The following is a 115,343-nucleotide window of genomic DNA, read 5'->3' as shown; positions in this document are numbered from 1 at the left end:
GGAGACGGATCCGTCCTGCGTGGATGGCACCTTCCGCTTCCCCGTGGCGCGCGCGGGCACCGCGATCGTCGCCCTGCAGCCCGACCGCAGCCGGGGCACGGATCGCAAGGCGATCTATCACGACCCCGACGAGATCCCGACTCACGCCTATCTTGCGTTCTATCTCGCGCTGCGACGCGGCTTCGACGCGATGATCCATCTCGGCACCCACGGCACCACCGAATGGTTGCCGGGCAAGGCGGTGGCGCTGTCGCCGTCCTGCTGGCCGCGGCTGGCGGTCGGCGCGATGCCGGTGATCTATCCCTTCATCGTCGACGATCCGGGCGAAGCGGCTCCCGCCAAGCGCCGGATTTCCGGCGTGACCATCGGCCACCTGACGCCCCTCGTCGGCGAAGCGGGGCTGCACGGCGAAGCCGCCGCGCTGCGCGAACTGGTGGAAGAATTCTCCGAGGCGCAGGTGCTGGACCCGCGCCGGGCCGATCTGGTCGCCGCCGATATTCTGGAGCGCGCCGAGATCTGCGGGCTTGCCGCCGAATGCGGCGTCACCCGCGACATGGAGATGGCCGACGCCCTCACCCGGCTCGACGCCCATCTGTGCGATCTGGGCGAGATCAACGTGCGCGAAGGCCTGCATGTCTTCGCCGACGCCCCGGAAGGCTATGAGAGCTGCTCGTCCGGGGAGCGCGACGGATTGCTGACCGCTCTCGACGGACGCTTCGTCGTGCCCGGTCCGGCCGGCTCTCCGTCGCGGGGCCGCCACGACGTGATCCCCACCGGCCGCAATCTGTCGACGGTCGACCCCCGCGCCATTCCGACCCGCGCGGCCTCCCATCTCGGCGAGAAGGCGGCGGCCGAGGTGGTGCGGCGGCATCTGCAGGATCACGGCGACTGGCCCCGCCGCGTGGTCATGGATCTCTGGGCCTCGCCGACGCTCAGGACCGGCGGCGAGGACATCGCCCACATCCTCGCGCTGATGGGCGCCAGGCCGCGCTGGGACGACGCTTCCACCCGTGTGACCGGTTTCGAGATCCAGCCGCTGGCCCGCCTTGACCGGCCACGGATCGACGTCACCGTGCGGATCTCCGGTGCGTTCCGCGACACCTTCCCCGACCAGATCGCGCTGATCGATCAGGCGGTTCGCGAGATCGCCGCCCTCGACGAGGACGTCGAGTGGAACGCGCTGGCCGAAGCCCGTCTGGCCGGTGACGAGATGGCCCGCATCTTCGGCGCGGCCTGGGGCCGCTACGGTGCCGGGGTGTCCGGTCAGGCCCTCGACGGCAAGTGGGAGGCGACGGAGGATCTGGGCGCGGTCTATCTGGCCGAGACCGGGCTCGCCTTCGGCGGACGCGGCGGCGACGGCACGGCGCATCAGGGCTTTTCCGCCCGCGTCGAGGCGGCGGACGCCTTCGTCCACACCACCGATGTCGGCGAGCGCGACCTGCTCGACGGGGATTCCATCGCGGATTCGTTCGGCGGATTCGCCGCCGCCGCCCGCAAGCTCGGCGCCGATCCGGCCCTCTACAGCCTCGACACCTCCAACCCGGACCGTCCGACGTCCCGGACGCTGACGGAGGATCTCGCCCGCATCGTCCGGGGCCGACTCACCAATCCGCGCTGGATCGATGCCCAGCTTGCCCACGGCTGGCGCGGCGGCGCGGAGCTCGCGCAGGGCGTCGAGGCGCTTTACGTCTTCGCCGCCACCACCGACGCGGTGCCCGAGAGCGCCTTCGACGCCATCCTCCAGGCCTATGTGCTCGACGACGAGGTCAATGCCCGGCTGCGCGAGGCGAACGCCCCCGCCGAGCAGGCGATCCGCGACCGTCTCGCGGACCTGCGCCGCCGCGGGATCTGGCAGAGCCGGCTCAATTCCGCGGCCCTTCTCGACGAGGCGGCGGAATGAATGCGGCGGCCGATCCCCTCGCCCGCGGCTGGTGTCCCGGCATCCTGCGTCCGATGGAATCGGGCGACGGCCTGCTGGCGCGCCTGCATCCGCCCCATGGCGTCCTCTCGCCGGAGCAGGCGCTGGCGGTGTCCGAGGCATCGCGGGCCTGCGGGAACGGCGTTCTCGACATCACCGGCCATGCCAACCTCCAGATCCGGGGCGTCCGCGAGGCCACCCGGGCCGAGCTGGAAGCGCGGCTCGGGCGTGTCGGGCTGGTCGAACCCTCCCCGCGTGCGCCGTTCCGCGTCACCGTTATCTCGCCCATCGCCGATCTGGTCTCGGACGGCGGGCTCGACGGCCGCGCGCTCGCCGACACCGTCGAACGGGCAGCCCGCAAGGTCGAGCTGCCTGCGAAATTCCTCGTCGCCATCGACTGCGACGACCGGTTTCCCCTCGATCATCTGGCCCCGGACATCCGCGTACGGACAGCCGCCACCGGCCACCTCCTCATCGGTCTCGCCCGGCAGAACGGGGTCGTCTGGGGCGCGCCGGTCAGCCCGGCTGCGTTCGAGGAAACCATTGGCGCTCTGCTTGAAAGGCTTGGCCGCCTCCTGCGTGCCAACAACGTCCGGCGGGTCCGGCTTTTGCCGCACACGGAGCTCGAGCCCTTTGTCGACCAGGGCCAGCCGGGCCCGGCCACCCGATCCGGGCATCCTCCCCGCGCCGGTCTTGTGCCGCTCGGGACAGCCCGCTTCGCCGCGATCGCCGCTGCGCCGTTCGGCCAGATCACCGCGGACATGCTCGCTGCCGCCGCAGACGTGGCCCAAGAGGCCGGTCTCCCGGAGCTGCGGCTGGCCCCCAATCGCGGCCTCGTCCTGGCGCCGCTGGCCCCGGAGAAAGCCTCGACGGCCCTCCACGGGCTTGCCGCCTGCGGTCTCGTCAACGATCCGGCCGATCCGCGCCTGCGCATCGTCACCTGCCCGGGCGCCCCCGCCTGCGCCAGCGGCCACGCCGAAACCCACGATCTCGCCGCCCGGCTGGCGCGGCACCTGCCCGCTCGTCCCTGGCCGGCGTCCGTGCACCTGTCGGGCTGCCGCAAGGGCTGCGTCCGACGCGGCGCGTCCGATCTCACCCTGGTTGCCGGCGAAACCGGCGTCGACATCATCCCCGACGGGGGACCGTTCGACGCGCCGGTTGCGCAGGCCGATTTCGACGTCATTGTGCAGCATCTCGAAGGCGCAGACGGCGCCGCCGATTTCGCGCACCAAATCACTGGAGGCCGCGCACCCCGATGCGCCACGACTACATAAAAGCGGGCGACGAGATCTATCGCCGCTCGTTCGCGATCATCCGTTCCGAATCCGATCTCACCCCCTGGTCCGGCACTGCCGAGCGCGTCGTGGTCCGCATGATCCACGCCTGCGGCATGACCGATCTGCCGAAGGACGTGGCCATGTCCGACGACTTCGCCGCGTCCGGCGAGGCTGCGCTAAAATCCGGCGCGCCGATCCTGTGCGACGCGAAAATGGTGGCGAACGGGGTCACGCGCGCGCGGCTGCCTGCGCGAAATGACGTGGTGTGCGCGCTCGACGATGCGCGCGTCCCCGACCTTGCGCGCGAACTCGGCACGACGCGCACGGCAGCGGCCATGGAGCTCTGGCGCGAGCGGCTCGCGGGCTCGCTGGTGGTGGTCGGCAACGCGCCGACCGCCCTCTTCCGGCTCCTGGAAATGCTCGACGACGGCGCGCCGAAACCCGCTGCCGTGATCGGCATTCCGGTCGGCTTCGTCGGCGCGGCGGAATCCAAGGACGCGCTCGCCGAGGATGGACGCGTGCCCTTCCTGGTCGTGCGCGGCCGGCGCGGTGGAAGCGCAATGGCGGCCGCCGCCGTCAACGCTCTGGCATCGGCGGTCGAATGACGATGCAGCCCCCCTCCGACACGCCCACGCTTCTCTATGGCCTCGGCCTCGGCCCCGGCGATCCAGACTACATGACCGTGAAGGCCCGCAGGCTTCTGGAGGAAGCCGACCTGTTGGTCCACTTCTGCAAGGCCGGTCGCCGCGGCAACGCGCGCACCATCGCCGACCGCGTCGTCGGCTCCGATCCGGACCGGGAAATGGCGCTGACCTATCCGGTCACGACGGAAGTTCCGGTGACCGATCCCCGCTACGGCTGCCAGATCACCCAGTTCTACGAAGAGTGCGCGGAGCAGCTTTCGGCGATCCTCGACGCCGGCAAGCGGGTCACCGTGCTGTGCGAGGCCGACCCGTTCTTCTACGGCTCGTTCATGCATCTCTGGCGCAGGCTCAGCCCCCTCTACCCGACCGAGGTGGTGCCCGCCGTGACCGGCATGTCGGCCGCCTGGACCCACGCCAACGCCCCGATCACCTGGGGCGACGACGTCCTGACCGTATTGCCGGGCACGCTCCCCGCCGACGATCTCGCCCGCCGGCTCAAGGCAACCGACGCCGCCGTCATCATGAAGCTCGGCCGCCATCTGCCGAAGGTCCGCGCCGCCCTGAAAGAGGCCGGCCTGGAAGAGCGCGCGATCTATGTGGAGCGCGCCTCGATGCCGGAACAGGTCATCGTGCCGCTGGCGGAGCGCTCCGACGCAACGGCCCCCTACTTCTCCATGATCATCGTGCCCGGCATCGGGAGGCGGCTGTGACCGGGACCCTCACGGTGATCGGGCTCGGGCCCGGCGATCCGCGCTATCTCACGCCCGCGGCGACGGCAGCGCTCGCGGCGGCGACGGATCTCGTCGGCTACCATGCCTATCTCGCCCGCCTTGCGCCGGCAGCGCATCAGACCGTCCATGGCAGCGACAACCGGGTCGAGCTGGACCGGGCACGGCTCGCCCTGGAGATGGCCGCAGACGGGCGCACCGTGGCCGTCGTTTCCGGCGGCGATCCGGGCGTCTTCGCCATGGCGGCAGCGATCTTCGAGGCCGTCGAGACCGGACCGGCCGACTGGCGCGCCCTCGACATCCGGGTGGAGCCGGGCATCACGGCGATGCTGGCGGCGGCCGCACGGGCCGGCGCACCGCTCGGCGGCGACTTCTGCGCCATGTCGCTCTCCGACAATCTGAAGCCCTGGGAGGTCGTCACCCGGCGCCTGGAGGCGGTGCTTGCGGCCGACTTCGCCATCGCCCTCTACAATCCGATCTCCAAGGCGCGACCCTGGCAGCTCGATGCCGCCTTCGACATCGCCCGAAATCACCGGGCTCCCGACAGCGTGGTGATCCTGGCCCGTGCCGTGGGCCGGCCGGACGAACAGCTGCGCATTCTCACGCTCGCCGAGGTGCGCGGCGAGATGGCCGATATGGCGACCGTCGTGATGATCGGCGCGTCCACCACCCGGCTGATCGAGCGCGGAGACAAGGCGCCGTTCGTCTACACGCCCCGCTTCGTGGAGGTGCCGGCATGAGTGCGTACGAATGCAACGGCCTCATCCAGATCAGAGGTAGCCGTCATGCCGGAGGGCGGCGGACGGCGGACCATGATCACCGGAAGTCCGAGTTCCCGGGCGGCGGCGATCTTGCCGTAGGTGGCCGTGCCGCCGGAATGCTTGGTCACGACGACATCGATCCCGTTGTTGACCATGGTGGCGGCTTCGTCCTCGGCGGTGAACGGGCCCCGGGCCTCGATGACGTCCAGCTTCGGGACCGGCAGCGCGTCGCCCACCGGCTCGATGGTGCGGACCAGATAGGCGTGCTGGGGCGCGGCCGCGAAGGCGGGAAGCTCCAACCTTCCGACCGTCAGGAAAACCCGGCGCGGGGTCTCGCCAAGGGCTGCGACCGCATCGGAGACGGTGTCCACCTCGACCCAGTCGTCGCCGGGTTCGCGCGGCCATTCAGGCCGGTGGAGCGCCAGCGCGGGGATCCCGGCCGCGCCGGCAGCATGTTGGGCATTGGCGGAGATCCGCGCCGCGAAGGGATGGGTCGCGTCGACGAGCGCGGTGATTGCGGTCTCCCGCAGGAATTCGGCGAGCGCCGCCGCGCCGCCGAACCCGCCGACGCGGGTCGGATAAGGCAGCGGGAGCGGCCGAGCGGTGCGGCCCGCCAGCGAGACGAGCACGTCTTCGATCCCGGCGTCGGCGCACGATCTGGCAAGAGCAGCAGCTTCGCTGGTGCCGCCGAGAATGAGAACGGTCATGGCTGACTTTTCCTCCACCAACGCGGCCTTGTCGAGCGAAACGGCCACCGCCCCCTGGCTCTCGGTCGTCGGCATCGGCGAAGACGGGCGCGACGGCCTCTCCGCCGCCGCCATCCGGGCTCTCGAGGGCGCGCGGTTCGTGATCGGCGGCAAGCGCCATCTCGCCCTGGCCGGCCCGCTGAAAGCGGAAGCCGCCGCCTGGCCGAGCCCGATGACGAACGCATTCGACAGCATTCTCGCCCGGCGCGGTGAACCGGTCTGCGTCCTGGCGACCGGCGATCCGTTCCATCACGGCGTCGGCAGCGAGCTGGCCCGGCGCGTCGCGCCCGAGGAAATCGTGTGTTTTCCGCAACCCTCGGCGTTTTCGCTGGCGGCCGCGCGCATGGGCTGGGCCTTTCAGGACTGCGTGGCGATCAGCCTGCACGGCCGCGCCCTGGCCCGGATCGTTCCCTATCTGACGCCGCGCGCGCGGATCCTGGCCCTCTCCTGGGACGGCACGACGCCGGCGCGACTGGCCGAGATGCTCACGGCCGGCGGCTTCGGCGGCAGCCGGCTGACGGTGCTGGAGCGCATGGGCGGCCCGCACGAGCGGCGGCGGTCCGCGCTCGCCGCCGCCTTCGCCCTCGACGATATCGATCCGCTCAATCTGATCGCGGTGGAGATCGTCGCCGATCCGACGGCCCGGGTCCTGCCGCTGACGCCCGGTCTCGACGACGCCTGGTTCGAGACCGACGGACAGATCACCAAGGCGGAGACGCGCGCCCTCACCCTGTCCGCGCTGGCTCCGTTGCCGGGCGAGCGGCTGTGGGACATCGGCGCAGGCTCCGGCTCGGTCTCGATCGAGTGGACGATCCGCCACCTCGCCAACACCGCAACCGCCATCGAGGCCCGCGACGACCGGGCCGCCCGCATCGAGGCCAACGCCGAGCGGTTCGGCGCAGACGGCCTGTCGGTCGTACGTGGCCAGGCGCCCGACATCCTTGCCGATGTGCCGCCCCCGGACGCCGTCTTCATAGGCGGCGGCCTGACCACGCCGGGGGTCTTCGAGGTCGCGTGGGCGGCGCTGCCTGCCGGCGGCCGTCTGGTCGCCAACGCAGTGACCATCGAGAGCGAAGCGCGCCTGCAGGCCCTATTCGCCGACCATGGCGGCGAGATGCGTCGGCTGTCCGTCGCCCGTCTGGAAGCCGTCGGCGGCATGCACGGCTGGCGCGCAGCCATGCCGGTGACCCAGTGGCGGGTGGTGAAGCCATGATCGCCGCCGGGTTTGGACTGCGTCGGTCGGCGGGGGCCGAGGAACTGGCCGAGCTGCTGCAGCGCGCCTGCACCGAGAGCGGTCTGTCGCCGGATCGGATCGACTGTCTGGCAACCCTTGACCAACTGGCCGACCACCCGGCCATCCAAATGCTGAAAGAAAACCTGAAGAAAGACGTGCAAGCTATTTCAAAACAAGAATTATCGACCGTATCCAATGCCGTTCTGACACGCTCGGACCGGATCCAGGAGCTCTACGGTGTCGGCTCCGTCGCCGAAGCCGCCGCGCTGATCGCCGCGGGGTCCAAGGCGCGCCTTCGCCTGCCGCGGATCGCGTCCGCGTCCGCCACCTGCGCGCTTGCGGAGGGTGTCCGATGACCGTTCATTTCATCGGTGCCGGACCGGGTGCTGCCGACCTGATCACCGTGCGCGGACGCGAGCTGATCGCCGCCTCGCCGGTCTGCCTGTTCGCCGGCTCGGTCGTCGCCCCCGAGATGCTCGACTGGTGCCCCGAAGGCGCGGAAAAGATCGACACAGCGCCGCTCGATCTGGACCAGATCATCGGCCACATGGAGCGCGCCCATCAGGCCGGTCAGGACGTGGCGCGGCTTCACTCAGGCGACCTCTCGGTCTGGAGTGCGGTCGGAGAGCAGATGCGCCGGCTCGATCGGCTCGGCATTCCCTACGATCTGACACCTGGCGTGCCGGCGTTCGCCGCGGCGGCAGCGGCTCTCCAGGTGGAACTGACGGTGCCGGAAGTGGCGCAGTCCCTTGTCCTGACCCGCACGTCGGGCCGGGCCACCAAGATGCCGCCGCGCGAGACGCTGGCCGCCTTCGGCGCCACCGGCGCGACGCTCGCCATCCATCTCTCCATCCACGTGCTGGAGAAGGTCATCGACGAGTTGCTGCCCCACTACGGGCGCGACTGCCCGGCGGCGATCGTCTTCCGGGCGACCTGGCCGGAAGAGGGCGTCCTGCGCGCCCCGCTGGGCCTGCTCCGGCAGATGGCGCTGTCCGCCGAGATCGAGCGCTCCGCCACGATCCTCGTGGGCCGCGCGCTGAAGCCCGGCGACTTCAAGGAAAGCGCGCTCTACTCGACGGACTACGACCGGCGGTTCCGCCCGCGTCACGAACCGGACGGGAGCCAGGAATGACCGGATCAGTCCTTCAGCGTGCGCATGGCGCTGCGGCCCACGAGCGTGCCCTGCCGGTCGAACACCACGATCTCCAGCGCCATGGCCTCGTCGCGGAGAGCGCGGGCGGCGGTGCGCCAGGCATGATCCGCGACCAGATCGCCGATGGCGAGGCCGGCGCGCGCGGCCTCGTCCAGCACCAGACTGGCGGTGTTCGCACTCCGCGCACGGGCGACGAGATCCGCATCGCCGCCCGCTTCCGCGACCCGGTCCGCCAGCCAGTCGAAATCGACCCGGCCGGAGCGGGAATGCAGGTCCAGAAGCCCCTGCCCCAGTTTCGTCATCTTGGCAAACCCGCCGGCGACGGTGACGTTGGCGACCGGATGGCCGCGCAGATATTTCAGCATGCCGCCGGCGAAATCGCCCATGTCGATCAGCGCCGTTTCCGGCAGACCGTAGAGCTTCTGGACGGCCGCCTCGGAGGTCGAGCCGGTCGCGCCCGCCACGTGGGTCAGGCCCTCGGCGCGGGCGACGTCGATGCCGCGATGAATGGTGTGGATCCAGGCCGCGCAGGAAAACGGCACCACGATGCCGGTGGTGCCCAGCACCGACAGGCCGCCGACGATGCCCAGACGCGGATTCAGCGTCTTGCGGGCAAGCTCGGCGCCGCCGCGGATGCCGATCTCGACCACCACGTCGCGCGGGCCGCCGGTTTCCGCAGCCGCCTCGTCGATGGCCGTGCCGATCATCTGCCGGGGCACCGGATTGATGGCCGGCTCGCCGACCGGGATCGGCAGACCGGGCCGTGTCACCGTGCCGACGCCCTCGCCGGCCCGGAAAGTCACGCCCGATCCGGTTGCGCCGGCGGAAACCGACGCGATAACAAGCGCCCCATGGGTCACGTCCGGATCATCGCCGGCGTCCTTGATCACGCCGGCCCAGGCGCCCTCCGCACCGGTTCCGTGGCACGCGGTGGCGAACTCCGGCCGGTCGCCGGAGGGCAGCGTGATGGGAACGCTCGCCGGGAAATCGCCGGTGCGCCAGCCGAGATAGGCGATCTTGGCGGCCGCCGTCGCGCAGCTTCCGGTGGTCCATCCGCGGCGCAGCGGGCCCTTGGGGAGATCCTCGTCCATGCCGGCCCTTATAGGCGTCTGCAGGCCGCGCGTCAGCGATCGGAGCGTGCGTCATGACGCTCGACAGTCTCACGCCTCCCTTCGAGCCCGGAACCGTCTGGCTGGCTGGCGCCGGCCCCGGCGATCCCGGCCTGTTGACGATCCACACGGTGAACGGCCTGCGCCGGGCCGATGCGATCGTCTATGACGCGCTGGTCGACAAGCGGGTGCTGGAGCTCGCGAACCCGTCGGCGACCCTGGACTATGCCGGCAAGCGGGGCGGCAAGCCCTCGCCCTCCCAGAGCAACATCTCCGACCGGCTGATCGCGCTGGCCCGCGACGGCAAGCGCGTGCTGCGGCTGAAGGGCGGTGATCCGTTCGTGTTCGGACGCGGCGGGGAAGAAGCACTGGCCCTGACGGAGGCCGGCGTGCGCTTCCGCATCATTCCGGGCGTGTCGAGCGGTCTGGCCGGCATCGCCGTCCACGGCATTCCCGCGACCACCCGGGACACCAACCACGCCGTGGTGCTGGCGACCGGCCATGCCGCCGACGGGGAAATCCTGGAATGGGCCCGCCTCGCCCGGACCGGCGCGCCGATCGTGCTCTACATGGCAGTGGCCAAGATGCCGGCGATCGTGGAGGGACTGGTGGCCGGCGGCATGGCGCCGGAGACCACGGCCGTCGCCGTGCATGCCGCCACCATGGCCGACGAGCAGGTGGTCGAGACCGTGCTCAAGGACCTGCCGCGGCTGGCTGCCGACGGCACGATCCGCTCGCCGGCCGTGGTCGCCATCGGCGCCATCGCCGATTTCCGCGAGAAGATCGTATCCCATCTGATCACCAACCGGACCCCGACCGACGCATGAGCGCCCTTCCCGGCCTTCTGATCGCTGCCCCCCGCTCCGGCTCCGGCAAGAGCACCGTCACGCTCGGGCTGCAGCGCGCGCTGACGCGTGCCGGACGGCGCGTGCGCGGCGTGAAGTGCGGCCCGGACTATATCGACACCGCCTTCCATGCGGCGGCGACCGGCCGAGCCGCGATCAATCTCGATTCGTTCGCCATGGCGCCGACAGTGATGGGCGGTCTCGTCGACAGCGTCAGCGGCGACACCGACCTGTTCGTCGCGGAAGGGTCCATGGGGCTGTTCGACGGCGTGCGCGGCGAAGCCGGCCGCACGGGCGCCAGCGCCGACGTTGCCGCCCACATGGGCTGGCCAGTCGTGCTGGTTCTCGATGTCTCCGGCCACGCCCAGTCGGCCGCGGCCGTGGCGCTCGGCTGCCAGGCCTACGATCCGCGCATCTCGATCGCCGGCGTGATCCTGAACAACGTCGCCAGCGAGCGGCACGAACGGCTGGTGCGGCTCGGGCTTGAGCCGACGGGCCTGAAGGTCCTGGGAGCGATTGCGCGGGACAAGACGCTGAGCCTGCCCGAGCGGCACCTGGGCCTGGTCCAGGCCGGGGAAACGGCGGACCTGAACAGCCGTCTCGACGCGCTGGCCGACGTGGCGGAGGCCTCGCTCGATCTCGACGCCCTCGTCGCGGCGGCCCGGCCGACCCGGCCGATAGCGGGCGCGGAAACCGCCGCCCTGCGCCCGCCGGGCCAGCGGATCGCGCTCGGCTTCGACCGCGCCTTCTCCTTCGTCTACGAGCACGTGCTGGCCGGATGGCGCGCCGCCGGCGCCGAGATCATGCCGTTCTCGCCTCTTGCCGACGAGGCGCCGCCGGACGACTGCGACTGCTGCTGGCTGCCGGGCGGCTACCCGGAACTTCATGCCCCGACGCTCGCCGCTGCGACCGGATTTTTGACCGGCCTGAGGGCGTTCGCCGAAACCCGCCCGGTTCACGGCGAGTGCGGCGGCTACATGGTGCTCGGCGAGGCCCTGGAAGACGCCGACGGCGTGACCCATCCGATGGCCGGCCTCCTTCCGGTGACCACAAGCTACGCCAGCCGCAAGCTTCACCTCGGCTACCGAATCGCCAGTCTGGCCGGTGCCAACTGCTTTGCGGACGCCGGCAGCCGCCTGGTCGGGCACGAATTCCATTACGCCTCCATCACGGCGTTCGATCCGGATCCGTCGATCGCGTTCGCGACGGTGACGGACGCGGAAGGCCGGGACCTGGGCGGCGCCGGACATCGGGTCGGCAACGTGTCGGGGAGCTTCTTCCATGCGATCGCGGTGCAGTAGCCCCGTCGCCCGGCCGCAACCGGGGCGATCTCTTTCCTTCGAACCGGGTTTCTGCGATGGTCTGCACCGTCGGCGTCGCCAGACAGGCGACTTTTGGGAATCCGGTGCGCACGCAAGGTTCGATACCCTGTGGGCAATGCCGGAGCTGCCCCCGCAACTGTAGGCGCTGAGGCGCGGCATCGCGAAACGCCACTGAGCCGTGAGGCTCGGGAAGGCAGATGCCGCACCGGTGAGGCGCGAGCCAGGAGACCGGCCGGCACGTTTGAAACTGCGAACCGGGGCGGAGGGCCCCAATAGGAGCGACCATGAAGAAGATCGTACTCGGCGCGCTGGCAGCGGGCCTGTTTGCAACCGCAGCCGTTGCCCATCACGCCGGCGAGCGCGTGTCCTCCGGCGAGATCGCCGTGAGCCACAGCTACACGTTCGAGAACGCCGAGATGGCCCACTCGATGCGGGTCTATACGACCATTGAGAACATCGGCGCCGAACCCGACAAGCTGATCAAGGCGTCGGTTCCGTTCGCCGACCACGTCCATTTCCAGGGCCAGGTCCTGAGCGCCGAGGGCGCGCTCGAGACGCGCGAGCTGAAGGCCATTACCATCAATGGCGGCCAGACCCTGACGCTTCAGCCCGGCGCGGTCTGGATCGAGCTGGAGAGCGTGCACGAGACCTTCGAGCACGGCGAACACTTCGATATCGAGCTGACCTTCGAGAAGGCCGGACTGGTAACCGTCGAAGTCGAGGTCGAGGAAATCGAGGGCGAGGAGCACGACGCCCACGACCACGACCACGAGAAGCCGGACGCCTGATCGACTAGACAGATCGAAGAACGCGAGCGCTCTCCCGGATCTCCGGGGGAGCGTTTTTCGTTTCAGGGACCGGATTTTCGCATCAGACCCCGCATTCGGCCGGAAACCGATCCCCGTTCCTCCCAAAACCACGTATCCTGACCGGGTGATTTGCGGCTTTCCTGCGACGGGAACGTGGCCGTCTGCCTCGATTCCCTTGGACATGCGCCCGCGAGTCTGCTTTTCACGGGGGTGGGGCGGCTCGTCGCAGGTCGACGACCTTGTCTAGAAATCCAGTGGACTGGGAGGTTGCTTATGTATCGCCTGAAATTCCTGCTCGCGGCTGCAGTGGCCGCGTTCGTCGGCTTCGCGGCCGCGTCGCCGCCCGCTGCGGCCCAGACCGTCGGTTATGCCGACGCCATCAAGATCCTCGCCCAGAGCTGCGGCCAGGACATCAACACCTACTGCAAGACCGCCAATATCGGCAATTTCGGTATCCAGAAGTGCCTGGAATCGAACGCGTCCAAGATCTCGGCCACCTGCAAGGCCGACTACGTGCGCGTCTACGAGCTTCTGCAGAAGCGCCATGCCGCCCAGGAGGCCGTGCCCCAGCTTTGCGCCCGTGATGCGCAGCAGCTGTGCGGCCTCAACACCCCCGGCAGCGTCGGCTTCCAGAAGAAGGGCTCGCTCTTCAAGTGCCTTCTCAAGGCCGAGCCTTCGGTCGGCAATCGCTGCAACCAGGCCATCACCGACGCCGGCTATCGCTGAGCGCATCCGGAAACCGATACGAGCGAGACAACACATGAAACGGACGATCCTGCTCGCCGCTGCGCTGGCCTTCCTTGCCGTGCCCGCCTCGGCACAGACCCAGCTCAGCCGGAACGAGATCATCAACAACCTGCAGAGCGTCGAGAACACCCGCGTCCAGATCACCGCGGAAGAACTGCGTCAGCAGGCCCTCGACAACATCCGCAACAATCCGGGCGACAACTCGACCACCGACCTGCCGGCCGAAGCGCAGCTCGCCAAGCTCCGGCAGTTCATCGTCGAGATCACGTTCGACTTCGATTCCGACCGGATCAAGCCGGACTCCTACTACACGCTCGGCCTGATCGCCGACGCGCTGCACACGCCGTATCTCTACGGCAACCGGTTTCTGGTGATCGGCCACACCGACGCCAAGGGCAAGCGCGAATACAACCTGGAGCTCAGCCAGCGGCGCGCAAACGCCGTCGCCAACGCGCTGTCCACCACCTTCTTCGTGCCGCCGGAGATGCTCGCGCCGGTGGGCCTCGGCGAAGAAGACCTGCGCGACCCGAGCGACCCCTACGCGGCGGTCAATCGCCGGGTGCAGCTCATCAATCTGGGACCGATCCAACAGTAGACCCGATCGAGCCTCCCGCGGGCCGCCTTCGCCGCCCTGCCCGAAACAAGCCGTCCGGCCCGAAAGGTCCGGGCGGCTTTTTTTATGGGACCACGTCGGGTTGAAAGAGGCTGGACGGCAGTCGCCTTTCAGGCGACGCTTTTCCGTCACGCCGACCGGTCGCCTGGAACGCCCACGGATCTCATGCGGTTTCCAGCGCAGACCGAAGCGAAGGAAACGCCGGGCACAACGCCCGTCAGTCAGCACGGGGGAACCATGGAAGCCGTTCAGATCCGCATGGGCCGGGCCGCACTGTCATGGAGTGTGGAAAAGCTCGCAGAGAAGGCCGGGCTGTCCACCATCGACATTCAGCGGCTCGAGGCCGGCACCATGAAGGATAACACCGCGCTCGACGCCGTGAAGCGCATCCTGTCGGCCGAAGGCATCGTTTTCCTCGACGCCTCCGACGCGCTCGGGCCGGGGGTCAGGGCCGCCGAAAGCGCGTCCATCCGGCAGATCGGCATCAGTGCGGAAGATCTCAATTCGGCCAACGACGGATAGACTTTTCCGCTCGGGCGAACACGTCCGGGCGATTGGATATGGCCCCAAAATCAAGATCAAGAACACGAAAAGGCCGGCCCCGATGGGACCGGCCTTTCGAAACAGTCCGGAGCGCCTCTCCCCTCAGACGTGTCCGTCTCAGTGGAAAAGGCCCCGGCGCGCGCGGGCTCAGTTGCCCTGGGCCGCTTCGCTCGCCTTGCGCTGTTCTTCGATCAGCCGCTGACGGGCCGCCTGGGCTTTGCGGTTCAGCTCTTCCTGGAGCTGTTCCTGCTGCTGCTGAAGCGCCTGGGGCTCAAGCGCCTCGCCGTCATAGGCGGCCGTGAAGCCGGACAGCGTCACGTCGAAGTTCACCGGCTTGCCCTGCTGGTTCAGGGTGGTGAGCTTCAGATTGCCGCCGGCCTTGAGCTTGTTCACGAAGGCGCTCTCCACGACCATCTCGGCGTAGCAGGCGTTCGGGAAACAGATGGAATAGCGGGCCTGCTGCTGCTCGCCGCCGTCGATCTGCACGCGCAGACCCGGCTGGATCAGCATGCCGACCGGAACGGCCGACAGAAGCACGCGCCGGTCCTCACCGGAGATCTCGCGGATCGCGACGGACGCCATGAACTGGCCCCGGTCGGTGCGAAGCTCCTGAGTGACCAGGCAGACTTCCTTCTGGGTGTTGGGATCGGTGTTGCAGACTTTCACCCAAGGGTTCTGATCCTGCTCCGCCGCTTCCTGGGCAGAGACCGGGGACATGGCCGCAAGGGCGATTGCTCCGGCCACCGCAATCGACGTTGTCAGCGCCGCAGCTTTCGTCGACAGTTTGCGCTCAGCCATTGATACTCCGTCCGAGTTGAAACGGGCCGTCACGGAAAACATCGCACCACGCCGCAACGAGCCCTTTGGATCTCGCGGTGTTTGTACAGTTCCGCCGCGTGCCAGCCAAGGGCTGGCTGGGGGCAAACTGCGGCAATTACGTGACGTGTTGCTCCGTAACCACCGTTGTGCCTGCCGATTGGTCACTCAACGCGCGGATGCGTCATCGTGCCCGGGCTGGTAAGTCTGTCGGGTATGAGCCCAAACCGATCAGCGATTCGAGTGGCCGCCATGCCGACGTCCGCCCCGCATGCCGGATCTGTGCGCAGATTGTTCCCCGCCCTTGCCCTAGCGGTCTCCGTCGTGGCCGGGATGGCCCTCCCGGCGGAAGCCGAGCCGGGCCACGGCATCGCCATGCACGGAGCGCCGGCGCTTCCGGCCGACTTCGAGCACCTCCCCTATGCCAATCCGGATGCGCCCAAGGGCGGTGTCGTGACCTATGGCGTGCTCGGATCGTTCGACAGCCTCAATCCGTTCATCGCCCGGGGAGAAATCGCCGTCGGGCTGCGCGACCCGTTCTACGGCAACAACGTCTACGAAAGCCTCCTGGAAAGGAACCGGGACGAGCCGTTCTCGCTCTACGGCCTCCTGGCGGAACGCGTGGAGATGCCCGAGGACCGCAACTCCATCACGTTCTTCATGAACCCGGAGGCGCGCTTTTCCGACGGCGAGCCGGTCACCGTCGACGACGTGATCTTCTCGTTCGAGCTTCTGCGCGACAAAGGCCGGCCCAACCACCGCACCTACTACCGGAAGGTCGACCGGATCGAACGGGTCGGCGACGCCGGCGTCCGGTTCGTGTTTTCCGACACGAGCGACCGGGAGCTGCCGCTGATCCTCGGGCTCATGCCGGTTCTCCCGCAACACGCCATCGATCGCGAGACCTTCGACCGGACGACCTTGGACCCGCCGGTCGGCAGCGGCCCCTACACCGTCGCCACGGTCGATCCGGGCAAGCGGCTGGTGCTGAAGCGGGATGCCGACTACTGGGGCCGCGATCTGCCGATCAACCGCGGGCGGTTCAATTTTGACACCATGCGGTTCGACTATTTCCGCGATCAGTCCAGCCAGTTCGAGGCCTTCAAGAAGGGGCTTCTGGACGCCTTCCTGGAGACCGACCCCACCCGTTGGGCCACCGGCTACGAATTTCCGGCCGTGGCCGCAGGCGACGTGGTGCCGGAGAAAATCCGCACCGAGACCCCGCGCGGCATGTTCGCCTTCGCGTTCAACACGCGCCGGTCGAAATTCCAGGATCCGAGGGTGCGCGAGGCCCTTGGCTACCTGTTCGATTTCCCGTGGATCAACGCCAACCTTCTCCACGGCCAGTTCGACCGCACGGCCAGCTATTTCCAGAACTCCGAACTGGCCTCGACCGGGCGTCCGGCCAGCGCCCACGAACGGGACCTCCTGGCCCCCTACCCCGATGCCGTGCGGGACGACATCCTGGAAGGTACCTGGCGCCCGCCGCAGAGCGACGGATCGGGCCGGGACCGGACCAACATGCGCGAGGCGCTGGCGCTGTTCAGGGAGGCCGGCTACGGCATCGAGAACGGCCGGCTGATCAACCAGACCACCGGCGAACCGCTTGCCTTCGAGATCCTGGTCACGACACGCGAGGACGAACGCCTGGCGCTCGCCTATCAGCGGCTGGTGAAGCCGGTCGGCATCACCATCAACGTTCGCTATGTCGACAGCGCCCAGTACCAGGCCCGTCTGCAGAGTTTCGATTTCGACGTGATCCGGGCGGCCTGGCCGTCCTCGCTGTCACCGGGCAACGAGCAGCTCTACCGCTGGAGTTCGCTGACCGCCGACGCCCAGGGCTCGTTCAACTACACCGGTGCCAGCGATCCGGCGATCGATGCGATGATCCAGGAGATGCTCGCCGCGCGCACGCGGGAGGATTTCGTCAACGCCGTGCGTGCCCTGGACCGGGTCCTGCTCTCCGGCTTCTATGTGCTGCCGCTCTACCACTCGCCGGATCAGTGGATCGCGCGCTGGAGCCGGATCCAGCACCCGGACGAGCCCAGCCTGACCGGCGCGGAACCCGACACGTGGTGGGCGAAGGCGGCGGAATAGACCGCCGCCGCCGCCTCGCCTCGGCCGCGCCGGCGGGTCCGGATTTGCAGCCAGAGCCGATCGTCCCCACGTTCGGGGGCAGACGATTTCCCGTCCCTTCCAGCGAAAGGCATCGCCCGTGACGGACACCCAGGCCATTCAGCCGATCACCATCGACACGATTTCCGACGTGATGTGCCCGTGGTGCTTCATCGGCAAGCGCCGCCTGGAGCGCGCCATCGCCCAGCTTCCGGAAATCGACATCGAGGTGAACTGGCGCCCGTTCCAACTAGACCCCACCCTTCCGCCCGAGGGCAAGGACCGGCAGGCCTATCTGGAGGAGAAGTTCGGCGGTCCGGAAGAAGCAGAGCAGGTCTACGACCAGATCCGGGAGGCCGGCGAGGCGGAAGGCATTCCGTTCGCCTTCGAGAAGATCGCCCGCTCGCCCAACACGATCGATGCCCATCGCGTCATCCGCTGGGCCGGCATCGAGGGGGTCCAGACCCCGCTCGTGGAACGGCTGTTCTCGCTCTATTTCCTGGAGGGTGCGGACATCGGCGCCCACGAGACCCTCATTCAGGCCGCCCGCGAAGCCGGTATGGACCCGGCGGTCGTCGAGCAACTGCTTTCCAGCGACGCCGACCGGGGCGCCGTGGAGGAGGAGATCTCCGTCGCCCAGCAGATCGGCGTGACGGGCGTCCCCTGCTTCATCGTCGACAACCGCTATGCGGTGCTCGGCGCCCAGGACGCTTCCGTCATCGCCGATGCCATCCGCCAGTCCTACCAGGAGCGTCAGGCCGGCGTGCGTCCGCCGACAGAAGGCGGGCCGGAAGGATCGGGAACGGCCTGACCGGCCCTTTGGCGCGATCGTCCGGACGGGACCGTCGAACTCTTGCGACTCCCGGCGCGGAGATCCGCTTGATCCCTCCCCCGGTTGGACCGACAACGGATTGTCCCCGACGGCTCGGACGAAAGGAAAGGACCGCATGTTCAGTCACGTCATGATTGGATCAAACGACATCGAACGCTCAAAGCGCTTCTACGATGCGGTCCTCGGCACGCTCGGGGCCGGCGAGCCCATGCGCAACACCAACGCGACGGGTCAGATCCGGCTGTTCTACCGGCACGCCGGCAGCACCTTCTGCGTGACACAGCCGATCAACGGCGAGGCGGCGAGCTTCGGCAACGGCGGCACGATCGGGTTCGCCTGCGCTTCGCCGGAGCAGGTGCACGAATTTCACGATACCGCGGTCGCCCATGGCGGCACATCGATCGAGAACCCGCCCGGCGCACGCGACAGCAGCATGGGCTCGATCTACATCGCCTATGTGCGCGACCCCGACGGCAACAAGCTCTGCGCCCTCCACCGGGGCTAGCCGGACCGCGTCAGGCACGGCCGGTCAGTCGCTGAGGTTTTCCACCCCGTCCGGCTTCTCGCGCGCCTTGCCGTCCGTTGGAACCGTGCTTTCCAGCGTGCTCTGAACGGACTCGCCCCATGCTTCCACGCGGTCGTCGTAGCTTTCCCAGGTATCGGGATCGACGATCGCGATGGGCGCGGTGACGACCAGTCCGGCAGCCGCGCCGATATTGGCGCCGGTGGCGGTCGCCAGGTCGCCGACCCGGTCGCCGAGCCCGATATCGTACGTGTTGAGGTCCTGACCGGTGGCGAGCTGCCGGCCGATCAGTTGCACAGCCTGCGGGCTGGCTGCGAAGGTGTTGTGACCCAGCCGGTCGGATGAGCTTTCGTCGGTCAGGTCGACGACATAGAAGCCGGCCCGCTGAAGTTCTTCCTGGTAGGGCTCTTCCGTCGGGTCGATCGCGCCGATGCGCGGCATGCCGCCCCACACCCGCTTGGAGGCGGCCAGCGCCTTGTCCCGGCGGGAGACGAAGATGGTGAAGGTCGGCTTGGACTTGCCGAACACGGCGATCTGGGTGCGGAAGACGTCGGCATCCACGTCGGGCGCGGCCAGCATCACGTCGTGGATCTTCGGGGCGATCCGACCGTTGCGGATCGCCATCTGGCGCAACGCCTCCAGCGTCACCCAGTTGCCCATCGAATGGGACAGGATGCTGATGGAGCCGACGGAGGAATCCTTCGCAAGCTCGGTCAGGAGCCGCTCCAGCGCGTCGCGGGAGTAGTTCGCGCTCTCCCGGTCGTAGGTGTAGGAGACCAGATTGCCGCGCGAGGGCCACGTGAACAGGACGGGGGCGACCGGCGCGCCGGAATCGTGGACGATCTGGGCCAGCCGGTAGACCGCGCTCTCGAAGCGGTTGTTGTAGCCGTGGATGAACACGAGCACGTGCCGGCCCTCGACCGAGCGCGCCATCGCATTGACCCGCGCGAACGCCTGCTTCTCATCGATGCGATCGGCGCCGACGGTGACGAAATCGGTTTCCGGGTTCGGCGGCAGCTTGGACGGCCACTGGATCTCGCCGGTCTTGCGGGCGCTCTCCGGCGGGACGGAGACGGAAATTTCGGCGAACGACATCTCGCCGCGCTCGCCGGTGTACAGGATGCCGGGCTGGTCCTCGTCGGGGACGCGGGTGGTGGCCACCACCATGTCGACGATGCTGGTACCGGTGACGGGCCCGTCGAACGGGATCAGGACGCCTTCCGGGCGCCCGCCGCAACCGCCGAGAAGAAGCGACACCGCGACGGCTGCAAAAAGCGCGCGACGTCTTGGAAGGCCGGCCATACGCATCACCTCACTGTCGCCGACGATGTGTCCCCAGATCGCGCCCGGAGTCCAGCGGAACGGACGCCCGGGATGGGGCACGGCCTCAGGCCCGCTCGGAACCCTATCAGCGGCCTATCCTAGCGTGTGGAGCTTGCACAGGGATTCCCGAGCCCGGTGACGGCATCGTGACGACCCGAACGCCCCACTCACGCCGCCTGCTTGCGCCCGTCGTCGGCGAGCTTGGCCAGCTTCGACAGGATTGTCGCGGTGCCCTTCAGCCGATCGTCGGCGCTCGGCCAGTCACGCTGCAGGACCAGCCGGTGATCCGGCCGCATCTTGGCCAGCGTCCCCTGCTGGGAAATGTAGCCGACGAGCGCCTGCGGGTTGGGGAACTCGTTGCCGCGGAAGCCGATGACCAGCCCCTTCGGTCCCGCATCGACCTTCTCGACATTCGCCCGGCGGCAGAGCCCCTTGATGTAGACGATCTTCAGGAGCGCCTCGACCTCCTCGGTGATCGGGCCGAAGCGGTCGACGAGTTCGGCCGCAAACGCATCGATCTCGTCCGCCTCGGTCAGGTCCGCCAGCCGGCGGTAGAGGGACAGCCGCAGCGACAGGTCCGGGACGTAGCTCTCCGGGATCATCACCGGAGACCCGACGGCGATCTGCGGCGACCATTCGTGCTCGTCGGTCTCGTCCTCGCCGCTCTTCAGGCTGGCAACCGCCTCCTCCAGCATCTGCTGATAGAGTTCGTAGCCGACCTCCTTGATATGGCCGGACTGCTCCTCGCCGAGCAGATTGCCGGCGCCGCGGATGTCGAGGTCGTGGCTGGCGAGCTGGAAGCCGGCGCCGAGCGTGTCGAGGGACTGCAGCACTTTCAGCCGGCGCTCGGCGGACGGGGTTAGCTTCTTCTCGGCCGGGACCGTGAACAGCGCGTAGGCGCGCTGCTTGGAGCGGCCGACGCGTCCGCGCAGCTGATAGAGCTGGGCCAGTCCGAACATGTCGGCCCGGTGCACGATCAGCGTGTTGGCGCTCGGAATGTCGAGACCGGATTCCACGATCGTGGTGGAGAGCAGGACGTCGTACTTGCCCTCGTAGAAGGCGGTCATGATGTCCTCGAGCTCGCTCGGCGCCATCTGACCGTGGGCAACGGCGACCTTCACCTCCGGCACGGTCTCGTCCAGGAACGCCTTCTGTTCGGCGAGATCGGACACGCGCGGACAGACATAGAAGGCCTGGCCGCCGCGATAGCGCTCGCGCAGCAGGGTCTCGCGGACGACGAGCGGGTCGAACGGGGACACGAAGGTGCGCACCGCCAGACGGTCGACCGGCGGGGTCGCGATCAGGGAGAGTTCCCGGACACCGGTGAGCGCGAGCTGCAGCGTCCGCGGGATCGGCGTCGCCGACAGCGTCAGCACGTGGACCTCGGCCTTCAGCTCCTTCAGCCGCTCCTTGTGCTTGACGCCGAAGTGCTGCTCCTCGTCGATGATCAGAAGGCCGAGATCGCGCATCTTGATCGTCTTGCCGAGCAGGGCATGGGTTCCGACCACGATGTCGATGGAGCCGTCGGCGAGCCCGGCCCTGACCTGGCTCATTTCCTTAGTGCCGACCAGCCGGGACGCCTGGGCGACCTGGATCGGCAGACCGTGGAAGCGCTCCTGGAATGTCTTGAAATGCTGCCGGGCCAGAAGCGTCGTCGGCACGACCACCGCCACCTGACGGCCGCTCATGGCGGCCATGAAGGCTGCGCGCAGGGCGACTTCCGTCTTGCCGAACCCGACGTCGCCGCACACCAGACGATCCATCGGCTTGCCGGCGGCCAGATCCTCCGACACCGCATCGATGGCGGCCAGCTGATCCTCGGTCTCCTCGTAGGGGAACCGGGCCGCGAACTCGTCGTAGACGCCCGACGGCATCTCGATCGGCGGGGCGGAGCGCATGGCGCGGGACGCCGCGATCTTGATGAGCTGGTTCGCCATCTCGCGGATGCGCTGCTTCATCCGCGCCTTGCGCGCCTGCCAGGCGCCGCCGCCCAGCCGGTCGAGCTGGGCCTCGGCCTCGTCGGAGCCGTAGCGCGACAGAAGTTCGATATTCTCGACCGGCAGGAACAGCTTGTCGCCGCCGTGATAAGCGAGTTCGAGGCAGTCGTGGGGCGCGCCCGCCGCCTCGATGGTCTTCAGGCCGATGAACCGGCCGATGCCGTGGTCGGCGTGAACGACGAGATCGCCTTCCGCCAGGCTCGCCGCCTCGGTCAGGACATCGGCGTTGGACCGCTTGCGGCGCTTGCCCCGCACCAGCCGGTCGCCGAGGACGTCCTGCTCGGCGATGACCGACAGCGTCTCGGTCTCGAAGCCCGCCTCGATCCCGAGCGCCGCCAGAGCCGTGGTGCCCGCCGGCAGCGCCTGGGCCTCGCTCCAGTCGTTGACCGGCGTCACCTTTTCCAGTTCGTGATCGCTCAGAACCTGCTGCAGGCGCTCGCGCGACCCGAGACTCCAGGCGGCGATCACGACGCGCTTCTTCGCCTTCTGGAGGCTGCGGACGTGCTTCACCAGCGCGTCGAACACGTTGACGTCGTCGGCCGACCGCTCCGCCGCGAAGGTCCGCCCGACCCGGCCGCCGGCATCGACGATCGTGCCGGTTTCCTTCGTCTCGGGGACCGAGAACGGCGTGAGCTGAACGCGGCCCGCATCGAGGCAGGCGGCGGACAGCTCGTCTCCGACCAGATAGAGGCTTTCCGGCTCGATCGGATTGTAGGGCACACCGCCCTGCCCGGCGCCGACGCCCTCCCGGCGGGCCTCGTAGTGATCGGCAACCTCGTCCAGCCGCGTCCTGACCGAATCGTCGGCCAGTTGATCGAACACCGTGACCGCCTCCGGCACGTAGTCGAACAGCGTGTCGAGCTTCTCGTGGAAGAGCGGCATCCAGTGCTCGATGCCGGGATGGCGGCGGCCCTCGCTCACCGACTGATACAGGAGATCATCCCGGGTCGGCGCGCCGAAACGCTCCCGATAGCGGGTGCGGAAGCGCGTCACGATCTCCGGGCCGAGCACGACCTCGCTCATCGGCACCAGGTCGAGGCGCCGCCACTGGCCGGTCGTGCGCTGGGTTTCCGGGTCGAACGGGCGGATCGTCTCCAGCGTGTCGCCGAAGAAGTCGAGCCGCACCGGCGCGTCGCTGCCCGGCGCATAGAGATCGACGATGCCGCCGCGCACCGCGTACTCACCGGCCTCGCGCACGGTCGGCGTGCGCAGGAACCCGTTGGCGTCGAGCCAGCGGACGACACTCTCCATCTCGATCAGGTTGCCGGCGGCGGCCGACCAGACGTCGCTTTCGATCCAGCTGCGGGCCGGCAGCCGCTGAACGATGGCATTCGCCGTGGTCAGCACGACCGCCGGCACGTCCTCGGCGCGTCTGGAGGCGAGCTTCGCCAGCGCTGCCATGCGCCGCGCCTGCACCGCAGGGTTCGGCGAGACCCGGTCGTAGGGCATGCAGTCCCAGGCCGGAAACTCCAGCGTGGTGATCTCGGGCGCGAAGAAGGCGAGCGATTCCTGAACCGCCCTCAGCCGCTGCCCGTCGCGCGCCACGAACAGCACCGACGCCTTGTCCGACGGACCCGTGCGCGCGAGATCGCCGATGATGAACCCCTCGAGCCCGTCGGGCACGTTGGAGACGGTCATCGCCTGCCCTGAACTCGGGCGGATGGAGGGCTTGTCGAGGATGCGAGCGGACATGGCGGCCAGGGTCGGGATCAGGTCGGGGTGTGGAAGGAGATGATACGGCGCAGCAGCGGACCGTCCCAGTTGGGCGGGATCGGTGCGCTTCCGGCCAACCATCCGTAGAGTTCGGGATCGGGAACGCCCATCAGGGCCTCGAAGGCTTCCAATTCGTCGTCGGTCAGGTCACTGATCGTCTCGTCGGCGAACCGGCCCAGGAGCAGATCCATCTCACGGGTGCCGCGATGCCAGGCATGAAAGAGCAGGCGCCGCCGGCGCGGATCGAGGTCGGCGGAGGAGCGCGTGGTTCCACTCATGGCCTTCTTGCCCTGTCACTTTGAACGAAAATTGCCCGCGCGAAACGGCGCGGAAACGGGAGGGTCATGGCGCGACAATCTCCGTTGGCGTGCCGTCTTGCGAATTTTGCAGGCGACCGGTGCGCTTTCTTTCCCGCGCATACATGGTACTTGCGCAGTCAGATGCGAGGCGCCGATCGGCCCGCGGCTCCATGCTGCGGTCGGCGCGTCGCGGGAAACCCCGTGAATGCCCGATGCGACCGACCGAACTCAATCCCTTTTTTCGTGACCTGACCGACCTTGCCGGCGTCGGCACCAAAACGGTGCGCCTTTATCAGCGCCTGCTCGGCACCGGTCAGGACACGCCGCGGGTCGTCGATCTCCTGTTTCATCTCCCGGTCGACGTGCTCGACCGCCGGGCGCGGCCGGAGATCGCCACCGCCCCCCACGGGGCGATCGCGACCCTTTCCGTGCGCGTCGGCCGTCACGAAGCGCCGAAGCGGCGGGGTGCGCCCTACCGCGTCTTCGCCCACGACGAGACCGGCGAACTCGCCCTGGTGTTCTTCCGCGCCCAGCCCGATTTCCTGCGCCGTCTCCTGACGGAGGGCGAAACCAGGATCGTGTCCGGGAAGCTCGAATGGTACGGCGGCCGGCCCCAGATGGTTCACCCGGACCACGTGGTCGCGCCGGAGGACGAGGCGAGCCTGCCCGCGGTCGAGCCGATCTATCCGCTGAGCGAAGGCCTGACGGGACGCATGCTCGGCAAGACGATGGCGGCGGCACTGGCCTCCCTGCCCGATCTGCCGGAATGGCAGGATCCGTCCTGGCTTGCGCGGCGGGGGTTTCCCTCGTTTCGGGAAGCGCTCGTGGGCCTGCACACGCCGAGCGAGCCGGCCGACCTCGCCTCGGACGCCCCGGCCCGGCTGCGGCTTGCCTATGACGAGCTCCTGTCCGGCCAGCTCGCGCTTGCCCTGATCCGGCGCCGGATCCGCAAGCAGGCTGGCAAGGAGCGGGTCTGGCCGCAGGAGCGCGTGGACGAGATCCGCGCCGCCCTTCCCTTCGCGCTCACCAATGCCCAGACGGAGGCGCTCACCGAGATCGCCGACGACCTGAAGGCGCCGCACCGGATGCTGCGCCTGCTGCAGGGCGACGTCGGGTCCGGCAAGACCGCCGTCGCGCTGATCACCATCGCCATGGTGGTGACGAGCGGCGCCCAGGCCGCCCTGATGGCCCCGACCGCGCTGCTCGCCCGCCAGCATTTCGAGGCGATCGCGCCGATGTTCGCCCGGTTCGGCATCTCCTGCCGGCTGATGATCGGGTCCCAGCCGGCGGCCGAGCGGGCGGAGGGACGGCGCGGGCTCGCGGAGGGCAGCGTGGATGTCGCGATCGGCACCCACGCCATGTTCCAGGACGATGTGGCCTTCCACAATCTCGGGCTCGTCGTGGTCGACGAACAGCACCGCTTCGGCGTCCATCAGCGGCTGGCGCTGTCCGACAAGGGTCCGTCCAGCGACGTGCTGGTCATGACGGCGACGCCGATCCCCCGCACGCTGGTGCTGACCACGTTCGGAGACATGGACGTCTCGCGCCTGACCGAGAAGCCGCCGGGGCGGACGCCGGTCGACACGCGGACCGTTCCGCTCGACCGCATCGACGACGTGGCGGAGCGGCTGGAGGCGGCCATCGCGCGCGGCGAGAAGGCCTACTGGATCTGCCCGCTGGTGGAAGAATCCGATGTCGTCGACCTCACCTCGGTCACGGACCGCCATGCCCGGCTGACCGAGCGCCTCGGCGACAGCGTGGGCCTTGTCCACGGTAAGATGAAGCCGGCCGACCGGGATGCCGTGATGGCCCGGTTCCGCGACGGCGACATCAAGGTGCTGGTCGCCACCACGGTCGTGGAAGTCGGCGTCGACGTGCCGGACGCGACGATCATGGTGATCGAGCACGCCGAGCGGTTCGGTCTGGCCCAGCTGCACCAGCTCCGCGGGCGCGTGGGCCGGGGCAAGCGGCGGTCGGTGTGCCTGCTCCTCTACAAGGCCCCGATCGGCGAGACGGCGAAGGGCCGGCTTTCGGTCATGCGCGACAGCGAGGACGGGTTCCTGATCGCGGAAGAAGACCTCCGCCTGCGCGGCGAAGGCGAAATCCTCGGCACGCGCCAGAGCGGCCTGCCGGGCTTCCATCTGGCCGTGCCGGAACTCCAGGGCGAGCTGATCGCCGCCGCGCACGACGACGCACGCCTGGTCATCGAGACCGATCCGGAGCTGACCAGCGCGCGGGGCAAGGCGCTGCGGCTGCTGCTCTATCTGTTCGAGCGCGACGAGGCGGTCCGGCTGCTGCGCGCCGGCTGATCGGGTTCGTCGTCGCCGCCTTCTTCCCGCGCCTCGCCGTCGACGTCCACACCGGCGGCGAGCGCCAGCTGCTGGGTCGTCTCCCGGACGGCGGGCACTTCGTAATCCGGCGTGATCAGACCGGCCGAAATCACCAGCTTGGCGGCGTCCTCGACGCTCATGTCGAGGGGCAGAACGTCGCTTTCGGGCAGATAGAGCAGGAAGCCGGAGGTCGGATTCGGCGTGGTCGGCAGGAAGACGGAGATATACTCCTCGTCGTCCGCGCCGTCGTCGGCGTTGGAGAGACGGTGCGCCACTTCGCCCTTCGCCTGGGTGGCGATGAAGACGATCGACCAGATGCCCTTGCGCGGATATTCGATCAGGCCGGCCTGCTGGAACGAGCGCCCGCGTTCCGAAAGCGCCGTCTCAAAGATCTGCTTCAAGGCCTTGTAAAGATTGCGGACGAGCGGCATCCGGTTGAGCATCTGCTCGCCGAAGGACAAGACCGTGCGTCCGAAGATATTGGCGGTCAGGAAACCCAGCAGGGTCAGCCCGACCAGGGCCACGATGAGGCCGATGCCGGGCACCGGGAAGCTCAGATAGGTGTCCGGATTGTAGCGCGCCGGAATGAACGGCTTCACCCAGGCGTCCACCCACTTCACGAAGGTCCAGGTCAGAAGGACCGTGATCGTGAGCGGCGCGGCGAACACCACGCCCGTCAGGAAGTAGTTGCGCAGACGCGCCCAGAGCGAGTTGCCCTGCTTCGGGCTGGGCTCGCGCCCCTTGCCACGCGATCTCTTCTGCATGGACGACGTCATCTCCGGCCGGCGGAGGCTGCTGCGGCCGGTCGACGCCCGACTCGACCGAAGCACCTGCGCGCAAAACGCTCTCCCCTAGAAATAGGAGAAGCAAGACAAAGGCCAGCAACATTTTTTTGCGTCCGCCCGGAGACGCACACAGGGCGCGTCGCCTTATTCGACGGTGACCGATTTCGCCAGATTCCGCGGCTGGTCCACGTCCGTGCCGGCGAAGACGGCCGCATGGTAGGACAGCAGCTGCAGCGGCACCGCATAGGCGATCGGGGCGATCATTGGCGGGACGGTGGGCATCACGATGGTCTCGGCGGACTGGGTGCCGACTTCTTCGGCACCGCGCTCGTCGGTGATCAGGATGATGCGCCCGCCGCGGGCCGCGACTTCCTGAATGTTGGACGCGACCTTCTCGAAAACGGCGTCATGGGGCGCGATGACGATCACCGGCATGTCCTCGTCGATCAGCGCGATCGGGCCGTGCTTGAGCTCTCCGGCCGCGTAGCCTTCGGCATGGATGTAGGAGATTTCCTTCAGCTTCAGCGCGCCTTCCAACGCGAGCGGCAGATTGGTGCCGCGGCCGAGATAGAGCGCGTTGGAGGCATGGGAGAGGTCCCGGGCGACGCGCTCGATGCCGGCCTCGAGGCGCAGCGCGTCGGCCACATAGCCCGGCGCCTCCGCCAGGATCCCGACATGCTCGCGCACCTCGTCCTCGGACAGGCGGCCGCGCGCGTGGGCCGCGTGCACCGCCAGTGCCGCCAGCACGGCGAGCTGGCACGTGAAGGCCTTGGTGGACGCGACCCCGATCTCCGGGCCGGCGAGCGTCGGCAGGACGACGTCGGATTCGCGGGCGATGGTCGAGGAGGCGACGTTGACGATGCTGGCGATCTTCTGGCCGCCCGCACGGCAGTACCGCAGGGACGCCAGCGTATCGGCCGTCTCACCGGACTGGGACACGAAGAGCGCCGGCTGACCGGGCGTGAGCGGCGCTTCCCGGTAGCGGAATTCGGAGGCGACATCGATGTCGATCGGCAGGCCCGCCACCCGCTCGAACCAGTATCTGGCCACCAGACCGGCATAGTAGGCGGTGCCGCAGGCGGCGATCGTCATCCGGGTCGCATTGGCGAAATCGATCCCCTCGGCCGCCCCGAAGCGGAGCGACTCCTGAGCCAGGTCCAGATAGTGCCCGAACGTATGGCCGAGCACCTCCGGCTGCTCGTGGATCTCCTTGGCCATGAAGTGGCGGTAGTTGCCCTTCTCCGCCATGGAGATGCTCACCGGTGTCGCCACGATCGCGCGCTCGACCGGCTCTCCGGCCTCGTCGAAGATCTCCACCCCGCCGCGGCTGAGAAGCGCCCAGTCGCCCTCTTCCATGTAGATCAGGCGGTCGCTGAAGGGGGCGAGCGCGATGGCGTCGGAACCCAGATAGGTTCCCTCCTCGCCCAGACCGATGGCGAGCGGGCTGCCGGCGCGGGCGGCCGCGATCAGATCCTGCTCGCCCTCGATCAGGATGGCGAGCGCATAGGCGCCCTGCAGCTTGCCCAGCGTCGCGCCGATCGCCTCCTTCGGCGACAGGCCGGCGGCAAGCGCGGCCTCGACCAGATGGGCGACGAGCTCGGTGTCCGTATCGCTCTCCGGCTTGACGCCCCGGGCCATCAGCTCGTCGCGCAGCGTGCGGTAGTTTTCGATGATGCCGTTGTGGACCACCGCCACCCGGCCGGCGATGTGCGGATGAGCGTTGTTGACCGTCGGCGCCCCATGGGTCGCCCAGCGGGTGTGGCCGATACCGGTCGTCCCCGAAAGCGGCTCGGCGTCCAGGGCCTTCTCCAGATTGCGAAGCTTGCCGGCCGCACGCCGGCGTCCAAGCCGGCCGCTCTCGTCCAGGGTGGTGATGCCGGCGGAATCATAGCCGCGGTACTCCAGGCGCTTGAGGGCATCGAGCAGCCGGGGAGCGGCAGGCTCACTACCGAGAACGCCGAAAATTCCGCACATATGAAATCCTTTCACCGGTTCGAATCGAACGCATCAACCGCCTGCGGTTTCTATCCGCTCGGTCCTGGCGAACGGGAATCAATCCAGGTTTCGGAATGTGACCGCCGACCGCGTCACCCGGTTGGCTTCTTGGCAGCCAGGGGCGACCGGTCCGGCTTGGTCACCTGACGCTCGCGCGCGATCGCCAGCGATCCGGCCGGAACGTCCTCGGTGATCACGCTGCCCGTCCCGACATAGGCCTGATCCCCAATGGAGACCGGCGCGACCAGCGCGGAGTTGGAGCCGATGAAGGCGCCCTCGCCGATCTCGGTGCGGTGCTTGCGCATGCCGTCATAGTTGCAGGTGATCGTGCCGGCGCCGATGTTCGCCCGCGAGCCGATCCCGGCGTCGCCCACATAGGTGAGATGGTTGACCTTGGCGCCCTCGCCGAGCGTCGCGTTCTTGAGTTCGACGAAATTGCCGACCCGCGCGCCCGGACCGATCCGGCTGCCCGGGCGGATGCGCGCGTATGGCCCCACCACGGCGCCGGAGTCGACCTGGGTGCCTTCCAGATGGCTGAAGGCGCGAACGTGCGCGCCCTCGCCCACCGAGACGCCCGGTCCGAACACCACGTAGGGTTCGATCACGCTATCCTGGCCGATCTGCGTGTCCGCCGACAGGACGACGCTCTCGGGCACCTGCATCGACACGCCCAACGCCATTAGGGCCGTCCGCATGTGCTGCTGGAAGACCGCTTCGGCGGCGGCGAGCTGAACCCGGTCGTTGACGCCGGTGACCTCGGTTTCGTCAGCCGTTTCCACGACGACCGACAGCCCCTCAGCATGGGCGATCTCGATCGCGTCGGTCAGGTAGAATTCGCCCTTGGCGTTGTCGTTGCCGATCCGGGAAAGCAGCGGAAGCAGCCGGTCGGCGCGAACCGCCATCATGCCGGAATTGCACAGGCGGATGGCCCGCTCCGCGGCAGTTGCGTCCTTTTCCTCGCGGATCGCTACGAGCCGGTCCTGTTCAAGGATCAGGCGCCCGTAGCCGGTCGGGTCCGCCGCTTCGAAGCCGAGCACGACGAGGTCTGCGCCGTCGGCAAGGGCGGCCCGCAGCCGGCCGACCGTCTCCGGCCGGACCAGGGGAACGTCGCCGTAAAGGATCACAATATCGTGCAGGTCGGGCGTCACGGCCGAGGCCGCGGCGAGCACGGCGTGGGCCGTGCCGCGCCGTTCCGTCTGTTCGCAGAGTTCGACCGCCGCATCGATCTGCGAGACCGCCTCACGGACCCGCTCGGCCCCGTGGCCGACCACGACGGCGCGCCGGCCGACGCCGGACTGCCGGGCCGTTTCCAGCACATGCGCGATCATCGGGCGGTTCGCGATGGGATGCAGCACTTTCGGCGTCGCGGAGCGCATTCGCGTACCCTCGCCGGCAGCCAGAACGATGGCGAGGCAGGATCGTTCAGTCATTGTGCGCACCGTCCCTCTTCCCGTCTGTCCGGCGCCTTGCGCCGGTCCGAAGCCGAAGCGTTCGACCCGGATTTTCCACCGATTTGCAAGCCATCGCGCTGCCGGCGCAGGGCGCCTGGACGCCCGTCGGCGAATCCGCGACTGGACGGTTGGCCGGCGCGGCGAGCCACGTCAAGCCTGTGACACGCATCACTGACAAAACAGTGCGCATGGCTTGCCCTGTCAGGCGACGTCGACCACATTGGCGGGAACTTCTTGGCCCTGATCGAGGCCGAGCGGCTCGCCTTTCAACCCACCACGAATCGGGGATCACCGATATGTTCGTTGCAACGCGGGTTTCCGGTATCGCAGCGCTTACGGCATTGCTTGCGTTCACCCAACCCTCCCTCGCCTTCGAAAAGTCGGGCAACGACGTTGCCGACGCCTTCCTGCGCTCGGTCGAGGCCGAGGACACCGGGGACGTCACCTACGGCAACGTGTCTGAGGACGGCGACACCCTCACGATCAGCGACCTGAAGATCGAGTACGAAAACGAGGACGGCGCTGGCACCGCCACCGTGAAGACGATCGAGATCGTCAACGGTTCGCTCGACGGCGACGACGTTCTGTCGGCCGACGAGATCAATCTCGATGGCATCGAGCTGACCGAGCGGGACAGCCAGATGACCGTGAGCGTCGCCTCAGGCAACATCGTCAAACCGACCTTCCCGACCTCCGACAGCGGCGATGATGCGGGCAAGCCCGTCTCCGAAGTGGCCGACTACGACAAGGCGGAGTTCGACGGTCTCGTCTTCACCGACGAGGACGGTGCGCCGCTGCCCATCGACAAGATCATGCTCGAGGTGACGGACCGGATCGACGGCAAGCCGCGCGGCGGAACGATGGCGGTCGAACGCGCGGTCCTGAAGACCGACAGTCTCGAAGAGGGCGACACGAAGGAGCGGCTGACCGCGCTCGGCTACGACCAGGTGGTGATCAACATCGACGCGGCCGGCAAGTGGGACTCCGAAGCCGGCGAAGCGACGCTGGACACGTTCACCATCGACGCCGAGGACATGGGCACGCTGACGCTGGACGGAAAGTTCAGCGGCGTCACGCCCGAGGTGATCGAGAAGCTGCAGAGCGACCAGATGGAGTTCAGCCAGCTGATGCAGGTGCTTCAGGGCGTCAGCATCGTCGACGTGAGCCTGACGTTCCGCGACATGTCGATCACCGACCGTGCGCTCGAGAACACCGCGGAAGAACAGGGCACCGACAAGGACGAACTGATCTCCCAGATGGTCGCCCAGGCCCAGGCCGCGCTGCAGACCATCGACAACAAGCCGTTCGAGGATCAGGTCATGTCGGCCCTGAAGACGTTCCTCAACGACCCGCAGTCGCTGCAGGTGGCGATCCGTCCGGGCCAGCCCGTGCCGCTGCCGCAGGTCGTCGGGACCGCCATGATGGCGCCCCAGACGCTGCCGACCGTTCTCTCGGTCGATGTCACCGCGAACGATGCCCCGGCTTCGGATGACGCCAGCGGCTCGACGGGATCCGATCAGTAGGCTCCCGCATCCGCGCGGACGCCGCCTCGACGAGGTCGTCATGAAACCGGGTCCGCGCAATCACCTGACCGACGTGGCCGGCCTTTCGGTCGGCCATGTCGAAGACGCCGAGGCCAAGACCGGCGTCACCGCCATCGTGCCGGACGAACCGGCCGTGGCCTCCGTCGCCGTCCTCGGCGGCGCTCCCGGCACCCGGGAAACCGATCTCCTCGCCCCCGAACAGATGATCCCGGCCGTGGACGCCATCGTGCTGTCCGGCGGCTCGGCATTTGGCCTCGCATCCGCGGACGGGGCGCTGTCCGCGCTTGCCGAGATGGGACGCGGCGCGGAAGTCGCGGGATTCCGAGTGCCGATCGTGCCGACCGCGATCGTGTTCGACCTGGCCAACGGCGGCAACAAGGACTGGGGCCCGGTGCCGCCGTTCCGGGCGCTCGGCGAGGCGGCCGTCCGCGCGGCTGTACGCGACGATCTCAGGATCGGGTCGGTGGGCATCGGCTGCGGCTGCACCACCGCGGATCTGAAGGGCGGGCTCGGCTCGGCCTCGACTGTCCTGCCGAGCGGTCACACCGTGGCGGCGATCGTCGGCGTCAACGCGGTCGGAACCGCCAACATCGCGGGCGGGCCGCATTTCTGGGCGGCTGCGTTCGAACAGTACGGCGAGTTCGGCGGGCTCGGCTTTCCGCATCCCCTCCCCGAAGACGCCGGACGTCTGGTGACGAAGCTCGATGCGCTCAAGGCGGGCGCCAACACCACCATCGCGCTGGTGGCGACCGACGCCGCGCTGACGAAGGCCCAGGCGAAGCGGCTCGCAATCGCGGCCCATGACGGGTTCGCGCGCGCGCTGTGGCCGGCGCACACGCCCTATGACGGGGACACGGTGTTCGCGCTGTCGACCGGCGCGCGGCCGCTTGCCGATCCCGTGTTCGAGCCGATCGAGATCGGCGCCGCCGCCGCCTCGACACTGGCACGGGCGATCGCCCGCGGCGTCTATGCGGCGACTGCCGCCGAAGGCGACGTGCTGCCGACCTGGTCAGAGCGCTTCGGCGGCTGACGCCTACTCCGCCGCCTCCAGAACTACGCGCCTGTCGGTGTCGGCGTTGCCGGGGCCACCTTCCGGTGCCTCGCCGAGCTGGGCGAACAGGGCCGCCCGCTTCTTGTCGGCAGCCTCCATGTTGGCCTGTTTGACCGGCCCGTAGCCCCGGATCTGGTCGGGGATCCGCGCGATCTCGCACAGAAGCCCGTAGTTGGCCGTTCCGAGCTTGTCCATCGCCTGTTCGACATCCGCCACGTAGCGGCGGATCAGGTCCCGTTCCGCCCGGCGCTCGGACGAGTAGCCGAACGGATCGAGCGGCGTGCCGCGCAGGCGCTTCATGCCGGCAAGGACGCGGAACGCGGAGAAGATCCACGGCCCGAACGGACGCTTCTTCGGCCGGCCTGTCGCCGGGTCGGTACGCGACAGGAGCGGCGGCGCCATCATCACCGACAGCCGCCCGGGCTCCTTGAAGGTGTCCTTGAGACGCTCGCGGAACTCGGGCTCGCTATAGAGCCGCGCGACCTCGTACTCGTCCTTGTAGGCCATCACCTTGTAGAGGTTGTCGGCGACGAGGCGGGCGAACCGCATGGCACCCTGACCGCGCTCGGCGTCGGCTTCGCGGGCCCGCTCGACCAGCTTGCGGAAGCGGCGGGCGTAGCCGCGTCCCTGATAGCGCACGAGCTCGGCGGCCAGGAGGTCGATGCGCTCGTCGAGGGTCTCCTCTTCCGGATGCTCCTCCTTCGGCAGTGCCTCGGCGAGCGCGTCCGGATCGGCCGCGGCGATGCGGCCCACGGCGAACGCCTTGAGGTTTTTCTCGACCGCCGCGCCGTTCAGCCGGATCGCGGTCTCGATCGCCTCGAAGGAGAGCGGGATCGCGCCCTTCTGCCACGCGGCACCGGCCAGGATCATGTTGGTGTAGAGCGTATCGCCCATCAGCCGTTCGGCGAGATCGGCCGCATCGACCGGCGTCATCTCGCGGCTGCCGTCCTGGAGCGTCTTCTTCAGCCGCGCCTCCTGGTAGGAGAGCGTCTGCTTCATGACGAACTCCGCCGTCGGCGCCACATGGGTGTTGGCCACCGTGAGCGTGCGGCCGCTGTCGGCAAGGCTCAGCGCATCGGCGGAGCAGCCGACCAGCATGTCGGCGGCCAGAAGCACATCCAGGCTCGCCGTCGGAACCCGCGGCCCCTCGATGTCGCGGCCCTTGGGCGCGAAGCGGACATGGGACGTCACCGGCCCGTTCTTCTGGGCAAGGCCGGTCACGTCGAGGGTGGAGACGTTGATCCCGTCGATGTGCCCGGCCATCGCCAGGACCGCGCCGACGGTGGTCACTCCCATGCCGCCGATGCCCGCGATCAGGAGATTGCGGGTGTCGGTCGGCGCATCGGGGCGCGGCATGGCAATCCTGGAGGCGAGCGCATCGACGTCGATGTGGGCGTCGTCTGCCGTCGCCAGTTCCGCCCCCTCGACCCAGACGAAGGACGGGCAGAAGCCCTTCACGCAGGAATAGTCCTTGTTGCAGCTGGACTGATTGATCCGTCGCTTCTGGCCGAACTCGGTCTCCAGCGGCTCCACCGCGATGCAGTTGGACTGAACCGAGCAGTCGCCGCAGCCCTCGCAGACCCGCGGATTGATGAACAGCCGCTTGTCCGGATCCTCGTAGTCGCCCTTCTTGCGGCGGCGGCGCTTCTCCGCGGCACAGGTCTGGTCGAAGATGATCGCCGACACGCCGGGATATTCCTGCAGCTCCTCCTGGACCCGCATGATCTCGCCGCGGTCGTGCACCGGCGTTCCCGGCGCCAGATCCCGGACGCCCTCGTAGAGATGCGGCCGCTCGGAGAGCACCACGATCTTTTCCACGCCCTCGGCCGCCAGCTGGCGGGAGATCTGCGGAACCGACAGCGGCCCGTCGAACGGCTGGCCGCCGGTCATCGCCACGGCGTCATTGAACAGGATCTTGTAGGTGATCGGCACATTCGCGGCGACGGCCTGGCGGATCGCCAGGATGCCGGAATGGAAATAGGTCCCGTCGCCGAGATTCACGAACATGTGGGTGTCGTTGGAGAACGGCGCCTGACCGACCCAGAGCACGCCCTCTCCGCCCATTGCGATCTGGCCGTCGGTGGTCCGGCCGTTGATCTCCGTCATCGCATGGCAGCCAATGCCCGGCTGGGCGCGCGACCCCTCCGGCACCACGGTGGACGAGGAATGCGGACAGCCCGCGCAGAAATAGGCGGACCGCTGGGCCGCCTCGGCGTGACCGCCGGCCCAAGCGGAACGCATCACGAGCCGCTCGGCGACACCGCGCATGTTGCCGTCTTCCTGGACCTCAGGCACGAAGGCCAGCAGCGCCTCGATGATCTCCTGGGGCTGCAGTTCCAGAAGGTCGGACAGGAACGGCGCGCCGTCCGGGGTCTTCTTGCCCCAGATCCGCGGCCGCTGATCCTCGCTCCAGCCGTAGAGCAGGTCCTTGATCTGCGGCTCCATGAAGGCGCGCTTGTGCTCCAGGACCATCAGCCGGTCGAGGCCGCGGGCGAAGGCGGAGAAGCGCGAGGGCTCCAGCGGCCAGGGCATCGCCACCTTGAAGACGGCGAGACCGATGCGCCTTGCGTGTTCCTCGTCGATCCCGAGCAGCTCGAAGGCCTGGCGCAGGTCGCGGTAGGCCTTGCCGGTCGTCACGATGCCGTAGCGCGGCCGGTGGGACCCGAACGCGACCTTGTCGAGACCGTTGGCGCGCACGAAGGCCTGGGCCGCCGGCAGCTTGTGTTCGCGCAGGACCCGCTCGGTCTCCAGCCGGTTCTTGAGAAGGAGGACCCGGTTGATGTCGGCTTCGGTTCGCGGATCGTGCTCGGAAGGCGTGACGATCGCCAGGCGCTCCGGATCGACCGTCACCAGACCGGAGGAATCCATGCTGTCGGCGAGGCACGGGATCCCGGTCCACAGGCCGGAAAAGCGTGACATGGCAATGCCGTAGAGGCCGTAGTCGAGAACGTCCTGCAGATCCGCCGGATTGAGGAACGGCATCTCGAAGTTGAGCAGCGCGAACTCGCTCTGGGCGGGCAGGATGGAGGACTTGGCCAGATGATCGTCGCCGCACAGCGCCAGACAGCCGCCGAGCGGCGCCGTCCCGGAGGCGTTCGCCTGCTTGAGCGCATCGCTCGCCCTGTCGACGCCGGGCGCCTTGCCGTACCAGATGCCGAAGACGCCCTCGAAGTCGGAGCCTTTTCCGTGCAGGCCCACCTTCTGGGTTCCCCACACCGCCGTCGCGCCGAGTTCCTCGTTCACGCCCGGCTTGAAGACGATGTCGTGGGCTGCGAGCAGCTTCTGGGACCGTCCGAGCTGGGAATCGAGCCCGCCGAGCGGGGAGCCGCGATAGCCGGAATAGAAGCCGCCGGTCCTGTGGCCGCGGGCGCGATCGGCCCTGATCTGATCCAGACCGATTCTCAGAAGCGCCTGAATCCCCGTCATATAGACGGTGCCGCGCTCGAGATCGTACTTGTCGCTCAAGGTAACCGAAGTCGGGTGCGCCGTCATACAGCCTCCCCACATCTCATGATCTGCAAGGAACGCACGAGCCCGCCCATTGGATCCAACCTGGAATGGAGGCAGTCCGAACGTCCCGCCGGATGCAGGCCGCAATCCGGCATTCGTCGAATAAGATCATTCGATTTTACGGGAATTTCTGTGCTATCCTTGCCGAAAGACGACCCCATTTGAGAAGAGTGATCTGGCTTGGCGGCAATTCCGGGAAAAGCGACCCTGGATCCGGGAGATATCCGTGTCCTGAAGATTCTCCAGCGCGACGCCTCCCTCTCCATCGCGGAAATCGCCCGCCAGGCGGGCATGAGCCAGACCCCGTGCTGGCGGCGGATCAAGAAGCTCAAGGAAACCGGCGTCGTGCGCCAGGTCGCCGCGCTGATCGACCGGGAAAAGGTCGGGCTGTCCTTCGTGTCCTATTCGTTCGTGAAGCTATCGATTCCCAGCCGCGAGAATATGGAGGAGTTCGACCGGATGGTGAATCGCTGGCCGGAGGTGGTGATCTGCGAACGCATCACCGGCGCCGTCGACTACCTGCTCAAGATCGTCGCGGACGACATCAAGGACTACGACGACTTCCTGCGCCTGAAGCTGCTCAACAACGATCTGGTGTCGGACGTGCAGTCGCGGATCGTGATCGCGACCGTGAAGGACACGCCGGCGCTGCCGATCCGCGAGGATTGAGCTGGCGGCGAGGAGTGCGGCGACCGGAGGTTGGAGCAAATCCTGGACGCGAAACCGGTGCCCACTTTCGCTGGCGTTGCTCAGAACCGCGCCGGTGAATAGGGAGCCGGATCGACGCACGGGCTCGACCACGTCATCAGCTCGGCAAGCAACCGCCCGGAGATCGGCCCCTGGGTGAAGCCCAGATGGCCGTGGCCGAAATTGAACCAGAGCCCCTTGTGCCGGGGCGCTTCGCCGATGGCCGGAAGGGAATCGGGAAAGCACGGCCGCGCCCCCATCCAGGGCTTTTCCTCCACCGGCTCGCCCAAGGGAAACAGCTCGCGGGCGAGCGGTTCGGCCCGGGCAAGCTGGACCGGCGTCGGCGGCGCATCCCGATCGGCGAATTCGATCCCGCTCGTGATCCGGATGCCATCGAGCATCGGGGTGATCGCGTAGCCGTTGTCCATATCGACGACCGGGCGGCCGAGGCTGGCGTTGCCCTGGGGCCGGTAATGGCGGTGATAGCCGCGCTTCGGCGCGAGCGGCATGCGGTAGCCCAGCGGCCCCAGAAGATCCATCGACCACGGCCCGAGGGCCACGACGACCTGGCCGGCATGGAGCGGCGCCCCGCCCGTCTCGATCTCGAAGCCGCCGTCGGAAAGCGGACGGATCGCGCGCGCCTCGGTCTTCATGTAATGGCCGCCGATGCCGACGAAGTGCTCGGCGTAGCTCTTGGTGACACGGCCGGGGCTGGCCACGCTTTCCGTTTCCGGCCAGAGCACCGCCCGGTAGAAGGCCGGGGACAGGTGGGGCTCGATGTCGCCGGCTTCTTCCGGCGTGAGGATATCGAAGGGCAGCGCGTACCGTTTGGCGCGGGCCAGATGGGCGGTCTGGGCGGCGGCGAAACTCTGCGGCGAGCGGAAGAGCCTCAGCCAGCCGGTCTTGCGAAACAGCGGCTCGACCCCGGACGGCCCCGCCAGACGGTGATGCTCCCGGGCGGCTTCCCGGCTCAGCGCATCGGATGCGGCCGCATAGCGATCGACGGCGGCGGGGGCGGAATTGCGGCTCAGACTGTTCAGCCAGGGCAGAAAGCGTGGCAGGTCGGCCAGCCGGTAGTGGGCGGCGACCTTCCGGTTGAGCGCGAACGGGATGAGGTCCGACAGCCGGCGCGGAACGGTCACCGGGACCAGGCTCTCGCGCTCGATCACCCCCGCATTTCCGTAGGATGTCTCCTCCCCCGGTGCGCGTCGTTCGACGAGGAGAACCGACCGCCCGCGCTCCTGGAGGTGAATCGCCGTCGAGATGCCGACGATGCCGGCCCCGAGGACAATGACGTCCGCGCGTTCGATCATCGGAATTCGGTCCCCCGGTGTGTCGTTTCCCGTCCCTTTATCCATAGTTCGTCAGGAAAAAGCCCATCGCAACCCGCCCGGCGTCAAATCCGCGCGCGGGCGCGAACGCGCGTTCCTCGATTGTCCCCGCCGCACCGCTTTGCTATGGCCCGGCATACCTTTCCTTCGGAGACATCGAGCCACCATGATCCCGCGCTATTCCCGACCCGAAATGACCGAGATCTGGTCGCCCGAGACGAAGTTCCGCATCTGGTTCGAGATCGAGGCCTACGCCGGCGAGGCGCTGGCGGCCGAAGGCGTCATCCCGAAGGAAGCGATCGACAAAGTCTGGGAGCGTGCCGGCAACGCCACCTTCGATGTCGCGCGGATCGACGAGATCGAGCGCGAGGTGAAGCACGACGTCATCGCGTTCCTGACCCATCTGGCGGAAATCGTCGGACCGGAAGCCCGCTTCGTTCACCAGGGCATGACCTCGTCCGACGTGCTCGACACCTGCTTCAACGTGCAGCTCGTCCGCGCCGCCGATCTTCTGCTCGCCGACCTCGACGCACTGCTGGCCGCCCTCAAGCGCCGCGCCTTCGAGCACAAATTCACGCCCACGATCGGGCGCAGCCACGGCATCCACGCCGAGCCGACCACGTTCGGCCTCAAGCTGGCCCAGGCCTACGCCGAGTTCGACCGCTGCCGGGCGCGCCTCGTGGCCGCGCGCGAGGAAGTGGCGACCTGCGCCATTTCCGGCGCGGTGGGAACGTTCGCCAACATCAGCCCGACGGTCGAGGCCTACGTCGCCGAAAAGCTCGGCCTGAAGCCGGAACCGGTCTCCACCCAGGTGATCCCGCGCGACCGGCATGCGGCCTATTTCGCCACGCTCGCCGTGATCGCCTCGTCGGTGGAGCGGCTGGCCACGGAAGTCCGTCACCTTCAGCGCACCGAGGTGCTGGAGGCGGAGGAATTCTTCTCCGAGGGCCAGAAGGGCTCGTCGGCGATGCCCCACAAGCGCAACCCGGTGCTGTCGGAGAACCTGACCGGGCTCGCCCGGATGGTGCGCTCCTACGCGCTGCCGGCCATGGAGAACGTGGCGCTCTGGCACGAGCGCGACATCTCGCATTCCTCGGTGGAGCGCATGATCGGGCCGGATGCGACGGTGACGCTGGACTTCGCCCTCGCCCGTCTGACCGGCGTGGTCGACAAGCTGCTGATCTATCCCGAGAGGATGCAGGCCAACCTCGACCGGCTGGGCGGGCTCGTCCACTCCCAGCGCGTTCTCCTGGCGCTGACCCAGGCCGGCGTGTCGCGCGAAGACGCCTACCGGCTCGTCCAGCGCAACGCCATGCCCGTCTGGCAACAGGGCGGCGACTTCAAGGAGTTGCTCAAGGCCGACGGCGAGGTCACCAGGGCGCTCTCGCCCGAGACGATCGACAGCCTGTTCGACCTCGACCACCATCTTGCGCATGTCGACACCATCTTCGCGCGCGTGTTCGGGCCGGAGGCTGCCGCACGATGAAGGCCGCGAGCGCCGAGCTCCTGATCCTTCCGGGCCTCGGCGGCGGCACGCCGAACCACTGGTACGCGCGCTGGGTGGACAAGCTGACGACGGCGCGCCGGGTCGATCCCTCCGACCCGGAGGCCCCGGACCGGGCGGAGTGGACCGAAAAACTCTCCCGCGAAGTCGCCGAGGCGAAGCGGCCGGTGGTGCTGATCGCCCATTCGCTCGGGACGGTGCTGGCCGTTCAGGCGGCGAAGGAAACCGGGCTTCCGGGCGTCGCCGGTGCCTTTCTCGTCGCGGTGCCGGACCTGGAGCGCGACGACATGCCGGAGGAGGTACGCCCGTTCGGCCCCCTTCCCCGCGATCCGCTGCCCTTTCCCTCCATGGTGGTGGCCAGCCGCAACGACGTCTGGTGCGACTACGAGCGGGCGGAGGAATTCGCCGCGAGCTGGGGCTCGCTGCTGATCGATGCGGGCGACGCGGGCCACCTCAACGATGAAAGCGGCCACGGCCCCTGGCCGGAAGGGCTGTTGCGCTTCGCCATGCTGATGAAGCGGATCGGCTAGAGCAAAATCCCGGGAAAAGTGGGGACCGGTTTTCCGTCGTTTTCCCTCACGCCGAGTTCGCTCCGCTCACCGGCTCCGGGCGGGCGGCCTTCGGCCGGCGGACAGCCCCAGCCTCCGCTCACCCCGGCGAAAGCCGGGGTCCAGGGCAGAAGATCTCAGAGGCTACCATTCGTGGCCCTGGATTCCGGCTTTCGCCGGAATGAGCGGGTAGAGATGCTCCCGATTGTCTCGCGGGCCCGCGCTCGTGAGGCCCCGGACAAGCGGGACCGGCTCAGCTCGGCTTGCGGCCGACGGCCAGCATGGTCATGCCCGGGATCATCGGGCGGACCTCGACGTCCTCGAAGCCGGCGTCGGCGAACGCCCGGGCAAGCCATTCGTTGTCGAGGCTGCGGGCGGTCGGCGTGAAGGCCGTGTGCTGGAGCTGCCAGAGGGCGGCGAGCTTCGGCCCGGTCCGCTCCGCCTCGACGATGAAATCGTGCAGCAGGATGTGGCCGCCCGGCGTCAGCGTGTCGAAGGCCCGGGCGATCAGCCCTTCATGGCTTTCTCCCGGGACGCCGGAAAAGAGATAGGACATCAGGATGGCGTCCTGCGCCATCGGCCACTCGGTCTTCAGTGCATCGCCGTCGACGTAGGCGATCCGGTCGGACAGCCCCGCATCGGCGACATAGGCGCGGCCGAGCGCGGCGACGTTGGGGAAATCCACCACGGTCGCGGACAGGTTCGGGTTCGCCTTGCACAGCGTGATGGCGAAGGCACCGGTGCCACCGCCGACATCGAGCAGCGTCTTCGCCTTCCTGAGGTCCACCGTCTTGGCGAGCCCCCGGGCCGGGCCGAGCGAGCCGGCGTGCTGGCTTTCGGAATAGACCCGCGCCTGCTCGGGATCGGAGAACCAGTCGGCATAGCTGCCGGTGGCGTCGTCCGGCAGGCGGTTGGCGAGCGCCGGCTCGATCTGGTCGAGCAGGCCGTACATCTGCCGGTCGACCTGAAGCCGGAGATAGTCGCCGAAATCATATTTGGCGCCCTTCACCAGAAATGCGGTCGCCGCCGGAGAATTGGCGAAGCGGCCCTCGTCGACGGACACCAGGCTCAGGGATGCCAGCGCCGTCAGCAGCGTGCGGGCGCGCTCGGCGGGCAGCCCCGACGCGTCAGCGACCTCTTCCGCAGTCTTCGCCCCCGTGGACAGGTGGGTGAACACCCCGAAATGCAGCGCGGCAAACAGGGCCTTGGAGCCCATGAAGCCGAACGCGATGTCGGAGATTTCTTCGGCGGAGGTGAGAAGGGTCATCGGGGGCCTTTGTCGCAGTTGTCGTTTCCGGGACAAGGATAGCCCGTTTGCGACGCCCACGGCCACTGTTGCAGTGCAAAAACCCGAGAAAACCCGGCTAAGCTCTTATTCCGAAGGCTCGATTCGGCCGTCGGTTCCGACCCAGCCATGGGCGGAGATGTCGAAAACGACGCCTTCCGGGTCCTTGTATTTGCGTTCGGCGTTGCCCTTCTTGGAGCCGGTGAGCTCGAAGAAGAACCGGCCGCCGGCCGCCTCGACCCGCTTCTCGTACTCGGCCACGTCGTCGACCTGGATGCCGAAATGGTTCAGCCCGGCCATCCGGTCGAGCTCTTCCTCCGACTTGTCGGAGAAGTGCAGCAGCGCGAGGTTCACCACGCCGTCGCTCAGATAGTTGGCAGTGCCCGTGCCAATCGTCTCCGAATCGATGAACTCAAGGCCGAAGACGGATTTGTAGAACTCCGTCATCCGGTCGAGGTCGCGAACGACGATGGCGAAGTGGCGCAGGCGCGGCATGAGGGACCCTCCGTTCGCTGCCGTCCGGTCTCCGGCAGGATGATTGTTTGCACCATCCTAGAGGCGCGGACGAAGCCGGGTCAGAGGGCGTTTTGCGGGTGGAACGGGCGCCGGCAACGGACGTCGGATGAACGTTCGGGGTGCGTGTCGTACTCGGTCCAGTCCGGCGGACGCCGGGCCTAGGGCCACGGACCGCAGCATCCGCATCGTGCCGCCCTGGACTCCCGCCTTCGCGGGAGTGAGCGGAAATTGGGGCGGGCGCCGCGACTCCCCTTGCATGGGGCCTTTCCATCCTGCCCCCAACACCGCGCGCCCGCACGCCGGCCGGTTACGAGGCGCACAGCGCAGCGACGGGCATTTTCGACTTCGACATCCGCTCACCCGGGCGAAAGCCGGGGTCCAAGGCGGGTTTCTCCCAAGCCGCCCGCATGGCCCTGGATTCCGGCTTTCGCCGGAATGAGCGGGGGATGGGTGTGGCGCCGCGGCTTTTCTCCATTCCCCAGCAAAGCCTTCACCGCAAATCCCGGACGGAAAACCGGTGCCCACTTTTCCTGGGATTTGGCTTTCCACCCCGCAAATCCCGGACGGAAAACCGGTGCCCACTTTTCCTGGGATATGCTCAGCCGCCGATCTTGGAAAAGTCGGCGACGGCGGCGGTGGCGGCCGGGATGGCGCTCAGAAGCTTCAGCCGGTTCTCGCGCACGGCCGGGTCGTCGGCGTTGACGAGGATGGTGTCGAAGAAAGCGTCGACCGGCGCGCGGAGCGTGGAGAGCGCCTCCATGGCGGCCTCGAAATCCTCCGCTGCGACGGCCGCTGACGCCTTGGCGCGGGCGGCGTCGACGGCCTCGGAAAGCGCCCTCTCCTCCGCTTCCTGGAACAGGGCCGGGTCCGGTGCGCCCTCGAACGTGCGGCCGTCCTTCTTTTCCTCCGCCCGCAGGATGTTGGCGGCGCGCTTGTAGCCGGCCAGCAGGTTGCCGCCGTCCTCGGTCCCAAGGAATGCCGTCAGCGCCTCGATCCGGCGCACGATCAGCACCAGATCATCTGAGGCGCCTTCACCCTCCAACACGGCATCGACAAGATCGTGGCGCGCGCCCTGGTCGCGGAGCTGGACCTTCAGCCGGTCGATGAAGAAGGAAAGAAGATCGTCCGTCAGGTTGTCGACCGCCTCGGCGTTGCCGGCCGAACCCGGCGCAGGAGATCCATCGCCGGCGATGGCGAGCAGGCTCGCAACCGGGTCGGAGAGCATCTCGGCCAACCGCAGCCGCAGCCCGTTCTCCAGGACGATCCGGATGACGCCCAGCGCCGCACGGCGCAGCGCGTACGGGTCCTTGGAGCCGGTCGGCTTCTCGTCGAGCGCCCAGAACGACACCAGCAGGTCGAGCTTGTCGGCGAGCGCCACGGCAATCGAGACCGGCGCGGTCGGCACGCTGTCGGACGGGCCGACCGGCTTGTAGTGTTCCTCGATCGCAGCCGCGATGGCCGGATCGACGCCTTGGGCCTCGGCGTAGCGGCGGCCGACATAGCCCTGCAGCTCCGGGAACTCGCCGACCATGCCGGTGACGAGATCGGCCTTGGCGAGGCGGGCGGCCTGTTCGGCCTGTTCCGGATCGGCGCCGACGATCGGAGCCAGCGCCTTCGCCAGCGCCGCCAGCCGTTCCACGCGCTCCGCCTGGCTGCCCAGACGCTCGTGGAAGGTGACGGATGCGAGCTTTTCCGCGTGCCTGGCGAGCGGGGTCGCGAGATCGGTCTTCCAGAAGAATTCCGCGTCCGACAGGCGCGCCCGCACGACCCGCTCGTTGCCGGCCACGATCTGGACCCCATTGTCGGGGGCCTCGATGTTGGAGGTCAGCACGAAGGCGTTGGTCAGGCTGCCGCTCGCCGCATCGCGCAGCACGAAACACTTCTGGTTCTCGCGGATGGTGAGCCGGATCACCTCGTCCGGCAGCGCCAGGAATTTCTCGTCGAACCGGCCGACCAGCACTACCGGCCACTCGACCAGCCCGGCGACCTCTTCAAGCAGGCCCGCATCCTCGACCAGCTCGGCATTGAGCGCGAGCGCGCGGTCCTTGGCGTCGTGCTCGATGATCGCCTTGCGCCGGTCGAGATCCAGCACGACCTTCGCCGCCTCCAGCTTGGCGACGTAGTCGTCCATCCGCCGCACCGTGATCGGCGCCGGAGCCAGAAAACGGTGGCCGTACGTCTGATCGCCCGAGGTGATGTCGCCGACCTCGAACCGGATCACCTCCGGCTCCTCGTTCTCGGTCCCGAAGGTGCAGACGATCGAATGCAGCGGCCGCACCCAGCGCAGCGATCCGGGCTCGGACGACGCCGCCCCCCAGCGCATGGATTTCGGCCAGGGGAACTTGCGCACAACCTCGGGCATCAGCTCCGCGATCACCTCGGTGGCGTCGCGGCCCGGGGTCACGATCCGGGCCTGATAGAAATCGCCCTTCTTGGGATCGCTGACGATTTCCGCCTCGTCGACGGAGGCGAGCCCCGCCGCCCGCAGGAAGCCCTCCAGCGCCTTTTCCGGCGCGCCGACGCGCGGCCCCTTGCGCAGCTCCGACTTTTCCGGTGAACGGCCGGGCAGCCCCATGACGTGCAGACACAGCCGGCGCGGCGTCGCCGTCGCCATCGCGCCCTCGTAGACGAGACCCGCGTCCACGAGACCGTTGGTCACGAGGGAGCGCAGGTCGTCGGCGGCGCGGCGCTGCATGCGCGCGGGAATTTCCTCGGAGAAGAGTTCGAGCAGGAGTTCGGGCATGGATGGACACGATGTGCTGGAAGCGGAAACGTGACCGGCAACACAGCCGATCCCTGGCGCCGGACATAAACCGAGTTGACCTGCGAGGCCAGAGGCTCACCGGCGTCCCGCCTCGCAGACGCCGCTTTTGCCGCCTCAACTCCCCTGCGGAGTGACCGGGCGGTGGGGATCGGGGATCCGTGGAGGAGGACTACCATGACACCGACGCTTGCCGGGCCTGCCCGTACCGCCCTTGCGACGGCCGCGTTTCTCGCGGCGCTCGTGCCCCATGCGATGGCTCAGGATGTGGAGGGCGCGAAGGACCATCCGCTGCTGGGGCGCTACGAGGGGGCGACCATCACCTACTACACGCAGACGGCCTATGACGAGCTCCGCCTGCCGGCCGCGAAGATCACCCGCGCCAACGTCAAGGATCCCGGTTCCTGGCAGATCGACCTGTCCGGCCGCGTCACCCGGATCCGGTTCGAGGGGCCTCCCGGGCGATCGCCGCTCGAGGTGATGCGGAACTACCAGAAGGCGCTCGAGCAAAAGGGCTTCGAGATCCGGTATTTCTGCCGCGAGGCGGAGTGCGCCGAGGGCAGCCTCGCGGATATCTGGGATGCCGGCCGCGGCAAGATCGGCCTCACCACCAACTGGAACACATCGATCTACATGCTGGCGCAGCGCACCGAAGGCGGCCAGAAGGACACGATCGGTCTGCTTGCGGTCGAAACCGGGGGCAATCTCGCACGCGAACCGCAGATCGCCGCCACCATCGTCGAAGGCGAGGCGATGGAAACCGACAAGATCACCGTCGTGGAAGCCAGCGAGATGGAGCAGGCCATCGCCCGGGACGGCCGGATCGCGATCTACGGCATCCAGTTCGACTTCGACAAAGCCGACCTGAAGCCCGAGTCACAGCCGCAGATCGACCAGCTCGGCGCCCTTCTGAGCGACAATCCCGAGATGGAGATCCTGATCGTCGGCCATACCGACGGACAAGGATCCATGGGCTACAATCTCGAGCTCTCCCAGGCCCGGGCTCAGGCCGTCGCCGCCCGCCTGTCATCCGGCTACGGGATCGATCAGGGCCGGATGACGGCCGCCGGCGCCGGCATGATGGCGCCGGTCGCCTCCAACCGGACGGAAGACGGTCGGGCCAAGAACCGGCGGGTCGAGATCGTGGAGATCTATCGGCAGGAATGACCTTCGAAAGCATGTCCCTTTCGATCGCAACATTCTCTAGGCGGCGGATACCGCCCGAACGGCGTCCGCCGCCGCCGGCTCCAGACAGCCGAGCCCCCTGAGCGAAGCGCGCACCGCATCCGGAAGCGGCGTGCGCGGCTCGGCACCAAGGGTGGCCACCAGCCGATCGTTGGTGAGCCGGACCGGCCGCTCCCAGAGATAGCGGATCTCGCCGATCTCCCGGAACAGCGGCACCGCCGGCGAGGCCAGCCGCATGAGCCGCCACGGCAGCTTCTTCACCGGGAGATCCGGATCACCGAGCACGGACCGGATCGCCTCGACCATCCGGGTGCCATCGGCATCCCAGTGCCCTTCCATGTGGAAGGCGGCGAAGTCGTCGAGACCATCGCGTTCCGCGAGCCGGACCATCGTTTCCGCCACGTCGGGAATGTAGGCCCACTGGTGGCCGACGCCCGTTCGTCCGGGATAGGTGATCGCCTTCGGGCGGCGACCGGGCGTGACCATCACCTGACCGAACCAGTTGTTGCGCGCCCGGGGACCGAAATAGTCGCCGCTGCGCACGATCAGGACCCGTGCCCGACCGTTATAGGCGGCCACCTCGAGCCGACGCTCCAGTTCCGCACGGATCCGGCCTTTCCGGGTCACCGGGTTCTGCGGCGACGTCTCTTGCGGAGCATCCAGCGCGTCTGGGCCATAGTTGTAGACCGTTCCCGGCAGCAGGATGCGCGCGCGGGTCTCGGCCGCGGCAGCGATCGTGTTGTTGATCATCGGCAGGACAAGCCGGCTCCAGTTGCGGTAGCCCGCCGGATTGACGGCGTGCACGATCAGGTCCGCGCCGCGGGCGGCCCGCCGCACATCGTCCGCCGCGAGGGCGTCGCCGGCGATCCATTCCAGCGGCAGCGCCCGATCCACCCGCGCCGGATCGCGGACCAGGCCCCGCACATGCCAGTCCGCCATGGCGAGCCGCGCCGCCACCTCGCCCCCGATGCCGCCGCTCGCGCCCAACACCAAAGCCGTCCGTCCGTCCATTTCGTCCTCCTGACATCGACGGAACAGCGATGGCGGATCAGGCGGCTAAACGGTATTGTCGTTATTCGTGCCCTTGATATACGGAAATATATGAGCACTGAACCGAGCTGGGATCTCTACCGGACCTTCGCCGCCGTTCTCAGGGAAGGCTCGCTCTCGGGAGCGGCACGGGCGCTCGGTCTCACCCAGCCGACGGTGGCGCGGCACATCGATGCGCTCGAAGCCTCGCTGGGCGCCGCCCTCTTCGTGCGGACCCAGCGCGGCCTGTCCCCGACCGATCTGGCGCTCGAACTCGCGCCCTATGCGGAGCTGCTCGGCTCGACGTCTGCCGCCCTTCTGCGCACCGCGCACGGCGGCAGTGACGACGTCTCCGGCACGGTGCGCATCAGCGCCAGCGAGGTGGTCGGGATGGAGCACCTGCCCGGGATCCTGACACGGATCCGCCGCGCCCATCCCCGGCTGACACTGGAACTGTCGCTGTCGAACACGGTGGACGATCTGGCCCAGCGCAAGGCGGACGTGGCCGTGCGCATGGTCCGGCCGACCCAGCAGGCGCTGGTCGCCCGGCGCATCGGAACGCTGGCGCTGGGCCTGCACGCCCACAAGGCCTATCTGGCCGATCGCACGCCGCCGCGGACGCTCGCCGATCTCCGCGACCACGACCTGATCGGCTACGACGTGGAGACCCCGGCAATCCGGGGCATCGTGGAGCGCTTTCCCGAACTCTCGCGGTCGGCATTCGCGTTCCGGGCTGACAACGACGTGGCGCAGCTGGCCGCGATCCGCGCCGGCTTCGGCATCGGGGTCTGCCAGTGCGCGGTCGCGCGCCGGGATCCGGAGCTGGTGCACCTTCTCCCCGACGCGCTCTCGATCGATCTCGAGGTCTGGGTGGTCATGCACGAGGACCTGCGCACAAGCGCGCGCTGCCGCGCCGTGTTCGACGGGCTCGTCGACGGCCTGGGCGCGATCGTGGACCGGAGGTGACGCCGCTCAGACGGGCCTGATCAGGCCGGGATCGGCTCCGCGCCGCCGGCTTCCGTTGCAAGCCACGCCTCGCCGCAGGCCCGGGCCAGCGCCCGCACCCGCAGGATGTAGCTCTGCCGCTCTGTCACCGAGATCACGCCGCGCGCATCAAGCAGATTGAACAGGTGGCTCGCCTTGATGCACTGGTCGTAGGCGGGCTGGGCCATCAGGTGGCGGCGGCTGTCGCCCTCCCCGGTCCAGCCGGCGGCGACGAGCGCATGGCACTCCTCCTCGGCGTCGCGGAAATGCTGCAGCAGCTTCTCCGTGTCGGCGTGCTCGAAATTGTGCCGGGAATATTCCCGCTCGGCCTGCAGGAAGACGTCGCCGTAGGTGGTCCGCTCGGCGCCGTCGCGGCCGTTGAAGTTGATGTCTCGGAAATTGTCGACGCCCTGCACGTACATGGCGAGGCGCTCCAGACCGTAGGTCAGTTCGCCGGCCACCGGGGCGCACTCGAAGCCCGCCACCTGCTGGAAATAGGTGAACTGGGAGACTTCCATCCCGTCGCACCAGCACTCCCAGCCGAGCCCCCAGGCGCCGAGCGTCGGGCTTTCCCAGTCGTCCTCCACGAACCGCACGTCGTGGAGCGCCATGTCGACGCCGATCGCCTCCAGGCTGGCCAGATAGAGCGCCTGCAGGTCCGGCGGGCTCGGCTTCAGGATCACCTGGAACTGGTAGTAGTGCTGATAGCGGTTCGGGTTCTCGCCGTAGCGCCCGTCGGTGGGCCGCCGGGACGGCTGCACATAGGCCGCCTTCCAGGGCCGCGGACCCAGCGCGCGGAGCGTGGTCGCCGGATGGAATGTGCCGGCGCCGACCTCCATGTCGTAGGGCTGCAGCACGACGCAGCCCTGTGCCGCCCAGAACTGCTGCAGCGTCAGGATCAGCCCCTGGAACGAGGTGCGGGGCGACAGGGGATCGGTGTCGGGCTTGTCGGTCATCGGCTGCTTTCGGTCGGTCGCTTGCGCCGGCGGAGCCGACGGCTGTGTCGGCCCGGTGTATTCCAGCCGGCCCCGCCGCGGTCAAGCGTGTGACCATCATCACGGCCGGTCGCATTGGGCGTGGCCTGCGTCACAGACCTGCTGCCTGGCCCCGGCCTGCCTCTTTGGAGCCGATCCTGCGCGTCCAATCTCCCTGGTGTCGGCGCGTGACGCCCGACCGAGCGGGAGACGAGAAGATGACGCAGGAAACGATCGTGGCCGTCACCCTGCCCTTGCTGGGATCCTTCGGCAAAGGCCGCAGAGCCGCCTTTTCCTCACGCCATCTCGCGGTTCGGTCCCGGCCGGACATCCGCCTTCCCTCTGACGGGTCGTTCGCACCGACCGCTCCGCCGCAGGCAGACGCGGCCGGGCGCACCAATTCAGACAGAGGAGAACACCATGTCGACCCCTAAGCGCTTCACCCTCGTCGGGGCCGGTCTCGTGGCCGGCGCCCTCCTGTTCGGCGCGACCACCGCGCTCGCCCAGTCCACCGGAGGAAACGGCGGACGCGGAGGCAACGGAGGTGCCACTGCCGGTGCCAGCGCCGGCACCGGTGGTGGCGCACCGGTCATCGTGTGCACCGGCTGTGCCGATCCCAACAGCTACATCGAACGCGGCGGCGGAGGCACCGGCGGCGGTGCCTACAGTGGCAAGGGCGGAGGCGGTCCGGGCAAGGTCACGAGCGTGAAGCCCATCCGGCCGGTCAAGCCGGTCCGGCCGAGGGCCCCGCGCACGCGCCTGTCGGAGACCGACCCGTGCTACCGGACCTACGACTATCTGCCCAACGGAGCGGTGGTGGTCTACCGCAAGTGCAACGGGGTGGTCCGGCCCCTGCGGTGACGGATGGAGATCGATGCCGGAGAGCAAACAGCAAGGAAGTCGGGCGGCCCCAGGCCTTCAACCGCCCGCTTCGCACCTTGCCGCGGGTTCTGCGATGGTCCCGCCTTGGAGCAAGGGCAGGCCTACTGGCCGATCCGCTCCGGGCGATAGATGCCTGTCTCCGGATCCTGCTGGAGCCGCCGGCCGCGTTCCGCATCGTCGGCGCGCGCGGGACGCATGCGCTTGTCGACACGCGCCATTTCGCGTTTCATCCACCGCGAGCCCACATAGGCCGCGCCGGCCGCCAGTGCCAAGAACACCAGTTGAGGCATCCCGATCTCCCATTGACCGCGCGAGATCCGTCGCGCCGAACATTCGATATAGGATCAGCGCCCGGCCCCGCCAATGCGGCGCGCGCTACAAACCGTACCGGGCCCAGAGCGCGCGTTCCTCCAGCGTGGAGACGATGTCGCGGCCGAGCCCGGAGGTATCGGGAAACGAAACGCCGGGGGGCGGCCGCCGGAACGGCATGGAACGCGGCGCCGACACCACCTTGAGGATCGTCTCGTCGCCATAGCGTTCCCTGATCAGGGTGCGGGCATCGCCGATGCCGTCGGCAAGGCCGAGCGAAACCGCCGTGCGTCCGGTCCAGAACAGCCCGGAGAAGACATCGTCGTCGTCGGACAGGAGATCGCCCCGGCGCGCCTTGACCAGATCGCGGAATTCGGCGTGGACCTCTTCCTGCAGATTGAGGAGATGGGCGATGTCCTCCTCGCGCTCGGGCTTGAAGGGATCGAGGATCGCCTTGCGGTCACCGGACGTGTAGACCCGCCGCTCGATGCCGAGCTTGTCGATCAGCCCGACGAACCCGAAGCCCTGAGAGACGACGCCGATCGAGCCGACGATGGAGCTCTGATCGACATAGATCTCGTCGCCCGCCGCCGCGATCATGTAGCCGCCGGAGGCGCAGACGTCCTCGACGAAGACCAGGACGCGTTTTTCCTTCTCTTCCGCCAGCGCCCGAATGCGCTTGTAGATCAGATGCGACTGCACCGGCGAGCCGCCGGGCGAATTGATCAGGATGGCCACCGCCGGCGCGCGTTTTATCGAGAAGGCACGCTCCAGCACGTGCGCCAGGCTCGCCATCGTCACCCCTGGCCGCAGCGGCGTGGACAGGCCTATCGCCCCGGACACCCGGACGATGGGAACCACCGGAACCTTGCGGGACCATCTTTTGGGGAGAAGAGCGCGGACGCTGTCGAGCACGATAGGACCTTTCGGCATGGGCGCGGCAAAAGCCGTCTGCAATGGCCCAGATATGAGAAGGAGCGCGCATCAGGACAATGCGCGCTCCCCCGATCCTTGCAGATTCGGTGCTCGATCGAGCACCGAATTCGATCGCAGCTAGTGGTAGCCCTCGCCCGGCTGCAGCTTGCCCCGGAACGTCCAGTACACGAACGCCGTGTACAGAAGGATGATCGGCAACATCACCAGCACCCCGAACAGGGTGAAGAGCTGGCTGGCGGGCACCGCGGCCGTGTCCCAGACGGTCAGCGTCGGCGGGACCATGTACGGGAAGGTCGAGATCCCGAGGCCGAGGAAGCACAGCAGGAACAGCGCCACCGACGCCGCGAAGGCGCTGAGCGGATGGTGCCCATCGATCTTTCGCATCGCGAACAGGGCGACGAGCGCAGTCACCACCGGCACCAGCCACAGGACGTAGATGTTCGGCGCCGAGAACCAGCGATCGGCGATGTGCGGATGGATCAGCGGCGTCCAGATCGACACGGCCACGATGAACGCGAGAAGCAGAACCAGCGCGGGAAAGGCCCACTTGCGGGCCCTGTCGGCGACGCCGCCCTCGATGCGGACCATCAGCCAGGTGGAGCCGAGCAGTGCGTAGCCGACGATCATCCCGAAGCCGCACATGATGCCGAAAGGCGACAGGAAGTCGAACGGACCGCCGGCGAACTTGCCGTCGACCACGTCGATGCCGCTGAGGACCCCGCCGAGAACGAGGCCCTGGCAGAACGCCGCGACGATGGATCCGGCCGCGAAGGCGAAGTCCCACAGGCGGTGATGCGGCTTCGACACGAAGCGGAACTCGAACGCGACACCCCGGAATATCAGCCCCAGGAGCATCAGGATCACCGGGATATACATCGCCGGCATGATGATCGCGTAGGCGCTGGGAAAGGCGACCCACAGCCCGCCGCCGCCGAGGATGAGCCAGGTCTCGTTGCCGTCCCAGAACGGGGCGACCGAGTTCATCATGTGGTCGCGTTCGGCCTCCGACTTGCCGAAGGGAAAGAGGATCCCGACGCCGAGATCGAACCCGTCGAGGAGCACGTAGAGGGTGATGGCGGTGCCGATCAACCCTCCCCAGATCACCGGAAGATAGTGTTCCATCGTCTTACTCCCCTGGCTGGATCGCGTCGCGGCCGGCGTCGTGGGCGAAGGAGATCGGCCGGCGGGCCGAGCTTTCGGACGAGCCTTCGCCGGTCGGCTCCGGACCGCGCCGAAGGAGCCGGTTGATGTAGTAGATGCCGAACGAGAACACGATCCCGTAGACGATGACGAACAGTGCCAGCGTCGTCGCCACGGAACCGCCCGGCACCGGCGACACCGCGTCGGCGGTTCTCAGCACCCCGTGCACCACCCAGGGCTGTCGTCCGATCTCAGTTGTGTACCAGCCGGCGACGATCGCCAGGAAGCCGATCGGCCACATATAGGAGACGGTCTTCAGGTAGAGACCGGTGGAGAAGAGACGCCGCCGCCACCACAGCACCGCGCCGACCACCACCGTCGCCAGCATGATCAGACCGAGCCCGACCATGATGCGGAACGAAAAGAAGACGGGCGCGACCGGCGGCCGGTCTTCCGCCGGAACGTCCTTCAGGCCCGGGAACTTGCCGTCCCACGTGCGGGTGATCAGCATGCTCGCCACGTGCGGGATGGTGATGGCGAAGTCGTTGGATTCCGTCTCCTCGTTCGGCCACGCGAACAACACGAACGGAACCGGCGATTCGTTGCCGTCCCAATGGGCCTCCATGGCGGCCACCTTGGTCGGCTGGTACTCGGCGACCTTCATGCCGCTCTGATCGCCGAACTCCATCTGCAGCGGAACCAGCACGATCAGGAGACCCAGCGCCATCTTGATCATCGTCTCGGCGTGATCGATGTGGCGCCCCTGCAGCCAGTAGCGCGCCCCCGCGGCCAGCACCACGAAGGCCGTGGTGATGTAGGCCGCCGTCAGCATGTGGGCGAACCGGGTCGGGAACGTCGGTGAGAAGATGATCTCAAGCCAGTCTTCCGGCACCGCTACGCCGTTCTGCATGGAGTAGCCGACTGGATACTGCATCCAGGAGTTCGCCGAAAGGATCCAGAAGGCGGACATCGCGGTTCCGAGCGCGACCAGCACCGACGCGGTGAAGTGCAGCCACGGCGGAACCCGGTTCCAGCCGAACAGCATGATGCCGAGGAACGTGGCCTCGAGGAAGAAGGCGGTCAGAACCTCGTAGCCGATCAGCGGAGCGACCACGTTGCCGACCACGCGGGAATATTCGCTCCAGTTTGTGCCGAACTGGTAGCTGAGGACCACGCCGGAGACGACGCCCATGCCGAACGACACGGCGAAGATCTTCGTCCAGAAACGAGCAAGCTTATGGTAGCGCTCGTTTTTCGACCACAGCCACATCCCTTCGAGCGTGGCGATCCAGGCGGCCAGACCAATCGTGAAGGAAGGGAAGATGATGTGAAACGTGACTGTGAAGGCGAACTGGATTCGCGAGAGCAAGACGGGATCAAAATCCATCGTCACAGGTCCTCCTGAAACAGGCCGCCACGATATTCATGTCGGAAGCGACTTGCATTGATCTGGATCGAGTGCTCCTCCGACCGGCCCCGGACCGTCGTCGGCATGCCCACCCGGATACAGCCATCGTGCTCAACGGACGATATGTGGAATCGTCCTAGAGGCAATTTGTAGCGCTCGTGCGACACGATCTGCGCCTCGGATCTTCCCCTCATTCAGCCCCCTCAAGGCGATTGCGGATGGCGAGAAAGTCGCGCCAGGCAAGACGTTTCTGTGCCGGCTGCCGCAGCAGATAGGCCGGGTGCAGGGTCGCCATGCAGGCGATCTCGCGGCCGCCGGCGCGATAGGTCGACCACTTGCCACGGGCGCGCAGGATGCCCTCGGTGGAACCGGTGATCGCCTTCGCGGCCGCCCCGCCCAGAAAGACGAGCACGTCCGGCTCGGCCAGCTCGATCTGGCGCGCGATGAAGGGCTTGCAGATTTCCGTTTCCAGCGGGCTCGGGGTGCGATTGCCGGGCGGCCGCCATGGTACGACGTTGGCGATGTAGGCGGTGGAGCGGTCGAGGCCGATGGCCGCCAGCATCCTGTCGAGCAGCTGGCCGGAGCGGCCCACGAACGGCTTGCCCTGGGCGTCCTCCTCCCGCCCCGGCGCCTCACCGATCAGCATCAGTCGACCGGCCGGATTGCCGTCGGAAAAGACGAGTTGGCGGGCCGTCTGCCTCAGAGCGCAGCCCTCGAACTGGTCCAGAATCCGGTGAAGGTCCTCCAGCGTGGCCGCTCGCGCCGCCTCGGCCCGGGCCTGCATCACCTCGTCCACCTCGCTCCCGCGCGACCGCTCTCCCGATACGGAAGGCGCGGCGAGCGGTGCGGCCGGCGGTGCTTCTCCCGCCGGCAAGCGGGTTGGCGAGCGCCGATCGATGGAGGGTGCGGCGGGGCTCGGCGCACGGAAGCGATCGACCGGCGCATCGAGGACAACGGCATCGACGCCGATGGCCTCATACCATCCGAACAGCGCCTCGAGCGCTTTCCGATCCACGCCAGCCCCGTCGATCAAACCTTCGCCTCCGCGCTTCGTCGCAGAACCAGAATGCGCCAGAAGCATTATCCACGTCGACCCCAAGCCGCAGTGTTCACGGCACAAAGGGGTGATGCAAGTATCCTGGAACTGCTATCAATTCAGTGTGCGCCGCCAGAGCGTGAACAGACAGAGGATGGGTATGAGCGAGAGTGACGCAGCCGTCGAACGCGAAAGCATGGAGTACGACGTGGTCATCGTGGGCGCAGGGCCGGCCGGCCTGTCCGCGGCGATCCGTCTGCGACAGCTCGCCGAGGAATCCGGATCCGAACTCTCCGTGGTCGTACTCGAAAAAGGGTCCGAAGTCGGCGCCCACATCCTCTCCGGCGCGGTCATCGATCCGATCGGCCTCGACAGGCTGCTGCCCGAGTGGCGCAACGAAGATACCCCCATCAAGACGGCCGTGACCGACGACCATTTCCTGTATCTCGGTCCAAGTGGCAGCGTCCGGCTGCCCAACATGTTCATGCCCGGGCTGATGTCGAACCACGGCAACTACGTGGTTTCGCTGGGCAATGTGTGCCGCTGGCTGGGCGAAAAGGCGGAAGCGCTCGGCGTGGAAATCTATCCGGGTTTCGCCGCCGCGGAGCTTCTCTATGACGACGCCGGAGCCGTCGTCGGCGTGGCGACCGGCGACATGGGCATCGGCAAGGACGGCGACCGCAAGGCCAGCTACACGCCCGGCATGGAGCTGCGCGGCAAGTACGTGCTGATCGCCGAAGGCGTGCGCGGGTCGCTGGCGAAGATGGCGATCTCCAAGTTCGACCTGGATGAAGGCCGGGACCCGCCGAAATTCGGCATCGGACTCAAGGAACTCTGGCAGATCGCCCCCGAAAAGCACCGCCAGGGCCTCGTCCAGCATTCGTTCGGCTGGCCGCTTGGCAACAAGACCGGCGGCGGGTCGTTTCTCTATCACCTCGAAGACAATCAGGTCGCCGTGGGCTTCGTGGTTCACCTGAACTACGAGAACCCGTACCTGAACCCGTTCGAGGAGTTTCAGCGCTTCAAGACCCATCCGGCGATCGCGGAAACCTTCGAGGGCGGCAAGCGCCTGTCCTACGGCGCCCGGGCCATCACCGAGGGCGGATACCAGTCGGTGCCCAAGCTCACCTTCCCCGGCGGCGCCCTGATCGGCTGCTCGGCCGGCTTCGTGAACGTGCCGCGCATCAAGGGCTCCCACAACGCGATGCTGTCGGGAATGCTGGCGGCCGAACACGTGCATTCGGCACTGGCCGAGGGCCGCGCCAACGACGAGATCGAGGGCTACGACGCGGCCTGGCGCAGCTCGGAGATCGGCAAGGATCTGTGGCGGGTCCGCAACGTGAAACCGCTGTGGTCCCGCTTCGGCACGGCGGTCGGCGTGGCGCTCGGCGGCCTGGACATGTGGATGCAGTCACTGATCGGGGTGTCCCCGTTCGGCACCCTGTCCCACGGCAAGACCGACGCCGCCTCCACCAGGCCGGCGGAGGAGTGCAAGCCGATCACCTATCCCAAGCCGGACGGCGTGATCTCGTTCGACCGTCTGTCGTCGGTCTTCTTGTCCAACACCAATCACGAGGAAGACCAGCCGACCCACCTCAAGGTGCAGGACATGGCGCTGCAGAAGGAGTCGGAGTGGAAGACCTATGCCGGCCCGTCTCAGCGCTACTGCCCGGCCGGCGTGTACGAATGGGTCGATCAGGACAGCGATCCGCGCTTCGTGATCAACGCGCAGAACTGCGTCCACTGCAAGACGTGCGACATCAAGGACCCGAACCAGAACATTGTCTGGACCGTGCCGGAAGGCGGCGGCGGACCGAACTACCCGAACATGTAGGCGGAAACGAAAACGGGCCGTCCGGCTGGACGGCCCGTTCGATCGATCACCGGATGGGAATGCCCTTAAATCCGGCAAAGTCGTTATTTTTCAAATATATATACTGACAAATTGAAGTGCCGGGTGAGGTGCGAAGCCGGGGCCGGGCATTTCGTGCTAAGGCTCGTCAGGCCTGGCGTTCGGGCACGCGGACGACGAGTCCATTCAGCTCGTCCGACACCCTGATCTGGCACGACAGGCGCGAATTCGGCTGCACGTCGTAGGCGAAATCCAGCATGTCCTCCTCCATTTCGGAGGGCGACCCGGTCTTCTCCGTCCAGGCCTCGTCCACGTAGACGTGACAGGTCGCGCACGCGCACGCGCCGCCGCACTCGGCCTCGATACCGGGCACCATGTTGCGCACGGCGTTCTCCATCACCGTGGATCCGGGTTCCGCGTTGACCTCGAAGGTCTCGTCGTCTGCGGTAATGTAAGTGATCTTCGCCATCTGATCCCAATTTCGAACTGTTATCGAAACGTCCCGCCCGACATATCGAGTTGCCACCCCACGTCAAGTCCGGGCGACTTGAATAGCCGCGCCATGTTGCCGCCGCATTTTCGCCAGCGGTCCGTCTCACTCGCCGCGAACATTAACCATAGACCCCTGTCTACTCAGGTCGTTTCCTTGTTCCGGACCTCCGGATATGCGATTACCAAATTATTAAGAATTCCCGTTTCACGCGACGATCGGGTGATTTGCGAACAGTCTTGAGCCGGCCCGACGAACCACTTCGATCGGGCTTCGGCGATGCCGGAACCGACCCGGTTCACCGATGACGCGTGGGGTGGGAAGCGCCGAGAGGCATTCCGGACCTGCGGCCCGAGTAGTGGGCAGCCGGTTGACCCGATGAGTACAGCGTACGGACGCGAGGCGACAAGACACCATGGCCACGCAATCTTCGAAGGCGAACGATCCCGCTGAGGCTGCCCTTTCCGCCGTGGAAGAGGCACTCTTCGATTTGGGCCAGACGTCGGGTGACACCCGCAAGCCCAAGAGCAAAAAGTCGGAATCGGACTTCTCCGATGCGATCGAAGCGGAGATGGCGGCCGCTCTGGAGGCGATGAGCCAGAAAGAGCAGTCGTCCGCAAACGCCGACGCGGAGCTTGAGGACAGCGAACCGGAAGCCGAGCCGGAGCCCGCCAAGCCGCGCCGGCGTGGCCTCACCCGGCCGAGTTCCGCCGCCAATGACGACCGCCACGACGCGCGCCTCGCCCTCGCCGCGTCCCAGCGTCCGTCCAACTGGCCGATCGGGATCGCCGCGCTGATGAGCGTCGTCTGGGTCGGTGCCGGGATCGCCATCGCCTCGCAGCAGGTCTCCGGCGCATTCGCAAGCCCAGAAGCCTTCACCGCTTTCGCCGGCACCACCGAGTTCCTGGTTCTGCTGGCGCTGCTCGGCATTCCGGTCCTGATGTTCTTCGCCATCGGCTACATGGTGCGCCGTGGCCAGGAGTTCCGGCTGGCGGCGCGCTCCATGACCGACGTCGCACTAAAGCTCGCCGAGCCCGAGACCAACATGTCGGAAGGCATGGTGACGGTTGGCCAGACCATCCGCCGCGAGGTCGCGGCGATGGGCGACGGCATCGAACGCGCGCTTGCCCGGGCCAGTGAACTGGAAGTCCTCGTCAAGCGCGAGGTTTCCGCCCTGGAGCGGACCTATGGCGAGCACGAGGTCACGATCCGCAACCTGATCAACGAGCTGGTCAACGAGCGCCAGGAAGTGGCCAACAACGCCAACCAGCTCAAGTCGCAGCTCGACCTGAGCCAGTCGACGCTGACGGAAACGCTGCAGTCGCTGGTGGGCGACGTGCGCGGCGAAGTCGATACCGCCCGTGACAGCCTCACCCAGTCGCTCACCTCCGCCGGCGACCAGGTGGTGGCGTCCATCGGTGCGCGCTTCGAGGCGCTCGACGCCTCGCTGCAGGCGACCAACGAAAAGGTGGGCCAGCAGCTCGACAGCGCCACCGCCCGCTTCACCGGGACCGTGGACGAGCGGCTCGGCGCCCTCGATGACGCCGTCAACACCGCCAGCATGCGTCTGTCCGAGACGGTGTCGCAGCGCTACGACGCGCTCAACGCGACCCTCTCCACCGCCCACGAGCAGGTGGTCGGTGCGATCGACGGCGCCTCGGTCCAGTTCTCCGACACCGTCAACGAACGGCTGGGCAGCTTCAACGCCCTGTTCGAGACCTCCCGCGACGACGTCGTGGGAGCGATCGACGGCGCCTCCACCCAGTTCTCCAACGCCGTCTACGACCGCCTCGGCAGCTTCAACACGCTGGTCGAAACCTCGCGCACCGAGATCGTCGGCGCGGTCGATGGCGCGTCCACCCAGTTGTCCGACCTGGTCGGCGACCGGCTCGGCGCGCTCAACACGCTCTTCGAGACCTCCAGCGAGCGGATGGCGTCGGTCTTCGATCAGCGCTCCAGCAGCCTGCACGAGGCCCTCACCTCCGCCGAACACCGGGTTACGGCGGCGATCGACAGCGCCGACGGCCGGTTCACGGCGATGTTCGACGACCGGATGGAAGCCTTCGAGCAGTCGGTCGGCCAGGCCAGCGAACGGATCGCGTCCAGCTTCGACGAACGCTTCACCAACCTGCACGAGATGCTGTTCACCACCGAGGACCGGGTCACCACCGCCATCGAGGAGGCCGGCGGCCGCCTGACCACCACGGTGGACGGCCATCTGGAGCGCTTCGACCAGACCCTGGTCGGGGCCGCGGAGCGTGTCACCACGGGCGTGGACGAGCGCTCGGAAGCGCTGATGCTGTCGCTGGATACGGCCCACGAGCGCATCACCGCCTCCCTCGACGGCGCGAGCGCCCAGCTCTCCGGCACCATCGACGACCGCCTGTCCGCGGTGGACAACACCGTCGCCGTCGCCGGCGAGCGCCTCAGCCAAACCATCGAGGAGCGCCTGTCGGCCATCGACACCGCCATCCTCGGCACTGCCGGCCGCTTCACCGTCGAACTCGACGAGCGGCTGTCCGGCCTGGAGACCAATCTCAGCGAGGTCACCGAGCGGATCGTTCTCGGCTTCGAGGAGCGCGCGACGTCCGTCGACACCGCCCTCACCGAGACCGCGACCCGGCTGGTGTCGTCCATCGACGGCAAGGTCACCGATCTCCACTACGCCCTCAGCGACACCGGCGAGCGCCTGCTCGGAACCATCGGTGCGGCCAACGACGCCCTCGGCGACAGCGTCGACAGCCGGATGGCGGAGATCGAAGGCACCCTCTCCTCGCTCACCGAGCGGGCTGCCGAGGTCATCGACCAGCGCTCGACCGAGTTCGCCAGCACCATCGAGGCCCAGATCGCCAGCGCCGACGAACTCCTGTCGGGTCGGCGCGAACTGCTGGAATCCTCGTTCGAGGCCCGCAACCGCGAACTGCAGGAAACCCTGGAAACGGCCGTCACCGCGTTCGACAGCCAGCTCAGCACCCGCAGCGAGGAAGTGGTCGGCCAGCTCTCCAGCTACGCCGAGAGCGTCACCGGCCGCTTCACCACCGAGGTCGAGCAGGTGGTCTCCGCCCTCAGCGAGACCAGCAACGCCATGATCTCGGAGTTCGCCCAGCAGTCGGAGGCCCTCGCCGGCCACCTGGACGCCAGCGCGTCGCGCCTGGACGAGAGCATCTCGGTGTCCGGATACGCGCTCGCCGAGCGGATTTCCCAGAGCGTCGAGCGCATCTACGAGACGATCTCTGTGGAAGGACGGACCCTCGACGAGACGCTGTCGACCTCGGCGGCCCACTTTGCCGAGCTGTTCTCCGAATCGACCACCACCCTCTCCAGCACCCTGGACGAGAAGACCGGTGCGTTCGAGGAGCGGGTCGGCTCCGCCGTTCAGTCGCTCACCGCGTCGCTGGACCAGCACACCTGGTCGCTCGCCGAAACCATCGAGAGCCGGACCGGCTCGTTCGAAAGCCGCGTCGAGACCGCCGTGCAGTCCGTCTCGTCCTCGCTGGAGAACCAGACCACCCTGCTCGCGGAAGCGATCGAGGGCCGCACGGGCTCCATGGAGAGCCGAGTGGAAAGCGCGGTGCGCTCTGCCTCCTCCTCGCTTGAGATCCAGACCAGCCTGATGGCGGAAGCGATCGAGAGCCGCACCGGTACGCTGGAAGAGCGGCTGGAGGCCGCGGCCCAGTCCGCCTCGTCTTCCCTGGAGGCTCAGGCCGGGCGGATCGTGGATGTCATCGAGAGCCGCACCGGCGCCCTGGAGGACCGGGTCGGCAACCTCATGCAGACCGTGACGGCATCGCTGGGCAACCAGACCGACGCCCTCGCGGAGATGCTGGAGACCCGGACCGGCTCGCTCGAGGGCCGGATCGAGACCGCGGTTCAGTCCGCCTCCTCCACTCTGGAGGCTCAGACCGACCGCATCGCGAACGTCATCGAGGACCGGACCGGAGCCCTGGAGCACCGTGTCGGCACCCTGGTGCAGACCACGACCGCCTCGCTCGGCAATCAGACCGAGGCCCTTGCGGAGACCATCGAAGGCCGGGCCGGTGCGTTCGAGGAGCGTGTCCAGGAGGCGATCTACGCCATCACCTCGTCGCTCGACGGCCACACCGGTTCCCTCGGCGAGGCTCTCGACCATCAGGCGTCCAGCTTCAACGAGCGGATCGACGGCGCCGTCCGCGCCATCACCTCCACGCTCGGCTACCACACCACCGAGCTCGCCGAGACCCTGGAGGGGCATGCGGGCTCGCTGGAAGGCCGGATCGGCGACATGGTCCACAACGCGTCCGCCACGCTCGGCACGCGTACGGCCGAACTCGGCGAGACGCTGGCGACCGCCGGTGCGGAAATCTCCCGCGCCATCGGCCAGCGCGGCGCCAAGGTGGCCGAGGAGATCACCAAGAGCGCCGGCGCGGTCGCCGAACGTCTGGAAACCCAGGGCGAGCAGATCCGCACCCATGTGGACCAGAATGTCGGCCGTCTCGACGAGGTGCTGTCCTCGCACGAAGGTCACATCCGCTCGACGGTGGACCGCAGCGTGTCGCGCCTGGACGAAGTGCTCACCTCGCGTCACGGCGAGATGCGCGCCTCCGTCGACGACAGCATGACCCGCATCAACGAGCTCCTGGCCGAGCGCAGCGACCAGATCCGTCTGGCGAGCCAGGAAACCGCCACGCGCCTCGACGAGGTCCTGTCCGGCCACTCCGAAGGCATGGAGCGCAGTCTCGGCCAGAACGTCAGCCGTCTCGACGAGCTGCTGTCGTCCCGCGGCGGCGAGCTCAACACGCGGATCGAAGGCTATATCGGCCACCTCGACTCGCTGCTGTCGAGCTCGGGCGACGGGTTCGAGGCGCGCCTCGACGCCCAGGCCCAGCGCCTCGACGACCTCCTGTCCAACCGCAGCGAGAGCCTCAACTCGGCACTGTCGAGCCAGATCGGCCACTTCGAGGAGATCCTCACCGCCCGCGCTGGCTCGGTGCAGGACCGCTTCGAGCAGCAGCTCACCGGTTTCCGGGAGCTGGTCGACGGGCGCGCCACCGAGCTGGTGGAGACCGTCGGCATCCGCGGCAAGGAGATCGACGAGGTCCTCGGACGCCGGCTCGAATCCATGGAGCAGGCGCTGGACGGCCGCATCGAGCGGCTCAGCGACACGCTGATCGAGCGTGCCCGCGACGTCGCCCGCGGCCTGAACGAAAGCCAGACGGAGATCACCGCGACCTTCCGCAGCCACCTGGAAGAGATCGACCGCCTCACCCGCGACGGCACGAGCGACATCGCCACGAGCCTCAAGCAGGAGAGCGACCGGGCTCAGAGCGTGCTGCGCGAGGCGGTTCAGACCACCGTGGAGACCTCCATCACGCCGCTTTCGGAGATCGCCGAGAAGATCTCCGCCGACGGCAACGGGCTGCAGTCGATCCTCACCGACGCCTCGCGCCGGTTCAGCGAGGAGTCAGAGGAACTCAAGCGCACGCTGCGTGAGGACCTCAGCGCGCTGGTGGGCAATCTGGAGAGCAACAACACCAGCCTCCACGAGACCCTGTCGGCGATCGGCGGCGCGATGTCGGAGGTCGAATCGGCCCTCGGCGACCAGCTCCGCCGGTTCCAGGAGAGCGTCGACGAGGCTGGCCGCACCTCCTCCCAGACCGGCGAGACCCTCGCCACTCAGACGGAGGAGCTGCGCAGCCTGACCAGTGGCGCCCTGGAGAGCCTGCAGGCGCTCCACCGCCAGATCGACGGCCAGACCAGCGGCCTGCTCGACGCCACCCGCCGCTTCGAGGCCGCCCACCAGACGGTGGAAGGCACCATGGCGGAACACCGTGCGGCCATCGAGGAGATCGCCTCGTCGCTGACGGAGAAGACGGACACCATCGACCAGACCATGAAGGGCTTCCTCGCCCGGGTCGAGCAGTCCATCTCTTCCGCCGAGAGCCGGGCGCAGGAAACCTCCACCCTGATCGAACGGACCGTGGAGCAGGCCTCCGAGAGCCTGGCCGACCAGCTCGCAGCGATTGCCTCTTCCGCGAGCGACCAGGGCAACCGGGCGCGTGAAGCCGTCCGCGAAGCCCAGTCGGCGATGTCGGAGGAGATGAGCCAATCGCTGCGCGAGATGGCGTCCCGGTTCACCAGCGCGACGGAGGACATGCGGTCCGCCGCCGAGCAGATGAAGCGGGAACTGGAAGCCACGCGCAGCGAGATGAAGCGGGGCGTCCTGGAACTGCCCGACGAGGCGATGGAGAATTCCGCCGCCATGCGCCGGGCCGTCACCGACCAGATCGAGGCCCTCAAGGAGCTCGCCAACATCGTCTCCGCCCACACCGAGCAGCCCCGCTCGGCCATCGAGGCCCGTCAGGCCCGCCGGCCGGCACGGCCGCAGGCCGAGGCTGACACGATGGCGGTCACCGACGTGTCGGACGCCGAGCCGGATGCGGTGGTGATGGAACGCGCTCCGGCGCGGACCGAGCAGCCGGCGCCGCGCCAGGCTGAAGCCGCCCGGGCCCCGGCCCCGGCACGCGCCCGTCAGGCACCGCAGCAGCGCGGCGGCGGCGGCGGTGGCCGGGATCAGCGTCCGGCCCAGCGTCTGCCCGACCCCGACGAGGGAACCGGCCAGGCGACGGGTTGGGTCGCCGATCTGCTCCGCCGCGCCTCGGCCCACGAGGACGACGATCGCGGATCCCGCGGCCGTCCGGAGGTGGAACATGAGGCCACCCCGGCGACCGAGAGCCTCGACGTCCTGTCCAACGACATGTCGCGGGCCGTGGACGAGGACACCTACCGGGAAGCCTGGCAGCGCTACAATCGCGGCGAGCGCAAGGTCTTCAGCCGCCGCCTCTACACCATGGAGGGGCAGCAGACCTTCGACGAGATCCGCCGCAAGTATCAGCGCGACCGGGATTTCCGCGAGGCTGTCGACCGGTACGTGGACGACTTCGAGCAGCTGATCTCGGAAGTCGCCCAGACCGACCGGTCGGGGTCCACCAGCCGGACCTACCTCACCTCGGAGACGGGCAAGCTCTATACCATGCTTGCCCACGCCAGCGGCCGCCTCGCCTGAGGCGCACCGCTCTGAGCCGACAAAAAAGCCCGGGAGGCCATGCCTTCCGGGCTTTTTCTTTCATAACGGCCGGGCCGCAACAACGGCCCGCCTGTCAATCATGGATCCGGTCTCAGCCGGTGATTTCGGAGCCGGAGAAGAAGAAGGCGATCTCTTCCTTGGCGGTGCCGGGCGCGTCGGAGCCGTGCACGGAATTCTCGCCGATCGATTCCGCGAACTCGGCGCGGATGGTGCCCGGATCGGCCTTGGCCGGATCGGTGGCGCCCATCACTTCGCGGTTCTTGGCGATGGCGTTCTCGCCTTCCAGCACCTGCACGACCACCGGACCGGAGGACATGAACTCGGTGAGCTCCTGGAAGAACGGGCGCTCGCTGTGGACCGCGTAGAAGGCCTCGGCGGTCTTCTTCGACATCAGGATGCGCTTCTGCGCGACGACGCGGAGGCCGGCCGATTCGAGCTTGTCGACGATCTTGCCGGTGATGTTGCGCCGGGTGGCATCCGGCTTGATCATGGAAAAGGTGCGTTCGAGCGCCATGGGATCAGATCCTTCAGGGATGGAATGGGGCGAATGGTCCGGTCAGGACCGATCCGCGCTGCTATAGCTGTGGGCGGGAAGAAGCTGCAACCCCTCCGGTCGCGCTTTGCCGCGAAGTCAGGCGGCAGCGGCCGCCGAACGCCCGATGCCGCCGTAAAGATCCAGGCAGCCCTCGAACCAGGGACGGATCGGATCGTCGTCCGCAAGGATCTGCAACGGACTTGCGATCCGCGCCCACTGCAACGTGCCGAACAGGATGAAATCGGCGAAAAGCGGCGTTATTCCAGATAGATAGGGTTGGCGGGCGAGCGTCTGGCGGGCCGGTTCGAGCTTGGCCCGCAACGTTTCCAGCCGCTCCTCGCGGCCTTCCTGAACCTCTTCCAGCCGGGCGCCGAAGCGCTTTTCCCGGGTTTCGCGGAAATAGGGTTCATCGTCCGGCTGAAGGACGCCGTGAATGTCGGCGACGATCATACGAACCAGGGTCGCGTTGATCTCGAGAACGGACCACTTGTCCACGAACCGGGACAGCCCCAGCCCGGCCGCTCCGCCGAAGAGCGAGGGCAGCTCGGGATAGGTCGTCTCCAGATAGACGGCGATATCGAAGGAATCGCGCACGATGCGCCCGTCGTCCTCGATCACCGGCACGCTGGTCTGCGCCCCGTCGCAGATGTCGCGGATCTGGCGGAACGGGACCGGCCGGGTCTCGAACGGCAGGCCCTTGTGCGCCAGGGCCATCTTGACCCGCCAGCAATAGGGCGAAAAGCGCCGGTCATCGGCCCCGCACAGATCGTAAAGAACGATGCTCATCTCCACTCCCGTTCTCATGGCTGTCAGGTGGAGCCATGCGTTTTGTCGATATTGAGGGCACCCGGACGTCAGATTAGAAACAGGCGAGACACGCGGAAGGGGGACACGACATGCAGCACCATTTTGGGATGATGGCCGGCTACAACGCGTGGTGCAATGACCGGCTTTACGAGGCCGCCGCCGCCATCTCCGACGAGAACTACCGGGCGGACCAGGGCGCGTTCTTCAAGTCGGTCCACGGCACGCTCAATCATATTCTTGTGGCCGACCGGATCTGGCTCAACCGCTTTACCGGCGACGGTCCGTCGCCGTCCTCCCTCGACGAGATCCTGTTCGAGGAGTTCGACGCGCTGCGCTCCGCCCGTCGGGCCGAGGACACGCGGATCGTCCGCTTCGTTGACGGTCTTTCCGACCAGGCGCTGGCCGACAATTTCCACTACCGGCCGATGACCGACCCCTCCCGGCAGGTCTCGCAGCCGCTTGCCCCGGCCCTGATCCACTTCTTCAACCACCAGACGCACCACCGCGGCCAGGTCCACGCGCTGCTGACACGGACCGTCGGGACGGCCCCGTCGCTCGATCTGATCTACTATCAGCGCGAGACCGGTATCGGGCTGGCCTGATCCGCGTCGAAGACCGGTTGCCGAGGCCTGATTTTCACGGCACAACCCTCGCCCCATGCTGACCGTGACCGACCTCACCTACCGAATTGCCGGACGCACCCTGTTCGACGGGGCGAGCGCGAGCTTTCCCGCGCGCGCGAAGGTCGGCTTCGTCGGCCGCAACGGGACCGGCAAGACCACCCTGTTCAAGCTGATCCAGGGCGACCTGTCGCCCGAGAGCGGCGATATCCGGCTTCCCAAGGGGACCCGGATCGGGGCCGTCGCCCAGGAGGCGCCGGCCAGCGACGCGACGCTGACGGAATGGGTGCTGGCCGCCGATACCGAACGCGCGTCGCTTCTGGCGGAGGCGGAGACGGCCACGGATCCCGCGCGGATCGCCGAGATCCACGTCCGCCTGTCCGACATCGACGCCCACTCCGCGGAGGCCCGCGCGGCGCGCATCCTCTCCGGCCTCGGCTTTTCGACCGCCGCCCAGGCCCGGCCCTGCCACGAGTTCTCCGGCGGATGGCGGATGCGCGTGGCGCTCGCCGCCGTCCTGTTCTCCGCGCCAGACCTTCTGCTCCTCGACGAGCCGACGAACTATCTCGACCTGGAAGGCACGATCTGGCTGGAGAGTTATCTCGCCCGCTATCCCCATACCGTGCTGCTGATCTCGCACGACCGGGACCTTCTGAACGGCGCGGTGGACCGGATCCTGCACCTGGATCAGGGCAAGCTGACGCTTTATTCCGGCGGCTACAATTCCTTCGCGCGGCAGCGCGCAGAACAGGCCATGCTGCAGGAAAAGCGCATCGCCAAGCAGGAAGCGGAACGCAAGCACCTCCAGGCGTTCGTGGACCGCTTCCGCGCCAAGGCGTCCAAGGCGCGGCAGGCCCAGTCCCGGCTGAAGAAGCTGGAAAAGATGGAGACCATCGCGCCGGTGGTCGACGATCAGGTGCTGCCGATCCGGCTCGCCGATCCGCCGGGCCGCCTCTCGCCGCCGATCGTCACCATGGAAGGCGTCTCCGTCGGCTACGAGCCCGGAAAGCCGATCCTGTCCGGTCTGACGCTGCGCATCGACGACGACGACCGGATCGCCCTGCTCGGCTCCAACGGCAACGGCAAGTCCACGTTCGCCAAGCTGATCGCCCGCCGGCTCAAGGCCGAGACGGGCCGGATCGTCGCCGCCGACAAGCTGACCGTCGCCTATTTCGCCCAGCACCAGCTCGACGAGCTGGTCGGCAGCGAGACGCCCGTCGATCACGTCCGTCGCCGGCTTCCGGGCGTTCCGGAGGCCAAGGTCAGGGCCCGGGTCGCGAATTTCGGTCTGGCCGGATCACGGATGGACACGCCTGCCGACACGCTCTCCGGCGGCGAGCGGGCCCGGCTCCTGCTCGGCCTTGCGACCTTCGAGGGACCGCATCTTCTGATCCTCGACGAGCCGACCAACCATCTCGACATCGACAGCCGCCAGGCGCTGATGGAAGCCATCAACGACTATGCCGGCGCCGTCCTGCTGATCTCCCACGACCCCTATCTCATTGAGGCGTGCGCCGATCGGCTCTGGCTGGTTGGCAACGGCACGGTCGCGCCGTTCGACGGGGATCTCGACGACTATCGCTCGATGCTCTTGCGCACCGACGCCGACACGACCCCAAGGGACGGCGGCGACGACCGGGCGCGCGGATCGGCCCAGGATCGCCGGCGCGCGGCAGCCCAGGCCCGGGCGGAGCTGGCACCTCTGAAGAAGAAGATCACCGCGGCCGAACGCAAGCTGGAAGCGCAGCAGACCCGCCTCGCCACCCTCGATGCCGCACTCGCCGACCCGAAGCTGTTCTCGAAGGATCCGGGCAAGGGTGCCTCGCTGGCGAAGGAGCGTGCCGACACCGCCGCGGAGATCGCGAAGCTGGAAGAAGACTGGATCACGCTTTCGGCGGAGTACGAAGAAGCGCTTTCAGTCGACTGATCTCAAAGACTTATCCGGCTTTCTTTTCCCATGCGCCGGATGCGCTCTGGCGCCAGTAGGTGACGCTGTGGCCGGCCGCCTTCGCCTCGCTCCAGCGGCTCCGGGCGTCCTGGACCGATTCCGGATCGTGACCATCGAACAGATAGACGACCCGTTCGTAGGCGGAGAGGTCGTCCGTGGTCGCCCGGTCCACCAGAAAGCGGACATTGGCCTGGTTCGGGTTCTCGTCGACCGCCGTCAGCCAGATCGGCTGCAGCGACGCATGGCCGTCATGGGCGGTGCCATGGGGCAGAAAGGCGTCGTCCCGATAGGTCCAGAGATGAGCGTCCAGCGCGTCGCGGCGTTCCGGGTCGCTCGACTGGACCACGACCCTCCATCCGCGCGCCAGCGACCGCTCGAGCAGCGTCGGAAGGACCTGATCGAGCGGCTGGCGCTCCAGATGGTAGAACAGCACCTCGGTCATAGCCGCGACTGACGTCTCCTCCGGGCACACCGCCCGCCTGTCCCACTGCTTCGCACATCCGGCCGGACGTCTGGTTTCCAACAGTCCAGCGCGCGACTGCGTGCCGGCCGGTCAGGCCGCGCCCGCGCAGCCGCGAGCAAAGCGAGCTGGCGTGAGCGGACAAGATTCTTCTCCCGCAAGCCGGACGGAAAGCCGGTTCCCACTTTTCCTGGCTTTGCTGTCTCCCCCCGCAAAGCCGGACGGAAAACCGGTGCCCACTTTTCCTGGCTTTGCTTTCTTCCCCGCAAAGCCGGACGGAAAACCGGTGCCCACTTTTCCTGGCTTTGCTCTTATTCCTCGTAGTTGTCGGCGATCACCCGGTCGATCAGGCGGACACCGAAGCCGGACGCGAACGTGCGGCTGATCTCGGTCGTCGGCGCGTTCATGCCCGTACCGGCGATATCGAGGTGGACCCAGGAGGTCTCCCCGACATAGCGCTTGAGGAACTGGGCTGCCGTGATAGAGCCCGCCGACCGGCCGCCAGTGTTCTTCATGTCCGCGACCTTGGAATCGATCAGCTTGTCGTACTCGCGGCCGAGCGGCAGCCGCCAGACGGTGTCACCGGTCGCCTGCCCGGCGGCGGAAAACTCCGTGGCCAGCTTGTCGTCGTTGGTGAACAGCCCCGCATTGTGATGGCCGAGCGCGATGATGACGGCACCCGTGAGCGTGGCCAGATCCACGACGAACTGCGGCTTGAACCGGTCGATCGTGTAATGAAGCGCATCGGCCAGAACCAGGCGGCCTTCGGCGTCGGTGTTGATGATCTCGATGGTTTGCCCGGACATGGAGGTGACGATGTCGCCCGGGCGCTGGGCCTTGCCGTCGGGCATGTTTTCCACCAGCCCGATGACGCCGACCACGTTCGCATGAGCCTTGCGGGCGGCGAGCGCGTGCATGAGGCCGACGACCGTGGCCGCACCGCCCATGTCGCCTTTCATGTCCTCCATGTTGGCCGCCGGCTTGATGGAGATGCCGCCGGTATCGAACACCACGCCCTTGCCGACGACGGCCACGGGCGGCGCGTCGTTGCCCCCCTGCCAGCGCATCACCACGAGCCGCGGCGGACGCTCGGAGCCCTGGGCGACACCGAGAAGCGCGTTCATGCCGAGCGCCTTCATGTCGGCTTCTTCCAGCACCTCGATCTCGACGCCGAGCCGCGACAGTTCCGAGGCGCGCTCGGCGAATTCCACCGGCCCCAGCACGTTGGCCGGCTCGTTGACCAGATCGCGCGCGAGGATCACGCCGTCGGCGATGCCGCTGAAGTTCGGCCAGGCTTCGGTCGCCTCGGACGGATCTGCGACCGCGAACGCGATATCGATGCCCTCGCTGCTTCCGTTGTCCTCCGACTTCGTTTTGTAACGGTCGAAGCCATAGGCCCTCAGACGCATGCCGAGCGCCATCTGCATGGCGGCGCCGGTATCGACCCGCGCGCCGTCGGGACGTTCGGCGACCAGGGTCGCCTTCCGGGCTGATTTACGCGCCGCGAGCGCGCCGAAGGCCGCGCCGCCGATATCCGTCCACTCCGATTCGCTGGGCTCCCCGCCCCCGATTCCGACCAGGACGATGCGCTCGTAGCCGAGCCCCGCCGGGGCAAGCAGCTCCAGCGTCTTCAGGCGCTTGCCCTTGAACGAGGCGAGCTCCATGGCGCGCTTGAGAAGGCCGTCGGAGGCCTCGTCGATCTCGCGGCCGATCGCTCCGAGTGCGGCATTTTCGCCGACAAGGACGATGACGACCCCGTCGACCGGCCGGGACGCCTCGACAAAGCTGATCGTGGGGGAAGCGGTCATGGCGGCGGTAACCTCGTTGAGTTGTCGGGAGGAAAGGCACAGGGGTGCCGGCGGCGAAGCCGCTGGCGGAAAAATGGACGGTGATGGCCCGCTCCGCAAGCCGGACCCGCATCGTTCACTTTGAAGCGACTTTAACCTTGTCGCTTCACCGCCTATTAAGGGCGATCGAGTGGCTATGCTTGTATCCCGCGGATGCGTCGACAAGGCCGGCGCGCGAGTGTGGGCCTGTTCCGCCTGGGTGATCGTTTCTTGGTTACATGCGTCTGATCGAGTTCTACATTTTCCGCCGCGTTGCCACCGCGTTCATCGCGGTGATGGTCGTGCTGACTGCGGTCGTGTGGACCACGCAGGCACTGCGTCAGCTCGACGTGGTGACCTCGAAGGGACAGACGCTCGGGCTTTTCATCCAGCTCACCGGCCTGGCGATTCCCTTCCTGATGCTGCTGACCGCTCCGATCGCGCTCGTGATGGCGATGGTCAGCGTCTACAACACCTTCAACGGGGACAGCGAGCTCGTGGTGATGAGCGCGGCCGGCAATTCGCGCTGGCAGCTGCTCAAGCCGAGCCTCATCCTCGGCGTTCTCGTCACGCTGGCCATGCTCGTCGTGTCCACCTGGGTCGCGCCCATGGGACTGAAGAAGGTCCGCGTCCTGCTGACCCAGGTCCGCGCCGACGTGATCGCCACCGTACTGCAGCCCGGCCGCTTCATGTCCATGGAGAACGGCCTGACGGTCCATATCCGCGACCGGCTGCGCGACGGCTCTTTGCAGGGCCTGGTCCTGTCCGACGAGCGCGACCCGGCCAAGAGCCAGACCTATCTGGCCGCGACGGGCCGCATCGTGGAGACCGCCGACACCACGCTTCTGGTGATGCGCAACGGCTCGATGCAGCGCTTCGACCGGCGGGACGGCGAGATGTCCATCGTCCAGTTCGACGCCTATGCCTTCGACCTGACGAGCATGCTGCCCAACAACGTCTCCGCCACCTTCCGGCCGAGCGAACGCACCGTGTTCGAGCTGATGAACCCGGACCCTGACGATTCGTACGCAATCGCCAATGCCGACCGGTTCCGGGTGGAGATGCACGACAGATTCGCACAGCCGCTCTATCCGCTCGCGCTCGTTCTCATCGGGTTCCTGTTCGTCGGCGACCCGCAGACCCTGCGCCAGGGCCGAACCGCATCCATCATGGGCGCGATCGTGGTGATCGGTGCCGTGCGTTTCCTCGGCTTTGTCGCCACCACCCTGTCGGTCCGCTTTCCCATCTTCACCCTGGCGATGTACGGGATCCCGCTCGGGGCCTCGGCAATCGCGCTCTGGATGATCCTGACCAACCGGACGGTGCACGTTCACGAGCGCATCGCCGCCGAAGTCACTGACTGGATCAAGAAGTTCAATACGGCCCGGGGCCAGAAAGCCCTTGCCGCCCGGGGGCAGGCTGCGCCATGAGCGGTATCGTCCTTCCCCGCTACCTCGCGATGCGATTCGTGAGCTCGATCGGCGCCGTCTTCCTGCTCGGCACCGCGATCATCCTGCTTGCGGACTTTCTCGAGCTGTTGCGGCGCACAAGCGACTCCGACAGTATCACGGTCCTCAGAGCGCTCCTGATTTCCGCGCTCCGCACGCCGTCCCTTACCGAGGAATTCCTTCCCTTTGCAGTTCTGTTCGGCTCAATCGCAGCCTTCATCGGGCTCAGTCGACGGCTGGAACTCGTCGTGGTGCGGGCGGCGGGCGTCTCGGTCTGGCAGTTCGCCGCTCCCGCCCTCGTGGTCGCGATCCTGATCGGCATGGGCGCGACGACGATCTACAATCCGCTTTCGGCAACCATGAAGGAGCGGGCCAACCGGCTCGGCACGACGCTGTTCGAGGGCGAGCAGAACCTGCTCATCCAGACCAGCGGCGACGTCTGGTTCCGACAGGACGGACTGGAAGGCGAGTCGATCGTCCACGCCCGCCAGGTCGTGTCCGGCGGCGAAGAGCTTTTTGACGTCGCCGTCTACCAGTTCGATGACGAGAACGTCTTTCGCCAGCGGATCAATGCCCGCAAGGCGACCCTGAGCGATGGCGAGTGGCTCCTGGAGGGAGTCACCCTCTATTCCACGGACGGAGAGAGCGAGGAGCTGGATACCTATTCGCTCTCCACCTTCCTGACGCCGGCGGAAGTCCGGGAGACGGTCGCGCAGCCCGATGCCGTCCCGTTCTGGCGGCTCCCCGGCGTCATCGCGCTGACCCAGCGCGCAGGGCTCCCGGCCTACCGCTACCGGCTGCGCTACCAGACCCTGCTGGCCCGGCCCATCCTATTGGCGGCAATGGTTCTTATCGCCGCGACCGTATCTTTACGAATGGCTAGGCTTGGTGGTGTAGCACGTGCCATAGCAGGTGGCGTCGCCGCCGGGTTCGTGCTTTATGTTACCGCTGAGATCACAAGCGACCTAGGGGGCGCCGGAGTGATATCGCCGTCTGCGGCGGCGTGGGCACCGGGGCTGGCTGCTATTTTGTTGGGTGTTTCGATCCTGCTGCATCAGGAGGACGGATGAGGCTGGGGATGCGTCGCATTTTACAGCCGGGCCAGAAGGCTTCCGTTCGCCGGCTGACGTCGCCGCGGCGTGGTGCCGGGGTGCTGTTGGCGCTCGTCCTGACGACGGCGCTGATCGCGCCTCCGCTCGCCCTCGCCCAGGACACGCAGGAAGACGATCTCTTCGCGTCGGCCGCGCCCGCCGGCGATTCGGAGCTGGTGCTGCAGGCCGACGAGCTGATCTACGACCGTGAGACCGACGTCATCTCGGCGGTCGGCAACGTCGAGATGTACTATAACGGCTATACCCTGTTCGCGAACCGGGTGAAGCTCGACCGCACAACGGGCCGCTTTACGGCCGAAAACGGCGCCAAGCTCACCGAGCCGGATGGAAACATCATCGTCGCGGAAACGATCTCGCTGACGGACGATTTCCGGGACGGCTTCGTCAACTCCCTGCGCATCGACACGCCGGAGCGCACCCGCCTCGCCGCGGAGCGCGCCGAACGGGAGGACGGAACGGTCACGACGCTGCACCGCGGCGTCTACACAGCGTGCTATTCCTGCCTTGCCAATCCGGACCGGCCGCCGACCTGGCAGATCAAGGCGACCAAGATCGTCCACGACAAGGACAAGAAGACCATCACCTACCGCGGACCGCGCTTCGAGTTCTGGGGCGTCCCCGTCGCGTACTTCCCCTATTTCAGTCACCCCGATCCGAGCCAGAAGCGCCGGTCCGGTTTCCTGCGTCCGGCCGTCTTCTATTCGGAAGACCTCGGTGCCGGCGCGTCGATCCCGTACTACTGGGCGCCGGCCGAGAGTTGGGACGTCACCTTTACGGCGACGCCGATGTCCCGCCAGGGTGTTCTGCTCGACGTGGAATACCGTCAGCAGCTTCGCAGCGGCGAGATCTCGATCCGCGGTGCCGGCATCAAGCAGCTGGATCCGAGCGCTTTTGCTGGAACGGCCGGCGATACCGACTATCGCGGAGCGATCGTTGGCACCGGGCGGTTCACGATCAACCAGTACTGGACCTGGGGCTGGGACGCCGCCTATTTCAGCGACGTTACGTTCGCCAGCGACTACGCCCAGCTGTGGCAGTCGACGAGCACATCGCAGATCTTCCTCACCGGCATTGCCGGGATGAATTATTTCGACGCGCGGGCGATGGCCTATCAGGTGCTGCGGGAGGACTACACCTATCGCGGCGTGACCTCGCCGCCGATCGGCTCGCCGTTCACGCCGACGGGAATCGACCAGCAGGAAAAGCAGCCGTACGTCCACCCCGTGGTGGACTACAAGGTGCTGTCCGACCAGCCGATCCTCGGTGGCCAGTTCTCCTACGACATGAACCTCACCTCGCTGACCCGCGACGAGACCGACGCCATCTTCACGACCAACGGCCAGGCCCGGTTCCGCGGCGTCGCGGGCACCTTCACGCGGACCAGCGCCAAGGCCGACTGGCGCCGGCAGCTGATCGACCCGATCGGACAGATCTTCACGCCGTTCGTCTCCGCGCAGGCCGACCTGTTCATGCTGGACTCCACGGATCCGAACGTCACCGCGCTGGCCGACGAAACCCTGGTCGGTCGCGCCATGCCGACTGCGGGCGTGGAATACCGCTATCCCTGGCTCAGCGCCCACAGCTGGGGCACCCAGCTGTTCGAACCGGTCGCCCAGGTCATTGCCCGACCGGACGAGACGGGCATCGGAGAGTTGCCGAACGAAGATGCCCAGAGCATCGTGTTCGACGACACGACCCTGTTCCAGGCTGACAAGTTCTCCGGATTCGACCGCGTCGAGGGCGGCACCCGCGCCAACCTCGGCCTGCGCTATACCGCCTCGACCTACGGCGGAGGTTTCCTGTCGGGCCTGATCGGACAGTCCTATCAGCTGGCCGGCAAAAACTCCTATTCCGCGCCGGGCATCCTCGACGCCACGGAATATTCGGGCCTCGAAGACGACGCCTCCGACTATGTCGCGAGCCTCTATCTCGACACAAATATGGGGCTCAATCTCAGCGCGCAGGGCCGGCTGGACAGCGAGGATCTCGAGCCGAACCGTTTCGAGGCCCAGGCCACCGGCGTGACCGGACCGGTGACGTCGCAGGTGATCTACGCCTTCATGGCTGCGCAGCCGGATCTCGGGATCACCGAGGATCGGCGCGAGGTTCAGGGCGCCGCGAACCTGAGGTTCCTGCGGAACTGGCGCCTGTATGGACGGGTTCGCTACGACCTGGAGGATTCGGGCGTGGTGCGTGACGGGTTTGGTGTGGGCTACGACGACGATTCCATGTCGGTGTCCCTCACCTTCTCCGAAGACCGGGGCGGCTATCCGACCTATCCGGTCGATCGCACGGTGTTCTTCCGCTTCGGCCTGCGGACGCTCGGCGACACGGACCTGTCAACCGGCCTCGTGAACGATTATCTTACCGATTGATCCGGAGCGGTCGGATCGCCGGTTTCGGGCTCCCAGGGACAGATGGAGCCGCTGGCGGATGATCCTCGAGGCGCCGGTCGACGGAAGCTTTACCGAACGCGCAGCTCGGCGCGTTCCTGCCGACGGCGCAGCCGCGCGCCGATCCGGCGGAGGCAGCGGCTCACGACGTGGACACCACGCGACAGGCGCAATTGGAGGATGAGCGTGGCGGTACGGACTGGTTTTCTTCGCATCCCGGCAATCTGGCTCGTGGCGCTGGGTCTCATCGCGCTGTTCCAAACGCAGCAGCCGGCATTCGCCCAGACGCGGATCGAACTCGTCGTGAACGACGAACCGATCACCAACTATGCCATCGATCAGAGGGCCAAGCTGGTCCGGCTGACCGGCGGCGGCGGTCGCAATCCGCGCAGCGAAGCCCAGGAGCAGCTCATCGAGGAGACGCTCCAGATGCAGGAGGCCAAGCGCAACGGCGTCCGGGTGCCCGATGCCCAGGTGAATTCCGCGTTCGCCGACATCGCCCAGCGCGTGAAGCTCTCGCCCTCGAACTTCGAGAAGGCCCTGCTTCAGAACGGCGTGAACCCGCAGACCTTGAAAGACCGGCTGAGGACCCAGATCGCCTGGGCCCAGGTGGTCCGCTCGCGCTACAGCAGTTCGCGTTCGCTGACCGAGCAGGACCTGATCGCCACGCTGCGCGAGAAAGGCAGCGAAGCCGCGAAGGACATCACCGAATACCAGCTCGACCGCGTGATTGTCGTGGTGCCGAAGAACGCGTCCGGCGGTGAGGCTTCCCGCGCCCAGGCCAAGGCCCGTCAGCTGCGGTCCCGGTTCACGTCCTGCGCCGACGGTCTGTCGCTCGCCCGCGAACTGCAGGGGGTCGTCGTCAAGTCGGTCGGCCGTCGCCTCGCAAACGAGCTTCCGGACGAGATGCAGGCCACGATCGAGGAGACCAGCGTCGGCCGCCTGACGCCCCCGGAGAAGTCCGACGAGGGCTACGTGATGATTGCGGTCTGCGCGAAAGAGACCGTCCGGAGCACGGAAGCTGCAATCCAGGAAGTGCAGCAGGAAATTGCGGGCGAGGAAGGCGAGCTCTTTTCCCGCCAGTACCTCCGCAATCTGCGCAAGGATGCCGTGATCGAGCGGCGCTGATCCGGCCATGCTCGACAGGGCCCACGACCGGCAGCCAGCCCCGCTGGCCGTCACCCTCGGCGAACCGGCCGGCATCGGCCCGGATCTCGCGCTGATGGCCTGGTCCATGCGGGACCGCCAGGCCGTGCCGCCCTTCTTCGTGGCCGGCGACCCGGAGTTTCTCGCCCGACGCGCCGAGGCCCTCGGCCTCGATGTCCGGCTTGAGGTCTGCAGCCCGTCGGAAGCGGTGGCGCTGTTCGGCCGCGCCATTCCGGTGGTGTCGCTCGACTGCGCCGTAGCCGGCGTTCCGGGCGCGCCGTCGGGAGCCGACGCGGCGGCCGTGATCGGCTCGATCGACCGGGCCGTGACCGCGGTCCACGCCGGAGAGGCCCGGGCCGTCGTCACCAGCCCGATCCACAAGAAGAGCCTCTACGGCGCAAACTTCACCTATCCTGGCCATACCGAATATCTCGGCGCCCTAGCCGAGCATCTGTACAAGGTGCCGGCGACGCCGATCATGATGCTCGCCGGCCCCCAGTTGCGGACCGTTCCCGTAACCGTCCACATTCCCCTGCGGGACGTCCCGAACGCGCTGACCTCCGACATGATCGTCACCACCGGACGGATCGTCGACGCCGATCTGCGCGACCGCTTCGGCATCCCCGCGCCCCGGATCGCGGTCACGGGGCTCAATCCGCATGCGGGCGAAGGCGGCGCGCTCGGCAGCGAGGACGAAGCCGTGATCGCACCTGCGATCGCCCGGCTCAAGGACGAAGGCCTCGACGTCAGAGGCCCCTTCCCGGCCGACGCGATCTTCTCCGCCCGCGCCCGGGCGGGCTACGACGTGGTGCTGGCCATGTATCACGATCAGGCCCTGATCCCGGTGAAGACGCTCGCCTTCGACGAGACGGTCAACGTCACCCTCGGCCTGCCCTTCGTGCGCACGTCTCCGGACCATGGCACCGCCTTCGACCTGGCGGCAACTGGCCGGGCGGGTCCCGAGAGCTTTCTGGCAGCGCTCGCCATGGCCGACGGGATGAGCACCATCGGGACCGCTCCCGCCGATCTCGATGAGTGAAGACGATCCGCTGCCGCCGCTGCGCGACGTCATCCGCGCCCACGGCCTCAGCGCGCGCAAATCGCTCGGCCAGAATTTTCTTCTCGACCTCAATCTCACCCGGCGCATCGCACGGGCCGGCGGTGACCTGTCGGCCGCAACCGTCGTCGAGGTCGGCCCCGGGCCGGGCGGCCTGACCCGGGCGCTCCTGATGGAGGGCGCGCGCAAGGTCGTGGCCATCGAGCGTGATCGCCGCTGCGTGGAGGCGCTGCAGGATGTCGCCGCGCACTATCCCGGACGGCTGGAGATCATCGAAGGCGATGCGCTGTCCGTCGACATGGCGGCGCACCTCGATGGCCGGCCCGGCACTATCGTGGCGAACCTGCCGTACAACGTCGGAACGGCCCTGCTCGTCGGCTGGCTGGAAACCGAGCCGTGGCCTCCCTGGTGGCAGTCGCTTACCCTCATGTTTCAGAAAGAGGTGGCGGAGCGGCTGATCGCAAAGCCCGGGAGCGCGGCCTACGGACGGCTCAGCGTCCTGACCGGCTGGCGCGCCGAAGCCCGGATCCTCTTCGACATCAGCCCGAAGGCCTTCACGCCGCCGCCGAAGGTCGTGTCGGCCGTGGTGCACCTGACGCCCCGTGCGGAACCGCTCGCCTGCCACGGCCCGACGCTCAGCCGGGTCACGGCGGCCGCGTTCGGGCAGCGCCGCAAGATGCTCCGTCAGAGCCTGAAGAGCCTGGGCGGCGACACCCTCGCCCTGATCGAATCCGCCGGCCTGGAGCCAACCGCACGGGCGGAGACGGTGTCCGTGGAGGGTTTCGTGGCACTCGCGCGCGCGCTGGACCAGACCCGGGCCGGGAGCGATGTCCGGTCGGACTGAACCAGCTTCAGCCATCCGGTGAGAGGCACGGATACGCGCCCATCGACCGTTCGGTTCAGAGATCGGCGATCAGACCGTCCACGAAATCGGACAGGCCCGGCGACCGGGCGCGCTTCAGGCGTTCGGCGGCCAGGATGGACCGCACGCCGGCCAGAGCCCGTTCGAGATCGTCGTTGACGATGACGTAGTCGTACTCGCTCCAGTGCGTCAGTTCGGTCTTGGCGTTCGAGAGGCGCTTGGCGATCGTCTCCGCATCGTCCTCCGCCCGGCGTTCCAGACGGACCTTCAGCTCCGCCCCGGAAGGCGGCAGCACGAAGATCGACACCACGTCTTCCCGGCTCGACTCGTAGAGCTGCAAGGTGCCCTGCCAGTCGATGTCGAACAGGATGTCCTCGCCGCGCGCCAGGGCCGCTTCGACGGGCGCGCGGGGCGTTCCATAGAAGTTGCCGTGGACCTCGGCCCATTCGAGGAGCTCGCCCTGGTCCCGCATCGCCTCGAACTGGCGCTGCGACATGAAGTGATAGTGCACGCCGTCGGCTTCGCTCATGCGCTTGGCGCGGGTGGTCGCCGAAATCGACAGCTCGATATTGTCGTCGGTGTCCAGAACCGCGCGCGAGAGGGTCGACTTGCCCGCCCCCGAAGGCGAGGACAGCACCAGCATGACGCCCCGGCGGGGCAGATCGGCCTTCGGTTCCGACACGCGTCTACTCCAGATTCTGGACCTGCTCGCGCAGCTGGTCGATCACCACCTTCAGTTCCAGCCCGAGCGCGGTCACGTCCCGGTGCACGGACTTGGAGGTCAGCGTATTGGCCTCCCGGTGGCATTCCTGCGCGAGGAAATCGAGGCGCCGGCCGACGGCACCGCCGTCCGACAACAGCGCGGCCGCGGCCTCCACGTGCCCGTCGAGGCGGTCGAGCTCTTCGGCGATGTCGGCCCGCGTGGCCAGCAGGGCCGCCTCCTGGTAAAGCCGGGCCTCGTCGAGGGAATTGGAGGCGTCCAGCAGCGCCGTGACCTGTGCGGCGAGCCGGTCGCGTACGGCTTCGGTGCTGCGCGAGGGGTGCGCCCGGGCCGATTTCGCGAGATCGGAGATCGCCGTCACCTGAGCCCGGACAACGCCGGCGAGCCGCGTCCCCTCGGCACGCCGGTTCTCCTCCAGCATGGCGAGCAGACGATCCAGGTCGCCCAGGATGCGCTCATCGAGCCCCTCGTCGGAGGTCGACGCGACCTCGACCGGTTCAAGCACGCCCTTGATGGCGAGCAGCCCGTCGGCACTCGGCGGCGCCACCTCGCCGCTCGCCTGGAGCGGCCGGATCAGGGCCAGAATGGCTTCCAGATGGCTCTCGTTCAGTGTGTAACGGGCGACGCTTTCGGTCTGCGACACGGCAAGCGAGATCGACACGTTGCCGCGCTTGAAGCGTTTCGACACCCGGTCGCGGACGACCGGATCGAGCCGGTCCCAGCCTGGAGGCAGGCGCAACCGGACATCCAGTCCCCGCCCGTTGACCGAACGGGCCTCCCAGGCCCAGCTCACCCCGTCGGCTTCGCCGCGTGCGGACGCAAATCCCGTCATCGAGGAGAGCGTCATGAACGGTCTCCCCAAACCAACGGGTTTGCCCCGGTGGACACGCGAAGCTGCGCCCCGCGGGCCACCGTGCGGATCTCAAACGCCATGCCTAGTTCGCCTGCGATTCGGAGCCGCCGCTGTTCGCCCGCTCCGCCTCGATCTCGCGCCAGCGGGCGACGTTGCGCTGATGCTCGGCGTAGGTCTCGGCGAACGCGTGACCACCGGAGCCGTCGGCGACGAAATAAAGGTCGTCGGTGCGCGACGGATTGGTGACCGCCTCGATCGCGGCGCGGCCCGGATTGGCGATCGGCCCGGGCGGCAATCCGTCGATCTGATAGGTGTTGTAGGCGTTCGGCCGTTCCAGGTCGGAGCGGTAGATCGTCCGGGCCTGTTCCCAGGCTTCGCCGCCATACAGCCCGTAGAGAATGGTCGGATCCGACTGCAGCTTCATTCCGCGCTGGAGCCGGTTCAGGAACACTCCGGCCACCCGGTTGCGCTCATCGGCCCGGCCGGTCTCCTTCTCCACGATCGACGCCAGCGTGACGACGTCGTCCTTGCTGTCGATCGGCAGGTCGTCGACACGCCGCTCCCACGCCTCGTCGAGAACTTTCTCGTGGGCCCGCTGCATGCGCTCCAGCATCTCCATACGGGAGGTGCCACGGGTGAACTTGTAGGTTTCCGGAAGCAGGCTGCCTTCCGCCGGAATGACGTCGATGTCGCCCACCAGGATCGGATCTTCGTTCAGACGGCTCACGATCTGGGCGCTGGTCAGGCCTTCGGGAATGGTCACCGCGTGCTGGATGGAGCGACCTTCCACGAGGCGCTCCATCACCTGCTCCATGCTGGAATGCGCCGGGATCAGGTACTCGCCCGCCTTGATCTTGGTGGCGGTGTTCAGCATCTGCGACGCACCGACGAAGATCCAGCGGTTGGAAATGATCCCCCGCTCTTCCATCTGGGCCGCAATGTTCTCCACCGAGCTGCCCTCCGCGACCACGAAATTCGCGTCCGAAGCGGCCGGCCCCGGGGCCAGGAACTCCGCCCGGCTCCAGTAGAGGCCGGCGGCGGCGGCAAGCGCGGCGACGAGCCCGAGGGTGAGGAAGAAATTCAGCACGATCACGACCGGATGCCGTGCCTGCCGCGAGCGCACCTTCGGCGGCGGCGGCGGCGCGAGTTCCGGCTGAAGCGCCTCGCGCGGACTGCGCGGCGAGGGTCGCGCAGCGACAGGCCGCGGCCGGTTTCGATCACCCGGTCCGGACTTATTCGATGCGTCCTTGTTCATCCTGATTTCCCGATCGGCGGCTCCGCGGCCGACGAACCGCGAATGCGTGCAGACAATCCTCGATCTACGCCAGACCACCAGCCCGTGGCGACGGCAAAGTCACACCCGATCGAGCCTAAATCGAGGCCGCGAACGGCGGCCCCGGGCTCCGTCAGCCGTCCACCCGCCGGAACACGAGCGAAGCGTTGGTGCCGCCGAAGCCGAACGAGTTCGACAGGGCGACATTCACTTCCCGTTCCACGGCGACGTGGGGGGCGAGATCGATGGGCGTCTCGACCGAGGGATTGTCCAGGTTGATCGTCGGCGGAATCTTGTTATCGCGAATCGCGAGCAGGGAGAAGATGGCTTCGACCGCGCCGGCCGCTCCGAGCAGATGTCCTGTCACCGATTTGGTCGACGACATGGTCAGGTCGCCGGCGGCGTTGCCCATCAGCCGCTCGACCGCGCCCAGCTCGATCTCGTCGCCCATCGGCGTCGAGGTGCCGTGCGCGTTGATATAATCGATCTCCGACGGCGTGACCCCGGCCCGCTTCAAGGCCGCGGACATGCAGCGGTAGGCGCCGTCACCGTCTTCCGACGGCGCGGTGATGTGATAGGCGTCGCCGGACAGGCCGTAGCCGATGACCTCACCGTAGATCTTCGCGCCGCGCGCCTTGGCGTGCTCGTATTCCTCGAGCACCACGATGCCGGCGCCCTCGCCCATGACGAAGCCGTCGCGGTCGCGGTCATAGGGACGCGACCCTTTTTCCGGGCTGTCGTTGAAATGTGTGGACAGAGCGCGGCAGGCGGAGAAGCCGGCGAGCGCCAGCCGGCCGATCGGCGATTCCGAGCCGCCGGCCACCATCACGTCCGCATCTTCCAGCGCGATCAGACGCGCGGCATCGCCGATCGCGTGCGCGCCGGTCGAACAGGCGGTGACGACCGCATGGTTCGGCCCCTTGAGGCCGTAGCGGATCGACACGTAGCCGGACGCCAGATTGATCAGGCGGCCGGGAATGAAAAAGGGAGAAAGCCGGCGCGGACCGCGGTCGCGGAGCGTCATCGCTCCGTCCTCGATCCCCATCAGGCCGCCGATGCCGGACCCGATCAGGACACCGGTCTTGATCTGGTCCTCGTAGGACGTCGGCTTCCAGTCGGCGTCCGAAAGGGCCTGCTCGGCTGCCGCCATGGCGAAGACGATGAAGTCATCCACCTTGCGGCGTTCCTTAACCTCCATCCAGTCGTCCGGATTGAAGGTACCGTTTGAGCCGTCGCCCCGCGGAATCTGGCAGGCGATCTGACAAGCGATATCGGACACGTCGACGTGCTCGACGCGCGAGGCGCCACTCTTGCCACTCAACGCGTTGGCCCAGGCCGCTTCAACCCCGCATCCCAGCGGGTTCACCGTTCCCAGCCCCGTTACCACCACGCGTCTCATCAAATGGCTGCCGCCTCTCGCTTGTCGTTGGCTCTCTGCCTCCGCGTCCTTCGGCCCCTGATCGCCAAGGGCCGACGGACGGGTCGGCGCTCTTACTGGGTGTTCTTCTCGAGGAACTTCACGGCGTCGCCGACCGTGAGAATGGTCTCGGCCGCGTCGTCCGGAATTTCAACGGCGAACTCTTCTTCGAAAGCCATGACGAGTTCGACCGTATCCAGGCTGTCCGCCCCCAGGTCGTCAATGAAACTGGCGTTCTCCGTGACCTTCTCCGGCTCTACGCCGAGGTGCTCCACGACGATCTTCTTCACCCGTTCCGCGATGTCGCTCATTCTCGGTTCCTCGATTGTGCTTGGCGAAACTATCCTGCCGGGATGTCCCGGCCTCTCGTTGACCGCGTCGTTTTCTCTTAGGAAAGACCCAGCGGAAGATCCAGGACCGAATGACCTCGACAGTCGCGACCGCCACGGTAGCGTTCTTGTCTCGGCCCGTCCTCAGGGCGCGGCGGTTGGTAACACACTTTCAATGGCTTGACCAGAAGCGCCGCGGGCCCTGCGGCCCAGGAATGACGGGCCCTTGGGCCCGCATTCATCACGTCAAATCATCACCATCCCGCCATTGATGTGGAGGGTCTGTCCGGTGACGTAGCCAGCCTCGTCGCTGGCCAGGTAGACCACTCCGCCGGCGATGTCGGAACCCTGCCCGAGGGTTCCGGCCGGCACGGCGGAGAGAATCGATTTCTTCTGCTCGTCGTTCAGGGCATCCGTCATCGGGCTTTCGATGAAGCCCGGCGCGACCGCGTTCACCGTGACGCCGCGCGTGGCGACCTCCTTGGCGAGCGCCTTGGTCATGCCGATCATGCCGGCCTTGGCGGCGGCGTAATTCGCCTGCCCCGCGTTGCCGGTCACGCCCACGATCGAGGTGATGTTGATGATCCGGCCCGAGCGCTGACGCATCATCGTGCGCAGGCAGGCGCGCGAGAGCAGGAAGGCGACCGAGAGGTTGACCTCGAGCACCTGGTCCCAGTCCTCGTTCTTCATCCGCAGCGCCAGCATGTCCCGGGTGATGCCGGCATTGTTGACGAGGATGTCGACGGTTCCGAGCGCTTCTTCGCAGGCCGGCACCAGCGCATCCACGCTCTCCCGGTCCGACAGGTCCGCCGGGCACACCGCCACCCGGTCGCCGAGTTCGCCCGCCAGCGCGTCCAGCGCCTCGCGCCGGGTGCCGGACAGCGCCACCTTCGCACCCTGGGCGTGAAGTGCCCGGGCGATCGCGCCGCCGATACCGCCGCTTGCGCCCGTGACGAGCGCGGTCTTGCCGGAAAGGTCGAACATGTCGCTCAGGCGCCTTTTTCGCTTTGGGACCGCACACGTTCGGCGAACGTGCGCACATCGTCGGGCGTATTGACCGCAATGCCTTCGAGGCTTCGGTCGATTCGCTTGGCAAGGCCAGTCAGAACCTTGCCGGACCCGATTTCGGCGACGCAGTCAACGCCGTTCGCCGCCATCCACTCCACCGATTCGCGCCAGCGCACGCTTCCGGTGACCTGTTCGACCAGCCGGGCGCGGATCTCGTCCGGCTCGCTGATCGGCGCGGCCAGGACATTGGCGACCACCGGCACGACCGGGGCGCGCAGCGACACGGACTTCAGCGCGTCGGCCATCACGTCGGCCGCAGGAGCCATCAGCGGACAATGGAACGGCGCGGAGACCGGCAGCAGCATCGGGCGCTTTGCGCCGCGCTCCTTGGCGATCTCGATGGCGCGCTCGACTGCGGCCTTGTGGCCGGACACCACGACCTGGCCGGGGGCGTTGTCGTTGGCCACAGCCAGCACGTCACCTTCCGCCGCATCGGCCACCACGGCTTCGGCGGCCTCACGGTCCAGGCCGAGCAGCGCCGCCATGGCACCCTCGCCCACCGGAACGGCGTCCTGCATGGCTAGGCCGCGCTGGCGCAGGAGCCGCGCGGCATCGGCGACGGAGACGGCACCGGCCGCGGCGAGCGCGGAATATTCGCCAAGCGAATGGCCGGCGACGAGGGCCGCCGTATCGGCAAGCGAAATGCCTTCCGCCTCAAGCGCGCGCATCGCCGCAAGGCTGACCGCCATCAGCGCCGGCTGGGCGTTGGCCGTCAACGTCAGCGTCTCGATCGGGCCGTCCCACGCAATCGCGGACAGCTTCTCGCCGAGGGCCTCGTCGACTTCCTCGAAAACGGCAGCGGCGGCCGGATACGCGTCGGCGAGCTCTCGGCCCATACCGACGGACTGGCTGCCCTGACCAGGGAACGTGAATGCGATCGTCATATTGAGCAGGCGATCCTTCCCGGAGGCGCGATCGGCGCAAGCTTGCCGGGGTTTCGTTAGGTGCATCCGCCGATGAAGAACGGATCAATCGTGCGGCCGGAAAAAGACGACGCGATCGCACCCTGTCAAGTGCCGAGACCCAAAACCGATCAAACCCGTTGCATTTTTCGCCGAAACGTCTAGATACGCCGATCTACATCACATTCGGCTGGAAGCTGAACGGAAAGCCTGGGTCGGTGGTCGACCGATCGAGGCAGGGTCCCATCATCGGGAACCGCTTTCCCGTGTTTCCGCTCGCGAAGGCGCATTCGAACGCCTTTCCCGAAGGCTTCGACGAGGCTTTGCGCCGGATGTGAAGGGCAACAGAGGAAGGCACATCATGCCGCTTTACGAGCATGTGTTCCTGGCACGCCAGGACATTTCCGGCCAGCAGGTCGACGGTCTCGTCGAACAGTACAAGGCCGTGATTGAGGAATACGGTGGATCCGTCGGACGGATCGAGAACTGGGGCCTCAAGAATCTCTCCTACCGCGTCAAGAAGAACCGCAAGGCGCACTACGCCCTGATGGATCTCGATGCCCCGCCGGCGGCCATCGCCGAGATGGAGCGTCAGATGCGGCTCTCCGAAGACGTGATCCGTTATCTGACGGTGAAGGTCGAGGCTCACGAAGACGGCCCGTCCGTCATGAAGCAGAAGCGCGAACGCGATGACCGCCGTCGCGGCGACCGTCCCGAGCGTGGCGACCGCCCGGATCGGGGCGACCGTCCGGACCGGGGTGATCGTGGAGACCGCGGTGATCGCGGCGAGCGTCGCGGAGGTGCACAATGATCGATATCGCCCAGCTTCCGACCCGGCGGCCTTTCTTCCGCCGTCGCAAGACCTGTCCGTTCTCCGGCGTCAACGCGCCGAAGATCGACTACAAGGACGTGAAGCTCCTGCAGCGCTACGTGTCCGAGCGCGGCAAGATCGTTCCCTCGCGCATCACCGCCGTTTCGGCGAAGAAGCAGCGCGAGCTGGCACGCGCGATCAAGCGCGCCCGCTTCCTAGGCCTGCTGCCGTACGTGATCAAATAAGGCCACGCGCCTTTTGAAATTGCTGACCCCCGGTCCTTGTCGGCCGGGGGTCAGTCCTTTGGGGCCGGCGCCGATGCGACCGGCCTCTAACCGCTCCCAGATCGCGGGACAGATGGAAAGGAACTGAACAATGCAGGTCATTCTCCTGGAGCGCATTCCCAAGCTCGGCCAGATGGGCGAGACCGTGCGCGTGCGCGACGGCTTCGCGCGCAACTTCCTGCTTCCCCAGGGCAAGGCCCTTCGCGCCAACGACGACAACCGCAAGCGCTTCGAGCGCGAGCGCGTCCAGCTCGAGGCCAAGAACCTCGAACGCCGCCAGGAAGCGGAGAAGGTCGGCGAGAGCCTCAACGGCGAGAGCTTCATCACCATTCGCCAGGCCGGCGAGACGGGCCAGCTCTACGGCTCGGTGTCGACCCGCGACATTTCCGAGATCCTGACGGAGAACGGCTTCACGATCGGCCGCAACCAGGTCGAGATGCACCAGCCGATCAAGGCGCTGGGCATTCATGAAGTCTCCATCCGGCTTCACCCGGAAGTCGCCGTCACCGTGACCATGAACGTCGCCCGTTCCCAGGACGAGGCCGAGCGTCAGGCCCGCGGCGAAAACGTTCTCTCCCGCGACGAGTACTTCACCTTCGAGGAGGAGGAAGACGAGGAGAGCGAGGGCGATCTGGCCGAAGGCGAGACCGCAGAGACTGACGCAGAAGACACAGCGGACCAGGAACTTAGCTGATCTTCACGGACCGGTGACCGCGCGCTTGAGCCGCGCGCGGTCCTTTGCTTACGATGGCGCCAGTTGAAACGGAGAGTCGCGGACGCTCCCATCTACTGGATCCGCGACGGGGCGCAGTATGGACCGGCTTCTGAAAACCTTCCTGTCGAGAGTCGTGAAGGCGGGAAATCTCAAGATCGTCGATGCCGAAGGCAAGGTTCAAGCCTTCGGCGACGGCACCGGAGACTTGGTGCAGGTACGCTTCACGGACCCGAAGGCCGAGCGCAGCTGCATTCTCAATCCCGGGCTCAAGGTCGGCGAGTGCTACATGGACGGGTCGCTCGTCATGGACGAGGGCTCGATCTACGATTTTCTGGCCGTGGTCCTGTCCAACGCGGGGCTGGACCGGCCGGCCTGGTGGATAAAGGCCGAAGAGACCTATCGCTATCTCACCCGCCGGCTCCGTCAGAACAACACGCTGACCCGTTCCCGCTCCAACGTCGCCCATCACTACGATCTGTCGGGCGACCTCTATCGCCTCTTCCTCGACGAGGACTGGCAATATTCCTGCGCCTATTTCGAGACGGCCGACGCGGACCTCGACGACGCCCAGCTCGCCAAGAAGCGGCACATCGCCGCCAAGCTGGCCATCGAGCCGGACATGAAGGTCCTGGATATCGGCTGTGGCTGGGGCGGAATGGGGCTCTATCTCGCCCGCAATCTGAATGCCGACGTGACCGGCGTCACGCTGTCCACCGAGCAGCACGAGCGGGCCAACGCACGTGCCTCCGAAGCGGGCCTCGCCGATCGCGCCCAGTTCCACCTCAAGGACTATCGCAACCTTGACGGACCATTCGACCGCATCGTGTCGGTCGGCATGTTCGAGCACGTCGGCGTCGGCTATTTCCCGGAGTATTTCCGCAAGTGCCGGGATCTTCTGACCGACGACGGGGTCATGCTGCTCCATTCGATCGGCCGTTTCGACGGACCCGGAGACACCAACTCCTGGATCGACAAATACATTTTCCCGGGCGGCTACATCCCGGCGCTGTCGGAAGTGATCCCCGTGATCGAGTCCGCCGGTCTGAAGATCACCGACATCGAGATCCTTCGGCTCCACTACGCCGACACGCTGCGGGCCTGGCGCGAGCGCTTCATGGCGCGGCGCGAGGAGGCCAAGGCGCTTTACGACGAGCGGTTCTGCCGGATGTGGGAATTCTATCTGGCGGGCTCGGAGACGGCATTCCGCTATCAGGACATGATGGTCTTCCAGATCCAGATCACCAAAGATCAGGAGGCCCTGCCGCTCACCCGCAACTACATGGTGGAGACCGAAAACCGTCTGCGCGGGATCGACGGGACTGCGGTTCGGCTTCAGGAAGCCGGCGAGTAGGCCGGTTCGCCGGTCAAGTCCGAATCGCGGCACACTGCACGAGGCCGTGGATAGCGGGGGCGACGAGGCCCTCCCCCTCCCCTTGGCGTTGAAGAGTCGCTAAGCGTAAGCGTGCGGCCGGGGCCTGATCCTCGCCGCCTTCGTGTCATGATCCGGCCTCGAAAGCGCGCCCATTACGGGCACGGTGCCGGACGTCTTTGGGCGACCCTGAACGGGACGGAGCGAACCGATGGCCACGTCGGCCCTTTCGATCACAAGCGAGACCGCCGATACCCGCTCCTCCCCCCACAATGTGGAGATCGAGCGGCAGCTTCTGGGCGCCATTCTCGTCAACAACGAGACGTTCTACCGGGTCACGGACTTCCTGGAGCCGACCCACTTCTTCATCGATCAGCACCGGCAGATCTACGAGAAGACGTCCCAGCTGATCCGGGCGGGCAAGGTCGCCTCGCCGATCACGGTGAAGACGTTCTTCCCCGCCGATGCCAAGGTCGGCGATATACCGATCACCCAGTATCTGCTGCGCCTCGCCGCGGATGCGACCACGATCATCAACGCGGAAGACTACGGCCGCACGCTGATGGATCTCGCCCTGCGGCGTTCGCTGATCGTCATCGGCGAGGACATGGTCAATCTCGCCTACGATTCGCCGATCGACGCGACGCCCCGCCATCAGATCGAGGAGGTGGAGCGCAAGCTGTTCTCGCTGGCGGAAAGCGGCCGGTTCGAGGGCGGCTTCTCGACCTTCTCCGACGCCGTGACCGCGGCCGTCGACATGGCGGCGGCGGCGTTCGAACGCTCCGGCCACCTCTCCGGCATCGCGACCGGGCTGGTCGATCTCGACCGGCAGGTCGGCGGCCTGCAGTCGTCCGACCTGATCATCCTCGCCGGCCGCCCGGCCATGGGCAAAACCTCGCTGGCGACCAACATCGCCTTCAACATCGCGCGGGCCCACAAGGCGGAGGAACAGCCGGACGGGACCATGAAGACGATCGACGGCGGCATCGTCGGCTTCTTCTCGCTGGAAATGTCGTCCGAGCAGCTCGCCACCCGTATCCTGGCCGAGCAGTCGGGCGTCTCCTCCTCGCTGATCCGGCGCGGCGCCATCGACGAGGAGCAGTTCGCCCGCCTCGCCGCCACCGCCCAGGAAATGCGGACGCTGCCGCTCTATATCGACCAGTCGGGCGGTCTCACCATCGGCCAGCTCGCCGCCCGGGCGCGGCGCCTGAAGCGCCAGCGCGGTCTCGACGTGCTGGTGATCGACTACCTCCAGCTCCTGCAGGGATCCGGCAAGCGCGCCTCCGACAGCCGTGTTCAGGAGATCACCGAAATCACCACCGGGCTGAAAGCGCTCGCCAAGGAGCTCGCCGTTCCGGTCCTGGCCCTCTCCCAGCTCTCGCGTCAGGTGGAAGCCCGCGAAGACAAACGGCCGCAGCTTGCGGACTTGCGCGAATCGGGTTCCATCGAGCAGGACGCGGACGTGGTGATGTTCGTGTTCCGCGAGGAGTACTATCTGCAGAGCCGCAAGCCGAAGGAAGGGACGGAAGAGTTCTTCGAGTGGCAGGCACAGATGGAGCAGGTCGCCGGCCGCGCCGAAGTCATTGTGGGCAAGCAGCGTCACGGCCCGACGGGCACCGTCAACCTGCAGTTCGATTCCGACGTCACCCGGTTCTCCAGCCTTGCTCCCGACGACCATCTTCCCGAACGGCACGACTAGGCAGCGCGCAGGCAGGCTGCTCCGGTCAGGTCATCGGAGCAGACAGCAAATTCATCGACGGCCACGGGCCCGGCGTTCGTGGCGCGACAATTCAGGATCCAGCACCGGTGTTCCGCAGCCCTTTCTCCCCCGCCCACCCGAGAGAGCAGCATGCCGGCGCCCGGCTGACCATCGACTTGGCCGCGCTCGCCTCCAACTGGCGCATGCTGCGCGACACCGCCCAGACCGCACAGTGCGCCGCCGTCGTGAAGGGCGACGGCTACGGGATCGGCCTGGAACGGGCGGTCGACGCACTGTGGTCCGCCGGCTGTGGCACCTTCTTCGTGGCGTTGCCGGAGGAAGGCATGCGCCTGCGCGAAGTCCTTCCCGGCGCGACCGTCTACGTCCTCAACGGCCTGTTCCGCGGCGCGGAGGCGGACTATTGCGAGGCCAAGCTCATTCCGGTGCTCGGCAGCCCCGGGGAGGTGGAGGACTGGAGCCGCCATGCGCGCGCCGTTGAGCGCGAACTTCCGGCGGCGATCCACGTGGATACCGGCATGAACCGGCTGGGCATGACCCTCGACGAGGCCCAGGCATGCGCCGGCGTGGAGATGCCGCCCGGCGTCGCGCCGAAGCTCTTGATCAGCCATCTGGCCTGTGGAGACAGCCCGGACCACCCGCTGAACGAGCAGCAGCTCCAAAGGTTTTCCAAGGCGCGCGAGCTGTTTCCGGAGGTCCCTGCCTCGCTCGCCAATTCCGCCGGCGTGCTGAACGGTCCGGCCTACCATTTCGACCTAGTCCGGCCCGGGATCGCGCTGTACGGCGGCGCGTGCCGCAACGGCGTGGAAAACCCGATGGCGCCGGTCGCCACCCTGGAAGCCCGGGTGCTTCAGGTCCGCGAGGTGGCGCCCGGCGACACCGTCGGCTACGGCGCCGCCCAGACGGTCCATGAGCCGACCCGTGTGGCGGTGGTCTCGGTCGGATATGCCGACGGCTTCCTGCGGGCCGCCGGCAGCGCTGACGGTGCGCCGGGGGCGTACGGCTGGATCGCCGGACACCGCCTGCCCTTCATCGGCCGCGTCTCCATGGACCTGATCGCCCTCGACGTCAGCGCTGTGCCGGATCGGATCATGCATCGCGGCGCCTGGATCGAGCTGTTGGGCCGCCACGTGCCCCTCGACGAGGTGGCCGGAGCGGCCGGTACAATCGGCTACGAGTACCTCACCGATCTCTCGCGCCGCTACGCGCGGCGCTATGTCGGCCTGGACCTCGCCTGATGGCCAAGCGCGCACCCCGCTTCGTCTGCCAGGAGTGCGGCGCCGTCACCGGCCGCTGGGCCGGTAAGTGCGACGCCTGCGGCGCCTGGAACTCGATCGTCGAAGAGGTCGGAGCCGACCCGATCCTGGCCGGCACCGGCAAGGCGCCGTCGGTCAAGGGCCGGCGCGTCCAGCTCCAGAGCCTCGCCGGCAGCGACGACGAGCCGCCGCGGCTCGAAACCGGCATCGGCGAACTCGACCGGGTCACCGGAGGCGGTTTCGTACCCGGTTCGGTGCTGCTCGTCGGCGGCGATCCCGGCATCGGCAAGTCGACCCTCCTGCTTCAGGCGGCCGCACGCGTGGCCATGGGCGGCGATCCGGTGGTCTACATCTCCGGCGAGGAGGCGATCGCCCAGGTGCGGCTGCGCGCCGACCGGCTCTCGGTCACCGCCGCACCTGTGGCGCTGGCGGCGGAAACCAGCGTGGAGGACATTCTGGCGACGCTGTCGTCGGGGCCGCGGCCGGCGCTGGTCATCATCGATTCCATCCAGACGCTCTACACCTCGATCGCGGAAGCAGCCCCCGGCACCGTCTCCCAGGTCCGCGCCAGCGCCCAGGCCCTGATCCGCTACGCCAAGACGTCCGGAGCCACGGTCGTGCTGGTCGGCCACGTCACCAAGGACGGCCAGCTCGCGGGCCCCCGCGTCGTCGAGCACATGGTCGACGCGGTGATCACCTTCGAGGGCGACGGCAGTCACTCGTTCCGGCTTCTGCGGGCCACCAAGAACCGATTCGGCCCGACCGACGAGATCGGCGTGTTCGAGATGACCGGGTCGGGGCTGAAGGAAGTGGACAATCCGTCCCAGCTCTTCCTCGGCGAGCGCGACACCGCGAGCCCCGGCGCGGCGGTCTTCGCCGGCATGGAAGGCACCCGGCCGCTGCTGGTGGAGATCCAGGCCCTGGTCGCGCCCTCCAGCCTCGGAACGCCGCGCCGGGCCGTGGTGGGCTGGGATTCCAACCGGCTTGCGATGGTCATCGCGGTTCTCGAAGCGCGATGCGGCGTCCGTCTCGCCGGCTCCGACGTCTATCTCGCCGTGGCCGGCGGCTTGCGCATCACCGAGCCCGCCGCCGACCTTGCCGTGGCGGCCGCCCTCGTCTCCTCTCTGGCCGGACTTGCCCTGCCCAGTGATTGCGTCTATTTCGGCGAAGTCAGTCTGTCCGGTCGCGTTCGGTCGGTCGCGCACGCGGCGGGTCGCCTGAAGGAAGCGGAGAAACTGGGGTTCGGCCAGGCAGTGGTTCCCGAAGCGGTGACGGCGGATTCGCCGAAAGGGTTGCGGACTGTCGCCATCGGCGGCCTCAACGACCTTCTGGGTCGGGTCTTCGAAGGGGCGGATCTCGACCGGCTTCGCGGGGCGGCGGACGACACCGACTCCAGCCCGCCTGCAGGTCGATCGAGCGATCCGGAGGGGCGCCGCGCATCGCGGCATGGGAGCATGAGGTAATCAAGCGATGTCCTTTACCGTCTTCGACGGGCTCGTACTTGCCATCGTCATCATCTCAGCCCTGTTGGCCATGATCCGCGGCTTCGTGCGCGAAGTCCTGTCGATCGCCGCCTGGGTGGTCGCCGCGGTCGTGGCCTATCTCTTCCACGACGATCTCGTTCCGATCGTCCAGGACTACATATCCCAGCCGACGATCGCGCTCGCCGTGTCCGCGGCGGTGATCTTCTTCATTACCCTGATCGTGGTGAGCTTCATCACGATGAAGATCTCCGATTTCGTGGTCGACAGCCGCGCCGGTTTCGTCGACCGCTTCCTCGGCTTCCTGTTCGGGGCCGCCCGCGGCGTGCTTCTCATCGTGGTCGCGCTGATCTTCTTCAACTGGCTGGTGCCTGAGCGCAATCAGCCGACCTGGGTGGTGCAATCGGCCTCGCGTCCGACGCTGACCAATCTCAGCAACCGCCTCCTGGCCGCGCTGCCGGAAGATCCGGAAGCGACGTTCCGCGAAGCGGTGCAGCAGCGCGAGAGCGGAGCGCCCACCGACGACAACGCCACGGCCCCGACCCGGACCGCGCCGGATTACGGCAACCAGGAACGCAGCCAGATGGATCAGCTGATCGAATCCACTGGCGAAGGCAACGCCAATGGCGGCGAAACGGCGCCCCAGGGCCAGACAAACAGCGAATCGACCCCGCCCGCCAATTGACGTTGGCGGGTTTCGTCCCTTTATGAGAGGCGGTCGGGGGGTCACGCGAGCTCGGAAGCGAATGCATGCCCCGTCTCTATGATTCAGTAGCCCAGCAGTCCGCAGGTGACGTCGACGGCCTCGACGACGATCACTTCCACGACGAGTGCGGCGTGTTCGGCGTGTTCGGCCATTCCGACGCCGCAGCACTTGCCGCCCTCGGGCTGCACGCCCTGCAGCACCGGGGCCAGGACGCGGCGGGCATCGTCACCTACGACGGCTCGCACTTCCACAGCGAGCGCCATTCGGGCCTGGTCGGCGATAACTTCTCCAAGCCGCACGTCATCGCCCGCCTCCCCGGCAACAACGCGATCGGCCACAACCGGTATCCGACGGCCGGCGGGTCGGGCCTGCAGAACATCCAGCCGCTGTTCGCCGAGTTCGCCGGCGGCGGCTTCGCCGTCGCCCACAACGGCAACATCACCAACGCCCGTTCGCTGACGCGCCAGCTGCGCGAGCGCGGGTCGATCTTCCAATCCACCTCGGACACCGAAACCCTGCTGCATCTGGTGGCGACCAGCGCGAAGAAGCCGTTCATCGACCGCTTCATCGATGCGCTGCGCCAGATCGAAGGCGCCTATGCGATCGTCGGTCTGACGGAGAAGAAGCTGGTCGGCGCCCGCGACCCCCAGGGCGTACGGCCGCTGGTCCTCGGCGACCTGGACGGCGCCTACGTGCTGACCTCCGAGACCTGCGCCCTCGACATCATCGGCGCCCGCTTCGTGCGCAACATCGAGCCCGGCGAGATCGTCGTCATCACCGAGAAGGGGATCGAATCCCTGAAGCCGTTCGGCGAGAACCCGGCCCGGTTCTGCGTGTTCGAGTACGTCTATTTCGCCCGGCCGGATTCGATCGTGTCGAACAAGAACGTCTACGACGTGCGCAAGCAGATCGGCGCGGAACTCGCCCGCGAATCTCCGGTCGAGGCGGACATCGTCGTGCCCGTGCCCGATTCCGGGACGCCCGCGGCCATCGGCTTCGCCCAGGCCGCCGGCATCCCGTTCGACCTCGGCATCATCCGCAACCACTATGTCGGCAGGACCTTCATCCAGCCGACCGACGCCATCCGTCACATGGGCGTCCGGCTGAAGCACAACGCCAACCGCGAGGTGCTGGAGGGCAAGCGCATCATCCTGGTGGACGATTCCATCGTGCGCGGCACCACCTCTCTCAAGATCGTGGAAATGGTGCGCGAGGCCGGCGCGGCGGAGGTCCACATGCGGATCGCCAGCCCGCCGACGACGGATTCTTGCTTCTACGGCGTCGACACCCCGGAGAAATCCAAGCTGATCGCCGCCCGGATGAGCCTCGAGGAGCTCGCCCGCTACATCAAGGTGGACAGCCTCGCCTTCCTGTCGATCGACGGGCTGTACCGGGCCGCGGGCGAGGACGCCCGCCGCAACGACCGGCCCCAGTTCTGCGATGCCTGCTTCACCGGCGACTATCCGACCCGGCTGACCGACCACCAGGAAAACCGGACCGATTCCCAGCTGTCCCTGCTGGCGGTGGTGTGATCATGGCCGGATCGTTTGCCGGCCGCGTGGCCGTCGTCACCGGGGCAACCCGCGGGATCGGCTGGAGCGTCGCCGAAGCGCTGGGCGCTGCCGGCGCGCACGTCGTGGCCGTTGGCCGCACGGTGGGAGCGCTCGAGGAACTGGACGACGCGATCCAGGCCAAGGGCGGCGAATCCGCCACCCTCGTGCCGATCGACGTCACCGACTACGACGCCCTCGACCGTCTCGGTGGCGCGATCTACGAGCGCTTCGGACGTCTCGACATCCTTGTCGGAAACGCCGGCATGCTCGGACAGCTCTCGCCGATGGGCCACATTCCTCCGAAGGTGTGGGATCAGGTCATCGGCACCAATCTGACCGCCAACTGGCGCCTGATCCGCTCGCTTGATCCGCTGCTGCGCCAATCGGAGGCCGGCCGGGCCGTATTCCTGACTTCCGACCATGCGCACACGGCGGAGCCGTTCTGGGGTGCCCTGGCGGCCTCCAAGGCCGGTCTGGATGCACTGGTGAAGACCTACGCCAACGAGATCGCCCACACGAGCGTGCGCGCCAATCTGGTCGACCCCGGCCCGACCCGCACCCAGTTCCGCGCCCGCGCCTATCCCGGCGAGGACCCGGAGACCGTGGCGCCGCCGAGCGGCCACGCGCAAGCGATCCTCGCGCTTCTGACGCCCGAGTGCGACGCCAACGGCGAGACGATCTCCCTCGCCCGCAAGATGGCCGACGACGGCGTTCTGCCGAGCCAGCGCACGATCGGTCTGGCCTGAGCTGACGACGGGTCTCGGTATCCGCTCATCCCGGCGAAAGCCGGGGTCCAGTGCGGTTTTCTCCCACGCCGACCGTATGGCCCTGGATTCCGGCTTTCGCCGGAATGAGCGGGACATGGGGCGGGTGCAGCTTCTACCCGCAAATCCCGGACGGAAAACCGGTGCCCACTTTTCCTGGGATTGGTTTCTTGCTCCGCAAAGCCGGACGCGAAACCGGTTCCCACTTTCGCTGGCTTTGCTAATCAGCGCGCGACCGCGCGCCGCCCGGTCAGGGCGCCCTCGCGGAGCCGCGAACGAAGTGAGCTGGCGTGAGCGAAAAAAGGCCGCGCCCGCGCAGCGGTGAGCGCAGCGAACGCGCGTGAGCGGAGAAGACCTGGCTTTTCTCTCCGCAAATCCCGGACGGAAAACCGGTGCCCACTTTTCCTGGGATTTGCTTCAGGCGTATGGATTGTCGCCCTTGCGCAGGGTCAGCCGGATCGGCACGCCGCCGAGATCGAACGTGTCGCGCAGACCGTTGATCAGATAGCGCTTGTAGGCTTCCGGCATCTCTTCCGGCATCGAGCAGAACGCGATGAAGTGCGGCGGCCGGGTCTTTGCCTGGGTGATGTAGCGCAGCTTGATGCGGCGCCCGCTCACCGCCGGCGGCGGATGGCGCGTAATGGCGTCATGGAACCAGCGGTTCAGCCTGCCTGTCGACACCCGGGTCGACCAGCTCTCCACCGACTTCACGACGGCCTCCAGAAGCCGGTCCAGGCCGCGTCCGGTAAGGCCCGAGACGGGGATCATCTGCACGCCGCGGATCTGCGGCAGAAGCCGGGTGGCCATTTCCCGGAGCGCCTTCAGGGTCCCTTCGGGGTCCTTCACCAGGTCCCACTTGTCCAGTGCGATCACCATCGCGCGGCCTTCGCGCACGACCAGATCGATGATGTGGAGGTCCTGCTTCTCGAACGGCACGGTGGCGTCGATGGTGACGACGACCACCTCGGCGAACTTGAGCGCACGGATCGATTCCCCGACCGACATGCGCTCCAGCTTTTCCTGAACCTTTGCCTTCCTGCGCATGCCGGCAGTATCGATCAGCCGGAATGCCCTGCCCCGCCACTCCCAGTCGACCGCAATGGAATCGCGCGTGATGCCGGCTTCCGGGCCGGTCAGCATCCGCTCCTCGCCGAGCAGGCGGTTGATCAGCGTCGATTTGCCGGCATTGGGTCGCCCGACGACCGCTACCTGGACCGGACGGGTGCGGCCGGGGCCTTCCTCGTCCTCCGCCGGGGCGTCGGTCTCCGGCGCGTCCGGATCGGGAGTGCCGTCTTCGGTCGCATCGGCAGCGGGATCCTTGCTCGCAAGGGCGTCGATCGCCGCCTTGAGCATATCGTAGAGCGCATCGAGGCCCTGCCCGTGCTCGGCCGAAAAGGTGATCGGCTCGCCGAGGCCGAGGGAATAGGCCTCCATCGCGGCCATGTCGCCCGCGCGGCCCTCGGCCTTGTTGGCGAGCACGATGACGGGATGGGACGAGCGCCGCAGAAGCTCGCCATAGGCCTGGTCGGCCGGCATCACACCCGCGCGCGCGTCGATCACGAACAGGATCACGTCGGCGGCGGCGATTGCCAGGTCCGTCTGCTCGCGCATCCGGCCCTCGAGGCTCTGAGGTCCGGCGTCCTCGAGCCCCGCCGTATCGATGACGGTGAAGCGTAGATCGGCGATCCGCGCCTGCCCTTCCCGGCGGTCGCGGGTCACGCCCGGCGTGTCGTCGACAAGGGCGAGCCGCTTGCCGATCAGCCGGTTGAAGAGGGTCGATTTGCCCACGTTGGGGCGACCCACGATCGCCACCCGGGCCATTGTCCCGCCCGAGTCCATGCGCGATTACCTCAGTGCCGAGATTTCACCGGCGTCCGACACGAAGACGAACGTCCCCGATGCCACGACCGGCGAGGTGTAGCCATGGCTGGCGGGCTCGACCTGGGCGCGGATCGCGCCATCGGCCGGGTTGACCGACACGAGGTCGCCGCCGCTGGAGATCGCCCACAGCGAGTTGCCGGCGAGAACGGGCCCGTTCCAGGCCTGCTTGCGCTTGCCGCCCGGCTGCGGGAGCGCAGTGCGCCACGCAATCTTGCCGCTGGAGCGCTCAAGCGCCACCATGCGGCCGTCCAGATCGATCACGAACACGCCGTTGCCCGACACGATCGGCGTCGAAGCGCTGCCGATGTTCTGTTCCCAGATCCGCTCCCCGTTCGCCAGGCTGACGGCGATGGTCCGCCCGCCGACGCCGGCAGCGAACACCGTGTTGCCGTCGATCACCGGGCTGCCCGACACGTCCGTCAGGCCGGCCACGGCCAGGGTCCGCGTCGACCGGGTCACCGAGTCGATCCACTTCGGCTGCCCCTCGGAAATCGACAGCGCCATCACCTCGCCGGAGCTCATCGGCACCACGACGGTGTCGCCCGACACCGCCGGGTTGGCCGTGGTCAGCAGGCCGGCCTTCTCCGGAATGCCGCGATAGGTCCAAAGCGCGCTGCCGTCCGACTGGTTGACCGCAACGACCTCGTTCGACTGGTTGACGACGAAGACCTTGCCGCCGGATGCCGTCGGCGACCCACGGGCCGGAACGTCGAGCGGTTCCTGCCAGATCACGTTGCCGGAATTGAGGTCCAGGGCCGCGATGGTGCCGTAACCGGTGGCCACGAACACCTTGCCGCCGTCGATCGCCGCGCCGCCGCCGGTGGCGACGTCGCGCTCCTTCTCCGGTCGGAGGTTCGTCGACCATGCCCGGCCGCCGCTGGACAGCGACAGGGCCGTCACGGTGGCATCGGGCGAATAGACGATGACGAAGCCGCCGCCGACCACGGGCCGGGCGGAAATGCGCTGGGATTCGTTGGCGAACTGCATGATCGAGCCGCCGCCGCCGCCGATGCTGGCGCGCCAGGCCCGTCCGCCGCTCCCGGAATAGCTCACATGGCCCGGATTGTTGCGGGCATCGCCGCCGGCAGCCGGCCAGTCCGGCATCGCGCTCGCCGAGCCGATCGAGACAGCCGTGCCGGTCACGTTCGCTTCGTCCGGGGCATCCTGGCTCTGAAACACGTTCGACCGTTCGCCGGGAAGGATGGTGTCCTTCTTGTGGAACGGATTGATGGAGGAAACGGTATCGCCTACCGACCCGCAACCCGACAGGACAAGCACTGCCGCGAGGCCGACTACGCCGCCGAACCGCACCGTCATTCGCTCACCTCGCCTTCGGCACCGGCCGAAGCCGTCTCGTCGGCAGGTGCGCCCGCGTTACTCACGTCATTCGCGTCCGCTGCGGCGGGGGTGGCCCGCTCCGAAGCGATCAGCTCTTTCATCAACTGGACCCGGCCGCGCAGGTCCTGGGTCGTGGCTGCGTCGGCATCGATCTCATCGAACCATTTCTGGGCCGCGTCGTAGTCGCGCGCCTGATAGGCGGCCAGGCCGAGGATCTCGCGTGCCGTGTTCTGCCAGGGTCCCGCCGTCGAAGCGACCGGCGTGACCCGGTCGGCCACCGCCGTCCGGTCACCGCCGTTGAGAAGGACATAGCCGGCCCGGACCCGTGCAAGATCGCGCTGGCGATTCGAGAGGCTGGCATCGTTGGCCAGCGCATCGAAGCCGGAAACGGCCGCCTCGGTATTGCCGGCGAGCGCCTGCTCGCTGGCCGCCCTGAACCGGGCCAGCACCGGATAGCCGCCCGGCGCGCCGTCAGCGAACTCGGTGAGGGCCTCGGCGGCGGCCGCATTGCGCCCGTCGGCCGCCATGTCCAGCGCCGCCAGGAACTCGTCACCGGCGGCCTGCTCTGCCCGGGTCTTGAAATAGGTGTAGCCGTTATAACCCGCGGTCACCGCCACGATCAGAACGGCGACCAGGATGATGACCCAGCCAAACCGGTCCCAGAGGGATTTCATCCGTTCGCGACGGATGTCTTCCTCGACCTCCTGAAAGATGTCGGTCATTGATCGTCGATCCTCACCGCGTGGTCTGCGGCCCCTGTTGTGCTGCCAGCGTCCCGGCCGCGCCGTGTAACGCGTTCCGCGCGTCTGGCCAAGCCATTCAAGCCGGAATCTCGCTTGCGATTGGAAATCGGAGCCGCAGAACGCCGCTCCGGGTCACATCAGGACCGGGACCCCAATCAACCACGTGTGCACCTTCCAGACAAACAGGGCGTAAACAAGGAGACCGCCGACGATCGCAATCAGATCGTTCCGGGCACTTCCGTTGACGACCGCGGCACCGCCACCCGTGGCCGCCGGTGTCCGGCGTTTCAGCGAGATCCGGTCGATCACGCCCCAGGCGAGGAACGCTCCGAACAGCGCCACCGACGCCGCATCCCCGTTCGCCAGCAGATGGGCGAACGCCCAGATCTTCACCGCCAGGATCATCGGGTGCTTCGTGCGCGCCTTGATGCGTCCGGGCGCGTAAGCGGCGATCAGAAGCACGAAAACCGGCAGCATCAGAAGCATCGTGAGATGCCGCGTCCAGAGCGGCGGGACGTACAGAACGGCCGGCCCGGCGGTGCGCCATTCGCCGTACCCCCAGATGATCATCACCAGGCCGACGAAGGCGACCAGCGAATAAAGGCCCCGGTAGCCGTTGTCGCCGAGCCGGGCAACGAAACGCTCCCGCAAGGCGGGCGCGGTCGGCAGCAGATGGGTTGCGAAAAAGACCACGACCCCGGCGACGAAGATCCACATAAATCCGCTCCCTGCTGGCCCGGACGCATGCGGCGGACCTGCCCCTCCCGCGCCGGACGTCGACGGGAGTTTGCCGTTCTCTTTCACATGATTCCAGTGTTGCCATACGCGAGCCGCCGCCGCGACCATCCACCGCGCCCGAAGCGCGTCCTCATGGCCGGACCATCAACCCAGAACTGCGCAATTGTCCTGAGTCGCGCCACTGTCGAGGCCGGGATATTCTGACCGGCAGCTTTCGGCCATCTGCTATGGCAGACAGGACGGCTCGGCACGATCAGGGGTTGGCGATGACGGGGCGGATCACGGGGTTTACGGCACGGATGCAACAGATGCTTGTCGCAGGACTGCTTGTCGCTGCGGCTTGGACAATGGCGCTGAGCGACGCGACGGCGGCGACGGTCACGGCGACGATCGACCTCTCCGACCAGCGCATGTACGTCTCCGTGGGCAAGAAGCACATCCACACCTGGCCGGTCTCGACGGCTCGCAAGGGCTACCGCACACCCACCGGCTCGTTCAGGCCGACCCGCATGTACAGGCGCTACTATTCGCGCAAGTACAACAACTCGCCGATGCCCAACTCGATCTTCTTTTACGGCGGCTACGCGATCCATGGCACGACCGCGATCAAGTCGCTCGGCCGACCCGCCTCGCACGGCTGCATCCGCCTGCATCCGTCCAATGCCAAGGCGCTCTACGATCTCGTCAACGCCAACGGCCCGGGTAACACGCGGATCCGAATCCGCTGGTAAGCGGCTGATCCTGTTCGGATATGTTGCACCATTTGCCGGTCACGCGGGGCGTTGAGCGAGGGCACAGCGCACCTCCAGTAGCTTCAGATAAATTGAAGCGAGCGCCAATAATTCCGGTTTGCCTAAAGCCTAGTTGCTGGGCACGCTTCTTTTGATGGCAGACCGGATTGTCCCTCGTTCCCCGACCGATCAGGAGGCCCGCGCCGTGCGCCAGGGCCGACCCCCGGAAGGCGCGCATTCCGGACGATCGCTGCCCGTTGTCCTTCCGCGGGGATTCGTGCCCGGATGCTGACTGTTGCGAGCACCATCGACCGGGCAATGGGCGGGCTCGGCGAGGTCCTGAAGTGGGCATTGCCGATCGTCGTCGCCCTGGCGGCCGCGGTTGCCCTGCTGCGTTACGGCTTCTCGCTCGGCTATCCCTGGCTTTCGGAGAGCTTCGTCTGGCTCAACGGGGCGATGATCTTCCTGGGAGCGGCATCGGTCTACGCGTGGGACGGGCATGTCCGCGTCGACCTTCTCTATCGCCGCCTGGGCAAGCGCGGGCGCGCCATCGTCAATCTGGTCGGCACCGTGATCTTTCTCTGGCCGATGCTGGCGGTGATCGCAGTCAAGGGCTGGCCGGCGCTGGTTCGCTCCTGGAGCCTTCTGGAAGGCTCGCCGTCGATTGACGGCCTCCCCTTTCTGTACCTGATGAAGACCGCCGTCCTCGCGTTCTGCATCCTGACCGCGCTGCAGGGCCTCGCGACCGTGTTGCGCAGCCTTCACGTCCTGCTCCGCGCATCCGAGAGTTCGAGCTGAGATGGAAGCGGAGGCCGCCTCCTGCCTGCTTCTGTTCGCGGTCGCCGTGGCGGCGCTCCTCACGGGCTTTCCCGTCGCGTTCGCGCTCGGCGGCTCGGCGGTTCTGGTCGCCGCCATCGGAAGCATGCTCGGCACGTTCGACGCGATTCTGCTCGGCTCCCTGCCGTCGCGGATTCTCGACATCGGCCTGAACCCGACGCTGGTCGCCGTTCCCCTGTTCGTCTTCATGGGGACCGTGCTGGAACGCTCCGGCGTCGCCGAGCGGCTCCTGATCACCATGGGACAGCTGTTCGGCGGCCTGCGCGGCGGCCTCGGCATTTCCGTGGTGCTGGTCGGCGCCCTGCTGGCCGCCTCCACCGGCATCGTCGGCGCGACGATCGTGACCATGGCGCTCATCAGCCTGCCCGCGATGCAGCGCGCGCGCTACAAGGAGTCCCTCTCCTGCGGCGTCATCTGCGCATCGGGCACACTCGCCCAGCTGATCCCGCCCTCCACCGTGCTGATCCTTCTCGGCACGATGCTGCAGAACGCCAACACCCAGGCGCAACTCCGGATGGGCATCTTCGCCGGCGATCCGGTAACGGTGACCGACCTGTTCGCGGCCGCCCTGGTGCCCGGCCTGATCCTGGTCCTGTTCTACGTGATCTGGATCGCCATCCGCGCCATCGTGGAACCGGAGAGCTGCCCGCCCGTGCCGATGAGCGTCGACGAGCGGCGGAGCCTGCACCGGCGCGTGCTCTTCGCGATGCTGCCGCCGCTGGCGCTGATCGTGCTGGTCCTCGGCTCCATCCTCAGCGGACTGGCGACGGCCACGGAATCGGCGGCGCTGGGCGGCGTCGGGGCTGTCCTGCTCGCGCTCCTCAACCGGTCGCTGACGTTCGAGCGGTTCCGCGACGCGACCCGCTCGGCCATGTCCATCTCGCTGATGATCTACGCGATCCTGATCGGAGCCACGGTCTTCTCCCTCGTCTTCCGGGGTTTCGGCGGGGAGGACGTGGTCATCGAGCTTCTGGAGTCCATCCCCGCCGGCGCTGTCGGCGCGACGCTGTTCGTGCTGGGGCTGATGTTCGTGCTCGGTTTCCTGATCGACACGTTCGAGATCATCTTCATCGTCGTCCCGATCTTCGCGCCCGGCTTGATCATGCTTGGCGTGGACCCGCTTTGGCTCGGTGTCGCGGCCGCGCTCGTGCTGCAGACCAGCTACCTCACGCCGCCCTTCGGCTTCGGCATCTTCTACCTTCAGGGCTCCGCGCCCCGCCTGTCGCTGCCGACGATCTACCGGGGCGTGATCCCGTTCGTCGCCATTCAGCTCCTGGCCGTCGTCGTGCTCGCTCTGTGGCCGGAGCTTGTCCACTGGCTGCCCGGACTGCTTTCGGGCTGATCCGTTCGAGCCGGCGAACCGGGCGAAGACCCGGTCCGGCCCGTCCGCCCGTCGCAACGGCGACGGCAACCGACATCGCAAGTGTCGACCAACAAGAGGGGACTACCGACATGGACCGCAGACAATTCGTGACAAGGGCCGGCCTCGGACTGGCCTCCGGGGCGGCGGCCGCGACGGGCCTGGCCGCGCCGGCGATCGCCCAGGGCAAGATCGAGTGGCGCATGCAGATGACGTGGGCGAAGAACTCGCCCCTGCTGGCCACCGGCCCGCAGATCGTCGCCGACTACATTTCCAAGGCGTCGGGCGGACGGATGTCCGTGAAGCTCTATGCCGCCGGCGAGATCGTGCCGCCCTTCCAGGTGATCGACGCGGTGGCGGACGGCACCCTGGAGATGGGTCACGGCTACCCGGCCTACTGGGCGGGCAAGCTGCCGGCGATGCAGTTCTTCACGCCGATGCCGTTCGGCTTCACCACCCAGGAGCAGAACGCCTGGTTCTCCTACGGTGGCGGCCAGGAGCTTGCGGACGAGGTCTACGGCAAGCTCGGCGTCAAGTTCTTCCCGTCCGGCAACACGTCTGTGCAGGCGGCCGGCTGGTTCAACAAGGAACTGAACTCGATGGAGGACTATAAGGGCCTCAAGGTGCGCTCCGGCGGCCTCGGCGCCAAGGTTCTCACCGAGGTCGGCGCGACGCCGGTCCAGATGCCGCTGGGCGAAGTGCCCCAGGGTCTCCAGTCGGGTGCGATCGACGGCGCCGACTTCGTCGGCCCGTTCAACGACATGGCCTTCGGCCTGCACAAGGTCGCCAAATACTACTACTGGCCGGGCTGGATGGAGCCGTGCGGCGTGCTCGACTGCATGATCAACATGGCCGCCTGGGAGAAGCTTCCCGATGATCTCAAGGAGATCGTCAAGGGCGCGAACACCGTCGCCAACCAGGTGGTTCTCAACGAGTTCGTCGCCAAGAACGCCCAGGCGCTGGCGCAGATGAAGTCCGACGGCGTCGATGTGCGGACGCTCAACGACGACATCATGAAAAAGCTCGCGGAGGTTTCTTCCGGGGTGGTGCAGTCGGTCGCCGATTCCGACCCGCTCGCCGGCAAGGTCTACGGCTCCATCAAGGACTTCATGGCGACCGTGAAGCCCTACACCAAGATCTCCGAGGGCGCCTACATCGACGCCCGCCCGGTCTAGAGGGGGCTTTCGAGGCGGGTCCGGCAGCCGCGAGCGAGCCGGCACCCGCCTCGGAAGGCTTTTTGCAGCTCGGATCTGGCGGAGCGTCCGCCCGGTCCAACGATCACGTCACCGCGTTTGAGGAAACAACAAGATGACCGCCAACCAGACCGGGATCAGCACCCAGGCCGTGCTGTCCATGCGCAGCGGAGGCTACTACTCCGAGCGGACCTACGGCGCCAAGCAGGCGATCGACAAGATGCTGCCGGTGGTGCAGGACGCCCTCACCCCCGACCCGGCCGCCAGCGGGATCCTGCGCGTCGCCGATTTCGGCGCGGCCGACGGCGGCACCAGCCGCGAGCTCTGGTTCAAGGCGTTCCAGGCACTGAGGGAGGGCGGCGACGGGCGCGAGATCGCGATCACCTACACCGACCTGCCATCGAACGACTTCTCGACCCTGTTCCGCACCATGCAGGGCCTGCAGGGCGACGAGGCGCTTGCCTACCAGAAACAGCTCGACGGCGTGTTCGTGTACGGCTGCGGGACCGGCTTCCACACCCAGCTCTTTCCCTCAGAAAGCCTGGATTTCGGCTTCTCCGCGACCGCCATGCACTATCTCTCGGTGAAGCCCTGCGAGATCTCCACCCACGTCCACGCGACCGGCGCGGAAGGGGCCGAGGCGGACGCGTTCGCGGAGCAGGCGCGCGCCGACTGGGAGCGCATCCTTCTGGCCCGCGCCGCGGAGCTGAAGCCCGGTGGACGCATGGTGTGCCTCAACTTCGGGATCGACGAGAAAGGCCGCTATCTCGGCAACACCGGCGGCCAGCACATGTTCAACATGTTCGACCGTTTCTGGAAGGAGCTCCGGGACGAAGGCAAGATCACCCCGACCGAGTACGAGCGGGCGACCTTCGTCCAGTACTACCGGACGCTGGAGGAGTTCACCGCGCCGCTCAAGGACCCGTCCTCACCGGTGGCCAAGGCCGGCCTGAGACTGGTCGATGCCTTCTCCACCTACACGCGCTGCCCGTACGAGACCCGATTTTCCGAATCCGGCGGCTCGATGACCAACGCGGAGTTCGCCAAGTCCCTGATCCCGACCATGCGGTCTTGGTCAGAGACGGTGTTCCTGACCGCACTCGACGGCCGACCGCCCGCGGAGGCGCAGGCGCTCGTGGACGAGTTCTATCAGAGCTACGAGGACCACGTGGCGGTCGAACCCGCCGGTCACGCGATGGACTACATCCACATCGTTGTGGTGATGGAGAAGACCTGATCGCCCGGCACGGACCCGTGTCAGGCCGGCAGGACGTCGATCTCGCCGTCGCGGATGCAGGCGCGAAAGGCCTCCGCGAAGGCGTCGGCCACCGGCGACAGCGTGTGGCCCGCGCGCCAGAGAAGCCCGACCTCGCGGTGCAGCCCCTCTCCCGCCAGCGGACGGCAATGCACTTTGGTGTCGGCTGCGACGGACAGCGCCGGCAGCACGGTCACGCCGAAATCGGACCGCACCAATGCAAGGAGGGAGGTAACGTTGCGCACCATCAGCCGCGACGCCTGGGAGACGGACCGGAAGCCCGCGTCCTGGAGCCGGACGGAGGCGCCGTTGGCGATGAAGCGGTAGCCGGCGAGATCGGCCGCCGAGACCGGCGCATCGCTTGCCGCCAGCGGACTTTCCGCGGCGCAGACCATCACGAACCGGTCCCGAAAGACGGGCGCGAAGGCAACGATCCCCTGGGACGACGGCCGGCCGGCGACACCGAGTTCCACCCGCTGGCGCTCGATCGCAAGCTCAACGGACGCGGAATCGGCATCGCGCACGTCGAGCTCGATGTCCGGCCGCTCCGACAGGAAGGTGCGCAGCAGGCGCGGCATGATCTGCGTCGCAACGGAGGGCACGCAGGCGACGTCGAGCCGGCCGATCTCGTTGCGGGCGTAGGACTGGATCGCCGCCACGGAGCGGTCGAAGCCCCGCACTTCGGCGCGCGCGACCGTCAGAACGTACTCGCCCAGCGAGGTCAGCCGCGTCTTCCGGTCGCTTTCGAACAGCGCACCGTCGAGCTGTTCCTCAAGCTGTTTCAAGGACATGGAGACCGCCGACGGTGTCCGGCCAATCTTCTCCGCAGCATCTTTGATGTTGCCGAGATCGGCCACTTCCAGGAACACGCGCAACTGCCCGAGCGTCACCGCCATCGCCACCCTCCGATTCAGCCTTACTGAAATGCATAACAAAAATTTCGGTTTGATTGAATTGGGCATGCCCCCCAAGGTTTCGAACCTGATCAAGGATCCACGACCAGAACCAGAAGCGGGGCGGCTTTGACGGACATCCACGGCAACTTCTTCGACGGGGCTTGGCACAAGGGCGACACCGCCATCGCCAACATCAATCCGTCGGATGTCTCGGACGTCATCGGCCATTATGCCCAGGCAACGGCGGCCGAGGTCGACGCAGCCGTGGAGGCGGCGATCCGCGCCGGCCGCACATGGGCGGCGACCGGGCTGGAAGCGCGGGCAGGCGCGCTCGATGCGATCGGACGCGAACTGATGGCGCGCTCCCAGGAGCTGGGCGAGCTTCTGTCGCGCGAGGAAGGCAAGCCGCGGGCCGAGGGTGTCGGCGAGATCTTCCGGTCCGGCCAGTTCTTCACCTACTACGCAGCCGAAGTCCTGCGCCTTCAGGGCGACAAGGCCGACTCCGTGCGCCCCGGTGTCGAGGTGGACGTCACGCGCGAGCCGATGGGCGTGGTCGCGATCATCTCGCCCTGGAATTTTCCGATGGCGACCGCTGTCTGGAAGATCGCCCCTGCCCTTGCTTTCGGCAACGCGGTCGTCTGGAAGCCCGCCAACCTCACCCCGGCGTCTGCCTGGGCCCTCACCGAGATCATCGCCCGCCAGGATCTGCCGGCCGGCACCTTCAGTCTGGTGATGGGCTCCGGCAGCGGTGCCGGCCAGGCGCTGATCGATCATCCGGGCGTCAACGCAATCAGCTTCACCGGCTCGCTCGATGTCGGCCGCACAGTTGCCGTGTCGGCGGCGAAGAACCTGACCAAGGTCCAGCTCGAGATGGGCTCAAAGAACGCCCTGGTCGTGATGGACGACGCGGATCTGGACGTGGCCGTCTCCTGCGCGGTGGCCGGCGGATATTCCGGGACCGGCCAGAAGTGCACGGCCTCCTCGCGGATCGTGGTTCACCGGAAGGTCCACGACGCCTTCGTCGACAAGCTGACCGGAGCCCTCACCGCAATGAAGGTCGGTCCGGCGCTTGCGGAGGGAACCGAGATGGGGCCGGTCGCGAGCGAAGCCCAGCTTGCCACCGACATGGCCTATCTCGACCTCGCCCGCGAGGAAGGCTGCGAGGTCGTGTGCGGCGGAGAGCGGCTCGATCTTGCCACGGAGGGCTACTATCTCAGCCCCGCGCTGCTGACCGGCTCGACCAACGCGATGCGCATCAACCGCGAAGAGATGTTCGCCCCGATCGCGGCCGTGATCCCGGTGTCGGACTACGACGAGGCGCTCGCGGTGACAAACGACACCGAGTTCGGCCTGACCGCCGGCATCGTGACGGGCTCGCTCGCCCGGGCGACCCATTTCCGCCGCAACGCCCAGACGGGCTGCGTGATGGTGAACCTGCCGACGGCGGGAACCGACTACCACGTCCCCTTCGGCGGCCGTAAGAATTCCAGCTACGGCCCACGCGAACAGGGCCGCTATGCGGCCGAGTTCTACACCCAGGTCAAGACCGCCTACGTGCGGGCCGGCGACCCGGATTGATGAGGCCGCCCGGATGACTGGTTCCGCCTTCCTGATCGACGGCCTGCAATACGCCAACTGGTCGGAAAAGGTCTTCCGCCAGATGCGCGAGGGACGTCTCGACGCGGTGCACGTCACCATCTGCTACCACGAGATGTTCCGCGAGACGGTCGCGAACCTCGAGAACTGGAACCGGTGGTTCGAGCGCTATCCGGACCTGATCCGGCCCGCCGGCACCGCCGAGGACATCCGCGCCGCCAAGGCGGAGGGCCGGACCGCCATCGTGTTCGGCCTGCAGAACTGTTCGCCGATCGAGGACGATATCGGTCTGGTGGAGATCCTGCACACGCTGGGCGTGCGCTTCATGCAGCTCAGCTACAACAACCAGAGCCTGCTCGCGACCGGCTGCTACGAGCGCGAGGATCCCGGCATCACTCGCATGGGCCGGCAGGTGATCCGGGAGATGAACCGGGTCGGCATGACCATCGACATGAGCCACTCGGCGGAGCGATCGACGCTGGAAGCGATCGAGATTTCCGAGCGCCCGATCGCCATCACCCATGCCAATCCGTCCTTCTGGCACCCGGCGCTGCGCAACAAGTCCGACACCGTGTTGAAGGCGCTGGCCGAAAGCGGTGGCATGCTGGGCTTCTCGCTCTATCCTCATCACCTGAGGGACAAGTCGGACTGCACCCTCGCCGGGTTCTGCGAGATGATCGCCCGGACCGCCGACATGATCGGCGTCGAGCATCTCGGCATCGGCAGCGATCTGTGCGTCGACCAGCCCGACAGCGTGGTGGAATGGATGCGCAACGGCCGCTGGAGCAAGGACCTGGACTACGGCGAAGGATCGGCCGCCGCCGCCGGCTTCCCGCCCCAGCCGAGCTGGTTTCAGAGCGCGCGCGACTTTCCGAACCTGGCCGACGGGCTCGCGGCGGTGGGCTTTTCGGCAAGCGACGTGGACCGCATCATGGGCGGGAACTGGCTCTCCTTCTATGAGCATGCCTTCGCGCCCATGCGCACGGAGCACACCGAGACGAGCGAGCAGGCGAGACGAAGCCATGTCAGTTGAACCGTCGGCGCACGCCGCCACCGGGCTCGCCGTTGACCTCCGTCCGCCGTCCACCGTCATGCGGCTGGACCGCATGGGGAGCTTCTTCCCGAGCCGTCTGAGCTTCATGCCAACGCTCGTCCGCCGGATGTGCGCCGAACGCTGGACGGTCGAGCAAAGCCGGTGCGCGCTGTCTCCGGAAGGATACGGCCACGTCGTCTATCGCGCCCGGGGACCGGAACGCACCTACAGCCTCATCGCCTTCTCGCGCGAGCTGTCTCCGGAAGACCGCAGCGACCGGGTGATCGCCACCGCCTGGGACGCGACCTTCGCCCTCTTCGACGGCGAGCCGACCGATGCCGACATCGAGCGGCTGTCGCAAAACGTGCCCCACCAGGAAGCAGGTCGCTGCAGCCCGAGCGAACTGGTCCTGTCGCGAGCGAACCGCAGCGTGCGGGTGTTCGATCACATGGTCGAGGCGCTCGCCGCCGGACGCCAGCCGGATGCCGAGCTGGTGGCCTCGGTCGGCTATCTGATGCGCACGACCGCAGTCTACGGCAACGGCAAATTCGGCATCGCGGACCGGGCGAAGGTCGATGACCGCCCAGAGCTCGCCGGTCCGTTCCAGGCGGAAATGCTGAACGTCTATCTGATCCGGTGCTTCACGCTCGATCTGGTGGAACACATCGCCCGGCACCGTGCACCTGGTACCTTCGTGCCTCTCGACGGCCCGACCCGTCGCCGGCTTGGCATCGGCAATTCCACGGGTCTGGGCATGGCGCCTTTCCTGGCGAACCAGCCGGTGCTGATCAACAACTGGATCACCGCCCGCGAGACGGCCCTGGCCCGGGTCCGCAGCCTCGATGCGGTCCCCGCCGCAAAGGCCGCGGCGTTCCGTGAGCGCCTCGCCGAGGCGCGCGCCCACGTAGGCGAGTGGCGCGTCGACGACACCCGTCAGAGCGACCGGATCGAGGGGCTCGCCACCGATCTCGCCGCCTTCGCCGACTGGCTCGACGCCACCGATCCCTTTGCCGGCCCGGCGCCCTTCGATGCGGTCTACCGACATGCGGAGGCCGCCTACGGGCTCGAAGCCCAGGAGCTGATCGTCTCGCTCTGCCTGGAGCCGAACGGCGATCTGGTCGACCCGCTGGTCACGACGATGGCCGCGACCGAAGGCCTGAAATTCGAGGCCGGCATGACCGTCGGCCGGCTGAAGGACCTGATCGCCAGCCACTACCGCTGGGCGCTGGAGATCGACTTCTCCGCTCCGCACGCCCAGAAGCGGTTCTGGTACGTGTCGGAGGAGAAGCTGGAGCCCCGTCTCGGCGAGCGCGACGAGGAGCCCGGGGCCGACCGCGAGATGCCGCTGGCGATCGCCCGGGACGTGCGGGCGCTTGCCGATCTTCTGGACGACTTCCGGGACGACCAGTTGGTGGTCGAGGTGACCCTCGCCCGGCCAGAGGCCCGCTATGCCGCGGCCCGGGTGCAGACCATCGCCCGCCACCCGTATGGCGAGATCCGCGACAATCTCATCGATGCGGATTGCCTGCCGATCGACCTCCTGCGCTGCAAGCTTTCGTTCTTCGGCGCCTCGAAGTTCGATCCGAAGTCGGACCGTTGGACCCGCATCACCATGTTCGCCGGCGCACCGCTTCCCGACGAATTGACGCCGGAGACCGGCGACTGGTTCCTGCTCGCTCCTGGATCGGCGTCGTGACCACCCTTTCCCTGAACGAGGTCGAGCAGTCGATCCGCAAGGCCGCCGTCGGGGCGGGTCTGCCCCAGGGCACCGCCTACGAGACCGGCCGTGCAGCCGGGTGGCTGGCGGTCGCCGGCCTGCCTGCCTTCACGATCTCGGCCGATGCGCTGGAAGCCGCGCACGCAGGCGCGACCGCAGGTGCGCGCGTCACGCACCTTGATGGCGGCTGGCTGATCGAGCCCGCCGACGACCGCCCACTCTGTCCCTGCCGCGCCGGTGTGGCGGCCGCCGACCTCCTGAACGCGGGCGCGCAGTCGGTCACCCTGAAGACGGTGGCCTGGCCGATCCTCGCCGTCGCGCTTCTGACGGTGCTGACCGAGACCCGGTCCGCCGTCGTTCGTCTCGGTGGAGGAGACAACCCGGACAGCGCACCCGGCCTCGCGGTCCGCGGGGGCGTTGCAACGGCATCGACCCACGACACGCTGGCCGCCGCCCAGATTTCGGCGACCGACCTGACGGTGACGGCAAGCGAGGCGGCTGCTCCGGCGCCAGGGACCTCCTATGGCGACGCGGCCGCTCGCCGCCGCACGGTTACCGACGGCGTGTCACCCGATCCGGCCGCTGCCGACCGGATCGCTCGCCTGATCGCCAACACCCTGGTTCCGGCGTCCGACCTCTCGCGCGACCGCGGCGCCGGCGCCGGCCTCATCGACAGCAACTGATCCCCACCCAGCCTCGAGAGATCCCGCCGTGAGCAGCACCCGTCTGAGCCTGTCCGACATCGAAGACCTCGCCTATCAGGCCGTCCTCGGCGCGGGCGCGGCCGAACCGGCCGCAGCCGCCATGGCGCGGGCGACCCGGGCGGCCGAGCGCGACGGCATCCGCAGTCACGGGCTGCACTACATCCCGATCTATTGCGAGCACGTGGTGTGCGGAAAGGTCGACGGCCGGGCCGAACCGGTTGTGGAGCGCCCCCGCCCCGGCTCCGTCCGCGTCAATGCCCGTTCCGGGTTCGCCCACCCGGCCATCGAGGCCGGATTTGCGGAACTCGTCCCGGCCGCCCGCGAAAACGGCGTGGCGGGACTTGCCGTCTTCAACTCCTACAATTGCGGCATTCTCGGCTATCACACCGAGCGGCTCGCGGCCGAAGGCCTCGTCGGGCTGGGCTTCACCAACGCGCCAGCCTCAATTGCCCCCCACGGCGGGAAGACGCCTGTGATCGGGACCAATCCGTTCTCGTTGGCGGTCCCCGGCGATCCCGAAGCGCGCGTCCTGATCGACCAGAGCGCCAGCACGGTCGCCAAGAGCGAGATCATGATGCGCGCCCGCGAGGGAGAGGCGATCCCGGAAGGCTGGGCGCTGGACGCCGACGGCAACGCCACCACCGATCCGGAGGCTGCGCTGAAGGGCTCCATGACGCCGTCGGGCGGCGCGAAGGGCTTCGGCGCCGGACTGATGGTCGAGATCTTCGCCGCAGCCCTGTCCGGCGCGACGCTCGGCAAGGACGCGAGCCCCTTCTCCGGCACGGCCGGCGGACCGCCGAAGACCGGCCAGTTCTTCTTCGCCGTCGATCCGGAGCCGTTTTCCGGCGGCGCCTTCGCCGACCGCATCGCCGACCTGGTCGCCGCGATCGACGCCCAGGACGGCGCCCGCGTTCCCGGCTCCCGCCGCTTCGCCAACCGCGCTCCAGCCGACCGCGACGGCGTCGACGTCGCTGACGCGCTTCTGGAGCGGATCCGGGCCTACGTAAAGTAGGGTCCGTTTCCGGACATATCCGAACCGTCACTTGACTTCGCGCGCGCCTGGATCGCTCAATCCGGGTGGATGGTGAGCGCGCTCAAGTGGCTGGGCATGCCCGCCGTGGACCGTGCGGCGCCGGATCGAACGGACGGCCGCGGCTGGGGAGCTGGAAATGTCCAAGACCGTCGCCCACGTCATCGTCGAAACCCTGATGGAAGCCGGCGCCAGGCGCTGCTACGGCATCGTCGGCGATACGCTGAACTACGTCACCGACGCCATGCGCGCCCAGGGCATGGAATGGGTACACGTGCGCCACGAGGAAGTGGGCGCGTTCGCCGCCGGCGCGGAATCCTACATGACCGGCGAACTGACGGTCTGCGCCGGCTCGACCGGTCCCGGCAGCCTTCACTTCGTCAACGGCATCTTCGAAAGCCACCGCAACGGCTCGCCCGTGGTGCTGATCGCCTCGCAGATCGATCGGGTTCAGGAAGGGCTGAACTTCCCCCAGTCGGTCGACCAGAAGAAGATCTACGAGCAGTTCTCGGTCTTCTGCGAATATGTCAGCCACCCGGAACAGGCGCGCCGGATCACCGCGATGGCCGCCCAGGCGGCCCTGACGAAGCGCGGCGTCGCCGTGATCATCGTCAACGGCGACACCACCAAGCTCCAGACCAGCGACAGCCACCACTGGGCCGTCTCCCGTCCCAACCCGGTGCTGAGGCCGAACGACGACGAGCTGGCTGCCGTTGCCGACCTGATCCGGGAGGCCGGAAAGATCACGATCTTCGGCGGCTTCGGCTGCCGTGACGCCCATGACGAGGTTGTCGCGCTGGCCGCAAAGCTGAAGGCGCCGATCGCCCACACCTCGCGGGTCAAGGAGTTCCTCGAGCACGACAATCCCTACAACGTCTCCATGACCGGCATCATCGGCATGAAGTCCGGCTTCGAGGCGGTGGAGGGATGCGACCTCCTGCTCTGTCTGGGCACGGATTTCGCTTGGACCCAGTTCTATCCGCGTCACGCCAAGATCGTTCAGATCGACAACGACCCGCTCAATCTCGGCCGCCGGACCCCCGTAACGCTCGGTCTGCTGGGCGACGTGAAGGACACGGTGGCCGCCCTCCTCCCGCTCGTCGAAGAGCGCAGCGACGACCATTTCCTGCAGGAGTCGCTCAAGGAGCACGCCCACAGCCTCAAGGTCCTCGACGACCAGACCCACGAGCCCTCACCCGAGCTGATCCACCCGCAGTTCGTCGCCAAGACCCTCGACCGGATCGCGCCCGACAACGCCGTCTTCACGGCGGACGCCGGCTCTCCGTTCGTCTGGATGCTGCGCTACGTGAAGGCGAACGGAAAGCGGCGCTTTCTCACGAGCCTGCTGCACGGCACCATGGCAAACGCCTATCCCCAGGCGATCGGCTGTGCGAAGGCCTACCCGGACCGGCCGGTGATCGCCATGTGCGGCGACGGCGGCATGACCATGCTGATGGGCGACCTGCTGACCCTGGTTCAGGAAAAGCTGCCGGTTAAGATCCTGGTCTTCCACAACGGCACGCTCGGGTTCGTGGAAATGGAGATGAAGGTGGAAGGGCTGCTCGATTCCTTCACCGGCCTCCAGAACCCGAACTTCGGCGACCTCGCCAAGGCCTGCGGCTTCTATGGCGCCCAGGTGACCAACGCCAATGACCTCGAAGGCGCCATGCGCGAGTGGCTGGCCCAGCCGGGACCGGCCCTGCTCGACGTTAAGGTCAACCGAATGGAGCTTGTCATGCCGCCGACGATCAACGCCGGCGAAGTGGTCTCCACGGCCGTCTACGGGGCGAAAGCGGTCATGAACGGCCGGCTGGACGACGTCTGGACGCTCCTCGACCACAATTTCCGCAAGTAGGCGCGCAACGCCGGATCGACGCCGCGCGATCCGTTCGTATGCGGCGTTGCGCGGCTCCCGTGACTGGGTCCTGACGGGCCTCCATCGGCCAAGATTCAATTTTTCTGAAATAAGAGACAGATATACCTATTTGTCTTAACCCGCCCGATGGGCCAGCCTGCGTCGGTCAGGCTCGGGACGATATCGTCCATTGGCACTTGTGGCCTGCACCTTGCTTGATCCACGCTAGGATACGGGGTCGGGCGCAGGGGCGCCATCGGCGGGTCCTCTCGCTGTCCTGGCTCGGTATTCATGCCTCCCTACCCCTCGGGAGGCCAAACGACGCTGCCCGATCAGCGTCATCAACATGA

Annotated in this window: 95 protein-coding genes and 1 riboswitch (1 of these 96 only partly in view); of the genes, 57 read left to right on the top strand and 38 right to left on the bottom strand. The window is 67.5% G+C overall.

Features of this window, described 5'->3' with window-relative positions; genetic code table 11:
• The 5 genes in view from cobN to cobJ are tightly spaced (each overlapping or abutting the next) and all read left to right on the top strand, a layout consistent with a single transcriptional unit that may run on beyond the window.
• Positions 1-1,900: the 3' end of a cobaltochelatase subunit CobN gene (cobN, locus tag J2S73_RS10675; protein WP_306885509.1), read on the top strand. 1,910 nt of this gene lie to the left of the window's left edge; only the last 1,900 of its 3,810 coding nucleotides appear in the window; its start codon lies beyond the left edge, outside the window; it ends in the stop codon at positions 1,898-1,900.
• Positions 1,897-3,192 carry a ferredoxin-like domain-containing protein gene (locus J2S73_RS10670; protein ID WP_306885508.1) on the top strand — a complete coding sequence of 432 codons (1,296 nt, stop codon included), beginning with the start codon at positions 1,897-1,899 and terminating at the stop codon, positions 3,190-3,192. Before cobN ends, J2S73_RS10670 begins: the two co-directional genes overlap by 4 nt.
• The gene (locus tag J2S73_RS10665) at positions 3,174-3,800 is read left to right on the top strand and encodes a precorrin-8X methylmutase (RefSeq protein WP_306885507.1); all 627 of its coding nucleotides are present in this window, start codon (positions 3,174-3,176) and stop codon (positions 3,798-3,800) included. The genes J2S73_RS10670 and J2S73_RS10665 overlap by 19 nt, the downstream gene beginning before the upstream one ends.
• Positions 3,797-4,549 carry a precorrin-2 C(20)-methyltransferase gene (locus tag J2S73_RS10660; RefSeq protein WP_306885506.1) on the top strand — a complete coding sequence of 251 codons (753 nt, stop codon included), beginning with the start codon at positions 3,797-3,799 and terminating at the stop codon, positions 4,547-4,549. The genes J2S73_RS10665 and J2S73_RS10660 overlap by 4 nt, the downstream gene beginning before the upstream one ends.
• On the top strand, positions 4,546-5,307 hold the full coding sequence (gene cobJ, locus J2S73_RS10655; protein WP_306885505.1) for a precorrin-3B C(17)-methyltransferase: 762 nt from the start codon (positions 4,546-4,548) through the stop codon (positions 5,305-5,307). The genes J2S73_RS10660 and cobJ overlap by 4 nt, the downstream gene beginning before the upstream one ends.
• Here the strand turns inward: cobJ and J2S73_RS10650 are convergent.
• Complete coding sequence (locus J2S73_RS10650; RefSeq protein ID WP_306885504.1) at positions 5,274-6,035, bottom strand: cobalt-precorrin-6A reductase; 762 nt, start codon at positions 6,033-6,035, stop codon at positions 5,274-5,276. The two genes, cobJ and J2S73_RS10650, sit on opposite strands and share 34 nt — an antisense overlap.
• On the opposite strand from J2S73_RS10650, the gene cbiE reads away from it, so the two are divergent.
• The 3 genes from cbiE to cobM are packed head-to-tail and all read left to right on the top strand — an operon-like array spanning position 6,034 to position 8,440.
• Positions 6,034-7,287 (top strand): precorrin-6y C5,15-methyltransferase (decarboxylating) subunit CbiE, encoded by a 1,254-nt coding sequence (gene cbiE / locus J2S73_RS10645; protein ID WP_306885503.1) that lies wholly within the window; start codon positions 6,034-6,036, stop codon positions 7,285-7,287. The two genes, J2S73_RS10650 and cbiE, sit on opposite strands and share 2 nt — an antisense overlap.
• On the top strand, positions 7,284-7,664 hold the full coding sequence (locus J2S73_RS10640) for a cobalamin biosynthesis protein (RefSeq protein WP_306885502.1): 381 nt from the start codon (positions 7,284-7,286) through the stop codon (positions 7,662-7,664). Before cbiE ends, J2S73_RS10640 begins: the two co-directional genes overlap by 4 nt.
• Complete coding sequence (gene cobM / locus J2S73_RS10635; RefSeq protein ID WP_306885501.1) at positions 7,661-8,440, top strand: precorrin-4 C(11)-methyltransferase; 780 nt, start codon at positions 7,661-7,663, stop codon at positions 8,438-8,440. The genes J2S73_RS10640 and cobM overlap by 4 nt, the downstream gene beginning before the upstream one ends.
• 5 nt (positions 8,441-8,445) lie before the next feature.
• On the opposite strand, the gene J2S73_RS10630 is transcribed toward cobM, so the two are convergent.
• Complete coding sequence (locus J2S73_RS10630; protein WP_306885500.1) at positions 8,446-9,552, bottom strand: cobalt-precorrin-5B (C(1))-methyltransferase; 1,107 nt, start codon at positions 9,550-9,552, stop codon at positions 8,446-8,448.
• Positions 9,553-9,605: 53 nt separating this feature from the next.
• On the opposite strand from J2S73_RS10630, the gene cobA reads away from it, so the two are divergent.
• The 6 genes from cobA to J2S73_RS10600 all read left to right on the top strand — a co-directional run bounded on the left by cobA (position 9,606) and on the right by J2S73_RS10600 (position 14,428).
• Positions 9,606-10,397 (top strand): uroporphyrinogen-III C-methyltransferase, encoded by a 792-nt coding sequence (gene cobA, locus J2S73_RS10625; protein WP_306885499.1) that lies wholly within the window; start codon positions 9,606-9,608, stop codon positions 10,395-10,397.
• Complete coding sequence (locus J2S73_RS10620) at positions 10,394-11,716, top strand: cobyrinic acid a,c-diamide synthase CobB (RefSeq protein WP_306885498.1); 1,323 nt, start codon at positions 10,394-10,396, stop codon at positions 11,714-11,716. Before cobA ends, J2S73_RS10620 begins: the two co-directional genes overlap by 4 nt.
• Positions 11,717-11,769: 53 nt before the next feature.
• A riboswitch (cobalamin riboswitch) is annotated at positions 11,770-11,988 on the top strand.
• A gap of 33 nt (positions 11,989-12,021) precedes the next feature.
• Positions 12,022-12,525, top strand: a complete 504-nt coding sequence (locus tag J2S73_RS10615; RefSeq protein ID WP_306885497.1) for a copper chaperone PCu(A)C — start codon at positions 12,022-12,024, stop codon at positions 12,523-12,525.
• Positions 12,526-12,819: 294 nt separating this feature from the next.
• Positions 12,820-13,272, top strand: coding sequence for a hypothetical protein (locus J2S73_RS10610; RefSeq protein WP_306885496.1), 453 nt, complete (start codon positions 12,820-12,822; stop codon positions 13,270-13,272).
• Positions 13,273-13,306: 34 nt separating this feature from the next.
• Positions 13,307-13,888 carry an OmpA family protein gene (locus J2S73_RS10605; RefSeq protein WP_306885495.1) on the top strand — a complete coding sequence of 194 codons (582 nt, stop codon included), beginning with the start codon at positions 13,307-13,309 and terminating at the stop codon, positions 13,886-13,888.
• Positions 13,889-14,143: 255 nt separating this feature from the next.
• On the top strand, positions 14,144-14,428 hold the full coding sequence (locus tag J2S73_RS10600) for a helix-turn-helix domain-containing protein (RefSeq protein WP_306885494.1): 285 nt from the start codon (positions 14,144-14,146) through the stop codon (positions 14,426-14,428).
• Positions 14,429-14,596: 168 nt separating this feature from the next.
• Here the strand turns inward: J2S73_RS10600 and J2S73_RS10595 are convergent, their stop codons facing one another.
• The gene (locus J2S73_RS10595) at positions 14,597-15,247 is read right to left on the bottom strand and encodes an invasion associated locus B family protein (protein WP_306885493.1); all 651 of its coding nucleotides are present in this window, start codon (positions 15,245-15,247) and stop codon (positions 14,597-14,599) included.
• Positions 15,248-15,517: 270 nt separating this feature from the next.
• Here J2S73_RS10595 and J2S73_RS10590 point away from each other — a divergent pair, with 270 nt between their 5' ends.
• From J2S73_RS10590 to J2S73_RS10580, 3 genes are all read left to right on the top strand, one after another.
• Complete coding sequence (locus J2S73_RS10590) at positions 15,518-17,362, top strand: extracellular solute-binding protein (protein ID WP_306885492.1); 1,845 nt, start codon at positions 15,518-15,520, stop codon at positions 17,360-17,362.
• 118 nt (positions 17,363-17,480) lie between these two features.
• A complete protein-coding gene (locus tag J2S73_RS10585) occupies positions 17,481-18,191 on the top strand; it encodes a DsbA family oxidoreductase (protein ID WP_306885491.1) in 711 nt (236 codons plus the stop codon).
• A 136-nt stretch (positions 18,192-18,327) separates the two neighbouring features.
• Positions 18,328-18,717 carry a VOC family protein gene (locus J2S73_RS10580; RefSeq protein ID WP_306885490.1) on the top strand — a complete coding sequence of 130 codons (390 nt, stop codon included), beginning with the start codon at positions 18,328-18,330 and terminating at the stop codon, positions 18,715-18,717.
• A gap of 24 nt (positions 18,718-18,741) precedes the next feature.
• Here the strand turns inward: J2S73_RS10580 and J2S73_RS10575 are convergent, their stop codons facing one another.
• From J2S73_RS10575 to J2S73_RS10565, 3 genes are all read right to left on the bottom strand, one after another.
• Complete coding sequence (locus J2S73_RS10575) at positions 18,742-20,037, bottom strand: alpha/beta hydrolase (RefSeq protein WP_306885489.1); 1,296 nt, start codon at positions 20,035-20,037, stop codon at positions 18,742-18,744.
• Positions 20,038-20,225: 188 nt separating this feature from the next.
• Positions 20,226-23,747, bottom strand: a complete 3,522-nt coding sequence (mfd, locus tag J2S73_RS10570; RefSeq protein ID WP_306885488.1) for a transcription-repair coupling factor — start codon at positions 23,745-23,747, stop codon at positions 20,226-20,228.
• Positions 23,748-23,764: 17 nt separating this feature from the next.
• Entirely contained in the window at positions 23,765-24,046 is a 282-nt protein-coding gene (locus J2S73_RS10565) for an FAD assembly factor SdhE (RefSeq protein ID WP_306885487.1), read from the bottom strand.
• 233 nt (positions 24,047-24,279) lie between these two features.
• On the opposite strand from J2S73_RS10565, the gene recG reads away from it, so the two are divergent.
• Positions 24,280-26,376: an ATP-dependent DNA helicase RecG gene (gene recG, locus J2S73_RS10560; protein ID WP_306885486.1), complete on the top strand. Its 2,097-nt coding sequence runs from the start codon at positions 24,280-24,282 to the stop codon at positions 26,374-26,376.
• On the opposite strand, the gene J2S73_RS10555 is transcribed toward recG, so the two are convergent.
• The 3 genes from J2S73_RS10555 to glmU all read right to left on the bottom strand — a co-directional run bounded on the left by J2S73_RS10555 (position 26,328) and on the right by glmU (position 30,607).
• Positions 26,328-27,161 carry a DUF502 domain-containing protein gene (locus tag J2S73_RS10555; protein WP_306885485.1) on the bottom strand — a complete coding sequence of 278 codons (834 nt, stop codon included), beginning with the start codon at positions 27,159-27,161 and terminating at the stop codon, positions 26,328-26,330. The two genes, recG and J2S73_RS10555, sit on opposite strands and share 49 nt — an antisense overlap.
• Before the next feature lie 165 nt (positions 27,162-27,326).
• A complete protein-coding gene (glmS, locus tag J2S73_RS10550) occupies positions 27,327-29,156 on the bottom strand; it encodes a glutamine--fructose-6-phosphate transaminase (isomerizing) (protein WP_306885484.1) in 1,830 nt (609 codons plus the stop codon).
• 113 nt (positions 29,157-29,269) lie between these two features.
• Positions 29,270-30,607: a bifunctional UDP-N-acetylglucosamine diphosphorylase/glucosamine-1-phosphate N-acetyltransferase GlmU gene (gene glmU / locus J2S73_RS10545; protein WP_306885483.1), complete on the bottom strand. Its 1,338-nt coding sequence runs from the start codon at positions 30,605-30,607 to the stop codon at positions 29,270-29,272.
• A gap of 317 nt (positions 30,608-30,924) precedes the next feature.
• Between glmU and J2S73_RS10540 the strand changes: the two genes are divergently transcribed.
• Complete coding sequence (locus J2S73_RS10540) at positions 30,925-32,151, top strand: aq_1923 C-terminal domain (protein WP_306885482.1); 1,227 nt, start codon at positions 30,925-30,927, stop codon at positions 32,149-32,151.
• Positions 32,152-32,191: 40 nt separating this feature from the next.
• Entirely contained in the window at positions 32,192-33,202 is a 1,011-nt protein-coding gene (locus J2S73_RS10535) for a P1 family peptidase (protein ID WP_306885481.1), read from the top strand.
• A gap of 3 nt (positions 33,203-33,205) precedes the next feature.
• Here the strand turns inward: J2S73_RS10535 and J2S73_RS10530 are convergent, their stop codons facing one another.
• Positions 33,206-36,715 (bottom strand): indolepyruvate ferredoxin oxidoreductase family protein, encoded by a 3,510-nt coding sequence (locus tag J2S73_RS10530; protein WP_306885480.1) that lies wholly within the window; start codon positions 36,713-36,715, stop codon positions 33,206-33,208.
• Between the two features lie 198 nt (positions 36,716-36,913).
• Here J2S73_RS10530 and J2S73_RS10525 point away from each other — a divergent pair, with 198 nt between their 5' ends.
• Complete coding sequence (locus J2S73_RS10525) at positions 36,914-37,402, top strand: Lrp/AsnC family transcriptional regulator (protein WP_306885479.1); 489 nt, start codon at positions 36,914-36,916, stop codon at positions 37,400-37,402.
• Between the two features lie 80 nt (positions 37,403-37,482).
• Here J2S73_RS10525 and J2S73_RS10520 read toward each other — a convergent pair whose 3' ends face one another.
• Positions 37,483-38,733 (bottom strand): NAD(P)/FAD-dependent oxidoreductase, encoded by a 1,251-nt coding sequence (locus tag J2S73_RS10520; protein WP_306885478.1) that lies wholly within the window; start codon positions 38,731-38,733, stop codon positions 37,483-37,485.
• 184 nt (positions 38,734-38,917) lie between these two features.
• On the opposite strand from J2S73_RS10520, the gene purB reads away from it, so the two are divergent.
• Both purB and J2S73_RS10510 read left to right on the top strand, forming a co-directional pair.
• Positions 38,918-40,237 (top strand): adenylosuccinate lyase, encoded by a 1,320-nt coding sequence (gene purB / locus J2S73_RS10515; protein ID WP_306885477.1) that lies wholly within the window; start codon positions 38,918-38,920, stop codon positions 40,235-40,237.
• Positions 40,234-40,785, top strand: a complete 552-nt coding sequence (locus J2S73_RS10510; protein ID WP_306885476.1) for an RBBP9/YdeN family alpha/beta hydrolase — start codon at positions 40,234-40,236, stop codon at positions 40,783-40,785. Before purB ends, J2S73_RS10510 begins: the two co-directional genes overlap by 4 nt.
• Positions 40,786-41,056: 271 nt before the next feature.
• Here the strand turns inward: J2S73_RS10510 and J2S73_RS10505 are convergent, their stop codons facing one another.
• The 3 genes from J2S73_RS10505 to glyS form a co-directional block, all read right to left on the bottom strand.
• A complete protein-coding gene (locus tag J2S73_RS10505; RefSeq protein WP_306885475.1) occupies positions 41,057-42,070 on the bottom strand; it encodes a methyltransferase in 1,014 nt (337 codons plus the stop codon).
• 105 nt (positions 42,071-42,175) lie between these two features.
• On the bottom strand, positions 42,176-42,583 hold the full coding sequence (locus tag J2S73_RS10500) for a VOC family protein (RefSeq protein ID WP_306885474.1): 408 nt from the start codon (positions 42,581-42,583) through the stop codon (positions 42,176-42,178).
• Positions 42,584-43,202: 619 nt separating this feature from the next.
• Positions 43,203-45,347: a glycine--tRNA ligase subunit beta gene (glyS, locus tag J2S73_RS10495; protein ID WP_306885473.1), complete on the bottom strand. Its 2,145-nt coding sequence runs from the start codon at positions 45,345-45,347 to the stop codon at positions 43,203-43,205.
• 195 nt (positions 45,348-45,542) lie between these two features.
• Here glyS and J2S73_RS10490 point away from each other — a divergent pair, with 195 nt between their 5' ends.
• On the top strand, positions 45,543-46,532 hold the full coding sequence (locus J2S73_RS10490; RefSeq protein ID WP_306885472.1) for an OmpA family protein: 990 nt from the start codon (positions 45,543-45,545) through the stop codon (positions 46,530-46,532).
• 36 nt (positions 46,533-46,568) lie between these two features.
• Here the strand turns inward: J2S73_RS10490 and J2S73_RS10485 are convergent, their stop codons facing one another.
• Complete coding sequence (locus J2S73_RS10485; protein ID WP_306885471.1) at positions 46,569-47,561, bottom strand: NAD-dependent epimerase/dehydratase family protein; 993 nt, start codon at positions 47,559-47,561, stop codon at positions 46,569-46,571.
• Positions 47,562-47,651: 90 nt separating this feature from the next.
• Here J2S73_RS10485 and J2S73_RS10480 point away from each other — a divergent pair, with 90 nt between their 5' ends.
• Positions 47,652-48,545: a LysR family transcriptional regulator gene (locus J2S73_RS10480; RefSeq protein ID WP_306885470.1), complete on the top strand. Its 894-nt coding sequence runs from the start codon at positions 47,652-47,654 to the stop codon at positions 48,543-48,545.
• A 20-nt stretch (positions 48,546-48,565) separates the two neighbouring features.
• Here the strand turns inward: J2S73_RS10480 and J2S73_RS10475 are convergent, their stop codons facing one another.
• Positions 48,566-49,519 (bottom strand): glycine--tRNA ligase subunit alpha, encoded by a 954-nt coding sequence (locus J2S73_RS10475; RefSeq protein ID WP_306885469.1) that lies wholly within the window; start codon positions 49,517-49,519, stop codon positions 48,566-48,568.
• A gap of 438 nt (positions 49,520-49,957) precedes the next feature.
• Between J2S73_RS10475 and J2S73_RS10470 the strand changes: the two genes are divergently transcribed.
• On the top strand, positions 49,958-50,398 hold the full coding sequence (locus tag J2S73_RS10470) for a hypothetical protein (protein WP_306885468.1): 441 nt from the start codon (positions 49,958-49,960) through the stop codon (positions 50,396-50,398).
• Positions 50,399-50,520: 122 nt separating this feature from the next.
• Here J2S73_RS10470 and J2S73_RS10465 read toward each other — a convergent pair whose 3' ends face one another.
• The 5 genes from J2S73_RS10465 to J2S73_RS10445 all read right to left on the bottom strand — a co-directional run bounded on the left by J2S73_RS10465 (position 50,521) and on the right by J2S73_RS10445 (position 55,242).
• Entirely contained in the window at positions 50,521-50,709 is a 189-nt protein-coding gene (locus tag J2S73_RS10465; RefSeq protein WP_306885467.1) for a hypothetical protein, read from the bottom strand.
• Positions 50,710-50,794: 85 nt separating this feature from the next.
• Positions 50,795-51,643, bottom strand: a complete 849-nt coding sequence (locus J2S73_RS10460; protein ID WP_306885466.1) for a S49 family peptidase — start codon at positions 51,641-51,643, stop codon at positions 50,795-50,797.
• Between the two features lie 138 nt (positions 51,644-51,781).
• On the bottom strand, positions 51,782-52,786 hold the full coding sequence (cydB, locus tag J2S73_RS10455; RefSeq protein ID WP_306885465.1) for a cytochrome d ubiquinol oxidase subunit II: 1,005 nt from the start codon (positions 52,784-52,786) through the stop codon (positions 51,782-51,784).
• Positions 52,787-52,790: 4 nt separating this feature from the next.
• Positions 52,791-54,191, bottom strand: coding sequence for a cytochrome ubiquinol oxidase subunit I (locus tag J2S73_RS10450; protein ID WP_306885464.1), 1,401 nt, complete (start codon positions 54,189-54,191; stop codon positions 52,791-52,793).
• Positions 54,192-54,402: 211 nt separating this feature from the next.
• Positions 54,403-55,242 (bottom strand): uracil-DNA glycosylase, encoded by an 840-nt coding sequence (locus J2S73_RS10445; protein WP_306886299.1) that lies wholly within the window; start codon positions 55,240-55,242, stop codon positions 54,403-54,405.
• Positions 55,243-55,408: 166 nt separating this feature from the next.
• Between J2S73_RS10445 and J2S73_RS10440 the strand changes: the two genes are divergently transcribed.
• Complete coding sequence (locus J2S73_RS10440) at positions 55,409-57,082, top strand: electron transfer flavoprotein-ubiquinone oxidoreductase (RefSeq protein ID WP_306885463.1); 1,674 nt, start codon at positions 55,409-55,411, stop codon at positions 57,080-57,082.
• A gap of 166 nt (positions 57,083-57,248) precedes the next feature.
• On the opposite strand, the gene J2S73_RS10435 is transcribed toward J2S73_RS10440, so the two are convergent.
• Complete coding sequence (locus J2S73_RS10435; RefSeq protein WP_306885462.1) at positions 57,249-57,569, bottom strand: 2Fe-2S iron-sulfur cluster-binding protein; 321 nt, start codon at positions 57,567-57,569, stop codon at positions 57,249-57,251.
• A 436-nt stretch (positions 57,570-58,005) separates the two neighbouring features.
• On the opposite strand from J2S73_RS10435, the gene J2S73_RS10430 reads away from it, so the two are divergent.
• Positions 58,006-64,632, top strand: coding sequence for an apolipoprotein A-IV repeat region-like domain-containing protein (locus tag J2S73_RS10430; RefSeq protein ID WP_306885461.1), 6,627 nt, complete (start codon positions 58,006-58,008; stop codon positions 64,630-64,632).
• Between the two features lie 112 nt (positions 64,633-64,744).
• On the opposite strand, the gene ndk is transcribed toward J2S73_RS10430, so the two are convergent.
• Together ndk and J2S73_RS10420 are read right to left on the bottom strand one after the other, a co-directional pair.
• Entirely contained in the window at positions 64,745-65,167 is a 423-nt protein-coding gene (gene ndk / locus J2S73_RS10425; protein ID WP_306885460.1) for a nucleoside-diphosphate kinase, read from the bottom strand.
• A gap of 117 nt (positions 65,168-65,284) precedes the next feature.
• On the bottom strand, positions 65,285-65,974 hold the full coding sequence (locus J2S73_RS10420; RefSeq protein WP_306885459.1) for a glutathione S-transferase family protein: 690 nt from the start codon (positions 65,972-65,974) through the stop codon (positions 65,285-65,287).
• Positions 65,975-66,084: 110 nt separating this feature from the next.
• On the opposite strand from J2S73_RS10420, the gene J2S73_RS10415 reads away from it, so the two are divergent.
• Both J2S73_RS10415 and J2S73_RS10410 read left to right on the top strand, forming a co-directional pair.
• The gene (locus tag J2S73_RS10415; protein ID WP_306885458.1) at positions 66,085-66,597 is read left to right on the top strand and encodes a DinB family protein; all 513 of its coding nucleotides are present in this window, start codon (positions 66,085-66,087) and stop codon (positions 66,595-66,597) included.
• Positions 66,598-66,652: 55 nt separating this feature from the next.
• Positions 66,653-68,542 (top strand): ABC-F family ATP-binding cassette domain-containing protein, encoded by a 1,890-nt coding sequence (locus tag J2S73_RS10410; protein ID WP_306885457.1) that lies wholly within the window; start codon positions 66,653-66,655, stop codon positions 68,540-68,542.
• 10 nt (positions 68,543-68,552) lie between these two features.
• On the opposite strand, the gene J2S73_RS10405 is transcribed toward J2S73_RS10410, so the two are convergent.
• Together J2S73_RS10405 and J2S73_RS10400 are read right to left on the bottom strand one after the other, a co-directional pair.
• Entirely contained in the window at positions 68,553-69,005 is a 453-nt protein-coding gene (locus tag J2S73_RS10405) for a DNA polymerase III subunit chi (RefSeq protein ID WP_306885456.1), read from the bottom strand.
• A 329-nt stretch (positions 69,006-69,334) separates the two neighbouring features.
• Positions 69,335-70,831, bottom strand: a complete 1,497-nt coding sequence (locus tag J2S73_RS10400) for a leucyl aminopeptidase (protein ID WP_306885455.1) — start codon at positions 70,829-70,831, stop codon at positions 69,335-69,337.
• Between the two features lie 257 nt (positions 70,832-71,088).
• Here J2S73_RS10400 and lptF point away from each other — a divergent pair, with 257 nt between their 5' ends.
• The 6 genes from lptF (at position 71,089) to rsmA (ending at position 78,849) form a co-directional block, all read left to right on the top strand.
• On the top strand, positions 71,089-72,279 hold the full coding sequence (gene lptF / locus J2S73_RS10395) for an LPS export ABC transporter permease LptF (protein ID WP_306885454.1): 1,191 nt from the start codon (positions 71,089-71,091) through the stop codon (positions 72,277-72,279).
• On the top strand, positions 72,276-73,367 hold the full coding sequence (gene lptG / locus J2S73_RS10390; protein WP_306885453.1) for an LPS export ABC transporter permease LptG: 1,092 nt from the start codon (positions 72,276-72,278) through the stop codon (positions 73,365-73,367). Before lptF ends, lptG begins: the two co-directional genes overlap by 4 nt.
• An 8-nt stretch (positions 73,368-73,375) precedes the next feature.
• On the top strand, positions 73,376-75,784 hold the full coding sequence (locus J2S73_RS10385) for an LPS-assembly protein LptD (protein ID WP_306885452.1): 2,409 nt from the start codon (positions 73,376-73,378) through the stop codon (positions 75,782-75,784).
• 204 nt (positions 75,785-75,988) lie between these two features.
• The gene (locus tag J2S73_RS10380) at positions 75,989-76,930 is read left to right on the top strand and encodes a SurA N-terminal domain-containing protein (protein WP_306885451.1); all 942 of its coding nucleotides are present in this window, start codon (positions 75,989-75,991) and stop codon (positions 76,928-76,930) included.
• A gap of 7 nt (positions 76,931-76,937) precedes the next feature.
• Positions 76,938-77,987: a 4-hydroxythreonine-4-phosphate dehydrogenase PdxA gene (gene pdxA / locus J2S73_RS10375; RefSeq protein WP_306885450.1), complete on the top strand. Its 1,050-nt coding sequence runs from the start codon at positions 76,938-76,940 to the stop codon at positions 77,985-77,987.
• Complete coding sequence (gene rsmA / locus J2S73_RS10370) at positions 77,980-78,849, top strand: 16S rRNA (adenine(1518)-N(6)/adenine(1519)-N(6))-dimethyltransferase RsmA (RefSeq protein ID WP_306885449.1); 870 nt, start codon at positions 77,980-77,982, stop codon at positions 78,847-78,849. Before pdxA ends, rsmA begins: the two co-directional genes overlap by 8 nt.
• 55 nt (positions 78,850-78,904) lie before the next feature.
• On the opposite strand, the gene gmk is transcribed toward rsmA, so the two are convergent.
• The 7 genes from gmk to fabD form a co-directional block, all read right to left on the bottom strand.
• Positions 78,905-79,510, bottom strand: a complete 606-nt coding sequence (gene gmk, locus J2S73_RS10365) for a guanylate kinase (RefSeq protein ID WP_306886298.1) — start codon at positions 79,508-79,510, stop codon at positions 78,905-78,907.
• 43 nt (positions 79,511-79,553) lie between these two features.
• Positions 79,554-80,435: a YicC/YloC family endoribonuclease gene (locus J2S73_RS10360; protein WP_306885448.1), complete on the bottom strand. Its 882-nt coding sequence runs from the start codon at positions 80,433-80,435 to the stop codon at positions 79,554-79,556.
• Positions 80,436-80,523: 88 nt separating this feature from the next.
• Entirely contained in the window at positions 80,524-81,696 is a 1,173-nt protein-coding gene (gene mltG / locus J2S73_RS10355; protein WP_306885447.1) for an endolytic transglycosylase MltG, read from the bottom strand.
• 151 nt (positions 81,697-81,847) lie between these two features.
• Positions 81,848-83,113 (bottom strand): beta-ketoacyl-ACP synthase II, encoded by a 1,266-nt coding sequence (gene fabF / locus J2S73_RS10350; protein ID WP_306885446.1) that lies wholly within the window; start codon positions 83,111-83,113, stop codon positions 81,848-81,850.
• Between the two features lie 92 nt (positions 83,114-83,205).
• Positions 83,206-83,442, bottom strand: coding sequence for an acyl carrier protein (locus J2S73_RS10345; protein WP_018697873.1), 237 nt, complete (start codon positions 83,440-83,442; stop codon positions 83,206-83,208).
• 264 nt (positions 83,443-83,706) lie between these two features.
• Entirely contained in the window at positions 83,707-84,444 is a 738-nt protein-coding gene (gene fabG, locus J2S73_RS10340) for a 3-oxoacyl-[acyl-carrier-protein] reductase (protein ID WP_306885445.1), read from the bottom strand.
• A gap of 5 nt (positions 84,445-84,449) precedes the next feature.
• A complete protein-coding gene (gene fabD / locus J2S73_RS10335; protein WP_306885444.1) occupies positions 84,450-85,412 on the bottom strand; it encodes an ACP S-malonyltransferase in 963 nt (320 codons plus the stop codon).
• Between the two features lie 379 nt (positions 85,413-85,791).
• Here fabD and rpsF point away from each other — a divergent pair, with 379 nt between their 5' ends.
• From rpsF to J2S73_RS10285, 10 genes are all read left to right on the top strand, one after another.
• A complete protein-coding gene (rpsF, locus tag J2S73_RS10330; RefSeq protein ID WP_306885443.1) occupies positions 85,792-86,241 on the top strand; it encodes a 30S ribosomal protein S6 in 450 nt (149 codons plus the stop codon).
• Positions 86,238-86,486 carry a 30S ribosomal protein S18 gene (gene rpsR, locus J2S73_RS10325; protein WP_306885442.1) on the top strand — a complete coding sequence of 83 codons (249 nt, stop codon included), beginning with the start codon at positions 86,238-86,240 and terminating at the stop codon, positions 86,484-86,486. Before rpsF ends, rpsR begins: the two co-directional genes overlap by 4 nt.
• 130 nt (positions 86,487-86,616) lie before the next feature.
• A complete protein-coding gene (gene rplI, locus J2S73_RS10320) occupies positions 86,617-87,219 on the top strand; it encodes a 50S ribosomal protein L9 (RefSeq protein ID WP_306885441.1) in 603 nt (200 codons plus the stop codon).
• A gap of 118 nt (positions 87,220-87,337) precedes the next feature.
• Positions 87,338-88,591, top strand: coding sequence for a cyclopropane fatty acid synthase (locus J2S73_RS10315; RefSeq protein WP_306885440.1), 1,254 nt, complete (start codon positions 87,338-87,340; stop codon positions 88,589-88,591).
• Positions 88,592-88,820: 229 nt separating this feature from the next.
• Entirely contained in the window at positions 88,821-90,308 is a 1,488-nt protein-coding gene (locus J2S73_RS10310) for a replicative DNA helicase (protein WP_306885439.1), read from the top strand.
• 107 nt (positions 90,309-90,415) lie between these two features.
• Positions 90,416-91,564, top strand: coding sequence for an alanine racemase (gene alr / locus J2S73_RS10305; protein ID WP_306885438.1), 1,149 nt, complete (start codon positions 90,416-90,418; stop codon positions 91,562-91,564).
• Positions 91,564-93,045 (top strand): DNA repair protein RadA, encoded by a 1,482-nt coding sequence (gene radA, locus J2S73_RS10300; RefSeq protein ID WP_306885437.1) that lies wholly within the window; start codon positions 91,564-91,566, stop codon positions 93,043-93,045. Before alr ends, radA begins: the two co-directional genes overlap by 1 nt.
• A gap of 7 nt (positions 93,046-93,052) precedes the next feature.
• The gene (locus J2S73_RS10295) at positions 93,053-93,748 is read left to right on the top strand and encodes a CvpA family protein (RefSeq protein WP_306885436.1); all 696 of its coding nucleotides are present in this window, start codon (positions 93,053-93,055) and stop codon (positions 93,746-93,748) included.
• A 65-nt stretch (positions 93,749-93,813) separates the two neighbouring features.
• A complete protein-coding gene (purF, locus tag J2S73_RS10290; protein WP_306885435.1) occupies positions 93,814-95,301 on the top strand; it encodes an amidophosphoribosyltransferase in 1,488 nt (495 codons plus the stop codon).
• 2 nt (positions 95,302-95,303) lie between these two features.
• Complete coding sequence (locus J2S73_RS10285) at positions 95,304-96,068, top strand: SDR family NAD(P)-dependent oxidoreductase (protein WP_306885434.1); 765 nt, start codon at positions 95,304-95,306, stop codon at positions 96,066-96,068.
• A 435-nt stretch (positions 96,069-96,503) separates the two neighbouring features.
• Here the strand turns inward: J2S73_RS10285 and der are convergent, their stop codons facing one another.
• The 4 genes from der to J2S73_RS10265 form a co-directional block, all read right to left on the bottom strand.
• Entirely contained in the window at positions 96,504-97,925 is a 1,422-nt protein-coding gene (gene der / locus J2S73_RS10280; RefSeq protein WP_306885433.1) for a ribosome biogenesis GTPase Der, read from the bottom strand.
• A gap of 6 nt (positions 97,926-97,931) precedes the next feature.
• Positions 97,932-99,284, bottom strand: coding sequence for a PQQ-like beta-propeller repeat protein (locus tag J2S73_RS10275; RefSeq protein ID WP_306885432.1), 1,353 nt, complete (start codon positions 99,282-99,284; stop codon positions 97,932-97,934).
• Complete coding sequence (locus tag J2S73_RS10270; protein ID WP_306885431.1) at positions 99,281-100,027, bottom strand: tetratricopeptide repeat protein; 747 nt, start codon at positions 100,025-100,027, stop codon at positions 99,281-99,283. Before J2S73_RS10270 ends, J2S73_RS10275 begins: the two co-directional genes overlap by 4 nt.
• A 153-nt stretch (positions 100,028-100,180) precedes the next feature.
• Positions 100,181-100,765 (bottom strand): NnrU family protein, encoded by a 585-nt coding sequence (locus J2S73_RS10265; protein ID WP_306885430.1) that lies wholly within the window; start codon positions 100,763-100,765, stop codon positions 100,181-100,183.
• Positions 100,766-101,094: 329 nt separating this feature from the next.
• On the opposite strand from J2S73_RS10265, the gene J2S73_RS10260 reads away from it, so the two are divergent.
• The 5 genes from J2S73_RS10260 to J2S73_RS10240 all read left to right on the top strand — a co-directional run bounded on the left by J2S73_RS10260 (position 101,095) and on the right by J2S73_RS10240 (position 106,144).
• The gene (locus J2S73_RS10260) at positions 101,095-101,517 is read left to right on the top strand and encodes a L,D-transpeptidase (protein WP_306885429.1); all 423 of its coding nucleotides are present in this window, start codon (positions 101,095-101,097) and stop codon (positions 101,515-101,517) included.
• Positions 101,518-101,802: 285 nt separating this feature from the next.
• Positions 101,803-102,315, top strand: coding sequence for a TRAP transporter small permease subunit (locus tag J2S73_RS10255; RefSeq protein ID WP_306885428.1), 513 nt, complete (start codon positions 101,803-101,805; stop codon positions 102,313-102,315).
• 1 nt (position 102,316) lies between these two features.
• Positions 102,317-103,696 (top strand): TRAP transporter large permease, encoded by a 1,380-nt coding sequence (locus J2S73_RS10250; RefSeq protein WP_306885427.1) that lies wholly within the window; start codon positions 102,317-102,319, stop codon positions 103,694-103,696.
• A 110-nt stretch (positions 103,697-103,806) separates the two neighbouring features.
• On the top strand, positions 103,807-104,889 hold the full coding sequence (locus J2S73_RS10245; protein WP_306885426.1) for a TRAP transporter substrate-binding protein: 1,083 nt from the start codon (positions 103,807-103,809) through the stop codon (positions 104,887-104,889).
• Positions 104,890-105,022: 133 nt separating this feature from the next.
• Positions 105,023-106,144 (top strand): class I SAM-dependent methyltransferase, encoded by a 1,122-nt coding sequence (locus J2S73_RS10240; RefSeq protein ID WP_306885425.1) that lies wholly within the window; start codon positions 105,023-105,025, stop codon positions 106,142-106,144.
• Between the two features lie 20 nt (positions 106,145-106,164).
• On the opposite strand, the gene J2S73_RS10235 is transcribed toward J2S73_RS10240, so the two are convergent.
• On the bottom strand, positions 106,165-107,058 hold the full coding sequence (locus J2S73_RS10235) for a LysR family transcriptional regulator (RefSeq protein ID WP_306885424.1): 894 nt from the start codon (positions 107,056-107,058) through the stop codon (positions 106,165-106,167).
• 126 nt (positions 107,059-107,184) lie between these two features.
• Here J2S73_RS10235 and J2S73_RS10230 point away from each other — a divergent pair, with 126 nt between their 5' ends.
• The 6 genes from J2S73_RS10230 to J2S73_RS10205 all read left to right on the top strand — a co-directional run bounded on the left by J2S73_RS10230 (position 107,185) and on the right by J2S73_RS10205 (position 114,993).
• Positions 107,185-108,636, top strand: a complete 1,452-nt coding sequence (locus tag J2S73_RS10230; RefSeq protein ID WP_370874415.1) for an aldehyde dehydrogenase family protein — start codon at positions 107,185-107,187, stop codon at positions 108,634-108,636.
• 13 nt (positions 108,637-108,649) lie between these two features.
• Positions 108,650-109,687 carry a membrane dipeptidase gene (locus J2S73_RS10225; RefSeq protein WP_306885423.1) on the top strand — a complete coding sequence of 346 codons (1,038 nt, stop codon included), beginning with the start codon at positions 108,650-108,652 and terminating at the stop codon, positions 109,685-109,687.
• Positions 109,677-111,383: a hypothetical protein gene (locus tag J2S73_RS10220; protein WP_306885422.1), complete on the top strand. Its 1,707-nt coding sequence runs from the start codon at positions 109,677-109,679 to the stop codon at positions 111,381-111,383. The genes J2S73_RS10225 and J2S73_RS10220 overlap by 11 nt, the downstream gene beginning before the upstream one ends.
• The gene (locus tag J2S73_RS10215) at positions 111,380-112,087 is read left to right on the top strand and encodes a DUF3726 domain-containing protein (RefSeq protein ID WP_306885421.1); all 708 of its coding nucleotides are present in this window, start codon (positions 111,380-111,382) and stop codon (positions 112,085-112,087) included. The genes J2S73_RS10220 and J2S73_RS10215 overlap by 4 nt, the downstream gene beginning before the upstream one ends.
• 28 nt (positions 112,088-112,115) lie before the next feature.
• Positions 112,116-113,120 carry an Ldh family oxidoreductase gene (locus tag J2S73_RS10210; protein ID WP_306885420.1) on the top strand — a complete coding sequence of 335 codons (1,005 nt, stop codon included), beginning with the start codon at positions 112,116-112,118 and terminating at the stop codon, positions 113,118-113,120.
• Between the two features lie 157 nt (positions 113,121-113,277).
• A complete protein-coding gene (locus tag J2S73_RS10205; RefSeq protein WP_306885418.1) occupies positions 113,278-114,993 on the top strand; it encodes a thiamine pyrophosphate-dependent enzyme in 1,716 nt (571 codons plus the stop codon).
• Positions 114,994-115,343: the final 350 nt, after the last annotated feature.

Source organism: Amorphus orientalis (genome assembly GCF_030814015.1).
Lineage (GTDB): Bacteria > Pseudomonadota > Alphaproteobacteria > Rhizobiales > Amorphaceae > Amorphus > Amorphus orientalis.
The sequence above is the reverse complement of the archived record's forward strand: the minus strand, read 5'-3'. Positions and strand labels throughout refer to the sequence as shown.

What these genes read in the sequence shown, in the direction of transcription:
- J2S73_RS10295 (WP_306885436.1), top strand. Translation starts at nt 93,053, where the DNA reads ATGTCCTTTACCGTCTTCGACGGGCTCGTACTTGCCATCGTCATCATC.
- J2S73_RS10530 (WP_306885480.1), bottom strand. Translation starts at nt 36,715, where the DNA reads ATGACGGCGCACCCGACTTCGGTTACCTTGAGCGACAAGTACGATCTC.
- rpsR (WP_306885442.1), top strand. Translation starts at nt 86,238, where the DNA reads ATGATCGATATCGCCCAGCTTCCGACCCGGCGGCCTTTCTTCCGCCGT.
- recG (WP_306885486.1), top strand. Translation starts at nt 24,280, where the DNA reads ATGCGACCGACCGAACTCAATCCCTTTTTTCGTGACCTGACCGACCTT.
- J2S73_RS10465 (WP_306885467.1), bottom strand. Translation starts at nt 50,709, where the DNA reads ATGCCTCAACTGGTGTTCTTGGCACTGGCGGCCGGCGCGGCCTATGTG.
- J2S73_RS10310 (WP_306885439.1), top strand. Translation starts at nt 88,821, where the DNA reads ATGGCCACGTCGGCCCTTTCGATCACAAGCGAGACCGCCGATACCCGC.
- J2S73_RS10555 (WP_306885485.1), bottom strand. Translation starts at nt 27,161, where the DNA reads ATGCAGAAGAGATCGCGTGGCAAGGGGCGCGAGCCCAGCCCGAAGCAG.
- J2S73_RS10540 (WP_306885482.1), top strand. Translation starts at nt 30,925, where the DNA reads ATGTTCGTTGCAACGCGGGTTTCCGGTATCGCAGCGCTTACGGCATTG.
- J2S73_RS10275 (WP_306885432.1), bottom strand. Translation starts at nt 99,284, where the DNA reads ATGACGGTGCGGTTCGGCGGCGTAGTCGGCCTCGCGGCAGTGCTTGTC.
- J2S73_RS10605 (WP_306885495.1), top strand. Translation starts at nt 13,307, where the DNA reads ATGAAACGGACGATCCTGCTCGCCGCTGCGCTGGCCTTCCTTGCCGTG.
- J2S73_RS10250 (WP_306885427.1), top strand. Translation starts at nt 102,317, where the DNA reads ATGGAAGCGGAGGCCGCCTCCTGCCTGCTTCTGTTCGCGGTCGCCGTG.
- mltG (WP_306885447.1), bottom strand. Translation starts at nt 81,696, where the DNA reads ATGAACAAGGACGCATCGAATAAGTCCGGACCGGGTGATCGAAACCGG.
- J2S73_RS10470 (WP_306885468.1), top strand. Translation starts at nt 49,958, where the DNA reads ATGTCGACCCCTAAGCGCTTCACCCTCGTCGGGGCCGGTCTCGTGGCC.
- J2S73_RS10315 (WP_306885440.1), top strand. Translation starts at nt 87,338, where the DNA reads ATGGACCGGCTTCTGAAAACCTTCCTGTCGAGAGTCGTGAAGGCGGGA.
- J2S73_RS10245 (WP_306885426.1), top strand. Translation starts at nt 103,807, where the DNA reads ATGGACCGCAGACAATTCGTGACAAGGGCCGGCCTCGGACTGGCCTCC.
- mfd (WP_306885488.1), bottom strand. Translation starts at nt 23,747, where the DNA reads ATGTCCGCTCGCATCCTCGACAAGCCCTCCATCCGCCCGAGTTCAGGG.
- J2S73_RS10440 (WP_306885463.1), top strand. Translation starts at nt 55,409, where the DNA reads ATGAGCGAGAGTGACGCAGCCGTCGAACGCGAAAGCATGGAGTACGAC.
- J2S73_RS10225 (WP_306885423.1), top strand. Translation starts at nt 108,650, where the DNA reads ATGACTGGTTCCGCCTTCCTGATCGACGGCCTGCAATACGCCAACTGG.
- J2S73_RS10345 (WP_018697873.1), bottom strand. Translation starts at nt 83,442, where the DNA reads ATGAGCGACATCGCGGAACGGGTGAAGAAGATCGTCGTGGAGCACCTC.
- radA (WP_306885437.1), top strand. Translation starts at nt 91,564, where the DNA reads ATGGCCAAGCGCGCACCCCGCTTCGTCTGCCAGGAGTGCGGCGCCGTC.
- J2S73_RS10220 (WP_306885422.1), top strand. Translation starts at nt 109,677, where the DNA reads ATGTCAGTTGAACCGTCGGCGCACGCCGCCACCGGGCTCGCCGTTGAC.
- J2S73_RS10430 (WP_306885461.1), top strand. Translation starts at nt 58,006, where the DNA reads ATGGCCACGCAATCTTCGAAGGCGAACGATCCCGCTGAGGCTGCCCTT.
- J2S73_RS10270 (WP_306885431.1), bottom strand. Translation starts at nt 100,027, where the DNA reads ATGACCGACATCTTTCAGGAGGTCGAGGAAGACATCCGTCGCGAACGG.
- J2S73_RS10580 (WP_306885490.1), top strand. Translation starts at nt 18,328, where the DNA reads ATGTTCAGTCACGTCATGATTGGATCAAACGACATCGAACGCTCAAAG.
- gmk (WP_306886298.1), bottom strand. Translation starts at nt 79,510, where the DNA reads ATGCTGGTGCTGTCCTCGCCTTCGGGGGCGGGCAAGTCGACCCTCTCG.
- glmS (WP_306885484.1), bottom strand. Translation starts at nt 29,156, where the DNA reads ATGTGCGGAATTTTCGGCGTTCTCGGTAGTGAGCCTGCCGCTCCCCGG.
- J2S73_RS10630 (WP_306885500.1), bottom strand. Translation starts at nt 9,552, where the DNA reads ATGGACGAGGATCTCCCCAAGGGCCCGCTGCGCCGCGGATGGACCACC.
- J2S73_RS10385 (WP_306885452.1), top strand. Translation starts at nt 73,376, where the DNA reads ATGCGTCGCATTTTACAGCCGGGCCAGAAGGCTTCCGTTCGCCGGCTG.
- J2S73_RS10640 (WP_306885502.1), top strand. Translation starts at nt 7,284, where the DNA reads ATGATCGCCGCCGGGTTTGGACTGCGTCGGTCGGCGGGGGCCGAGGAA.
- J2S73_RS10610 (WP_306885496.1), top strand. Translation starts at nt 12,820, where the DNA reads ATGTATCGCCTGAAATTCCTGCTCGCGGCTGCAGTGGCCGCGTTCGTC.
- J2S73_RS10415 (WP_306885458.1), top strand. Translation starts at nt 66,085, where the DNA reads ATGCAGCACCATTTTGGGATGATGGCCGGCTACAACGCGTGGTGCAAT.
- J2S73_RS10420 (WP_306885459.1), bottom strand. Translation starts at nt 65,974, where the DNA reads ATGAGCATCGTTCTTTACGATCTGTGCGGGGCCGATGACCGGCGCTTT.
- J2S73_RS10665 (WP_306885507.1), top strand. Translation starts at nt 3,174, where the DNA reads ATGCGCCACGACTACATAAAAGCGGGCGACGAGATCTATCGCCGCTCG.
- J2S73_RS10670 (WP_306885508.1), top strand. Translation starts at nt 1,897, where the DNA reads ATGAATGCGGCGGCCGATCCCCTCGCCCGCGGCTGGTGTCCCGGCATC.
- cobM (WP_306885501.1), top strand. Translation starts at nt 7,661, where the DNA reads ATGACCGTTCATTTCATCGGTGCCGGACCGGGTGCTGCCGACCTGATC.
- J2S73_RS10450 (WP_306885464.1), bottom strand. Translation starts at nt 54,191, where the DNA reads ATGGATTTTGATCCCGTCTTGCTCTCGCGAATCCAGTTCGCCTTCACA.
- rpsF (WP_306885443.1), top strand. Translation starts at nt 85,792, where the DNA reads ATGCCGCTTTACGAGCATGTGTTCCTGGCACGCCAGGACATTTCCGGC.
- J2S73_RS10650 (WP_306885504.1), bottom strand. Translation starts at nt 6,035, where the DNA reads ATGACCGTTCTCATTCTCGGCGGCACCAGCGAAGCTGCTGCTCTTGCC.
- J2S73_RS10500 (WP_306885474.1), bottom strand. Translation starts at nt 42,583, where the DNA reads ATGCCGCGCCTGCGCCACTTCGCCATCGTCGTTCGCGACCTCGACCGG.
- fabG (WP_306885445.1), bottom strand. Translation starts at nt 84,444, where the DNA reads ATGTTCGACCTTTCCGGCAAGACCGCGCTCGTCACGGGCGCAAGCGGC.
- J2S73_RS10265 (WP_306885430.1), bottom strand. Translation starts at nt 100,765, where the DNA reads ATGTGGATCTTCGTCGCCGGGGTCGTGGTCTTTTTCGCAACCCATCTG.
- der (WP_306885433.1), bottom strand. Translation starts at nt 97,925, where the DNA reads ATGGACTCGGGCGGGACAATGGCCCGGGTGGCGATCGTGGGTCGCCCC.
- fabF (WP_306885446.1), bottom strand. Translation starts at nt 83,113, where the DNA reads ATGAGACGCGTGGTGGTAACGGGGCTGGGAACGGTGAACCCGCTGGGA.
- cydB (WP_306885465.1), bottom strand. Translation starts at nt 52,786, where the DNA reads ATGGAACACTATCTTCCGGTGATCTGGGGAGGGTTGATCGGCACCGCC.
- glyS (WP_306885473.1), bottom strand. Translation starts at nt 45,347, where the DNA reads ATGCCCGAACTCCTGCTCGAACTCTTCTCCGAGGAAATTCCCGCGCGC.
- rplI (WP_306885441.1), top strand. Translation starts at nt 86,617, where the DNA reads ATGCAGGTCATTCTCCTGGAGCGCATTCCCAAGCTCGGCCAGATGGGC.
- lptG (WP_306885453.1), top strand. Translation starts at nt 72,276, where the DNA reads ATGAGCGGTATCGTCCTTCCCCGCTACCTCGCGATGCGATTCGTGAGC.
- J2S73_RS10510 (WP_306885476.1), top strand. Translation starts at nt 40,234, where the DNA reads ATGAAGGCCGCGAGCGCCGAGCTCCTGATCCTTCCGGGCCTCGGCGGC.
- J2S73_RS10575 (WP_306885489.1), bottom strand. Translation starts at nt 20,037, where the DNA reads ATGGCCGGCCTTCCAAGACGTCGCGCGCTTTTTGCAGCCGTCGCGGTG.
- J2S73_RS10205 (WP_306885418.1), top strand. Translation starts at nt 113,278, where the DNA reads ATGTCCAAGACCGTCGCCCACGTCATCGTCGAAACCCTGATGGAAGCC.
- J2S73_RS10595 (WP_306885493.1), bottom strand. Translation starts at nt 15,247, where the DNA reads ATGGCTGAGCGCAAACTGTCGACGAAAGCTGCGGCGCTGACAACGTCG.
- J2S73_RS10490 (WP_306885472.1), top strand. Translation starts at nt 45,543, where the DNA reads ATGACACCGACGCTTGCCGGGCCTGCCCGTACCGCCCTTGCGACGGCC.
- J2S73_RS10255 (WP_306885428.1), top strand. Translation starts at nt 101,803, where the DNA reads ATGCTGACTGTTGCGAGCACCATCGACCGGGCAATGGGCGGGCTCGGC.
- J2S73_RS10360 (WP_306885448.1), bottom strand. Translation starts at nt 80,435, where the DNA reads ATGACGCTCTCCTCGATGACGGGATTTGCGTCCGCACGCGGCGAAGCC.
- J2S73_RS10405 (WP_306885456.1), bottom strand. Translation starts at nt 69,005, where the DNA reads ATGACCGAGGTGCTGTTCTACCATCTGGAGCGCCAGCCGCTCGATCAG.
- J2S73_RS10260 (WP_306885429.1), top strand. Translation starts at nt 101,095, where the DNA reads ATGCTTGTCGCAGGACTGCTTGTCGCTGCGGCTTGGACAATGGCGCTG.
- cobA (WP_306885499.1), top strand. Translation starts at nt 9,606, where the DNA reads ATGACGCTCGACAGTCTCACGCCTCCCTTCGAGCCCGGAACCGTCTGG.
- J2S73_RS10660 (WP_306885506.1), top strand. Translation starts at nt 3,797, where the DNA reads ATGACGATGCAGCCCCCCTCCGACACGCCCACGCTTCTCTATGGCCTC.
- J2S73_RS10400 (WP_306885455.1), bottom strand. Translation starts at nt 70,831, where the DNA reads ATGACCGCTTCCCCCACGATCAGCTTTGTCGAGGCGTCCCGGCCGGTC.
- lptF (WP_306885454.1), top strand. Translation starts at nt 71,089, where the DNA reads ATGCGTCTGATCGAGTTCTACATTTTCCGCCGCGTTGCCACCGCGTTC.
- cbiE (WP_306885503.1), top strand. Translation starts at nt 6,034, where the DNA reads ATGGCTGACTTTTCCTCCACCAACGCGGCCTTGTCGAGCGAAACGGCC.
- pdxA (WP_306885450.1), top strand. Translation starts at nt 76,938, where the DNA reads ATGCTCGACAGGGCCCACGACCGGCAGCCAGCCCCGCTGGCCGTCACC.
- J2S73_RS10475 (WP_306885469.1), bottom strand. Translation starts at nt 49,519, where the DNA reads ATGACCGACAAGCCCGACACCGATCCCCTGTCGCCCCGCACCTCGTTC.
- J2S73_RS10590 (WP_306885492.1), top strand. Translation starts at nt 15,518, where the DNA reads ATGCCGACGTCCGCCCCGCATGCCGGATCTGTGCGCAGATTGTTCCCC.
- J2S73_RS10485 (WP_306885471.1), bottom strand. Translation starts at nt 47,561, where the DNA reads ATGGACGGACGGACGGCTTTGGTGTTGGGCGCGAGCGGCGGCATCGGG.
- J2S73_RS10565 (WP_306885487.1), bottom strand. Translation starts at nt 24,046, where the DNA reads ATGAGTGGAACCACGCGCTCCTCCGCCGACCTCGATCCGCGCCGGCGG.
- J2S73_RS10520 (WP_306885478.1), bottom strand. Translation starts at nt 38,733, where the DNA reads ATGATCGAACGCGCGGACGTCATTGTCCTCGGGGCCGGCATCGTCGGC.
- J2S73_RS10285 (WP_306885434.1), top strand. Translation starts at nt 95,304, where the DNA reads ATGGCCGGATCGTTTGCCGGCCGCGTGGCCGTCGTCACCGGGGCAACC.
- purB (WP_306885477.1), top strand. Translation starts at nt 38,918, where the DNA reads ATGATCCCGCGCTATTCCCGACCCGAAATGACCGAGATCTGGTCGCCC.
- ndk (WP_306885460.1), bottom strand. Translation starts at nt 65,167, where the DNA reads ATGGCGCTCGAACGCACCTTTTCCATGATCAAGCCGGATGCCACCCGG.
- fabD (WP_306885444.1), bottom strand. Translation starts at nt 85,412, where the DNA reads ATGACGATCGCATTCACGTTCCCTGGTCAGGGCAGCCAGTCCGTCGGT.
- J2S73_RS10600 (WP_306885494.1), top strand. Translation starts at nt 14,144, where the DNA reads ATGGAAGCCGTTCAGATCCGCATGGGCCGGGCCGCACTGTCATGGAGT.
- J2S73_RS10410 (WP_306885457.1), top strand. Translation starts at nt 66,653, where the DNA reads ATGCTGACCGTGACCGACCTCACCTACCGAATTGCCGGACGCACCCTG.
- glmU (WP_306885483.1), bottom strand. Translation starts at nt 30,607, where the DNA reads ATGACTGAACGATCCTGCCTCGCCATCGTTCTGGCTGCCGGCGAGGGT.
- J2S73_RS10620 (WP_306885498.1), top strand. Translation starts at nt 10,394, where the DNA reads ATGAGCGCCCTTCCCGGCCTTCTGATCGCTGCCCCCCGCTCCGGCTCC.
- J2S73_RS10235 (WP_306885424.1), bottom strand. Translation starts at nt 107,058, where the DNA reads ATGGCGGTGACGCTCGGGCAGTTGCGCGTGTTCCTGGAAGTGGCCGAT.
- J2S73_RS10435 (WP_306885462.1), bottom strand. Translation starts at nt 57,569, where the DNA reads ATGGCGAAGATCACTTACATTACCGCAGACGACGAGACCTTCGAGGTC.
- J2S73_RS10535 (WP_306885481.1), top strand. Translation starts at nt 32,192, where the DNA reads ATGAAACCGGGTCCGCGCAATCACCTGACCGACGTGGCCGGCCTTTCG.
- J2S73_RS10240 (WP_306885425.1), top strand. Translation starts at nt 105,023, where the DNA reads ATGACCGCCAACCAGACCGGGATCAGCACCCAGGCCGTGCTGTCCATG.
- rsmA (WP_306885449.1), top strand. Translation starts at nt 77,980, where the DNA reads ATGAGTGAAGACGATCCGCTGCCGCCGCTGCGCGACGTCATCCGCGCC.
- J2S73_RS10505 (WP_306885475.1), bottom strand. Translation starts at nt 42,070, where the DNA reads ATGACCCTTCTCACCTCCGCCGAAGAAATCTCCGACATCGCGTTCGGC.
- J2S73_RS10480 (WP_306885470.1), top strand. Translation starts at nt 47,652, where the DNA reads ATGAGCACTGAACCGAGCTGGGATCTCTACCGGACCTTCGCCGCCGTT.
- J2S73_RS10615 (WP_306885497.1), top strand. Translation starts at nt 12,022, where the DNA reads ATGAAGAAGATCGTACTCGGCGCGCTGGCAGCGGGCCTGTTTGCAACC.
- purF (WP_306885435.1), top strand. Translation starts at nt 93,814, where the DNA reads ATGCCCCGTCTCTATGATTCAGTAGCCCAGCAGTCCGCAGGTGACGTC.